Origin of the sequence: Methylocystis sp. JR02 (assembly GCF_030063565.1) — a bacterium.
Lineage (GTDB): Bacteria > Pseudomonadota > Alphaproteobacteria > Rhizobiales > Beijerinckiaceae > Methylocystis > Methylocystis iwaonis.
Genome location: NZ_JASIRC010000001.1, coordinates 1 through 113,841, shown reverse-complemented (window position 1 = coordinate 113,841; position 113,841 = coordinate 1). Strand labels below are relative to the sequence as shown.

At 63.3% G+C, this 113,841-nt stretch carries 98 protein-coding genes, 3 tRNA genes and 4 pseudogenes; 44 read left to right on the top strand and 61 right to left on the bottom strand.

The annotated features are described in order from the left end of the window. Positions 1 to 753 precede the first annotated feature (753 nt). Positions 754 to 1,374, top strand: coding sequence for a hypothetical protein (locus tag QNA11_RS00520; protein ID WP_283481529.1), 621 nt, complete (start codon positions 754 to 756; stop codon positions 1,372 to 1,374). A gap of 423 nt (positions 1,375 to 1,797) precedes the next feature. On the opposite strand, the pseudogene QNA11_RS20675 reads toward QNA11_RS00520, so the two are convergent. Continuing rightward, a pseudogene (locus QNA11_RS20675) lies at positions 1,798 to 2,067 on the bottom strand (glycosyltransferase); the annotation flags it as partial. Between QNA11_RS20675 and QNA11_RS00510 the strand changes: the two are divergent. Further along, positions 1,981 to 2,349 carry a hypothetical protein gene (locus tag QNA11_RS00510; RefSeq protein ID WP_283481527.1) on the top strand — a complete coding sequence of 123 codons (369 nt, stop codon included), beginning with the start codon at positions 1,981 to 1,983 and terminating at the stop codon, positions 2,347 to 2,349. The pseudogene QNA11_RS20675 and the gene QNA11_RS00510 overlap by 87 nt on opposite strands. Before the next feature lie 958 nt (positions 2,350 to 3,307). On the opposite strand, the gene QNA11_RS00505 is transcribed toward QNA11_RS00510, so the two are convergent. Further along, positions 3,308 to 4,288, bottom strand: a complete 981-nt coding sequence (locus tag QNA11_RS00505; protein ID WP_283484134.1) for a GDP-mannose 4,6-dehydratase — start codon at positions 4,286 to 4,288, stop codon at positions 3,308 to 3,310. A 606-nt stretch (positions 4,289 to 4,894) separates the two neighbouring features. Between QNA11_RS00505 and QNA11_RS00500 the strand changes: the two genes are divergently transcribed. Further along, positions 4,895 to 5,092: a hypothetical protein gene (locus tag QNA11_RS00500; protein WP_283481526.1), complete on the top strand. Its 198-nt coding sequence runs from the start codon at positions 4,895 to 4,897 to the stop codon at positions 5,090 to 5,092. On the opposite strand, the gene QNA11_RS00495 is transcribed toward QNA11_RS00500, so the two are convergent. The 12 genes and pseudogenes from QNA11_RS00495 to QNA11_RS00440 all read right to left on the bottom strand — a co-directional run bounded on the left by QNA11_RS00495 (position 5,089) and on the right by QNA11_RS00440 (position 21,430). Next, positions 5,089 to 5,352 carry a GDP-mannose 4,6-dehydratase gene (locus QNA11_RS00495; protein ID WP_283481525.1) on the bottom strand — a complete coding sequence of 88 codons (264 nt, stop codon included), beginning with the start codon at positions 5,350 to 5,352 and terminating at the stop codon, positions 5,089 to 5,091. The two genes, QNA11_RS00500 and QNA11_RS00495, sit on opposite strands and share 4 nt — an antisense overlap. Next, positions 5,276 to 5,545: pseudogene (locus tag QNA11_RS00490) on the bottom strand (GDP-mannose 4,6-dehydratase); the annotation flags it as partial. The pseudogene QNA11_RS00490 and the gene QNA11_RS00495, both read right to left, overlap by 77 nt. Positions 5,546 to 5,711: 166 nt before the next feature. Continuing rightward, positions 5,712 to 5,867 (bottom strand): annotated as a pseudogene (locus QNA11_RS00485) (GDP-mannose 4,6-dehydratase); the annotation flags it as partial. After that, positions 5,855 to 6,091 (bottom strand): hypothetical protein, encoded by a 237-nt coding sequence (locus QNA11_RS00480; RefSeq protein ID WP_502867547.1) that lies wholly within the window; start codon positions 6,089 to 6,091, stop codon positions 5,855 to 5,857. The pseudogene QNA11_RS00485 and the gene QNA11_RS00480, both read right to left, overlap by 13 nt. A gap of 34 nt (positions 6,092 to 6,125) precedes the next feature. Next, on the bottom strand, positions 6,126 to 6,251 hold the full coding sequence (locus QNA11_RS00475; RefSeq protein WP_283481523.1) for a hypothetical protein: 126 nt from the start codon (positions 6,249 to 6,251) through the stop codon (positions 6,126 to 6,128). A gap of 282 nt (positions 6,252 to 6,533) precedes the next feature. Beyond that, complete coding sequence (locus tag QNA11_RS00470; protein ID WP_283481522.1) at positions 6,534 to 7,412, bottom strand: hypothetical protein; 879 nt, start codon at positions 7,410 to 7,412, stop codon at positions 6,534 to 6,536. 161 nt (positions 7,413 to 7,573) lie between these two features. Then, positions 7,574 to 8,803: a class I SAM-dependent methyltransferase gene (locus QNA11_RS00465; RefSeq protein ID WP_283481521.1), complete on the bottom strand. Its 1,230-nt coding sequence runs from the start codon at positions 8,801 to 8,803 to the stop codon at positions 7,574 to 7,576. A gap of 363 nt (positions 8,804 to 9,166) precedes the next feature. After that, positions 9,167 to 16,180 carry a DUF4214 domain-containing protein gene (locus QNA11_RS00460; RefSeq protein WP_283481520.1) on the bottom strand — a complete coding sequence of 2,338 codons (7,014 nt, stop codon included), beginning with the start codon at positions 16,178 to 16,180 and terminating at the stop codon, positions 9,167 to 9,169. Positions 16,181 to 16,316: 136 nt separating this feature from the next. Then, positions 16,317 to 16,712 carry a DUF6165 family protein gene (locus tag QNA11_RS00455; protein WP_283481519.1) on the bottom strand — a complete coding sequence of 132 codons (396 nt, stop codon included), beginning with the start codon at positions 16,710 to 16,712 and terminating at the stop codon, positions 16,317 to 16,319. Between the two features lie 13 nt (positions 16,713 to 16,725). Beyond that, positions 16,726 to 20,304 carry an FkbM family methyltransferase gene (locus QNA11_RS00450; RefSeq protein ID WP_283484133.1) on the bottom strand — a complete coding sequence of 1,193 codons (3,579 nt, stop codon included), beginning with the start codon at positions 20,302 to 20,304 and terminating at the stop codon, positions 16,726 to 16,728. 583 nt (positions 20,305 to 20,887) lie between these two features. Next, the gene (locus tag QNA11_RS00445; protein WP_283481518.1) at positions 20,888 to 21,118 is read right to left on the bottom strand and encodes a hypothetical protein; all 231 of its coding nucleotides are present in this window, start codon (positions 21,116 to 21,118) and stop codon (positions 20,888 to 20,890) included. A gap of 27 nt (positions 21,119 to 21,145) precedes the next feature. Next, positions 21,146 to 21,430, bottom strand: coding sequence for a hypothetical protein (locus tag QNA11_RS00440; protein WP_283481517.1), 285 nt, complete (start codon positions 21,428 to 21,430; stop codon positions 21,146 to 21,148). A 312-nt stretch (positions 21,431 to 21,742) separates the two neighbouring features. Here QNA11_RS00440 and QNA11_RS00435 point away from each other — a divergent pair, with 312 nt between their 5' ends. Next, the gene (locus QNA11_RS00435; protein ID WP_283484132.1) at positions 21,743 to 23,284 is read left to right on the top strand and encodes a recombinase family protein; all 1,542 of its coding nucleotides are present in this window, start codon (positions 21,743 to 21,745) and stop codon (positions 23,282 to 23,284) included. Here QNA11_RS00435 and QNA11_RS00430 read toward each other — a convergent pair. Continuing rightward, positions 23,241 to 23,317: transfer RNA gene (locus QNA11_RS00430), tRNA-Met, on the bottom strand. The two genes, QNA11_RS00435 and QNA11_RS00430, sit on opposite strands and share 44 nt — an antisense overlap. Before the next feature lie 1,158 nt (positions 23,318 to 24,475). On the opposite strand from QNA11_RS00430, the gene QNA11_RS00425 reads away from it, so the two are divergent. Beyond that, entirely contained in the window at positions 24,476 to 25,309 is an 834-nt protein-coding gene (locus tag QNA11_RS00425) for a class I SAM-dependent methyltransferase (protein WP_349362216.1), read from the top strand. Between the two features lie 125 nt (positions 25,310 to 25,434). On the opposite strand, the gene QNA11_RS00420 is transcribed toward QNA11_RS00425, so the two are convergent. From QNA11_RS00420 to QNA11_RS00390, 7 genes are all read right to left on the bottom strand, one after another. Next, entirely contained in the window at positions 25,435 to 26,226 is a 792-nt protein-coding gene (locus QNA11_RS00420; RefSeq protein ID WP_202073818.1) for an NAD kinase, read from the bottom strand. A gap of 116 nt (positions 26,227 to 26,342) precedes the next feature. Then, a complete protein-coding gene (locus tag QNA11_RS00415; RefSeq protein WP_283481515.1) occupies positions 26,343 to 27,257 on the bottom strand; it encodes an ROK family protein in 915 nt (304 codons plus the stop codon). After that, on the bottom strand, positions 27,254 to 28,027 hold the full coding sequence (locus QNA11_RS00410) for a pentapeptide repeat-containing protein (RefSeq protein ID WP_283481514.1): 774 nt from the start codon (positions 28,025 to 28,027) through the stop codon (positions 27,254 to 27,256). The genes QNA11_RS00415 and QNA11_RS00410 overlap by 4 nt, the downstream gene beginning before the upstream one ends. A gap of 410 nt (positions 28,028 to 28,437) precedes the next feature. Beyond that, the gene (rnhA, locus tag QNA11_RS00405) at positions 28,438 to 28,896 is read right to left on the bottom strand and encodes a ribonuclease HI (protein WP_202073821.1); all 459 of its coding nucleotides are present in this window, start codon (positions 28,894 to 28,896) and stop codon (positions 28,438 to 28,440) included. Next, positions 28,893 to 29,840, bottom strand: a complete 948-nt coding sequence (gene thrB, locus QNA11_RS00400; RefSeq protein ID WP_283481513.1) for a homoserine kinase — start codon at positions 29,838 to 29,840, stop codon at positions 28,893 to 28,895. Before thrB ends, rnhA begins: the two co-directional genes overlap by 4 nt. Before the next feature lie 25 nt (positions 29,841 to 29,865). Then, positions 29,866 to 30,834 (bottom strand): 4-hydroxy-3-methylbut-2-enyl diphosphate reductase, encoded by a 969-nt coding sequence (gene ispH, locus QNA11_RS00395; protein WP_202073823.1) that lies wholly within the window; start codon positions 30,832 to 30,834, stop codon positions 29,866 to 29,868. 367 nt (positions 30,835 to 31,201) lie between these two features. Further along, complete coding sequence (locus QNA11_RS00390; protein WP_202073824.1) at positions 31,202 to 31,369, bottom strand: Flp family type IVb pilin; 168 nt, start codon at positions 31,367 to 31,369, stop codon at positions 31,202 to 31,204. A gap of 287 nt (positions 31,370 to 31,656) precedes the next feature. Here QNA11_RS00390 and QNA11_RS00385 point away from each other — a divergent pair, with 287 nt between their 5' ends. Then, entirely contained in the window at positions 31,657 to 33,045 is a 1,389-nt protein-coding gene (locus QNA11_RS00385; protein ID WP_283481512.1) for a glutamate--cysteine ligase, read from the top strand. 43 nt (positions 33,046 to 33,088) lie between these two features. Here the strand turns inward: QNA11_RS00385 and QNA11_RS00380 are convergent, their stop codons facing one another. Together QNA11_RS00380 and QNA11_RS00375 are read right to left on the bottom strand one after the other, a co-directional pair. Further along, on the bottom strand, positions 33,089 to 33,403 hold the full coding sequence (locus QNA11_RS00380; RefSeq protein ID WP_281931184.1) for a hypothetical protein: 315 nt from the start codon (positions 33,401 to 33,403) through the stop codon (positions 33,089 to 33,091). 240 nt (positions 33,404 to 33,643) lie between these two features. Next, positions 33,644 to 34,396: a 16S rRNA (uracil(1498)-N(3))-methyltransferase gene (locus QNA11_RS00375; protein WP_283481511.1), complete on the bottom strand. Its 753-nt coding sequence runs from the start codon at positions 34,394 to 34,396 to the stop codon at positions 33,644 to 33,646. Positions 34,397 to 34,543: 147 nt separating this feature from the next. Here QNA11_RS00375 and QNA11_RS00370 point away from each other — a divergent pair, with 147 nt between their 5' ends. Both QNA11_RS00370 and ubiA read left to right on the top strand, forming a co-directional pair. Further along, positions 34,544 to 34,993, top strand: coding sequence for a hypothetical protein (locus QNA11_RS00370; RefSeq protein ID WP_202073828.1), 450 nt, complete (start codon positions 34,544 to 34,546; stop codon positions 34,991 to 34,993). Beyond that, positions 34,990 to 35,943, top strand: a complete 954-nt coding sequence (gene ubiA, locus QNA11_RS00365) for a 4-hydroxybenzoate octaprenyltransferase (protein ID WP_283481510.1) — start codon at positions 34,990 to 34,992, stop codon at positions 35,941 to 35,943. The genes QNA11_RS00370 and ubiA overlap by 4 nt, the downstream gene beginning before the upstream one ends. A gap of 76 nt (positions 35,944 to 36,019) precedes the next feature. Here ubiA and QNA11_RS00360 read toward each other — a convergent pair whose 3' ends face one another. Beyond that, positions 36,020 to 36,316: a hypothetical protein gene (locus QNA11_RS00360; protein ID WP_202073830.1), complete on the bottom strand. Its 297-nt coding sequence runs from the start codon at positions 36,314 to 36,316 to the stop codon at positions 36,020 to 36,022. A gap of 312 nt (positions 36,317 to 36,628) precedes the next feature. Between QNA11_RS00360 and QNA11_RS00355 the strand changes: the two genes are divergently transcribed. After that, a complete protein-coding gene (locus QNA11_RS00355; protein ID WP_283481509.1) occupies positions 36,629 to 37,456 on the top strand; it encodes a L,D-transpeptidase in 828 nt (275 codons plus the stop codon). Positions 37,457 to 37,464: 8 nt separating this feature from the next. On the opposite strand, the gene QNA11_RS00350 is transcribed toward QNA11_RS00355, so the two are convergent. After that, a complete protein-coding gene (locus QNA11_RS00350; RefSeq protein WP_283481508.1) occupies positions 37,465 to 37,767 on the bottom strand; it encodes a NepR family anti-sigma factor in 303 nt (100 codons plus the stop codon). 195 nt (positions 37,768 to 37,962) lie between these two features. Here QNA11_RS00350 and QNA11_RS00345 point away from each other — a divergent pair, with 195 nt between their 5' ends. Further along, entirely contained in the window at positions 37,963 to 38,736 is a 774-nt protein-coding gene (locus QNA11_RS00345; protein WP_283481507.1) for a bestrophin-like domain, read from the top strand. A gap of 179 nt (positions 38,737 to 38,915) precedes the next feature. Here the strand turns inward: QNA11_RS00345 and QNA11_RS00340 are convergent, their stop codons facing one another. The 4 genes from QNA11_RS00340 to QNA11_RS00325 form a co-directional block, all read right to left on the bottom strand. Next, positions 38,916 to 39,719 carry a cyclase family protein gene (locus QNA11_RS00340; protein WP_283481506.1) on the bottom strand — a complete coding sequence of 268 codons (804 nt, stop codon included), beginning with the start codon at positions 39,717 to 39,719 and terminating at the stop codon, positions 38,916 to 38,918. A 122-nt stretch (positions 39,720 to 39,841) separates the two neighbouring features. Then, the gene (locus QNA11_RS00335; protein ID WP_283481505.1) at positions 39,842 to 41,197 is read right to left on the bottom strand and encodes a transposase; all 1,356 of its coding nucleotides are present in this window, start codon (positions 41,195 to 41,197) and stop codon (positions 39,842 to 39,844) included. Between the two features lie 150 nt (positions 41,198 to 41,347). Continuing rightward, positions 41,348 to 41,644: a hypothetical protein gene (locus QNA11_RS00330; RefSeq protein WP_283481504.1), complete on the bottom strand. Its 297-nt coding sequence runs from the start codon at positions 41,642 to 41,644 to the stop codon at positions 41,348 to 41,350. A gap of 81 nt (positions 41,645 to 41,725) precedes the next feature. Beyond that, positions 41,726 to 42,004 carry a hypothetical protein gene (locus QNA11_RS00325; protein WP_283481503.1) on the bottom strand — a complete coding sequence of 93 codons (279 nt, stop codon included), beginning with the start codon at positions 42,002 to 42,004 and terminating at the stop codon, positions 41,726 to 41,728. A gap of 479 nt (positions 42,005 to 42,483) precedes the next feature. Here QNA11_RS00325 and QNA11_RS00320 point away from each other — a divergent pair, with 479 nt between their 5' ends. Next, entirely contained in the window at positions 42,484 to 45,915 is a 3,432-nt protein-coding gene (locus tag QNA11_RS00320) for an outer membrane beta-barrel protein (protein WP_283481502.1), read from the top strand. Between the two features lie 68 nt (positions 45,916 to 45,983). Here QNA11_RS00320 and QNA11_RS00315 read toward each other — a convergent pair whose 3' ends face one another. Continuing rightward, the gene (locus tag QNA11_RS00315) at positions 45,984 to 46,736 is read right to left on the bottom strand and encodes a response regulator transcription factor (protein WP_281931171.1); all 753 of its coding nucleotides are present in this window, start codon (positions 46,734 to 46,736) and stop codon (positions 45,984 to 45,986) included. A 539-nt stretch (positions 46,737 to 47,275) separates the two neighbouring features. On the opposite strand from QNA11_RS00315, the gene QNA11_RS00310 reads away from it, so the two are divergent. Further along, a complete protein-coding gene (locus QNA11_RS00310; protein WP_283481501.1) occupies positions 47,276 to 48,559 on the top strand; it encodes a DUF763 domain-containing protein in 1,284 nt (427 codons plus the stop codon). Positions 48,560 to 48,638: 79 nt separating this feature from the next. After that, positions 48,639 to 49,535: a radical SAM protein gene (locus QNA11_RS00305; RefSeq protein ID WP_283481500.1), complete on the top strand. Its 897-nt coding sequence runs from the start codon at positions 48,639 to 48,641 to the stop codon at positions 49,533 to 49,535. A gap of 12 nt (positions 49,536 to 49,547) precedes the next feature. On the opposite strand, the gene glf is transcribed toward QNA11_RS00305, so the two are convergent. Continuing rightward, positions 49,548 to 50,690 carry a UDP-galactopyranose mutase gene (gene glf, locus QNA11_RS00300; protein WP_283481499.1) on the bottom strand — a complete coding sequence of 381 codons (1,143 nt, stop codon included), beginning with the start codon at positions 50,688 to 50,690 and terminating at the stop codon, positions 49,548 to 49,550. A gap of 419 nt (positions 50,691 to 51,109) precedes the next feature. Here glf and QNA11_RS00295 point away from each other — a divergent pair, with 419 nt between their 5' ends. From QNA11_RS00295 to QNA11_RS00280, 5 genes are all read left to right on the top strand, one after another. Further along, positions 51,110 to 56,878, top strand: coding sequence for a beta strand repeat-containing protein (locus QNA11_RS00295; RefSeq protein WP_283481498.1), 5,769 nt, complete (start codon positions 51,110 to 51,112; stop codon positions 56,876 to 56,878). A 186-nt stretch (positions 56,879 to 57,064) separates the two neighbouring features. Then, positions 57,065 to 59,101 carry an O-linked N-acetylglucosamine transferase, SPINDLY family protein gene (locus QNA11_RS00290; protein ID WP_283481497.1) on the top strand — a complete coding sequence of 679 codons (2,037 nt, stop codon included), beginning with the start codon at positions 57,065 to 57,067 and terminating at the stop codon, positions 59,099 to 59,101. A 25-nt stretch (positions 59,102 to 59,126) separates the two neighbouring features. Continuing rightward, on the top strand, positions 59,127 to 60,473 hold the full coding sequence (locus tag QNA11_RS00285; RefSeq protein WP_283481496.1) for a DUF6250 domain-containing protein: 1,347 nt from the start codon (positions 59,127 to 59,129) through the stop codon (positions 60,471 to 60,473). A 165-nt stretch (positions 60,474 to 60,638) separates the two neighbouring features. Then, positions 60,639 to 60,995 carry a DUF2946 family protein gene (locus tag QNA11_RS20670; RefSeq protein WP_502867501.1) on the top strand — a complete coding sequence of 119 codons (357 nt, stop codon included), beginning with the start codon at positions 60,639 to 60,641 and terminating at the stop codon, positions 60,993 to 60,995. A gap of 203 nt (positions 60,996 to 61,198) precedes the next feature. Continuing rightward, positions 61,199 to 61,972: a methane monooxygenase/ammonia monooxygenase subunit C gene (locus QNA11_RS00280; protein WP_283481495.1), complete on the top strand. Its 774-nt coding sequence runs from the start codon at positions 61,199 to 61,201 to the stop codon at positions 61,970 to 61,972. A gap of 124 nt (positions 61,973 to 62,096) precedes the next feature. On the opposite strand, the gene QNA11_RS00275 is transcribed toward QNA11_RS00280, so the two are convergent. Together QNA11_RS00275 and QNA11_RS00270 are read right to left on the bottom strand one after the other, a co-directional pair. Continuing rightward, positions 62,097 to 62,435 (bottom strand): Rieske (2Fe-2S) protein, encoded by a 339-nt coding sequence (locus QNA11_RS00275; protein ID WP_283481494.1) that lies wholly within the window; start codon positions 62,433 to 62,435, stop codon positions 62,097 to 62,099. A 115-nt stretch (positions 62,436 to 62,550) separates the two neighbouring features. Next, the gene (locus QNA11_RS00270; protein ID WP_283481493.1) at positions 62,551 to 63,960 is read right to left on the bottom strand and encodes an MFS transporter; all 1,410 of its coding nucleotides are present in this window, start codon (positions 63,958 to 63,960) and stop codon (positions 62,551 to 62,553) included. A gap of 1,259 nt (positions 63,961 to 65,219) precedes the next feature. On the opposite strand from QNA11_RS00270, the gene QNA11_RS00265 reads away from it, so the two are divergent. After that, positions 65,220 to 65,450 carry a hypothetical protein gene (locus tag QNA11_RS00265; RefSeq protein WP_283481492.1) on the top strand — a complete coding sequence of 77 codons (231 nt, stop codon included), beginning with the start codon at positions 65,220 to 65,222 and terminating at the stop codon, positions 65,448 to 65,450. A gap of 49 nt (positions 65,451 to 65,499) precedes the next feature. Here QNA11_RS00265 and QNA11_RS00260 read toward each other — a convergent pair whose 3' ends face one another. From QNA11_RS00260 to QNA11_RS00250, 3 genes are all read right to left on the bottom strand, one after another. Then, complete coding sequence (locus QNA11_RS00260) at positions 65,500 to 66,657, bottom strand: glutathionylspermidine synthase family protein (RefSeq protein WP_283481491.1); 1,158 nt, start codon at positions 66,655 to 66,657, stop codon at positions 65,500 to 65,502. Further along, positions 66,657 to 67,028, bottom strand: coding sequence for a hypothetical protein (locus QNA11_RS00255; RefSeq protein ID WP_283481490.1), 372 nt, complete (start codon positions 67,026 to 67,028; stop codon positions 66,657 to 66,659). Before QNA11_RS00255 ends, QNA11_RS00260 begins: the two co-directional genes overlap by 1 nt. A 378-nt stretch (positions 67,029 to 67,406) precedes the next feature. Continuing rightward, positions 67,407 to 67,483 (bottom strand) — tRNA-Arg (locus tag QNA11_RS00250). Positions 67,484 to 67,602: 119 nt separating this feature from the next. Between QNA11_RS00250 and QNA11_RS00245 the strand changes: the two genes are divergently transcribed. Then, positions 67,603 to 68,724, top strand: coding sequence for a methyltransferase (locus QNA11_RS00245; RefSeq protein WP_283481489.1), 1,122 nt, complete (start codon positions 67,603 to 67,605; stop codon positions 68,722 to 68,724). Between the two features lie 90 nt (positions 68,725 to 68,814). Here QNA11_RS00245 and pgi read toward each other — a convergent pair whose 3' ends face one another. After that, entirely contained in the window at positions 68,815 to 70,455 is a 1,641-nt protein-coding gene (gene pgi / locus QNA11_RS00240; RefSeq protein WP_283481488.1) for a glucose-6-phosphate isomerase, read from the bottom strand. Between the two features lie 174 nt (positions 70,456 to 70,629). On the opposite strand from pgi, the gene QNA11_RS00235 reads away from it, so the two are divergent. Then, entirely contained in the window at positions 70,630 to 71,673 is a 1,044-nt protein-coding gene (locus tag QNA11_RS00235) for a hypothetical protein (protein ID WP_283481487.1), read from the top strand. A gap of 56 nt (positions 71,674 to 71,729) precedes the next feature. Here the strand turns inward: QNA11_RS00235 and QNA11_RS00230 are convergent, their stop codons facing one another. Beyond that, positions 71,730 to 72,692, bottom strand: coding sequence for an L-threonylcarbamoyladenylate synthase (locus QNA11_RS00230; RefSeq protein ID WP_283481486.1), 963 nt, complete (start codon positions 72,690 to 72,692; stop codon positions 71,730 to 71,732). Continuing rightward, a complete protein-coding gene (locus QNA11_RS00225) occupies positions 72,689 to 73,441 on the bottom strand; it encodes a proteasome-type protease (RefSeq protein ID WP_281931149.1) in 753 nt (250 codons plus the stop codon). Before QNA11_RS00225 ends, QNA11_RS00230 begins: the two co-directional genes overlap by 4 nt. 108 nt (positions 73,442 to 73,549) lie before the next feature. Here QNA11_RS00225 and mtnA point away from each other — a divergent pair, with 108 nt between their 5' ends. Then, the gene (gene mtnA / locus QNA11_RS00220; RefSeq protein WP_283481485.1) at positions 73,550 to 74,644 is read left to right on the top strand and encodes an S-methyl-5-thioribose-1-phosphate isomerase; all 1,095 of its coding nucleotides are present in this window, start codon (positions 73,550 to 73,552) and stop codon (positions 74,642 to 74,644) included. A gap of 27 nt (positions 74,645 to 74,671) precedes the next feature. Here the strand turns inward: mtnA and QNA11_RS00215 are convergent, their stop codons facing one another. Next, entirely contained in the window at positions 74,672 to 75,319 is a 648-nt protein-coding gene (locus QNA11_RS00215) for a class II aldolase/adducin family protein (RefSeq protein WP_283481484.1), read from the bottom strand. A 76-nt stretch (positions 75,320 to 75,395) separates the two neighbouring features. Here QNA11_RS00215 and QNA11_RS00210 point away from each other — a divergent pair. Then, positions 75,396 to 75,471, top strand: a tRNA-Ile gene (locus tag QNA11_RS00210). Positions 75,472 to 75,621: 150 nt separating this feature from the next. Here QNA11_RS00210 and QNA11_RS00205 read toward each other — a convergent pair. Next, positions 75,622 to 76,017 carry a hypothetical protein gene (locus QNA11_RS00205; protein ID WP_283481483.1) on the bottom strand — a complete coding sequence of 132 codons (396 nt, stop codon included), beginning with the start codon at positions 76,015 to 76,017 and terminating at the stop codon, positions 75,622 to 75,624. Positions 76,018 to 76,302: 285 nt separating this feature from the next. On the opposite strand from QNA11_RS00205, the gene QNA11_RS00200 reads away from it, so the two are divergent. Further along, positions 76,303 to 77,133, top strand: coding sequence for a sugar phosphate nucleotidyltransferase (locus QNA11_RS00200; RefSeq protein ID WP_283481482.1), 831 nt, complete (start codon positions 76,303 to 76,305; stop codon positions 77,131 to 77,133). A 474-nt stretch (positions 77,134 to 77,607) separates the two neighbouring features. Here QNA11_RS00200 and QNA11_RS00195 read toward each other — a convergent pair whose 3' ends face one another. From QNA11_RS00195 to QNA11_RS00155, 9 genes are all read right to left on the bottom strand, one after another. Next, positions 77,608 to 80,097 (bottom strand): alginate export family protein, encoded by a 2,490-nt coding sequence (locus QNA11_RS00195; protein WP_283481481.1) that lies wholly within the window; start codon positions 80,095 to 80,097, stop codon positions 77,608 to 77,610. 340 nt (positions 80,098 to 80,437) lie between these two features. Further along, positions 80,438 to 81,223 (bottom strand): trans-aconitate 2-methyltransferase, encoded by a 786-nt coding sequence (gene tam / locus QNA11_RS00190; RefSeq protein ID WP_283484131.1) that lies wholly within the window; start codon positions 81,221 to 81,223, stop codon positions 80,438 to 80,440. A 26-nt stretch (positions 81,224 to 81,249) separates the two neighbouring features. Next, positions 81,250 to 82,344 (bottom strand): sulfate/molybdate ABC transporter ATP-binding protein, encoded by a 1,095-nt coding sequence (locus tag QNA11_RS00185; RefSeq protein WP_281931139.1) that lies wholly within the window; start codon positions 82,342 to 82,344, stop codon positions 81,250 to 81,252. Between the two features lies 1 nt (position 82,345). Then, positions 82,346 to 83,239 (bottom strand): sulfate ABC transporter permease subunit CysW, encoded by an 894-nt coding sequence (gene cysW, locus QNA11_RS00180; protein ID WP_281931137.1) that lies wholly within the window; start codon positions 83,237 to 83,239, stop codon positions 82,346 to 82,348. After that, entirely contained in the window at positions 83,232 to 84,095 is an 864-nt protein-coding gene (gene cysT / locus QNA11_RS00175) for a sulfate ABC transporter permease subunit CysT (protein WP_202073864.1), read from the bottom strand. Before cysT ends, cysW begins: the two co-directional genes overlap by 8 nt. Then, positions 84,092 to 85,054, bottom strand: coding sequence for a sulfate ABC transporter substrate-binding protein (locus tag QNA11_RS00170; protein WP_283484130.1), 963 nt, complete (start codon positions 85,052 to 85,054; stop codon positions 84,092 to 84,094). The genes cysT and QNA11_RS00170 overlap by 4 nt, the downstream gene beginning before the upstream one ends. Positions 85,055 to 85,234: 180 nt before the next feature. Continuing rightward, positions 85,235 to 85,516, bottom strand: a complete 282-nt coding sequence (locus QNA11_RS00165; RefSeq protein ID WP_202073865.1) for a hypothetical protein — start codon at positions 85,514 to 85,516, stop codon at positions 85,235 to 85,237. 63 nt (positions 85,517 to 85,579) lie between these two features. Next, positions 85,580 to 85,975: an ArsC/Spx/MgsR family protein gene (locus tag QNA11_RS00160; protein ID WP_202073866.1), complete on the bottom strand. Its 396-nt coding sequence runs from the start codon at positions 85,973 to 85,975 to the stop codon at positions 85,580 to 85,582. A 148-nt stretch (positions 85,976 to 86,123) separates the two neighbouring features. Further along, on the bottom strand, positions 86,124 to 86,828 hold the full coding sequence (locus QNA11_RS00155; protein ID WP_283481480.1) for an SIMPL domain-containing protein: 705 nt from the start codon (positions 86,826 to 86,828) through the stop codon (positions 86,124 to 86,126). A gap of 111 nt (positions 86,829 to 86,939) precedes the next feature. Here QNA11_RS00155 and QNA11_RS00150 point away from each other — a divergent pair, with 111 nt between their 5' ends. The 4 genes from QNA11_RS00150 (at position 86,940) to QNA11_RS00135 (ending at position 91,185) form a co-directional block, all read left to right on the top strand. After that, positions 86,940 to 87,620: a glutathione S-transferase family protein gene (locus tag QNA11_RS00150; protein ID WP_283481479.1), complete on the top strand. Its 681-nt coding sequence runs from the start codon at positions 86,940 to 86,942 to the stop codon at positions 87,618 to 87,620. 85 nt (positions 87,621 to 87,705) lie between these two features. After that, a complete protein-coding gene (gene queG / locus QNA11_RS00145) occupies positions 87,706 to 88,830 on the top strand; it encodes a tRNA epoxyqueuosine(34) reductase QueG (RefSeq protein WP_283481478.1) in 1,125 nt (374 codons plus the stop codon). A 99-nt stretch (positions 88,831 to 88,929) separates the two neighbouring features. Next, a complete protein-coding gene (locus QNA11_RS00140) occupies positions 88,930 to 90,162 on the top strand; it encodes a hypothetical protein (RefSeq protein WP_283481477.1) in 1,233 nt (410 codons plus the stop codon). 15 nt (positions 90,163 to 90,177) lie between these two features. Beyond that, complete coding sequence (locus tag QNA11_RS00135; RefSeq protein WP_283481476.1) at positions 90,178 to 91,185, top strand: WD40 repeat domain-containing protein; 1,008 nt, start codon at positions 90,178 to 90,180, stop codon at positions 91,183 to 91,185. Between the two features lie 14 nt (positions 91,186 to 91,199). Here the strand turns inward: QNA11_RS00135 and QNA11_RS00130 are convergent, their stop codons facing one another. Then, positions 91,200 to 91,721, bottom strand: a complete 522-nt coding sequence (locus tag QNA11_RS00130; protein WP_283481475.1) for a hypothetical protein — start codon at positions 91,719 to 91,721, stop codon at positions 91,200 to 91,202. 113 nt (positions 91,722 to 91,834) lie between these two features. On the opposite strand from QNA11_RS00130, the gene QNA11_RS00125 reads away from it, so the two are divergent. Together QNA11_RS00125 and thiD are read left to right on the top strand one after the other, a co-directional pair. Next, a complete protein-coding gene (locus QNA11_RS00125; RefSeq protein WP_165054647.1) occupies positions 91,835 to 92,065 on the top strand; it encodes a hypothetical protein in 231 nt (76 codons plus the stop codon). A 23-nt stretch (positions 92,066 to 92,088) separates the two neighbouring features. Then, positions 92,089 to 92,889, top strand: a complete 801-nt coding sequence (gene thiD / locus QNA11_RS00120; RefSeq protein ID WP_283481474.1) for a bifunctional hydroxymethylpyrimidine kinase/phosphomethylpyrimidine kinase — start codon at positions 92,089 to 92,091, stop codon at positions 92,887 to 92,889. 124 nt (positions 92,890 to 93,013) lie between these two features. Here thiD and QNA11_RS00115 read toward each other — a convergent pair whose 3' ends face one another. After that, on the bottom strand, positions 93,014 to 93,463 hold the full coding sequence (locus QNA11_RS00115; protein WP_283481473.1) for a GatB/YqeY domain-containing protein: 450 nt from the start codon (positions 93,461 to 93,463) through the stop codon (positions 93,014 to 93,016). Between the two features lie 239 nt (positions 93,464 to 93,702). Between QNA11_RS00115 and carA the strand changes: the two genes are divergently transcribed. Next, positions 93,703 to 94,893: a glutamine-hydrolyzing carbamoyl-phosphate synthase small subunit gene (carA, locus tag QNA11_RS00110; protein ID WP_281931109.1), complete on the top strand. Its 1,191-nt coding sequence runs from the start codon at positions 93,703 to 93,705 to the stop codon at positions 94,891 to 94,893. Between the two features lie 243 nt (positions 94,894 to 95,136). Here the strand turns inward: carA and QNA11_RS00105 are convergent, their stop codons facing one another. Both QNA11_RS00105 and QNA11_RS00100 read right to left on the bottom strand, forming a co-directional pair. After that, on the bottom strand, positions 95,137 to 95,853 hold the full coding sequence (locus tag QNA11_RS00105; RefSeq protein ID WP_283481472.1) for an outer membrane protein: 717 nt from the start codon (positions 95,851 to 95,853) through the stop codon (positions 95,137 to 95,139). 135 nt (positions 95,854 to 95,988) lie between these two features. Next, on the bottom strand, positions 95,989 to 96,618 hold the full coding sequence (locus tag QNA11_RS00100) for a hypothetical protein (RefSeq protein WP_283481471.1): 630 nt from the start codon (positions 96,616 to 96,618) through the stop codon (positions 95,989 to 95,991). A gap of 314 nt (positions 96,619 to 96,932) precedes the next feature. On the opposite strand from QNA11_RS00100, the gene QNA11_RS00095 reads away from it, so the two are divergent. Continuing rightward, the gene (locus tag QNA11_RS00095; RefSeq protein ID WP_202073880.1) at positions 96,933 to 97,508 is read left to right on the top strand and encodes a DUF2975 domain-containing protein; all 576 of its coding nucleotides are present in this window, start codon (positions 96,933 to 96,935) and stop codon (positions 97,506 to 97,508) included. Next, on the top strand, positions 97,508 to 97,729 hold the full coding sequence (locus tag QNA11_RS00090; protein ID WP_202073881.1) for a helix-turn-helix domain-containing protein: 222 nt from the start codon (positions 97,508 to 97,510) through the stop codon (positions 97,727 to 97,729). Before QNA11_RS00095 ends, QNA11_RS00090 begins: the two co-directional genes overlap by 1 nt. Before the next feature lie 281 nt (positions 97,730 to 98,010). On the opposite strand, the gene QNA11_RS00085 is transcribed toward QNA11_RS00090, so the two are convergent. The 3 genes from QNA11_RS00085 to QNA11_RS00075 form a co-directional block, all read right to left on the bottom strand. Further along, a complete protein-coding gene (locus QNA11_RS00085) occupies positions 98,011 to 99,633 on the bottom strand; it encodes a CopD family protein (protein WP_283481470.1) in 1,623 nt (540 codons plus the stop codon). 1 nt (position 99,634) lies between these two features. Further along, positions 99,635 to 99,955 (bottom strand): copper resistance CopC family protein, encoded by a 321-nt coding sequence (locus QNA11_RS00080; RefSeq protein WP_283481469.1) that lies wholly within the window; start codon positions 99,953 to 99,955, stop codon positions 99,635 to 99,637. A 372-nt stretch (positions 99,956 to 100,327) separates the two neighbouring features. Continuing rightward, positions 100,328 to 101,029 (bottom strand): GyrI-like domain-containing protein, encoded by a 702-nt coding sequence (locus QNA11_RS00075; RefSeq protein WP_283481468.1) that lies wholly within the window; start codon positions 101,027 to 101,029, stop codon positions 100,328 to 100,330. A 137-nt stretch (positions 101,030 to 101,166) separates the two neighbouring features. On the opposite strand from QNA11_RS00075, the gene dapF reads away from it, so the two are divergent. Genes dapF through QNA11_RS00060 form a run of 3 tightly spaced genes read left to right on the top strand, consistent with a single transcriptional unit; the run spans position 101,167 to position 104,979 of the window. Then, complete coding sequence (gene dapF / locus QNA11_RS00070) at positions 101,167 to 102,024, top strand: diaminopimelate epimerase (RefSeq protein ID WP_283481467.1); 858 nt, start codon at positions 101,167 to 101,169, stop codon at positions 102,022 to 102,024. Further along, positions 102,021 to 103,253: a MiaB/RimO family radical SAM methylthiotransferase gene (locus QNA11_RS00065; RefSeq protein WP_283481466.1), complete on the top strand. Its 1,233-nt coding sequence runs from the start codon at positions 102,021 to 102,023 to the stop codon at positions 103,251 to 103,253. The genes dapF and QNA11_RS00065 overlap by 4 nt, the downstream gene beginning before the upstream one ends. Continuing rightward, on the top strand, positions 103,198 to 104,979 hold the full coding sequence (locus tag QNA11_RS00060) for a CocE/NonD family hydrolase (protein ID WP_283481465.1): 1,782 nt from the start codon (positions 103,198 to 103,200) through the stop codon (positions 104,977 to 104,979). Before QNA11_RS00065 ends, QNA11_RS00060 begins: the two co-directional genes overlap by 56 nt. Positions 104,980 to 105,053: 74 nt before the next feature. Here the strand turns inward: QNA11_RS00060 and QNA11_RS00055 are convergent, their stop codons facing one another. Beyond that, entirely contained in the window at positions 105,054 to 105,473 is a 420-nt protein-coding gene (locus tag QNA11_RS00055; RefSeq protein WP_370568574.1) for a PRC-barrel domain-containing protein, read from the bottom strand. 194 nt (positions 105,474 to 105,667) lie between these two features. Here QNA11_RS00055 and QNA11_RS00050 point away from each other — a divergent pair, with 194 nt between their 5' ends. Next, positions 105,668 to 106,375 carry a TerC family protein gene (locus QNA11_RS00050; protein WP_283481464.1) on the top strand — a complete coding sequence of 236 codons (708 nt, stop codon included), beginning with the start codon at positions 105,668 to 105,670 and terminating at the stop codon, positions 106,373 to 106,375. A gap of 267 nt (positions 106,376 to 106,642) precedes the next feature. On the opposite strand, the gene QNA11_RS00045 is transcribed toward QNA11_RS00050, so the two are convergent. Both QNA11_RS00045 and rpsU read right to left on the bottom strand, forming a co-directional pair. Further along, entirely contained in the window at positions 106,643 to 107,509 is an 867-nt protein-coding gene (locus QNA11_RS00045) for a tetratricopeptide repeat protein (protein ID WP_281931123.1), read from the bottom strand. A 113-nt stretch (positions 107,510 to 107,622) separates the two neighbouring features. After that, positions 107,623 to 107,841: pseudogene (gene rpsU / locus QNA11_RS00040) on the bottom strand (30S ribosomal protein S21); the annotation flags it as partial. A gap of 381 nt (positions 107,842 to 108,222) precedes the next feature. Between rpsU and QNA11_RS00035 the strand changes: the two are divergent. The 7 genes from QNA11_RS00035 to QNA11_RS00005 form a co-directional block, all read left to right on the top strand. Continuing rightward, positions 108,223 to 108,417, top strand: a complete 195-nt coding sequence (locus QNA11_RS00035; RefSeq protein ID WP_202073940.1) for a hypothetical protein — start codon at positions 108,223 to 108,225, stop codon at positions 108,415 to 108,417. A gap of 5 nt (positions 108,418 to 108,422) precedes the next feature. Continuing rightward, positions 108,423 to 109,187 (top strand): metal ABC transporter ATP-binding protein, encoded by a 765-nt coding sequence (locus QNA11_RS00030; protein WP_283481463.1) that lies wholly within the window; start codon positions 108,423 to 108,425, stop codon positions 109,185 to 109,187. Then, positions 109,177 to 110,046, top strand: coding sequence for a metal ABC transporter permease (locus QNA11_RS00025; protein WP_283481462.1), 870 nt, complete (start codon positions 109,177 to 109,179; stop codon positions 110,044 to 110,046). The genes QNA11_RS00030 and QNA11_RS00025 overlap by 11 nt, the downstream gene beginning before the upstream one ends. 5 nt (positions 110,047 to 110,051) lie before the next feature. Further along, a complete protein-coding gene (locus QNA11_RS00020; protein ID WP_283481461.1) occupies positions 110,052 to 110,927 on the top strand; it encodes a metal ABC transporter substrate-binding protein in 876 nt (291 codons plus the stop codon). A 151-nt stretch (positions 110,928 to 111,078) separates the two neighbouring features. Beyond that, positions 111,079 to 112,215 (top strand): CobW family GTP-binding protein, encoded by a 1,137-nt coding sequence (locus QNA11_RS00015; protein ID WP_283481460.1) that lies wholly within the window; start codon positions 111,079 to 111,081, stop codon positions 112,213 to 112,215. Between the two features lie 297 nt (positions 112,216 to 112,512). Beyond that, entirely contained in the window at positions 112,513 to 113,055 is a 543-nt protein-coding gene (locus tag QNA11_RS00010; protein WP_202073893.1) for a YqhA family protein, read from the top strand. 133 nt (positions 113,056 to 113,188) lie between these two features. After that, the coding region (locus QNA11_RS00005; protein WP_502867500.1) for a YgiQ N-terminal domain-containing protein at positions 113,189 to 113,841 on the top strand (653 nt) is incomplete at its 3' end.

Here is a 113,841-nt window from a genome sequence, read left to right as displayed (position 1 = left end):
CAAATGCAGCGGCGTCGATACGCCAATTTCGTTCGGTGCCTCCAGCCAGAGGCGATCGGCGTTCCAGCGGACAAATACCGTCGGCTTCGCTTCATCGAGTTCGTCGCGAAGAATGGTTGAATCCGCGTCGAGCGCGATCAACTTCTCGCGCCATCCGAACATTGCGCCTTGCTCTGGATAGCGAATTCCCGGCGGACACAAAGGCGCGACGATATCTATGGAACTTCGCGTCAAAGCGATTCCGCGAGCGACATCGACGCTCCGCGGACGAAAATCTGCGATCGAACCTTTGAGAATGTTCGACAAGCGCGTGGTCAAGCGCGAATAGGAATACAAGCGAATCCATGTCCGCTGTGCGTCTTCGGTCGAACCGAGTGCGACCCGATCTCGCGCCAAGGCGATGATCGCTGTGGCGATCGCCTCCACGCTCCATCCCGCCGACCGATGAACGGTCGGTCCGAGGCTCTCGAAAATAGGCTCGGGAGTGGTCAGCACCGGCCGGCCTGTAGACAAGGCGACCCGCGCGGCGCCGCTCGCCGACTCCGTCGTTCCCTGGTAAGCGAAGGCGAGGAGATCGGCGGCGCTCAGCAATCTCATTGATTGCTCGATCGGCAAGAAGTCCGTGACAATGGCGACGTCATTTGCGAGCCCCGACGCCTCAGCGGCAGCGATCAGCGCATTGGCCTCCTCTATGCTTCTCTGATCGAGCGCCGCGCACAGGAAGAGAAGCTTTACGCCCGTGAGACCGCTGTCGTGAACGAGACGAAGCGCCGCCAACAGCTCCTTGTTGCGCTTATGCGGCAAGAGAAAACCGAAAGTCCCGATCCAGAAATCCGCTTTGCGCAGGGACTGGGCCAAGAATTTGGCGGCGCTCGCCGACCCCTTTCGCGCGTCGAGGCGCGCGAACTCGTCGGCTATGCTGTTTCGATCCGCTCCATTCGACATCAGCTCGTCGAGGTCATCCGGTGCCTCAATGCCATGCGGAAAGAGACAGACATTCTGGATCAATCCCACCGCCTTGAGCAGATTGACGTCTTCCAGCGTATGGACGAAGAGGCCTTCCAACTCCGCGAGCATGCGAGCTATGCGATGAGTATCCTCATCGGGGAGCGATCGAAGAAATCTGGTCGAATGGAAAAACAGGAAGACGGGACAAAATGTTTGAATGTCAGCGAGCCGGGCCGCCGCGTCTCCGGAAATGTCGAAAAAGGTCGGATGATGCTGGATGACGACGGCGTCGAAGCTCTGTGCCAGCAGAAACTCGTGCACGTCGAGAAAGGAATCGCTCGAATCCTGATCGTAGAGCGGATAGATATTCTCGGCCGGCGGCGTCCGCCGGTCGCAAATATGCACGATTTCGAACTGGGCGTTTAAGCGATCGACGAGGTGCCTCGAATATTCCGCTATGCCGCAGCGCACGTTCCAGCTCGAGACCCAGGCGATTCTTGGACGCCGTTCGGAGCGTTCCCGACGTTCGAGCAGATTGCGCGCGAAGACGTCGATCGTGGCGGCCGCGCGATTCCATCGGTAGCTCTTCCTGATCTGCAGGAGCCCTTTGTTGATCGTCTGCTGAAATCGCCTCGCGTCGAGCTTCATCCGTGCGTCGACGAAAGAGCCACGTCCCTCGTCGAACGCAAAGAATCCTCTCAGTAACCGCCGCAAATGGGCGACGTTCGGCTCCGCCCAGAACGAATCCGGTGCAGACAGATGCCCGGCGGCCGACGAGAGGGCATAATCGATGGTCCAACCCGTGTCCTCATTGAGGAAATCGATTTGAGCGCTATAGCCTGTGGCGATCACGGGTCGCCCGAGGGCCATCGCCTCGGCGGCCGGCAGATTGAAGCCTTCGCCGCGCGTCGGCAGAACCACGGCCCCGCAGGATCGATAGAGGGCGACCAACTGCGCCTCGTTCATGAACTCTTCATCGACGATGACCTGCGGCGGATTCGCGTGTGACGCCCGCAATCGATCGATTCTGCCATGAATGTCGTTGTGAGGATTGCGAAAAGTCTTGATATAGAGTTCGACGCTATCATTGCCCGAAAATTCTTCGAAATAGGCCTGCAAGAGCGCGTCGATTCCCTTTCTCGCAAAGCAGGAGGAAACATGCAGGAATCGATAAGGGACGTCGTCTCTTTGTCCGTCGGCGACGGACGAGCCGCCTTCTGCGCCGATGATATGATCAACGCCCAGCGGCGTGATTTCGATCGGCAAGGCGCATCCAGAATCGCGCAAGACCTTTTTCACGAAGCGACTCGCGACGAGCAGTCCGTCGAATTTCGAATTGAAATGTTCGATGAGCTCGGTCGGAACGACGCTCTCCTCCCAGAAGAACATCGCAAGCCGTAAATGAGCGGGATGTGGATCCTCAATGGGAGGGTAGTGATGGCAGATCGAAATGCGCTTGTTGGCGTCTTCGTCCTCGCAGTCCCATCGGGTCAGCATCGCTTCGAGTCGGGCGAATTCATTGGTAGGCACGGCGTTGAGCGGACCGTCGATCGGGGACCCGTGCACATGGTAGATCGAGCAATCGGCGACATCACGGAGGGAGAGCGCGATCCCACGGTTGACGACCGATAGAGAATAGTGGTCGTCGAAATGACCGACGACACGATATCGCAGATCGCTTTGGCGACCGCCGCGGGTGGCCTGTAATCGCTCTTCCAGAGATCGCACGACCCTCTGGTTCAAGGCGGAGGATTCTGTAGCGATAGGAATGGCCGGGCGGGACCCCAGAGAGCGGCCCTTCCGCTTCAAGTTTTCGAAAGTCGATATCAGCTTGTCCGATACGAGCGTGTGAAGCGGCTTGTGCGATACGTTGAAGGTCTCATGCGCTCCGCCTGGAAACTGTTGACGTCCGAGCAGTAGATTCTCACCATCCGTAATGACGATCTCGACGGTGAGAGCGTCGACTCGCTCGTCAGCCATCACCGCGAATGGATCGAATGGAATCTCGAAAGCGCAGCAGCCATTCTTGCCCTTGCCGGCGCGCAACAGATCATCGCGAAACAAGTCGCTGCGGCATTCGCTATAGAGCCTGCCGTTCACAAAAGCCGCCACGGTGACCTGCGAATTGATATTTTCGATGTCGAACGCCCATCCGCGCAACAGATTGTTCAAATAGCCGTCGAAACACCCCTCGAATCGTTTCACGCGAGCTTTGGCAGGCTTCATGAGCTGAACTCACCTTTTCAGATCCACTTCGCGGATAGCGTCTGGCGACAATCTTCCGCGTCCGATACGATTGCCTGTGAAAGACCCGCCCGCTGGTCGCTGTGCGGCCTATTTCACGTCCCGCTGGAGCGGGCTAGTCGGCGGTCGTCCTGCGTTCGCTCCTGGAGCGCGCCGTTTCGAGTCGCCAGTGCTCCAGCAAGGACAGAGTGACATCGGCCATGGAGTAACGCGGGGACCATCCTGTCGCTTCACGCAGGCGGGTCGATCGGCACGCCGTGACCGGCACATCGGTAACTGACGGACGGATGAGGCTCGGATCCACGACGACGTCGAAGGGGGTCGTCGCCTGGGCGCGCATCAAATCGAGAAAAGACTGCATCGTGTGAGGCTCGCCGGAAGAGACATTGAAGCAAGCGATTTGCTCAAGCGGCGGAGAGCCCGTCTCGATCAGCTGCATGTAGGCACGGACCACGTCCCGCACATCGAGAAAATCGCGCGCCTTGGAGAGATCGCCGACCTTGATGCGCGGTTCGGCTAATCCCTGTTCGATCCGCGCGATCTGCGCGGCGAAAGAAGGCAGCGCGAAATAGCGGCAGTCTTGCCCCGGCCCCGAATGATTGACAGGACGGGCGATGACGAGGCGCGCCGTGTCTGGAAGGATATCAGCCAGCGCTCGCTCGGCGGCGAGCTTAGCGTTGCTGTAGGCGTCGATCGGCAGCAAGGGCGTCTCTTCGTCGACGACGCCGTTTCGATAGCTCGCCCCATAGACCGTCGCGCTCGAGGTGAAGAAAAACAACGCATGGGGCGCATGTTCGATCAACGTGTAGCCCAGATTGAGGGTTCCGATGAAATTGGCTCGCCAGGTTTGTTCGGCACCCTGGATCGAGCGCATCATCGAGGCCTGCGCGGCGAGATGCACGACGAGGTCGGGTCGCGCATATCTGACCGCCTCGCGCACTCCGGCGAGATCGGTCAAATCGCAGCTGATTGACGTCCATCCGGCGATTTCGTGCCTCGAACCCGGTCGCCTCAGCGCTATACGTTCCGCATCGGGATAGGCGGCGGCCAGCGCGGGAGCCAGATGCGAACCGACAAACCCTCCGGCTCCTGTCATCAGAAGGCGTTTGAACGTCTCCATCCGCTTCCCCGTTTGCATAGATCGTCGCTGACGCTCTCCCGCCTGGCTCTGCATGGCTCATCAGCGCGAATGCGTGATTTCAGTGAACTCGGTGCTCGGCTCGTCGTACCGACTTCGCCCCTGATACCACCCGACTATTGGCGCGTCCACCGTGTCCGGACGATCGCACCTGAAGCCGGATTCGACGATGTCCCGACCAGGGTTGCGCCGCAAATTTTGAGGATGGCCGTGCGATGGGTTCGGATTTCATGAGGACCAGGCAACCATCACGGAGCTCCAGATTTCGGGCGCAGTTCCGCCAACGGCTCTATACTTGCTCGGTGCGAACTGATCCTCTCCGAGGCATTGCGTCGGTTCGACGCCCGCGACAACCTGCGGCAAGGACTTCAATGTCCAGAATTGGGAAATCCAGTCCAGCGCTTCCGCATCTCGCTATGACCGGCATGATCGAGACCCGCGTCGAGCGCAACGGCTCCCCGGCGACGGAGCGGCATTACTATCTCTCCTCGACGCCGCTCGACGCCAAGGCCTTCGCCGCCGTGGCGCGAGTCCATTGGGGCGTCGAGAACCGGCATCCACTGGATGCTCGATGTCGTTTTCCACGACGACCTCGTCCGCCTGCGAAGCGGACACAGCCCGCAGAACATGGCGGTCGACAAACACATGGCCATGAACATCGTCCGCAACCCAAAAGATCGGCACAGCCTCAAGGCCCGGCGAAAGCTCGCAAATCTCAACCAGGACTATCTCCAAGCCCTCATCCGACACGCCTCTCGTTAACCTGCAGCGATTCCCCTGCCTTGCTTTAACCGTTCGACATCGTTGTCGACCATTTCGCGAATGAGCTGGTCGAGCGAGATCTGCGGAGCCCAGCCCAGCGCTTTGTGCACCTTGGAGCTGTCGCCGAGCAGAATATTGACCTTCCCTGGCGGTAGAAATTCGGATCGTTCACCACATGCGCCTCTATGTCGAGGCCGGCATGGGCGAAAGCGATGCGGCACATGTAGCGCACTGTCGTGGTGACGCCGGTCGCACCACATAATCGTCCGGCGCTTCCTGCTGCAGCATCAGCCACATGGCCCGCACATAGTCGCGCGCATGGCCCCAGTCGCGCTTGGCGTCTATGTTGCCGAGGGGCAGCTCTTTCGCGAGGTCGAGCTTGATGCGCGCGACGCCGTCGGTCACCTTGCGGGTGACGAATTCGGTGCCCGCAGCGGGCTCTCGTGATTGAAGAGAATGCCCGAGGAGGCGTGCAGGCCGAAGCTCTCGCGATAATTTTACCGTGACCCAATGTCCCTAGAGCTTTGTGACGGCGTAAGGCGAACGCGGATAGAAGGGCGTCGTCTCGCTCTATCGGCTCCTGGATGAGGCCGTACATTTCGGAGAAGGGGGCCTGATAGAAGCGCGCGCCGGGCGCTCCGAGCCGCATCGCCTCAAGCATATTGGCGACGGCGACGGCGGTGATGTTGGCGGTGAGAATGGGCTGCCGCCAGGAGGAGGCGACTAAGGACTGCGCCGCGAGATTGTAGACCTCGTCGGGCTTCACCTCCTGCACGATGCGCAACAGGCTCGAGAGATAGCCGAGATCGCCGTCGAGCAGATGCACATCGCCGGCGACGCCGAGCCAGCGCAGCCGATGGTCCTCGCCGCCCCATGCGAGGACGACGCTGCCTTCTTGCAGAGCTCGACCAAGCCTTGCCGGTCGCGCACGACATGGTCGGCGGCGAGCACGACGACAATCGTCTGCGGCGAGCGGCGGGCGGCGACGGCGGCGGCCACGGCGACAGCGGCGGCTGAATCACGTCGCGTCGGCTCAAGCACGATGTTGGCCGAGGCGCCGATCGTTCTCAGTCTGATCGGTGACGAGTAAGCGATGGTCGGCGTTGGAGATGACGACGGGCGTGTCGAAAGCTTCGTCCAACAGCGTCTCTATGGTCATCTGGAAGGTCGACTTCTCGCCGATGAGAGGAATGAATTGCTTCGGGAGTGTCTCCCGCGATTCGCAGCCATACGCGCGTGCCCTCGCCGCCGCACATGATGACCGGAAGAATTTTCGTCATGTATCGCCTTTCGGTCGAGGAGCTTAAAGGCCGCGTCACCGAAAGGTGCTGGATGATCATCCTACACCTAGGCCTCCAACAGCAGGATGCGGATAGAAATGGTCGGTGCTGAATGTCGATGGAACTATGTACTCTGGCACATCGACACCCAACACGACCGATTACGTTTCGAGAAGCCCAGCGATCGCAGCATATCGTTGGCAAAAATTTGATCCGGCGCGTCGATCTAACTCGTCGAGCGCTCTACAGGCCAGTGCCCTAGCGCTTACGATGTAATGGCAGAGCGCGAGCTTCGCGAGACTGAATTGAACGAAATTCTCGTCCAATATTGGAGGGAAAGAAGCTACCTTCTTCCTTTCGAAAAGAAGCACGGGGTGGCGGCTGCTACCGTTCGCTACCGACATTCCCGAGATTTCCGGCCATCTCACAAAAGACCCCTCAAGCAATTGCTCCAATTGTCGCGTTAACTGTTGGAGTTGCTCGTCTCTGCACACGCGAAAAGCGAAACTCAGTGAACTGTGCTCGTAGGAGAAGCCGTTCAACGCAAACAAAAGCAGCTTGGCGCGCAGAGCACGGCTATTCTCGGAACGAGATATAGCGGAAATTTCCGTAGGGCCACAAACGGCGACATCCACGATTTTATCGTCATCGACGTCATTATGTGTCCCGAGCGATATCCATCGTGAGCTGCCGAGTCGACGATGAATAGCCGCGGGGAAAGCGGCGCTGTCAAAACCAAAGAAGGCGAAATTGACAGGTCGCGACACGACTTCGGCAATTAGATCGTCCAGATGGCGATCCGCGAGCAGAGTGTTCTGTCGTGATTGGGCAAAGTGATTTAGGCGCCGCTTCTCGAATTTCTTCTCGGCCTCGCGCCGAATGGAATTGGCTTCCATGGACTCGCTTATCAACTCGAAAACGATTTGAGCGCCCTGGGTCTCGACGATCGATGCCCAATACCCGAGCTCCGTTCCGCTTGGAGGGCGATTCAAGACGTGACCATAGATACATCGCACAAGTCCTTCGGTCGCGACGCTCATCTCATCATCCCTCGACGTCCTCTCGAAGACAGATGATAGAAGCCCTGAAAGCCGCTACATGAGGCTGCGAGACCACCTCGGAGGCTATCGCCATTGTCGCTACGTCTAAAGTGACGACGCGTGTTCATCGCGACACCTTCCAGATTTTGCCTCTCCAACCATCACACGATCTCGATTTCCGGGAAGGGAAAAATTAGCTTGCCGCCGCGAGCGATGAACTCTTGTTCTCGTTGCAAAATGCCTTCCTTGAAATGCCAGGGCAACACGAGAAAATAGTCCGGGTTCATGGCTCGCGCCTCGGCTTCTGAAATAATCGGAATATGCGTTCCGGGGGTGACACAACCAAATTTGTCGGGGTTGACCTCTGCGACAGCCTCGACGAGGTCTGGCCCGATGTTACAAAACTGCAGCACGACGTTCCCTTTGGTCGACGCGCCATAGCCGAGGATGCGTTTGTTGTCGGCTCGCAACGCGAGCAGGAGCCTGCGCAGATCTTCGCGATGCCTAAACACCCGCTCCTCGAACTCGCGATACGGTCGAGGCGTCCTGAGCCCCATTCGCTCCTCTTGATCCAAGAGCCAATCGACGACAGCCGCATTGACTTGACGCACAGAGCTTTTGTGGGCCGCCGTGACCGCGAAACTTCCGCCATTCACCGCGTTCATCTGAACGTCGAGAATTTTCAAGTTCGCCGCGTCTAGTATGTTAAGAACCGCCGCCAACGAATAATATTCGATATGTTCATGACAGATCGTGTCATAGGAGGTCATCCGCAGCATCGAAGGCATATAGCTCTGCTCGAAATGCCAAACGCCGTCGGGGGCAAGCACATCGGCGACCTGTCGGGCGAACGCCACCGGCTGCTCCAGGTCGTAGAACATCGCGATCGACGTGACGATCTTCGCCTTGTTCCTCGATGCCTTATTGAAAACTTCTGCGGAAAAGAAATCCGGCACTAGCGTGACGTCGTCCGGATAGTACTTTTGGAATTTCTTCCCAGTCGGATCTATGCCGATCCGCCGCAGGCCCGGCGTCGAGTACGCCCGCAGCGAGGTCGAATCGTTCGAGCCGATGTCGAGGACGGTGTCTCCGGACTCCAGCCCTACGACCTTCTCCATCTTCCCGATTTTCCGCGTCAGGTGATGAACCATCGACTGGTTGAGGCCGGAGCGATAACCGTAGTTCTCGCCGTACATCTCATCCGCGTCGTAGCTGTGCGCGAGCTGCAGCAGCCCCGAATCCGGGCACCATACCAGTTCGAGCGGGCCGACTGTCACAGGGGTAGAGTTACTCGCAGGAAACACGCCGGTGAGCGCCTGATCGCCCAGGGACAACACGGAAATCAGATTTGTCGAACCGCTCACTCTGCATTTTTCAATACGTTTTGCCATATTTCAGATCCTCGACCTTCTGACCTTGATCTTTTGCTATGCCTAGTCCTGTATTTGAGCCATTGTCAAGCAAACCGACGGCCGGGCAGGGGAATCGCTTGAGGCTCATCTCCATGGCTGGGTGAGGGTGAAAATCTGTTCGATGTCTTCTTCTTCGTATCCATGGCCACACCCTCTCAGGTTGGAGCCTCCGGCAATCCAGGCGCGGTTCATCCTCCGTGCGCGCGTAATTCCTGTGTAGCGGCCACCGCAACAGAAAGTGAGGAAGACGCAGTTTCGTGGCTTTTTCGATTCCGATCGGATATTCTCAGGCCAAGATCGCTCCTGACACTGCGACATGGTTTCTCTTAATATCGCGACCATTCATCTGCCTTCGAACGCGGCGAACAATTCTTCTGGCTTCCATAAGGCGCCGAATTGACCCGCTGCGTAGGCTCCCTCGTAGATTTTCCGCATCTCGGGAATACGCTCGGACAGCGCCTTCAGATGTTTGAGCCGCATGAGGATGCGCGGAGCCGAACAATACGCGCTATTGCCGACGGTGTCGTTTTCGAAGATGTCCCTCCACATCATTTCGACCAGCCAGAGCCGGTTCGCTCGACGTCTATCGACGTCCGCGGGATCGCATCCGACTCTTTCCGCGAGGTCCCATGAACGGGGCAGATGTTCGAGGTCGAGCATAGGTCCATAGGCAGCCCAGGAAACATTCGAATTGACGACGAGTGAGGGCGTTCCGATCCAATAGGCTGGTTCATCCGCCATATAATTTAGGACATAATAGGCTGTCGGAACACAGGCCCGCATCGTCGCGAAAATTCTGCCACTCGTATCCTGGCAGTACGACCTGATCCCATGATCGCGACGATAGACATGGGAATAGATTGCCGTAAAAAAATTCTCGCATTTCGCAGCCAAGCGCTTGACCGGAGCGGCTTCGTCTGGGCCTGCCGGCTCCAGCACATTATAGCCGTCAAGATATGCTTGCAGATCGGCAATGGAGCCCGGATCCTGCTCCGAGCTATATCCATAATTCATGTAAATGAGGCTGATATCCGGGCACTCGTTTAGAATTCCCATAACACGGTCGATCACGCCGTCTCGCGTGAGATCGTCGTCGCCGAGAATCCAGAAATATTCGCCTCTTGCTCTTTGAGCCGTAACGGCGAGATTGCCGAGCATGCCCACGTTTTTCGGATTGCGGAAATATCGAAAATCGGATCGGCCAAGATAAGGGCGAACCGCTTCGGGAGTGTCGTCGGGCGACGCGTTGTCGACCACGACGACCTCGAGGTCCGGTCGCGGGGCTCCGATCTGAGTGAAGAGATTTCTCAGATTGAGGGCAATCCATCCCGCGCGTTTGTAGGTGCTGATGCAAATTGACAGTTTCGGCCGGCGTCGCAGATTGGCGAGTGTAGCGTAGATATCGCGGGTCGGCCGTTTGTCGAGCTTGCGCAACGAGTCAATGGCGCGATCAGCCGCGAGTTCCGTCAGAATGTCTCGCGCGTAAGTCGCCCACGACCGCACAGGTTGTCCCAGCGCCTCCCTAGCCAAACAGTTTCGCCACTGTTCGTCGGTCAACCTCTCAATCGCGTTGGAGAGAGCCGTAGGGTCGTCCGAGGCTACAAAAATGAGGCCGCGTGCAGACCGCTCGCGCGGATCTCGCGTGACGACGATGCACGGAACCCCACTCCAGAGACTCCTTACGACCACGGGCGAGAGAACGCCTTTCGGATCGGGACACACGACGATGTCAGCGTCGTCAATCAGACGATCCAGCTTGCTCTCATCGATATTGGTCTCGAGGCGGAATTCGACACCGGCGGCTCCCCGAGGCGCCGAAGACGCTCCGGATTGCGACATGCTCGCGACCGTCAACGTCAATGGCGCAGAAGATCGCTCGGCCGCTTTGGCGGCCGCCTCGGCCAATATTTCGACCCCGATTTGCCGATCGGCAGACTCCACGGCCAGAACACGGAAACGCGGTTGCATCGCCTTCTTGGGCGCTCCGCGTCGCGGCAACCCGAGAATTTCGTTGGGCGAAGGGAGCGCCTTGAAACGATCTTCCGCGCAGACGAGCTTGTTGGGCCATGAGAGGAGGAAGCGGTAGAATTGATCTAAACTCCTCTCAGACATGGCAAGGACCTTGTCGAATTCGACAAGGGTCTCGAAATGGCCCTTCGCCTCCGCCTCTTCCTCGGCCTCGGGCAACAGCGCCACCAAGCGCAGTCCGATGCCACGGCAATAGGCGGCCATCTCGCGCGCAGGTTCGTCTCCGAGGTCGAGAAGGCTCAATACCCAGCATGGCGCGTCCGCGCTTTTCGGCTCGATCCACGTCGTCCGATCATCCGGCTGGGCCCCGCGATCCCAGCGAGCGAGTGCTTGCGTCTCCGGCTCGACCAGCCGCTTGCCCGCAGCGTCCCACACAGCGGGGATCAGATCGATCCCGCGATCCCTGAGCGCGCGCGCCAAGCTCCTCGCGAAGCCGGAAAGCGTCTCCTCTCGAAGGATCGCAGAGCCGAGGCAGAGATAGAGCGATGCGACCGGAAAGTGGCTGTCTGTCACTTCGCTCAGCAAGCCGAGGAAGCGGCGCGCATAGTCCTGCTGACCCTTCTCGTCGGTGAATAAATCGTCGTCCTTCACGAGAAGAGGAATTTTCCGGATCAGTGGAGCGAACGCAGCCCTTTGGTGCTGGACGAAAAAGCTGATCAGGTCGTTCTCGGCGAGGGTCGAGACAGGAACGACGAGGTCGGCAAGCAACAGCGCCTGCATATAGAGCTCGTGCGCCTCGGCCTCGTCGCCGGCGCAAGATCCGCGGCGCAGCGGTTCGGCACCATGGAAAACGAACCCCGTGCGAAGCCCGAGCCGGCGCGCTTCGATAATGATGTTCATTTCGTAGAGATGGGCGATGTCGGGCTTGACGCGCACGGCGTGGGGAACGAGCAGCCAGTCCCCGTCGCTCGACGATGTCTCGTCCAGAACGATATGACGTTCGCCTCGGCTGGGATGAACCGAAAGACGACGCGCCGAGCTCTCCGTCCATTCGAGACCGTTCAACTCGTCGCGAAAGAGCAGTCGAAACTTCCTGGCCTCGGGGCTCCATATGACAAAGCGAACCGACTCATGCAATGCGAGCAACTGCCGCCCGAGGCCGAGAGCGAGACGTTGAGGCGTCGCCGTCTCGCCGCTACTCACGCCGACGAGCACGAAGAGTCTCCGCTCTTTCTGCGTCTCCCGCAAAATTATCGGCTCCGGCGCCGCCGGTTTCTTCGACGACTCGTCGGTTGCCGTCTCCAACAAAGACGGCTTGGAGAGGAACGCGATCCCTTCTCTGGACATGAGCACTTCGCCGACAATTTCGTTCCGGCTCAATCCGAGGCCCAGACGATCGCAATTATGGGTCAGCGCCTGCTGCTCCGGGGCGCGTCCGAGAAGGCTTCGGTAGACGACCTCGATAAAGCGAGCGTTGTCCGGTTCGGACAATTCGCGCAATCTGGCGGCGACGTCCGGCCGGATCTGTTCCGTTTGGGCCAAGCCTTGCGGAGACAGCAGCAATCGCCCGGCAAGTGCGGCTTTCGATTCGCCTTGCCTCAGACGGCCGAGATAATCATCGAACTCCTCGCGAGCGGGACCTCGTCCCAAAATCCGTCGATACAAGTGGCGGATGAAGTCTGCGCCCTCTTTAGTCGGAAGGTCGCCCCACTCGACGGGATCCGTCGGCGATTCCTCCAAGAATTCGGCAGAGGGAAGGGACATCTCGACGCGGCCCCTCGTCGCCGTCTTCGCTTTTTTCTGAGGTCTCCATTTGCGCGGAAACCGCGACACGAAGACGAGGCTCTCCGCCGACAAGAGCAACTCGCCGACAAGTCCTGTCCTGCTCAGGCCGCGGTTCAGACGACTGCAATTATCAGTCAGAGCTCCCGGTTCGGGGGCTCGTCCGAGGACATTGTGATACGCGCCGTCTATGAATCGATCATCGTCCGAAGCCGTCAGCAGCCGCAGTCTCGTGGTCAAATCGGGCTCCCGCTCGATGCGAGACAGACATTCTTCCGAAAGCAGCAACTCGCCGACGAGAGCGGCTTTCGTCTCCCCTTGATGCAGGCGGCCGATGAAACGGTGGAGCTCTTCCGGAGTGGGGCTCCGACCCAAAATCCTCCAATACGCGCTATGGCCGAGATTCTCGCCTTCGCTTCCTGGCAGCGCGCCCCATTCGACGCCTCCGGGCGCCGCCTCGCTTCTCGGAAGCCGCGACACGAAGGCCGAGCCCTCTAACGAAAGGAGCAATTCGCCGACGAACTCCGTCTGTCGCAGGCCGTTTTCCAGACGGGCGCTATTGTGGAGTTGAGCGTCGCGCTCGGCTGCGCGTCCGAGTAGGTTGCGATAGGCGGAGCAAACAAAACGAACGCTCTCCGATGCCAGCTCGTTCAAGCCCAGGGCGAACTCCGGCCGCTCCTCCTCCATGCGGGCGAAGCCTTCCTGCGACAGCATCAGCTCGCCGACGAGGGCCGTTTTTGCCTCCCCCCGGTTCAACCGGTCGGAGAATCGGAGGAACTCCTCCACGGTCGGGCTGCGTCCCAGGATCGTCCAATGCGCCCTGTGCACAAAATCTTCGCCTTCGCTCGTTTGAAGCTGCCCCCATTCTACGCCCATCGCCGGGTCGACATCCAAACTCGCTTCGGCCAGATCGGATATATCGTCCACGAGCGGACGGGATCTATATGCGAGGCTTTCCGGCGACAGCAGCAGCTCTGCGGCCACCTCGACTTTCGATACGCCGTCCTCGAGGCGCTTCAGAAAATGGGTGCGGCCGCCCTCGTCGGGTTCTCGTCCGAAGAAGCTGCGATAGGCGGCGCTGATGAACTCTTCTCCTTCGCCGCCCGACAGCCGTTCGACTTCCGCCGGCGCTTCTGTCCATTCCGACATGCGCGCGAGACCTTCGTCGGACAGCAACAGGGAGCCGATCACTACCGTCTTGGACAAACCGGAATTCAGATATCCGCTGAAATAAGCGAGTCCCTCCGGATCGGCTGCGCGCTCCACGATGGACCGATATGCGGCGGCGACGAAATCGGCTCCTTCGAGCGTCGCCAGCCGGTCGAGATCGATCGTGTGGGCGGTGCGTCTTTCGAGGCGAGCGCGCCCTTCGACCGACAGCAGCATTTCGCCGGCGAGCGCCAATTTCGACGTCCCCTCGCCGAGACGCCCCGTCATATAGGCGAAGCCGCCGTCATCGGGCTCTCGACCAAGGAAAAATCGATATGCGCCCCGGACGAAGGCCTCGCCTTCGAGACTCAAGACGCTATCGAGAGGCGTGACCGGTCCGATGCGCTCGGCCAGATGCACGAGACCTTCGGCCGAGAAAAAGATCTCTCCCAGCAGCCCGGGTCTCGAGACGTTCGCGGCCAACCGCCCCAATTGAAATGTCGTCCCTTCCGGATCGGCCTCTCGCCCGAGAAGCGCGCGATAGGCGGCGGCGATGAACGAAGCGTCATCGAGCGCGAGCAGTTCATCCCATGAGATTTCTTGCGACGCCGACTCGAATCGATCTTCGAAAAACAGCCGCTCGATATTCGCGAATGTCCGCCATTCTCCGAAATCCGAGAGGAGATTGATATTCGCCTGAACCCCTTTGTCGATGAGGTCTGGAAACGAAAAATCCTCTATATGGCTCCCACCGCCGAGAAAGCGCGGGAATGGCGCCGCGCGGGTGAAGACGACGGCGCGCTCGGTGGCCATCGCGAGGCAGCTCACGCTCTCGAGCTCGTCGGAGCGCGCCGGATCGTTGAAGACGACGATCAGCGAATCTCCCGCGAGCAGCTCGACGACGTCGCTTCCACGTCGGGGGAGAGCGGCGATCGTGAACCATAATTCGCTCTCGTCGTCGATTTCCGACAGCGATGCGATGCGCGCTTCGAGCGCGGCCCTTTCCGCGGGCGGCGCCTCGAGCAGTATCTCCGCCTGCCCCAATTCTCGCCCGAGCTTGGCGACAACCTCTTCCAGATTGGAGCTCGCAGCGGCGAAGCCGATCAGCCAGACCCTCCTGCCGTGACGCAGTCCGACGAAGGTCGTATAATAAGGAACGATCGGGCGACGCGGCGCGATGGTCAGCCCGTCGACGTGACGGATTTCGCCGCCGCAATCGTCTCTCAGGAGAATCTTGGGCCCGGCGACAGTCGCCACGGCGCGCGCGAGACCGACCGCATCGTAGGGGAAGTCCACGAGGATCACGGCCCACGGCTTTTGCGAAAGAACGCTGCGCCGCAGGTCCCGAATGTCGCGACAATGGGCGCGGGAGATTTCATATGAACCCGACCTGTCGAGACTATCGGCGAGCCTCGTTTCGAAGGCGCGGAGGTCACCGCGGTTCACATTGCGGATCGACGCGACCAGGACTTTCGTCGGGTGATTGTTCCACAGGGCCGGCGCGGTTTTCTCCGCCTCGCCCAGCGTTATCGATCCGAAAGTCATCAGCATTCGCTCGAACGTCCTCCTGAAGGACTCCCGCGACCAATCGTCCTGGATGCGACGGACGAGCGGCGCGCTGGTCTCCATGGCTTGGCGCAGGCTCATGACCGGATATGGGGGAATATAGTGGTGAATATGCCGGAAAGTGTCGTTTGTGCCCGTCAGTAGCGGCCGCCCGGACATGATCGCCTGATCGGTGGTCGCCGATAGGCCGGACTGACGGCGCGTATACAGAAAGCAATTGAGATCGCTCTCGCTGCACCAGTCCAGCAAATTCTCGGGCGTCATGAAATCGAAGGTGAAGCGGACCTCGATCCCCGGCTTGGCGATCCGTTCGCATACCGACGCGAGACTTCTCGGATAATCCTTACCGTGTATGTCGTCGGACGAAGAGGTGTACGCCCCTTGCGGGACATTCACGCGGACGATGGCCCGCTCGAATTCTCGGTTGACGGCATCGACCACCAGTTCGAACCCCTTGCCGGGCGTGCCGAAGCCGAAAGAGCTGATGATGGGAACATCGCGCGGCACGTGGGGGAATCGACGTGGCTCGCCCTCCAGCGGTCTTGGAAACGGAAAAATCTTCCCGGTCGCCAGCGTCGTCGGATCGAGCGCGATATAGCCGTCGAAAACGTCGAGCGCGACGTGACGCAGTGGGTTTCCAGGCTCTAATTCGAGCAAAATGCAGAATTTGAGCCCGGGCAGCCTGCCGATGCTCGCCAAATCCAGATGCGGCGCCATTGTTATGAAGTGCCAGTTGAACACCCAGAAGTCATACGGGTCCGCCGCCGCCGTTCCGGCGGCCCCGAAAGGATCGAGACGCCCTTCAAGAGCGAGCTTGGCGCAATCAAACATATCGAGCGAAAAATAATCCAAATTATAATAAGCAGAATTATTAATACAGTTATAGACCATTCGGCCACTCTCGAAGATGCTACAGTTCGCAGGAGCGGTATTTATAAATACGCCCCGCGAGCATCTCGATGAGATTTGAAAATTTTGGTCCAGCTTTCTCATCTCTTACTCTCGATGTTTGTGCTCGCAGGGCTCTTCAGTAGTCCGAATAGCTCTTTTCTTCGACGACTGATGACGAAGTCAGCAGGTTCAATTCACGTTTCGCCGCAGCACGCGCATCGTTGAGGCGATAGATCGACCGAGCCGTCGCCAAAAAGGCCTCATCGAACACGCCCCGACGCTCGAAATCACGAATTCTGTCCTCGGCCTCCCATATCTGCGAGTTGACGTCCTTCAGCTTGCCGAACAAAACGCCTATAGCCTGCCGATTGTCGATTTCGAGCTTTTCGGCAATGTGCCGGAGGAGGCGCATCTCGTGATTCACGTTCACGAGCTTGTCGGGGTCGGCGATTCGTTCGGATTTGATCTCGAGGATGGTGATCTTGTCGAACAGTTCCCCAACCGAGATCGGCGCGAGAATATCATTGCTCATAGCACGGCTCGCATTATTGTGCCTTGACCAGCGCATGCGCCAATCGCGCGAGGCGCGCGCCCTGGCGTGCATAGTCATGCGCTTCGACCCAGAGCTGCGACGCCTCTCGAATGCGTCTCGCGGTCTCCGTATCGCCCCCTATTTGCTGCAGAGCGTCGCCGATTCCCTCCGCCAGCGCCTCCGGGGTCACTCCAGGCAGGCGAAACACGGCTTCTCCCAGGTCATCGAAAATCGAGATGGGCGTGACGGCGACGGGTCGACCGGCGGCCAGTCCGTAGCGGACCGAACCGCTCGCCGACTCGTTCGTCCGCTGATAGGGATTGACAATGAGGTCGGCTTCGCTGAGGAGCGCGAGACACATGTCGTCGTCGAGGAATTCCGAGTGAAGCTCGATATCGCTTTCCAGGCCGAGCCGCTCGATCGCCTCCCTGAGCTTACCCAATTCCAACGCCGACAATTCAGATTGATGTTCCGCGTTGAGCATTCGCAGCTTCACGCCGAGGCCTCTCCGCTTCAATAGGGCCACCGCCTCCACGAGCTCCACCAATCCCTTGCCCGGAAGACAGAAGCCGAAGGACGCGATGAGCGGACAGGCGCTTCGCATGCGCCGGGGTACGGATCTGCTCCCTGGGCTCAAGACCCCGTGGGGGAAGAGCATCACATTGTCGACGAGACCGATCGCCTTGAGACGCTCCATGTCGCCGAGACTATGCGCGAGGATACGATGGCACTTCCGCAGAGCCTGTCGGAAGTCTATGAGACGAAAGTTTTCGATGCCGCCATACGGATCGACCGTCGAGTGCAGATCGACGAAGACCACGATGCCTCTCGCCAGGCACTGCTCGATGAAATCTTGCAGTTCGGCATGGTTGAAGAAGCCGTAATTGAACTGGATGACGAGCGAATCCACCGACCAAGCCGCCATTTCGTCCAATATCTCGGGGAAGCCGTTGGCTTCCTTGCCCATGTTCCAGCTTCGGACGCAATTGCCGGGATCCGGACCGAGCGGCTCCTCTCGTGGCGCGAACACGACGAATTCATTCGGCGAGAGAGACGCCGACAAATGAGCAGCGTACGTCGCAATGCCGCATTTGACGTTCCATGTGGTGATCCAGCCCAAACGCGAACCGGTCCTCGATCGTCCGGGCGCTTCCTTGCATCGCTCACCGAGAGCAGCGAGGCGCTGAGCCGACGCCTTCCAAGTGAAATCTCGAAGCAATCGGGTGCGGCCAGCGAGAGCCTTGGAGCGCCGCTCTGACGGCGCAGCTCGATAGGCGGACCATAGCGCGTCGTCGAGCGAGTTCGCCGTCGGCCTCGCCCAGACGATGTCGTCGAGATTTCCGGATGCTTGCGCCCGCTCGTAACGATACTCGACCAACCAAGCGTTCGACTCATCGCAATAATCGCGATGCCCTCCCCAGGCGGTGGCGATCACCGGAAGACCCCACACCAAGGCCTGGGCGACGTTCAGACCGAAGCCGCCATTGCGCGTCGGCGCGACAAAGGCGTCGCACTGCTGGTAGAGCGCCCTCAACTCCGGCTCCATCAGCTCCTTTTCGATCAGCACGACGTCGGGAAAACCGACATGCTCCTTCCGAAGCTTGTGGAGGAGGGCGAATATCTCCTCGGGCAATGCGCTCTTCGCGACGACGATCAACGACACATCGTCGTCGGCGCTGAAGACGTAACCAAAGGACTCGAGCAGCAAATCGAGGCCGCTGGCGATGTCGCCGAGCGAGACGTGCAAGAAGCGGAAGCTCCGCCCCGGCGCGGCGAAACCGGCCGCCGGGCTTATTCGCTCCCAATGATCGACGCCCATGCCGACGACCGAGGCGGGGACGGTCAATCCTCTGTCGATCAGAGTCTTGAGCCCGAGGCTGGACGTGCAGCCGACGCCCGCCAGCTCCGAGTTGAATCGATCGACCAAATCGTCGGAGTGACCAAGCTCCACGTCCTGCCCCGTCAGGACGACGTCCTCGTCTCCGATCTCCGCCGAGGCGTCGAAGGAGAAGATCGTCGCGACGTCCGCCTCCATTCTGGTGGCTTCGCCGACGATGTCGTAGCCTAGCTCGGCCATCGCGTGCGACACTTCGACGCGGGCGAGACGGATTTCTTCCTTCGCGTCGCCGGCTTCCGTCATTCGCCATGTCAAAGCGGAAGACCAGGCGTTCGCGCGCGGGAGATCGATGGGCTTCTCCTTCGTGGGAGGAGGAGCTTCATCGCGTTTGCGGGCTTCGTCGGACGGTCTCACACCGTCCTTCACGCGAGCCATTTCCGCTCGGGCCGCGCTCAGCAGCGCCCGCACCCTCGCGAGCTTGAATCGTGTTTCATCGAGTTCGCCGAACGCGGCGTCGCGTTTCCTGCACGCATCGAGAAAGTCATCGCGAGAAATCTGCAGTTCCCTCTGAACGCTCGCTAACTGCTCGCCCAATCTGTCCAATGCAATTCGTTGCTGCGTGAGTTCGCCAAAAAAACGATCGCGCTCGCTGCGCGTCGCGTCGAGTTCGTCTCGAAGCAGCGACCGTTCGCCTCGGCCCTCTTCGATCGCACCCCGCGCTTGCTCCAGCGTGGCTTGCGCCTGGCCAAGCGCGCCGGCCGCGAAGTCGCGCTCCTTGCGCGTCTCGACAAGTTCGTCGCGCGCGCTTCTCAGTTCATTCTGAGCACCTGCCAATTGATCGCGGGTCAGCTCCAGCGCGGTCTGCTTCGCGATCACTTCGCCGACGACCCTGTCGCGCTCGCCACGTGTTTCGTCTAGCTCGACGCGAGCCTGCGCCAGTTCCGCCTGTCTCTGCGTCGCTTCGGCGACGAGCCGGTCCCTGAGCTCACGGATCTCTGCGTTCGCTCGCGCCTCGGCATCACCTCCCAGCGCGAGCTTCTCTTCCGCGTCACCGCGGACCGTCGCGAGTTCGCTCTGGTATCGAGCCGTCAAAGCAGCTACCTGTCGGCTTTCTTCTGTCACCTGGAAGTCGTCCCAGATACATGGGCCGTATTGGAAGTGGATAAGAAGGTCCTGATGGGCAGCCGATATGTAGTACCGGTTAATTCCGTCGAAATAAGCGAACGAATAGCCTTTGTTGAGGAGCAGATGCTCCCATTTGTCGAAGTTCTCTGCCCGCGTCACTGGATCAATGGCTTCAACGAGCACAATCCAAGGGCGGAACTTCGATTTTCGCCATCCCTTCAAGACTGCTTGCTCAAGCCCTTCGACGTCGATTTTCAACCAGTGAATGTCTTCACGACCGACATCCTTGAACAGCTTGTCGAGAGTGATCGTCGGGCGTCGCTTCTCGACGATCCTCCAACCATTGGCACGATGGCCATCGGCGATGTCTCGCATCGCTGTGGACATTCCCGTTTCGGCGATTTCATAGAACGGTGCCGTGCCGGCTCGATTCGAGATAATGGCTTGCACGACAGATTCGTCGGGACGAGCGCGCCGTAATTTTTCGGCGTATTCGTCGTTAGGCTCTACATGGACTCCCCGCCATCCCATTTCGTAAAAGGCACGGCTGACAGAATCGAAGGAAGGATCAAAAGCGCCGATATCGATATAGAAACCTAGGCCGACGTGTTTCAAAGCGCGCCACAACATGACGTCTTCGAAATTCTGAGCGTAAGAAAAAAAGGTCATACGAGGCCTTTCATGCACGCATCACCTTGATAATTCGACTGCGCTCCCCTCCCATCGCCGTGAAGGACCCTACGCCTCACACCGCGCCTGGAGGCGGCGACTCCATCGTATGATTCGAACTTCTGGAGAGTGACAGGTCATTGACGATAAGACCTCAATCCTCGGGACGAAAAACATTGTTAGATTTCCATGCGCCGGCGAGTCCGCGCACACGATAGGAAAACCCTGCTCTACGCCTATCGGCGTTGCGACCGGCCCCGATCGGCGCGCGTCCATCTGACTACGCTTTCATCAATACTTTTCGACCACTTGGGTTTCGCTTACGGCACCCGGAAACAGGCGTCAACCTCAAATATGCAACACCCACGGCAATCGCTCGAACGTGCGGGGAGTTTAGGCGCGGGAATTGCCATGATTCATAGAGGGCTTCGAATCACCGAGGCCCTCGATGTCCAAGACCGGCCATCTTTCCGCTCTCGAGGACCGCGTCAAGCCTGGAAGTCATCTATCTAGGATAGATGACAGGGGAATCGGGCGAAGGATTTCAGGCAGCGACGAGGGTTGCGAGAAATTCGTCGTCCCAGGCGGCGGTCATTCGCTTGAGGCGCTGGGAGTCTTTGCGCGGGGCCTTGCGGATCAGATTATTGGCCATGTGCTTGAGCGTGGTAAAATTTGCCGGGGCGTTTTCGGTTCGTACCCGGCATTCGGCGTCGCGGAAGACCATATCCATGACCCAGTGCAGGCTGTTCTCGATCGCCCAGTCATCGCGGATCATGGGGCCGACCAGAGCCGGCGGCAAGCCTCAACGAGGTAATGTAGAACCTCGTTCCTGCGTGCTCTCGCCGTCGATCTCACGCCTGCTCTCGACCATGACCACGCCTTCGAGCCCCGGCCAATCGCGCCTCTCTTTCAGCCAACCGATGTCGTGGAACGCCGTATAGCGACGCATCTCGATACGGCCGTGCTCGCCGTCGAGCGTCTCGTGGCGGCTGACCGTGGCCTCCTCGAATCCATTGGCTTTCTGTTCGTCGGCGAACGACGCAAAAGGTCGAGCTTCTTCTCGCCGAACCGCGCGATGTAGCCGCACAATCCGACCCGCTCTCGCCCATCGACTCATCCTTCGCCCGGCTCAGAGGATGTCGACTGATTCAGCACTAAAGCGATCTGTCACCTACTTCTTCACCCGATCGCCCTGCCCTGCGCTTGTCGCGCTGGTCCGCGCGCTTGCGATCGAGGCGGCCCGGGCTGATTATGAGGGGTCCCACGATAGACCGGGACGTCTCGAAGAGCGTTTTAATGACCAGAAAATCAAGAAGCGCCTGAACTAGCCGCGCCGCGATCTACGCACGTTTTCGACCGAGCTACAGAACGAACGATCGAATGAAGATCAAATCGCCCTGTGCCGCGCGACCGCGCATCGGGAAGGGCGGCAGTCGTCGCGGAATACGAGGACCGAGCCCGCTCCGGGCCCTCCATCATCGGCCGCGACGGGCTCGCGGCGCTGTTGCGCGACGCCGAGGCGCGCGCCTTCGACGTCGTGATCGTCGAGGCGCTCGACCGCCTCTCGCGCGACATGGCGGACCTCGCCGGCATCCACCGGCGTCTGAGCTTTCTGGGGATCGAGATTCAGGCTGCGCATGAGGGCGTGGCCGATACGGCGATGATCGGCCTGCGCGGGCTGGTCGGGCAGCTTTTCCGCGAGGACGGGGCAAAGAAGGTTCGACGGGGAATGGCGGGGGTCGTGCGCGAGGGCCGCTACGCCGGGGGCCGCGCCTATGGCTACCGACCGACGCCAGGCGAGCCGGGGCGGCTCCGGATCGACCCACAAGAGGCGGCCGTAGTGCGCCGTATCTTCGAGGAATATGCGGCCGGCCGGACGCCGCGGGACATCGCGCATGACCTTAATCGCGATGGCGTTCCGGCGCCGAGGGGCGCGGTCTGGAACGCCTCGACGATCAACGGGAACCGGGAACGGACGAACGGAATAATCCAAAACCCGATCTATGGCGGCGAGATCGTCTGGAACCGGATCAAAATGGTGAAAGACCCGGCGACCGGCCGGCGCGTCGCGCGGCCGAATCCGGAAAGTGAGTGGCAGCGCCGGGAGGCGCCAGAGTTGCGCCTCGTGTCAGAAGAGACGCTTGCGACGGCGCTGGCGCGAAAAACGCAGCGCGCCGTGAGAAAAGAACCGCCCGGCCCCAGGCGCTATGCGCGCTCGGTCCTGTCGGGCCTGCTCAAATGCGCGGCCTGCGGATCCGGCATGTCCAAGCACGACAACAGCGGCGGCCGCCCACGGATCAGATGCAGCCGGGCGACGGAACCGGGGAGCTGCGCGAACCGCCGAAGCTATTACCTTGACCGGATCGAGGCGGGCGTGATCGAGGCGCTGCGGGAGGAGCTCGACCAGCCGGAGCTGCTTGCCGAGTTCGTGCGCGCCTATCACGAGGAACAGCAGCGCCTGTCCGGCCAGCAGGCGCATGGGCGCGCAAAGGCGGAAACGCGGCTCGTGGAGGTTCGGCGGCAGCTCGAGCGCCTGGTCGACGCGATCGCGGCCGGCGGCGCGGCGTTCGAAGCCGTGAGGGGAAAGATGGAGGCGCTCGAGCAGGAACGCCGAGCGCTCGAGGCGCGCCTGACGGAAGCGCCCGAAGCATCGGCGCCGATTATGCTCCATCCACAAGCGGTGACGCGGTTTCGCCAAGCGCTCGCCGATCTCGCCGGCGCAGTGCAATCCGATCGGCCGCTCGCCCACGAAGCCTTCCGTGAGCTCGTGGATCAAGTCATCGTTCATCCCGCGCCGAAGGGCGAAGAACCAAAGATTAAGATCGTGGGGAAGCTGGCGGCGCTTCTAGATCTGCGCGGGCTTGGCTCGCCCGTTAAAAACGCCGTTGGGGGATTGTTGGTAGCGGAGGAGGGATTCGAACCCCCGACACAGGGATTATGATTCCCCTGCTCTGGCCAACTGAGCTACTCCGCCCCAGACTGTTTCGGAGCAGTCTTGAGATGCCAGCGATATAGGTCGCGCCAGCAGTGCAAGTCAAGGTCTATCAGCCTGTGACGCGACAGATCGCATGGCCGATGGGCGAGGGTGACGGGGATCACCCGCGATCGGCTGGGAAAATCCAAGATAATCCTGGTGGCCCGAGGCACTGTGCGGTTTGGCGAGCGGGGACACGCTGTTTTTATCAGCGGATTATAACAGATTTAATGAACGCTAAAAAGACAACTGACTCATAACTGCAACTTATCCAAGAATAGAAAATGCTTCTATCAGACTGAGTGGCGCGTTTGCATTTACACTAAAAAATTGAAAATAGTGGTGTTCTGCACTCTGGGCAAAAGCATATCGTAAATGTCCCGGTCGTGTGGACGAATAGGAAGCGGTCAAATGTTTCGCGATTCCCGGCCTGAATCTGGTGTGATTCACAGGCCTCCGACCGATATCGGACTGAATATAAAGCCTTGCACTGTCGTGTACGACAAAGGCTATGCCAGTAGGGCGAATCGTAAGGCGGCGAGGAAGCGCGGTATTGCTACCGTGATCCCGCCCACAAGGCCAATGAAAAAGAAAGGCCCGCCTTCTTCGCCAAGACGCTCGACAAAGCGCGCGCCCGCATCGAACAAGGTTTAGGCCGCCTCAAGCGTTTCAAGAGAGTCGCCCTTCGACGCGAAAAGGACCGAGCGCACTTCAGATCAATCGCCAGTTTCGGCTCCAATTCGGTTACACGTCCTCAATAAGGCGGCAACATTATCCGCTCGCAGAAAACGACACGTCATATAAGGATAGAGAAGCTGCCCAATTTAGTTACTCGATCACCTGGACGCTTTGGTTTATTTTCCCGGATATGAAAGATGGCGAACTTGTCCGTGACGATGGGGCAAAGGCCAGATGGGCTTCGCCTCAAAGCGAGATGCCGCCGAAATCATCGCAATCGCAATGGCTCCGCTGACGATGAGCAGCAGGACCTCCGGCAGCGGATGTGCGCGCCCCACCAAGGCCTGCTTGAGAGGTGGGCCGCTATTGACAATCGAGGCGCGAAAGCTTAGCTCTGGATAATGTTTAAGAGATACCCGCTAGATTAACTGTAGATATCGCCTAAGATCTGGATATCTTTTGGAAACTTAGGATAAAGTCATAACATCGAGCGCGCAATTTCGTGCCTTTTCGCCTGCTGTTCCGCTCGCTCTTCCTAATAGAGGGGAGTGCTTATTCTATCATAGCATCGATTTTCCGGACGAGCCGCCTGCGATAGGAGCGTGGGACATCAGGGGAGAATTCGAGCAGTATATCGGCTGCTATCCGATCGTCGGAAAAACGGTTTTGGATGTCGGAACGGCCTCAGGCTTCCTCGCCTTCAGTGCGGAGAAGGCGGGGGCGGCTCATGTGACAGCCGTAGATGTTTTCGACAGTTTGGAGATACGACATCTCCAATTCGCCGGCCATCCCTTCCATTCGTCTAGGAATGAGTGGCTTCACGACAACGATGCGTTCGTCGCGTCGCTCAAGAGGTCTTTCTGGTATAGCTGGCACCGTCTCAATAGTGGGGTAGAAGTATTCTACGTACCGATCGATACGTTTCCGTTTTGGGACCGTCAATTCGATGTAGTCTTTGCGGGTGCCCTGGTCGAACATCTCTCTGACCCGATTAGCGCAATCGGTCATATCGCAAGATTGGCGAAAGAGGCAGTGATTATTGCATTTACGCCAGTCATAGAGGCTGACGATCAGATCATGAAGACGGCCAACGATTGGTCTGACCCTGTTCACTGCTTCACTTGGTGGACGTTGTCGAGAGGGTTATACAACAGAATATTTGAAAACCTTGGGTTTACGGTCGAGTACAAAGCGTCTAGAGCAATTTATTCCCCATCAAGTGGTGTTTTTTTGGGAGCCGAACGACCGACTATTATCGCCAGGCGCATAAAACCCGCTAACACCGAAAATGTGACAGCGGGTATTTTCCCCTAAGTGAATGCTTTCTCAAATAATCCGATACACCCTAACACGCGACGTATTAGGCTTACCTTTGTGACTGTTCTCTGACCCCCGCCAGACCCGGGAAACGCTGGGCCGACCGCATTTCGCCGGCCACCCTAATAGCCGAACTGCTCCCGCAAAATGCGCTCTTCGAGGGAATGGCCCGGGTCGTGGAGCAGCACGAGATCGGCGTCGTGATCCATCTCTATGGTCACGAACGCCAGGTCGCGGAACTCGTCGTGATCTGCGACCACGGAAACGGGACGCTTTTCAGGCTCGAGGACTTCTATCCGGACCTTGGCCGCGTCCGGCAGCAGCGCCCCGCGCCAGCGGCGCGGACGAAAGGGGGAGATCGGGGTGAGCGCCAATAAGGGCGAGTCGAGCGGCAGGATTGGCCCGTTGGCGGAGAGATTATAGGCCGACGAGCCCGCCGGCGTCGACAGAAGCACGCCGTCGGTGATCAGCTCCGGCATACGCTCCTGGTCGTTGATGAGGATGCGCAGCTTCGCGACCTGCGACGTCTGCCTCAGCAGCGAGACTTCGTTGATCGCATGGGCGGAGAACTCGTCTCCCCGCACATTGGTGGCGTTCATCAGCAGCGGGTGGATGATCGACGCCTTGGACTCCGCGAGGCGCTTGCGCAGGTTGGTTTCGCGATATTGGTTCATGAGAAATCCGACCGAGCCGCGGTTCATGCCATAGATCGGCTTGCCGGAATCCATGTAATTATGCAGCGTTCGCAGCATCAGGCCGTCGCCGCCGAGCGCTACGATGCAATCGGCCTCCTCCGGCGGAATGTCGCCATATTTCTCGACGAGCCGCACGCGCGCCTCCTCGGCCTGAGGCGTGCCGGACGAGAGAAAAGCCAGTTTCTTGAAAGGGTTGGGGGTATCGCCGCCGGCGCCCATGTCTGCTGACTTTCCTGATGCTCGAAAGCGTGACGACTGCGCCTATCCGCGCCCAGCGGCGCGACGCCCGAGGCAATAGGTTTTTTGTCGCTCACTGGCAATGCCCCGGCGTCTCCTCACGCGTCCCGCCATAACCAAGCCGCGCCGCGCACGCCGCCGGAGTCGCCGTGCGCATTGCGCAGAATCTTCGTATCCAGCGCGTCGGTGAAGGCATGGCCCGCCACACGCGCAGTGAGCCCGTCATAGAGGCGCGCAATATTCGAAACGCCGCCGCCGAGCGCGATCACGTCCGGGTCCAGAATATCGATCACCATGGCGAGGGCGCGGGCAAGACGATCTTGATAGGCGTCGAGCGCGGCAAGGGCCGCCGCCTCCCCGCGCTCGGCGCGCGCGACGATCTCCTGGCCTGTCGCCGAGGCGCCGGCGCGCCGCTCATAGTCGCGCGCGAGGCCCGGCCCGGAAAGAAAAGTCTCGATGCAGCCGTCATGTCCGCAGAAACAATGGGCGCCGGGATATTCGCCGGGCTGCATCCAGGGGAGCGGCGTATGGCCCCATTCTCCGCCGATGTGATTACGGCCAGCGATGATCTTGCCGTCCACGACGACGCCGCCGCCAACGCCTGTGCCGATGATGACGCCGAAGACCACGCGCGCGCCCTGCCCCGCGCCGTCGATCGCCTCCGAAAGCGCGAAGCAATTGGCGTCATTCTCGACGCGCACAGGCCGATCGAGCGCCCGCGACAGATCGACGTCGAGCGGCTTGCCGTTGACGCATTGCGTGTTGGAGCCTTTCGCGAGCCCCGTATGCGTCGAGATCGAACCGGGCGCGCCGACCCCCACCAGGCCGCGCCGGCCGGTCTCAGTTTCGACGTCGCGGACGAGCGTCGCGACGGCGCGGATGATCGCGTTATAATCATGCGCCGGCGTCGCCACCCGGCGGCGGGCGAGAATTGCGCCGGCGCGATCGAGCGCGATCGCCTCGATCTTGGTTCCGCCAAGATCGACGCCGATGCGGATGGGTCCATCGTTCATTGGCGGCGCGCGCGGTCGAGATGCTGGGCCTTTTGAAGCGGGCCTTCCATCGCCGCGTCGATTTGCGCGGAGTCGAGATCGAGGTCCTTGGTGTTGGCGCCGGCGAAAATCGCCCCGGTGAAATCGGCCCCCGAGGCGTCGGCGTTCGCGAGGTTTGCGTCGCTGAAATCGGCGCCGGCGGCATGGGCGAAACGCAAATCCGCGCTCATCAGATTGGCTTTCCGCAGCAGCGCGTTTTCGAGATGCGCCGAACGCAAGACGGCGCGCATCAGCCCCATGGACTGGTTCTTCATATCCGCTGAGAGATCCGCGTGATCGAATCTGGCGCCGCGTAGCGAGGCGCCCGTCAGATCGCCAGCGAGGCGCGCGCCGGAGAAATCGGCGCCATCGGCGTTCATCCGCTGCATCTGCGCTGCGAATGCCTGCGCGCCTTTCAGCGAAGCGCCGGTAAGATCGGCCTCGATCAGCCAGGCCTGGTCGAGAACGGCGCCATCGAGCTTCGCGCCAGAAAGCCGAACCTTGTTGAGGCGCGCCGCGCGGAAATTGGCGCCCGAAAGATCGAGACGGGAAAGGTCGAGGCCGTTGAGGCTCTTTCCCGAGAAATCCATGTTCCGAGCGTCGAGCGCCGCTTCGACCTCGGCGCGCGTCATCTCGGATTGCGAATAGGCCGGCTGCGAAAGATCGACGCCTCGAAGCATATCCTGCGCATGAAGCGGCGTTGCGATAAGGAGCGCCGCAAGGGCGGCGCGCGCGAGAAAATGCCTGTTCATCTTCGCTCCCCGGCGCAGCGACGCGCCTCCGGCGATAAAGTTACAGCAGGATGACCCGCAGCGAAATCTGGCGGCGCGGACCGCGAGCCTTCAGGCTCGCTCAGACTGCCGCCAAAGTAGCGATGACGCCCCTCGTGCTTCGAGACGCCTGCCGCGTAGGCCCCTCAGCATGAGGGGCTTCTGCATCTACGCCAAACACTTAGGCATCATCCTGAGGAGCGAGCGCAGCTCGTGTCTCGAAGGACGAGGCCGCCTCGGAAGCTCGCTATTCTCAAAGCGAGCCTGAAGGCTCGCGGTCCGAAGGCCCGAAAAAAAGGGGCGCGGCCACGGCCATGCCCCTAGGGTCCGGAGAAGAGAAAACCCGGTATTAATCAAGAGATAGGCTTGCGCGGGCGCCGTGCAAGCCCGGCTCACCCGGGCGCGCGCCTCTGGCGCAGGAAAGGCGCCATGCCGGCGCGCGCCAGGGCGTCGGCGCGCTCGTTCATCTCGTCCCCCGCATGGCCGCGCACCCAATGCCAGGCGACGTCGTGACGCTCCTCGGCGGCCTCGAGCCGCTGCCAGAGCTCGACATTCTTCACCGGCTTACGGTCCGCGGTCTTCCAGCCGCGCGTTTTCCAGTTCTTGATCCAGGAGGTGACGCCGCCACGCACATATTGAGAATCTGTGTAGAGGTCGATCGCGCAGGGTCGCGTCAGCGCCTCCAGCGCCATGATCGCGGCCATCAGCTCCATGCGGTTGTTCGTCGTTTGCGGCTCGCCGCCACAGATTTCCTTTTCGACCTCGCCAAAGCGCAAAATGGCTCCCCAGCCGCCGGGGCCGGGATTGCCGGAGCAAGCCCCGTCCGTCCAGATCGCCACGCGGCGCGTCATAGAAAGGCGCCGGCCGTCTGATGGAAACGAAGCTTGGCCAGATACTCGCGCGGGTCCTTGGGCCGCACGAGCGCGCCCTTCGGCACGTCCAGCCAATCAACATAGCGCGTGAGAAGGAAACGCATCGCCGCCCCGCGCGCGAGAGTGGGAAAAGCGTCGAGCTCCGCGCCATCCAGGGGCCGAACGCGGCGGTAGGCAGAGAGAAGCGCGGCGCCCTTCTCGATGTCGAAGCGATGCGCCTCGTCGAAGCACCAGGCGTTCAGGCAGATCGCAAGATCATAGGCGTAGGCGTCGTTGCAGGCGAAATAGAAGTCGATCACGCCCGAGATCTTGTCGCCCAGAAAAAACGCATTGTCCGGGAAAAGATCGGCGTGGATCACGCCGCTCGGCAGATCGCGCGGCCAGTTCTGCTCCAGATAATCGAGCTCGGCTTCGACCGTCTCCCGCAGCCCCGGCTCAACTTCATCGGCGCGCGCGGCGGCGGGCGCGAAAAGCGGGCGCCAGGCCTCGACCGAGAGCGCATTCGGGCGGCGCAGCGGAAAATCCGCGCTGGCGAGATGCAATTGCGCCAGCGCCGCGCCCAGCGCCGCGCAATGCGCGACCTCGGGGTGATGCACCGAATAGCCGTCCAGGAAAGTGACGATGACCGCCGGCCGCCCCGCGAGGCGCCCGAGCGGCTCGCCGGCCCGGTTGGGCACTGGCAGCGGGCAGGTGACGCCGCGCCGCGCGAGATGCTCCATCAGCCCGAGAAAAAACGGCAGGTCCGCCTCCGCCACGCGCCTCTCATAGAGGGTGAGGATGAAGCTTCCGGCGCTGGTGTGCAGATAATAGTTGGAGTTCTCGACCCCCTCGGCGATGCCCTTGCAGGAGAGGAGGTCGCCGATGTCATAGGTCGCGAGGAAAGCGAGCAGCTCCGCGTCGTCGACCTGCGTGTAAACGGCCATAGGGTTCTTTCCGGAGCGACGCCTGTCAGGCGAGCGCCCGCAGCTCCTTCGGCAATGGGAAGGAGACGCTCTCATCGGCCGTCGAGACGGTTTCCACGGTGATGTCATAGCGCTCGGCGAAAGCGTCCATGATTTCCTCGACGAGAACTTCCGGCGCAGAGGCGCCGGCGGTGATGCCCAGTGAGGCGATATTGCTGAAGATCGACCAGTCGATCTCGCGCCTGCCCTGCACGAGCTGCGCGGGGGCGCCGGCCCGCTCCGCCACTTCGCGCAGGCGCTGCGAATTCGAGGAATTCGGCGAGCCGACGACGATCACCGCATCGACAGTGGGCGCGACCTGCTTGACCGCCGCCTGACGGTTGGTCGTCGCGTAGCAGATGTCTTCCTTGTGCGGACCGACGATCTTGGGAAAGCGCTTCGTCAGCGCATTGACGATTTCCTGAGAGTCGTCGAGCGACAGGGTGGTCTGGGTGACATAGGCCAGATTATTCTCGTCCGGAAGGCTCAAAGCGTCGATATCCTCGACGGATTCCACGAGCACCACCGCGCCCTCGGGGAGCTGCCCCATCGTGCCGACCACCTCCGGATGGCCCGAGTGGCCGACGAGCAGCACGCGCCGCCCGCGCTTCCAGTGGATTTCCGCCTCGCGATGCACCTTGGTGACGAGCGGACAGGTGGCGTCGATCGCCAAAAACTTGCGCTCCTGCGCTTCGGCGGAGACGGATTTGGCCACGCCATGGGCGGAGAAAATCACCGGCGCGTCGGTCTGCGGGATTTCATCGAGCTCCTCGACGAACACCGCGCCCTTGGATTTCAGCGACTCCACCACGTAACGATTATGTACGATCTCGTGACGCACATAGACCGGCGGTCCATATTTGGCGAGGGCGCGCTCGACGGCGTCGATGGCGCGCACGACGCCCGCGCAGAAGCCGCGGGGCGAGCACAGGAAAATCTTGAGCGGCGGTTTCATTCCGCGTGGCTGAGCATTCATTTGGGCGCCTTCGGCAATGGGCGCCGCGCGGCTGCGCCGGCGGCTCGAGTGGCGTCTCGCCCGTCTGGACGTCCGCCCATATTTGGCGTCGATTGGGGCGAAGCAATGTGGCGCCGGTCCGAGTCTGTCAAGCCGGCCGCCAAGGCGCTGGGCGGGAGGCTGCTCGCGCGCTTTCCGCGCGCATGGAGTCGTGCGAGCGATCAGAAAGCGCGCAGAGTCAAAAAGCTGCGGCCGGGACGCGAGCGCCCGCCGGGCCGGCGAATCCCCCGTTTGGGAAGTCCGCCTGCAGGATTTTGGGAAACGGCGACGCCGACAATAGGCGCCCGCTGCGTTTTGTCCCGGCGCGGCGCGCCAGGCGTCATCCGAGCTATTTGAGTCCGGCGGCGGCCTTGTCGTAGTACAAGGTCGACATTTTCGTGCCGATGGCCGTCGCCCCGCCGATAATGATGATGGAAACAAGAGAAGCAATCACCGCATATTCAATAGCGGTGGCCCCGCCCTCGCCTGCAATAAATCGATGAAACAAGCTGCGCATCGAGCCTCCTTTGGCAAAAGATTAAGCAGGAAAACTCTCCAAACGCTTAATTGCGATGCTCCCAATCTAGGAGCCCCGCCGCCGCCCGGCCCGATCAGCAACCCTGGCGCCAGCGGCGCCGCGGCCCGCTCTTGCATCCAATCGGCTTTTACGGCATCCATCTGCGCCGACCGCTTGGCGCCACGCCAGCCTCTCGCGTATCCTGAAACTTGGCGCGGCCCTGCCTTCCTTCACCGCGCGCTCTTTTGGTCGCCACGACCTCTATCAGACGGAAAATTAAGTCAAAAATGGCTCGCGACGTAACTGACTCGACGCCGATTGCGTCCCGGGACGCGCTCGTTGAATGGCTCGCGGCCGGTTGCAAAAGCGCCGGCGCGCCGCTGCTCGTCGGCACGGAACACGAAAAAATCGCCTTCTACTCCGATCTGCTTGCGCCGGTTCCCTATGGCTGTGACGGCGGACGCTGCGGCGTCGGCCGCCTGCTCGAAGGCGTCCAGGAAGTGACCGGCTGGGAGCCGATCATGGATCGCGACGCCCTCATCGGGCTCGCCCAGACGGACGGCGGCGGCGCGATCTCGATCGAACCAGGCGGGCAATTCGAGCTTTCGGGCGCTCCCCTGCTCGACATCCACGCGACGGACGCCGAGCTCGGCGCGCATCTTTCGGCGCTGGCCGGCGTCGCGCATTCCTTGGGCGTCCAATTTCTCGATCTCGGCGCCAGCCCGAAATGGTCGCGCGCCGAGACGCCGGTCATGCCCAAGCAGCGTTACAAGATCATGGCCGCCTATATGCCGAAGGTCGGCGCGCGCGGCCTCGACATGATGTTTCGCACCGCGACGATCCAGGCCAATCTCGACTTCGTCAGCGAAATGGACATGGTCGAGAAAGTGAGGGTGGGGCTCGCGCTGCAGCCGCTCGTCACCGCGCTTTTCGCCAATTCGCCGTTCCTGGACGGCAAGCCCACCGGGCGGCTATCCGAACGCTCCAATATCTGGCTCGACACCGACGCCGATCGAACCGGCATGCTGCCTTTCGCCTTCGAGGAGGGGTTCGGCTTCGAACGCTACGTCGATTACGCGCTGGACGTGCCGATGTATTTCGTCAAGCGGGGCGACGTCTATCACGATGTTGCGGGCGCGAGCTTCCGCGACCTGCTCGACGGCCGTCTGCCGCAACTGCCCGGCGAGCGCGCCGTCATGTCCGATTGGGCGAATCATCTTTCGACGATCTTCCCTGAGGTCCGGATCAAGACCTATCTCGAGATGCGTGGCGCCGACGGTGGCCCGCGCGCCCATATGACCGCTTTGCCCGCGCTCTTCGCCGGACTTTTCTACGACAGCGTCGCGCTCGACCAGGCGCGCCAGCTCACCAAGGGATGGAGCGTCGCGGCCCGGCAGCAACTACGCGAGGATGTTCCCCATCTCGCGCTCGACGCGACGATCGACGGCCGCAGCTTGCGGGAGATCGGACGCGACGTGCTCGCCCTAGCGGAGGCGGGCCTCAAGCGACGCGCGCGCGTGAATGCGGAAGGCGCAGACGAAACGATCTATCTCGCGCCGCTTCAGAAAATCGTTTCGGAAGGGCGCACCTTGGCGCAACTGCGGCTCGAGGCCTTTCACGGCGCTTGGGGCGGCTCCGTCGACGGCGCCTTCAGGGACTGCGTTATCCCACTGTGAAAAAAAATCCCGCGGCCGAGCGCGGGATGATCTTCTTCGCTTCTCAGCGCGGGAAGAGGTCGTTGAGACCGAACGGCGCCATTGGCTGCAGATGAGACGCGCGCTGCACGCCGTCGCCCAAAGCCGCATAACCCATCGGGGCGGCTGCGGCGGCGGGGGCGCGTGGAATATCGACGCGCACATGCCCGCCGATCTTCACGCACCCGCTCGAACCCGAGACCGCGACATAGTTCGCGCCATAACGCGCACAATTATTCGACGACTCGGCATTGGCCGGAGCCGCGTCGAGCGACGCGCCAATTGCGAGACCCACGATAAGGCCGAGCGGCGCAAGGGGGCGGACATTGGCGAACATCATCAGGCGATCAGCCTCTCTTCAGATTGGACGACAAAACGTCGTCTCAATCGCGAGCCCAGAAATCTCGAGCAGAAAGGAATCTACGCGCAGTTGCGCGCGGCTCGTTTCCGCGATTCCGGCACTAGACCCAAACATCGTGGCGGGATCGTGTCCCGGCCTTCTGCGTGCTTTCACTGTTGTGGAAAAACAACACGACGAAATTTATTTTTCGTATACGGCGCGCGATCGATTAATGATTCGTTACAGAGCTTTACCATCCCAATCGCCGATTGCGGCCTGAACGATCGCCAGCGCCGCAACCGCCGCCGTGTCGGCGCGCAGCACCCTCGGCCCAAGAGAGAGTCGCGCGACATTCGAGAGGCGCGCGATGGCGGCGCGCTCCTGTTCGTCGAACCCGCCTTCAGGACCGATGAGGACGCTGACGCCCTCGCCCGAGCGCCCCGAAAGCGCTGTGACGGGATTGGCGATCGGCGCGTCCTCGTCACAGAACACGAGCAGTCTTTTCTCCGGAAAGCTGACCAAAAAATCAGCGAGATCGACGGCCTCCGAAGCTTCCGGGACGGCAAGCACGCCGCATTGCTCCGCGGCCTCTACCGCATTCGCCCGCAGCCGCGCCGAATTGACGCGGCGAACCTGCGTGCGATTGGTGATGACGGGAACAAGACGCCCCGCGCCCATTTCCGTGGCCTTCTGCGCCATATAATCGAGGCGCGCCTGCTTCAGGGGCGCGAAGCAATAGTCGAGATCGGCGAGCGGCGTCTGCGGCCGTAAAAGCTTCTCCACCCGCAATATCGCAGCGCGCCGCGTCACCGCCGTAAGATGCGCGAGGAACTCGCCGTCCCGCCCGTTGAACAGAAGAATGGCGTCGCCCTCGCGAAGCCGCAGCACGTTCAAGAGGTAATTGAGCGCGTCGGGCGGCGGGGCGACGTCCGCGCCCGGCGCCATATCCGCCTCCACGAAGAGCCGTTGCGCTGAAAAATCGTAATGTGACAAGATGGTGTCCCGACCAAGCGCGCGGTGTCCGCCGCAATGCCGCCGCCATGAAGGCGCCGCTTTGTTCGCGGACAGGTTGACCAAAACTTGCGCGAACGGCAAGCCTGCTGTTAACAGAATGAAGCTATTGAAAGCGGATCCAAACAAATGAAGATCAGCGCCTCCTCTTTCTTGCGCTCGGTCGCGAGCCTATCCGTCCTGGCGCTGCTCGCCAGCGCGGGCGCCGCCGATGCGCAATCCTGCCAGGAGGATTTCCAGAAGCTGACGGAGCGCCGCATGGCGCAAATCCAGGTGCTCAACAATCTCGGCAAGGCGGGCAAGGGCAAAATGGACCCGAACGCCGCCTGCCCGGCCGCCAAAAAGCTCGCCGCCGTCGAGAGCGAGATGCTCGGCTACATGACCAAGAACAAGGAATGGTGCAACATTCCGGATAACGTCGTCGAGGGATTCAAGCAGGCCGGCGCGAAAACGAAGAATTTCGCCTCCCAGGCCTGCTCCGCAGCCGCGAAAATGAAGCAGATGATGCAACAGCAGCGCGAGCAAGCGGCTAACGGCGGCATGGGCGCGCCGCCCAAGCTGCCTTCCGGTCCACTGTGAGCCTCGCGCAGCAAGGCAGCGGCGCGGGAGCCGCCCTCCCCGACGCACAGACCAACCATCCGCTCTGGCGCTACGCGCCGGAATGGATGCGGCCCTTTGTCCAGCTCGCGCGGCTCGACCGGCCCATCGGCTGGTGGCTGCTGCTGCTGCCCTGTTGGGAAGGCAGCGCGCTCGCCTCGGCGACGCTGCATCGCGCGCCCAATCTCTGGCATCTGACGCTGTTCTTTATCGGCGCCGTGGTCATGCGCGGCGCCGGCTCGACCTATAACGACTATGTCGACCGCAAGATCGACGCCCAGGTCGAGCGCACGCGCAATCGCCCCCTCGCCAGCGGGCGCGTCTCGCCGCGCGCGGCGCTGTGGTTCATCGTCGCGCAATGTCTCATCGGCCTTGCCGTACTGCTCTCCTTCAACGGCTACACCATCGCGCTCGGGTTTCTGTCGGTGCTGATCGTGGCGGTCTATCCCTTCGCCAAGCGCTTCACCTCCTGGCCGCAGGCGATCCTCGGCTTCGCCTTCGCCTATGGAGCCATGCTCGGCTGGACGGCGCAGACGGCCGCTATCGGCCTGCCGGCGCTATTCCTTTACGCGAGCTGCATTCTCTGGACGATCGGCTTCGACACGATCTACGCGCTGCAGGACGTGCGCGACGACGCCATCGCCGGCATCCGCTCGACGGCGCGGCTTTTCGGCGCGCAGGTTAAGCTGGCGGTCGGGGGGCTCTATGCCGGCTCCGCGCTTTGCGCGGCGCTCGCGGCCTATGGCGGCGGCGGCGGGATTTTCTCTTATCTGGGCGTCGCCGCCTATATCGCGCATCTTGCGTGGCAGACGTCGCTCACGCGCGAGGACGCGCCGCCGGGGCTCGCGCTGAAGCTCTTCCGCTCGAACCGCGACGCCGGCCTTCTGCTATTCGGCGGCTTTCTGCTGCAGAGCCTCTCGAGCATTGGCTGAGGCCCAAACATCGGGAGAGCCGAGGCGCAGGGCGCCTCGCGCTCCAGACGTGAAACGATTGGTTGCCTGACGCCTCTTATCTCCCCGGCCGCATAAACGCCCCCACCGCAATTCCGGCGATCGCGGCAATCAGCAGGGCCGTTATCGGCTGGGCGCGGACCGAGGTTTCCACCGTCGAGCGCAGATCCGAGAAGGCTTCGCTCGCGTCTTCCACCGCTTGCTGGCTCTGATCGCGGACATTGGCGAGGGCGGCCGAGGCCTGTTCGACTCCTTCCTCCGCCATACGTCCCAACTGATCGGAAGCGGAGATCGCCTGTCGGGCAGCGGAGTTGAGGCTGCTCGCGTAGTCCTTGTTTCGTCTAAAGAGCGGCATCTATCGACCCTCGCTTGGAGCCCCTCCAATTCCCACGGATCAACCGGAGGCCTCCAACGGTTGTTCCGCATCTGCTGACAAAAAGGGGCCGGCGGCGCGAGGTGAGCGCCGTGCAGGCGCTTGGCGCCGGAGCGCCGCAAATTCCCGGAATTGGCCCGCGCGCGGGCTGCCGGCCCCTGCGGCCCGGCGGCGTCTGCGCCAAACGGCAAGCGCCCCCGGTTCGTCCCCTTTTCGCCGCGATTTCAGAGATAAATGCAGTCTGCCTCGCGCTTCCGCGCGTCGCTGCTTGCTCCCAAAAGACGGATAAGGACGTTGAGACGCCGCAACTCCCTCATGCTGGTTCTCGCCGGTTTTTCGCTCTACCTCGGCCAGACGCCCGAGGCGCTGGCGCAATATTACACGCGCGAGCCGAGCGATCCCTATCTTTATGACCGCGGCCGCCAGGGCGACTATTACGCCGAGCCCGACCTTTACAGCGGCGAATTCGACCGCCCGACGCGCGCGCTCCCGAGGCGCGGCCTGGCGCCGGAGGAGCGCGATTACGGGGCTTACGGGCCCGAAAGGGACTTAGAGCCGCCGCCGCCCTCGCGCGCCCAACGACGCCCCGGGGCGCGCATGGCCGCATTGCCGCCGGACGCCGACCCGGCCTATTCGACGCCGCTCGATTTCGACGCACAGGTCGACCCCGGCGTCTCGACGAAAAACCTTGTCGACGACCCAACAGGCCAGACGCCCAATACGATCACGATCGATACGAAGGCGCGCAAGCTCTATCTGTCGGTGGGTCGAGGCCAGGCCATCGAATATGGCGTCGGCGTCGGACGTGAAGGATTCGCCTGGAAAGGCGCCGCGCAAATCGGCCGTAAGGCCTATTGGCCGGGATGGACGCCGCCGAAGGAAATGCTGCTGCGCCGGCCTGATCTTCCAGATCACATGGAAGGCGGCATGGACAATCCGCTCGGCGCGCGTGCGCTGTATCTCTTCAAGGGAGCCAAAGACACGCTTTTCCGAATCCACGGCACCAATGAGCCGGACACGATCGGCAAAGCTGTGTCTTCTGGCTGCATCCGCATGCTGAACGCGGATGTGATCGACCTTTACGGCCGTGTGTCCAAGGGAACCCGCGTCGTCGTCTTATAGGCGCGCGCTCAACGGCCCTTCGACTCGAGGCCCTCGACAAGGGTAATGAGTCTTTCGGGAACCGGTTCGCGCAAAAGCGTCTGGTAGAAATTGCGCAATTGCGCGCCGACGCGATCCTCGGGCTCGCTCTTGCGACGGGACGCGAGAAGCGTCGTACCCTGATCGCCCAGACGCGCAGGCGCAATGCTCGCCTTTCCGGCGCGGCGCAACAAGGCGGAGCCTGCGAGATCGTCGTAGACTTTTCGGGCCCCGCCCCTTTTGGCGTTGGGGGCCGCAGGGCCAGCCGCGGTTCTGAGCTCCAAGCGATTCATGGGCGCCTCAAATCGTCTGCGCGGGCCTTCTCCGATGAAGCCGAATCGAACGCTCCCGCGCATTCGAGCAAAATTGAAAAGAATTAATTAACCGTAAACGTTCCGATCGCCCGGGATTTTTGCGATTTGACAAGCTGTGGCGCTTCAGCCTGAATCGCGCCAGGCGCCAACGTCAGATTTTTGCGGAGTGAGAACTTGCTGCTTTTCCTTTGCTCGCTTCCCGTGTGGCTCGGGGCGTTTTTTATTGTGTTGTTGCCGACGGCGCTCGCCATGGTCGGCCCGATCGTCGTGCGCAAGCGCTATCCGCTTTCGCTGCTCGTCAAAAATAATGAAATCGCCGGCTTCAACTTCGCGACCGTCGGTGTGATCTACGCCGTGATTCTTGCCTTCGCGATTATCTCCGTCTGGGAGAAATTCAGCGAAACGGAGCTTCTCGTGCTGCAAGAGGCCGGAGCCTCGGCGACGCTGTACCGCCTCTCGAAGGGTCCGGACGCCGACGCCGCTGCGACCCGCGCGGCAGTGGACGCCTATTTGAGGGTCGTCGTCGAAGACGAATGGCCGCGCATGGCCCAAGGCGCGGAAAGCCGCGAAGCGGCCAAGGCGCTCGATGAGGTTTACGCCGCCGCCACGCGGCTGGGCGAAAACAAGCCCATTGCAGTCGGCGCCGAGATCATGAGAGAGCTGGGCAATATCACCCAGGCGCGGCGGGGGCGGCTGCACCTTGCAATGGGCGTCGTTTCGCCGGCGCTGTGGACGATGCTGATTTTCGGCGCGCTGCTCACAGTCGGCTTCACCTATTTCTTCGGACTCGAAAATTTTCGCGCGCAAGTGACAATGACGGGAGGTCTCGCCGCCATCGTCTTTCTGGGCCTTTTTGTCATTGTCTCCTACGATCACCCTTTCACGGGCGAGGTTTCCATCGAAACTCATCCGCTGGTTTCGGTCTTCGAAAACTTCCATCGCGAGTGATACGATTTCGTTTGAACAACGCGCATCGGGCGCTCGTCATTCCCGGCGGGATGAAAGCCCGGTCGGGAATCCAGAGCCACACGATAAGCCGCCTTTGCTCTGGATTCCCGATCACTCGCTGCGCGAGCGTCGGGAATGACGCCGAACCAAATCAGCCGGATCTCTTACAAGTCGTGCTCTCAGCGCGGCGCGAAAGCGATGACCCGCGCCGGAGCGCCCGACCCCTTTGCGATCTTCATCGGCATCGCCATAATAATCGCGCCCGTCGCCGGTAGCTGATCGAGATTGGCCAAGTTTTCGAGGCCGGGAACATTCGCTGCGCCGATGGCGCGATGCACGAGGAAGTCCTTGGACGCGCCGACGTCGACGCTCGCCGTATCGACGCCTATGAGCGACACATGCCGCTCAGCGACCAGCATGGCGGCGGCCTCGACGCCGAAAGACGGGAAATGGAGATGATCGACAGCGCCCGGCGTATCGTCGCCGAGATAGGCCTTGCGATCCGGCCAGCGCGCGCTCCATCCCGTGCGCAAGAGCACGATGGCGCCGTCGGGAATGCGGCCGTTCGCCTGCTCCCACGCTGAGACGTCTGCGGGCGTGAGCGCGTAATCCGCGTTTTTCGCCGCGCTCTCGGAAATATCGATGACCACCGCCGGGCGAATTAAGCGATCGAGCGGGATGTCCGAATTGGTCCAGCGGCTCTCTGCGAAATGCATCGGCGCGTCGATATGGGTGCCGCCATGTTCGGGAGAGCAGAAGGCGTTCGAATAATAAAAGAAACCGCCCTTGGTTAAGCCCTTGTGCTCTTGCTTGAGCTGGAAGCCTGTCGGCTCGGTCGGCCAGTAGATCGTGTCGGCGTCGAAAGGGTGGCTCAAATCCACCACCTTGGACGCCGAGAGGTCGATCGTCTGAGCGCGTGCGGCGCTGAGCGCCGCCACGCAAAGCGCCAGCCCGTACATCATTCCCCGAAGAAACTCCGGCATCGCGTTTCTCCATCACCCGCGTACTGCGAGAAGCGATGAGATTGCCTGCTCGAAACGCATTTGCCAATGCGGTTGCGGGGCGAACAACCGCTTAACAGCGCGGTGACGAAGTCGCAGCTTGATTAATCGGGTTCCGGAGCGGCGATGACGGCGAGCAAGGCCGGCGCGCCGCCGATGTCGGCGATGATGACGATGCCCGTGGCGCTATCTGTCCGAATAACGAACAAAAAGGCGTTTCTGGCCGCCTCGGCGCGTTCTCTTGGCGTCCCGCAGCCGACGAGGGCGCGCATCAGGACGCCAAGATTGAAGCCTGCGACGTGGATCAGATAGCGCTTGGCGATGTTCTCGCGACCGCGAAGCCAAGCCCGGCGCATGCCGCCGCCATCCAGCACATGGGCGAAGCTGCGTTCGACCAGCTCACCGCGCTTGCGCATGGCGGCGCGTCCAACGCCCGATTTCAGCCGTGCGCGGTTGGCGTAAACGGCGTCGCGCGCTTCTTCGTCTCCATGCCAGCGCAAATAGCCCTTCGCCGGCAAAGGCTCGCTGATCCGGCTCTTCCACTCGCCGTCGTCAAGGCCTTTCAAAACCTCGCGCGAATGATAGCCTTTGTCCGCGATGATTTCGCAAGGATCGTCCGGCGTCGGCGCGAGGCCGACAGCCGAGAGATTGGCCTTCGCCGTCTCCAGCGTGTCGCCAAGCGTCGTCGTATCGCCCTTGTCCGCCTCGTGGATCGGCGCGGCGACGATCACGCCTGTGTCGAGGTCGACCGCATGTTCCGGCTTGTAGGCGAGATGCGTCGTTCCGTCCTTCATCCGCGCGATCTTCGCCTCGGCGTCCGTGGCGCTCGTCCAATCGTCGTTCGAGAGCTTCTTGCCTTTGCGCTTACGGTCGAAACGCGCCAAATCCTCGGCGTTCGGCGTCGCGATCCCGCTTTCCTTCGCCATGCCCTCGAGCATTGCGCGATAGGTCTCGCCATTGTCGCGCCGCACGATGCTGCGCAGCGCCGCGTTCGCCTCCATGGTCGAGCCGTCGACGCCGATGCGCTCGCCCTTCACGAGGCCGCGCTCGGCGACGAGCTTCAAGATGAAACCGAATACCTTCTCGTGAACCTCATGCGGCAGACGCGAGCGCGTCTTCGACAGCCATGAATGATCCGGGACTTTCTCGCGCGTCGATAGCCGCAAGAAATCCCGCAACGAAAAGGAATCCGCGCAGCGCCATACGATGCCGCGTTCGCTGTCGAGCCCTTCGAAGTAGCCCACCATGTGCATGCGGAAATAGCGCCCTGGTGGCAACGAGGGCGCGCCCATCTTCGCCGCGTAGTAGGGCTTGCAGGCGTTCTCGACGAAAACGTCGAAGCCCGCGTCCAGTAGAACCTTCTGAAGCTCGTCGTAAAATGCGTGCCCCGGAGAGCGCGGCAGATCCGCCCAGCCGACAACCAGATCTTCCTGCGTCCCCGTCTCACGCCGCATCGCCATCGAACCAACCTCGGCCGAATCTCACTTGGAAACGGAATCAGTCAGACGCGACTTCGTCAACGGGCTGTTAAAGGTTGCGCCCCGCGCTCCAAACAGAGCTTCGCCGCGTTTCATTGTTTTTCTGGCGCGCCGACGCCCTGGATGAAACCGCTACTGTAGGGCACCGACGAAAGGCTGGCCCGGTGCGATCTGCATGACCGTCGCGCGGTTTACATAGCCCATCTGGGTTACGTCGGCATAGGAGACGGGAGCGATCTGATTGGCTCGGAAAATATTGACGGCGCTCCCTTGGCGAGCGGCGACGCCCACGCCCGGCCCGATCTGGACGGCGGCAATGACGCTGATCTGCGGGGAGTCGAACCAGTAAATTTCATTGAACTGGAGAGGCTCGGCGTTGGCTGCGAGCGTTCCGCCGCAAAGAACGGCGGCAATGGCGATAGAGCGCATGCTTTGCTCCAGCTTGGACGGCCGGTTGGCCGCGGCTGATGAAACGGCCGCGACCTGGTTCGCGTCGGAAGCCCTAATTCCTCAGAAGCCGTTCGAGAATGGAGACAGGGGGGCGACCGTGATCTGATTGATGGTCGCGTTTTGGATGACGACAGAGCCTGCCGACGCGCCGAAAATATATTGGCCGATGTGCGCCAAGTTATCGGTGCCCTTCACTGTGTTTTGCCCGATTTGAGCTTGCTGGAGCGCAAGGGCACCGTCGACGCCCCCGACGAACTGTGTGATCGAGCCGTATGAGCTTGCCAGGGCGGCGCCGGAGAAAAAGCAAAAAGCCACGGATAACGCCAGCAGTTTTCTCATGAGTAGCTCCCTTGTTTACTCGATGTTTTTTAGATTTTACTTCGTCAATGCAAAAACGAGCCTATTCCCGGAAGCGCCAACCTCATAGGCGCCCTTTTGGATTGGATGAAACTTAGTAATTTCCAGACTTCTCGACCCGAGCGCCTGCTTCCGACCCATAAAGGCGCGGCCATTGGGTCAACGCCGCGGCTCGGCTCTTCTAAGTATAAATACATAGAAATACGTATAACTACGTATTTTCCTGTTGCAAAAACAGCGCAGCGCACGAAAACGACCATCATTATCCATTCTAATACTGGCGCGATCGTCATGACGGCGCTTAGAGTTACGCGATGGTCTCCCCCGCCCCAGGCAATCCTTCCCGAAAACAGGCAAAGAAACCTTTGGCTAAGAACCAGAAGTGCTCGAAGCGTCGCCGCCTCGGTCCTGGCGCTTATTGTCTGGCCGCCTGCGCCGCAGGCGTCGCATGGCCGGCGTCCATGGCTCGCGCGCAAGTATTGAACCCGACGGTTCTCGCGCCTGCGGCAAAGCTGCCGCAGGAGCGCGAGCTGCAAACGGTGGCCTCGCATGGGCGCGCCGGCCTCCAAATGCCCAAGGCGGCGGACAAGAAATTCGTCACCGTGCGCGTCGTGACGATTGCAGGCGCGTTCCCCGAGCTTGCCGAGCAGAACGCCGCGCTCGTCCAGAAGCTCCAGGGCAGACGGCTGAGCCTCGCCGAAATTTATCTGGCGGCCGCCGAACTTCAGGCCGCCTATTCGAAGTCCTTTCCGCTTGCGACGCTTTCGGCTCCGCGCCCCGACTTCGCCGATGGCGTGGTAAAGCTCGACATCACCGACGGCGTCATCGAGAAGCTCGAACTCTCCGCCGTTCCCGAACGCGCGCGCGAGCTTGTGCGCGCCCGGCTGCAGCCGCTCGTCGGCCAGCGCCATCTGGCCGCCGCCGAGTATCAGCGACGCACCCTGCTCGTCGGCGCCATCGCCGGCGTCAGCGGCCAAGCCTCGACGACGCCGCTCGATTCCCCTGACGGCTATTCTCTAAATGTCGCGGTGGTGGAAAGCCGCGTCGCGGGCGCGAGCGCGATTACCAATCGGCTGCCGAAGGAATATGGGACGTGGGAGTTTGCGCAGACCTTCGCGCTGAACAACGCCCTGGGTTTGGGCGAACAAATCGCAGGCGCGGTTTCGTCGACGCCGGATTTCGAGCGCTATTTCAGCGGAACCTCGAAAAGCGAAGCTTATAGCACCGATGTTTTTGTGCCCATCGGGGCCGACGGCCTGGTTTTCGGCGCCGGCTATCTCATGGCGCGATCCCGCCCGTCTCCCTATTTCTCCACGCTTCCAGACGAGCTTCTCTTTGCGGGGGAGCGCGTCACGGGAAGATTCGACCGCGTCTATGCCCGCGTCGCCTATCCGCTTTTCCTCACAACCGACCTCACCCTGCGCATTCAGGCGGACGCCGAGCACATCAACAACCGCTACCGTTACCGCCCCCTGCCGCTCGGCTTCATTCAACCGGCCTGGGCGCCTTTCCCGTCTCCGATCCAGGATGTTTTCCGAGACCGCTACAATGTCCTGAGGCTGTCCGCGGACGTCAAATACCGCATCCCCTGGCTGGAGAACGCGACCTTTGCGGGTCTTATCGCTTATGGGCGGGGCCTTGGCGGCCGTTTGGACAGCACGGACTTCGCCTTTGGCCCGCCGCTGTCGCGCCTTGGCGCGAGCCCCAGTTTCGACCGGCTCAATCTGAAAGGCCGCCTCGACGTCGGACTGCCGGAAAACTTCATCTTCTCCGCGATCGGCCGCCTGCAAACGAGCTTCGGCAAGCCGCTCATGATCCCGGAAAACTTTTTGCTCGACGGCCCGGAAGCTGTGTCGGGCTATGCGTCCGGCACGCTCAACGTCGACCGCGGCGTCACAGCCCGCGCCGAGCTGTCACGGCCGGTCAATCTCGCGCTGCTCGGCTATAATCATTTGGTGTCCCCTTACGTGTTCGGCGCCTGGGGCAGCGGCGTGCGCGAAGAGCGCTCGCCAGGATTTTTCCGGCATATATGGGCCGAGACCTTCGGCGGCGGCGTGCGGACCGATACGAATTTCACGGGCACGCCCTTCGGCGAGTCGCTCTCGATCGAGGTCGGTCGCGACTTGTCGAACATTCCGTTTCGCAACAGCGGCTATCGCACCAATGTGACTTACAATATGCGCTTCGCGGGCGACCCGTTCGCGCCCGAGGCGACGCCGGCCGCGCCAAGCGGCATTTTCAAAAAGGGCCCGCCGGATGAAAAGCCCGCCTCCCCTTTATGGGAGGGCTTCTACGCAGGTTTGAACGCCGGCTACACTTGGGATCCGAGGCCCGAGATCGCGACGGCCGGCGTGCCGCTCTGGACGGGCATCGACACGTTTTTTACGGGGCTCGTTCCCCATTGGCTCGCGTCGGCGAATGGTCTGAGAGGCCGAGCGATCGAAGCCGGCGGCGGTTTCGCCGGCGGCGCCCAGACCGGCTACAATTTGCAGTTCGGCAAAGTCGTCGCCGGCCTGGAGACCGACATTCAGGGGTCAAACGCGCGAACCCGGCATGCGCTCACAAATGGCGGGGCTTCGTTTTTCGAGGTCGACGTCCAAAACCGGCTGTTCGCGGTCGAGCCTTTAGCGACAAGCATCGACCACACGAAGAACGTCGACTGGCTCGGAACGACGCGCGCGCGGCTCGGCTATCTCGTTACGCCGAGGTTCCTGGCCTATGCAACGGGCGGCGTGGCTTACGGCGAGGCGCGCGCGAGCACCTTCGTTCGTCAGAACTGGGCGCCCTTCGCGCCGCTCGGCCCGTTTTTGCAATCATCTGGCGCGACCGGCGGCTACTCCGGCTTTAGAGTCGGATGGACGATCGGCGCCGGTCTCGAATGGATGTTCGCGCCCAATCTCAGCGTGAAGGCCGAGTACCTTCATTATGATCTCGGGAGCGTCAACTACGCGCTCTCTCCTCTCGTCACCACCCTTACCCTGACCGGCGACACAAACGTCATCCTGCCCGGCGCGCACACGCAATTCCGTGGCGACGTCGTGCGCGTGGGTCTCAATTATTTCTTCGGACGGCCGGCAGGCGAATCTCCGGCGCAGGCGCCGGCGGCCTTCGCGCAAGGCTTCTATGCCGGCCTCAACGCCGGTTACGCTTGGGACGCGTCCCCTTCCGTCGCGCTGGCCGCGGGACCGATCCAGGCCGACATCGACCGAGCCGTTTCCGGCACTCTCGCGGGCGCGATGGCCGCAAGCGCGACAGGCGTCTCGAGCGCTTCCGCCAATGGCGCGCTGGGCGGCGGCCAAGCTGGCTATAACTGGTTGATCGGCAATTATGTCCTCGGCGTCGAAGCGGATTTGCAGGGGGCGAGCCAAAAAGGCCGCGGCGGCTTCATTGGTTTCGCGCCAAACTCTGTCGCCGGCGTCCCCTCCGGGGCCTCCAGCACAGCGGTTCACAGTGAGAAAACGCTCGACTGGTTCGGCACGCTACGGATGCGCGGCGGTTTCCTGGTCACGCCGTCCCTGCTCGCCTATGGAACCGGCGGCTTCGCCTATGGCGGCGCCACGGTTCAGAACCTGACGGCGCATCAAACCGACTCCGCGCTTCTTTTCCTTCAGTCGACGGGTTCCGTCGGCAGTTATTCGGCGGGCCGGATTGGATGGACTCTCGGCGGCGGCATCGAATGGAAATTCGCGCCGGACCTGAGCCTGAAGGCGGAGTATCTGCACTATGATCTTGGCCGCGCGCAATATGGCGCCGGCGTGATCGCGACCGAGTTTCTCGGCCGCGCCAATAAAGCCGCCCTTACAGCCAGCACGCGGTTCAGCGGAGACATTGCGCGCCTGGGACTGAATTACCACTTCGATCCCATTGCGGTCCTACCGGCCCTCACCCGGTAGCGCCGCGACCACGCACGAAAAAGCCGCGCGCTTTTCGCGTCGCGGCCTTTGTTTTACGTGGACGAGTGTTACGCGCAGTAGGACGTCGGCGTTTCTTCCTGCTGCCCCGGCTGGCCGCGGACGATCTCCGCGATCCGGATCACCGCCTCGGTGCGGTTGCGCACTTGCAGCTTGCGCATGACGTTGCGGATGTGAACCTTCACGCTGCTCTCGCTCATGCTCAGCTCATAGGCGATGACCTTGTTGGATTTGCCTTTGAGCAAGGCTTTGACCACATCGTTTTCGCGGACCGTAAAATCAAACTTTGCATCACAGCGAATGCTCTCGTTCGACTCCTCCGGCCGCGTTTCCATCACCGCATTCGCCGGGACGAACACGCCTCCCACGAGAACGAGCTTGATCGCCCTGGCGACGACTTCGAGCGGCGTGTCGCTCGGAATATAGCCCTTCGCGCCGCTCCGGAGGCTATTGGCGATGTGGCTGCGGCTTTCATTGTCCGAGAAGAGAACGAGGGGGACTTCTTTCTCCCACTGCGACAATTCCCGGATCAACTCGGACTGCTCGGCCTCGATCTGCTTGTCGACGCCGCTGAGGATAATCACGCAGGCGGAGGCGCCGGTCGGGTCCTGGCTCCAGGACGCCACGTCCGGATAGGTCAGGATTGGCAATCCGAGCTTTTTTTGCAGGCACATGGCCAAGCATTCTCGGATAAGCGCTCTCGTTTCGATGATGATGACGGACGGCGAGAAGGCGTCGGATAAGTTCTGGCTCGCGAAAATCTCCTCGCGCGAAAAGATCTCGTCTTGAGCTTCTCCAATCATGGCAACCCCCTACGCAAACCACAACACAACGTGGAATTAAACTTTAGCCGGATTAGTTTTCGTTGCAAGATAAATTTAATCACCTCCGTCAAGACTGAGAAACCGCGATTAACAGCAAAATTATAAGGCCAAGCTGCTTGCAGCATATACAGTATTATACGTATGTAAAACTACTTACCCAGGAAGGAGTGCGGGAAAACCACAAGACATTACACAACCCCGGTATGTCGCCCGTTACAACTCGCGCATCTTCGACAACAGTGAACAAGTCCGCCGCATACCGATCGTCCAGGACTGTCCCTGCTCTTGCGCAGTCTGTCACATCGAAATCCATCCCTCGCCAATTCACGCGGGTTCCGCAAAAGCTCAGGAAGAAACGAGGAAAGAAAGAAGCTCTCGGGAAAGGCGAAAGAATATAGGTTCCGAATGTCTGCACCGCTCGAAAGGCTGAGGCCGGATGCGCCGGGAGATAACGGCCTTGCATGTCGCGCCCGAGCGGATACATCCTGCCCGACACGCTCGCTTTCGGGATTCCAAACGTGACACGTCGTTCAGGCAGCGCCGATCTGCCGCTTCATTACGGCCGCGTTCCGGCGTGGCTCAGCCAGCGCATGGCGAGCCTCGGCGCGGTGATCGCCGAAGCCATCGTGCATCATTACGGCCGCGACGAGTTCCTGCGCCGTCTCGCCCATCCGTTCTGGTTCCAATCCTTCGGCGCGGTCATGGGCATGGATTGGCACTCCTCCGGCGTCACAACGAGCGTGATCGGCGCGCTTCGACGCGGCCTGACGCCGCTCGCGGGAGAGCTTGGCCTACATGTCTGCGGCGGACGCGGCGCGCGCTCTCGCCAAACCCCGCTCGAGCTGACGACCATCGGCGCGCGCGTGGGCTTCGACGGAGCGGCGCTCGCGCGGGCGAGCCGGCTGGTCGCCAAGGTGGACAGCGCCGCCGTGCAGGACGGGCTCGACATCTATCTGCATGGCTTCATCGTAGCCGACGACGGCAAGTGGGTGGTCGTTCAGCAGGGAATGAACGGCGAGACGCGCTATGCCCGCCGCTATCACTGGCTCTCGGAAGGGCTCAAAGATTTCGTCGAGGCGCCTCACGCAGCCATCGACGGCGAGAACCAGGGCGAAATCGTCAATCTCACCGACTACAGGGCCAGCGCCTCGCGCGCGCGCCAGCTCGATCTTCTGCGCGACCTCGGGCCGGACGGCCTGCTGCGCGAGGTCGCCGCCGCCGAAGGCAAATCCGAGCCGGCGCCTGCACAAGCCACGCTCCCGCACCTCTTCATGCCGGCCCATCACGACGTCCGCCCCAAGGATGTGATGCTTCGCAGGCTGCACGGGGCCCTCGCCGCCGCCGCGGATCAGGGCCCACAAGACTTCGCCGATCTGCTGCTCGTGCCAGGCGTTGGCGCCCGCACGGTTCGCTCGCTCGCGATGGTGGCGGAAGTTGTCCACGGCGCCCCTTGCCGCTTCGCGGACCCGGCGCGCTTCTCGCTCGCTCATGGCGGCAAGGACCGCCATCCCTATCCGGTCCCCATCGACGTGTACGACAAGACCATCGATGTGTTGAGAAGCGCGGTCAGCAAGGCCAAGCTCGGAAACGCCGACAGGCTCGACGCCCTTCGCCGGCTCGACGAGCGCGCGCGGCGTCTGGAACGCAGCGCTACGGGCCCGTCTCTGCCGCAATTCGTTGAAGAGGAGCGGCAGCGCTCGCATGAATATGGCGGGCGAAGCGTCTTCGGCTGGGAGCCCGCTCCCCAGGGCGCCACGGAACCGCCCGCGGAAAGCCGGCGTAACAAAGCGACGCGCGCCTGAGGGGAAGAAAAACGGCGTTTCGGCTGGCGCCGCAGTTGCGTTAAACTCCTGCCGCCTCTCCTATCCCAGCCGCTTGCACATGACGACTTTCCCTATTCGCTACGTCGAACCTGTCTACCGCCCGCCGAGCGAAGCTGACTCGCTTATCCTGCCCGTGACCAATGGCTGCTCGTGGAACCGCTGCACATTCTGCGAAATGTATAGCGCGCCACAAAAGCGCTTCCGCCCCAGAGACGCGCAGGAAGTGCTCGAAAGCATAAAGCGCTGCGGGGAACAATTCGGACCAGACCTCAAACGCGTTTTCCTCGCGGATGGGGACGCGATGACGCTCTCGACCCGCCGGCTCGTCGCCGTGCTCGAGGCGATCCGACGCGATTTGCCGGGCGTGCGCCGGGTATCGAGCTATTGCCTGCCGCGTAATGTCCGCAAGAAGTCGACCGCGGAGCTTCGCGAGCTCAAGGAGCTCGGGCTCTCGCTCGTCTATGTCGGAGCGGAGTCCGGCGACGACGAGGTGCTGGCGCGGGTCGACAAGGGCGAGACTTTCGCGACCACGCGCGAGGCGCTGGAAAAATTGCAGGAGGCGGGCGTCAAACGCTCCGTCATGATCCTCAACGGCCTCGGCGGAACGGCGCTGTCGCGCCAACATGCGCTGAATTCAGCGGCGCTGATGAATGCGGCGCAACCGGAGTTCCTCGCGACGCTGGTGGTGAGCTTTCCCTACGGCGACGCGCGGCTGCGCGGAAATTTCCCGGACTGGGAGCCGCTCGACATCCTGGGCCTCATGCGGGAGATGGAGCTGTTCATTTCCGCCCTGGAGCTGAACAGAACGGTCTTTCGCAGCGACCACGCCTCGAATTGGCTCGTCCTCAAAGGAACGCTCGGCGCCGACAAGACGCGGCTGCTTCAAGACCTGCGCGGGGCGATCGCCGAGCCGGAGGCCGCGCCGCTGCGGCCCGCCTGGGCGCGCGGGCTGTAGCGCCGCCGCCCCTCACGGCTCGACAAAGAACGACGGCGGCGCCTCCCCGCGCGCGATCAGCTCCAACAGCCTGTCGCTGGCGGCCAGGGCCTCCTCGATCGTCACATCCATATCCAAATATCGATAGGTTCCGAGCCGCCCGACGAAACTCACCTTTTCGCTGGCGCGCGCGAGCTCGATGTAGCTGCGCAGCAGTTTCTGCTCATTCGCGAGCCGGATCGGATAATAAGGAATGTCTTGGGCGCCGGCGGCGCGGCTGTATTCCCTGTAGCAAAGCGTCAAATCGAATGTGTCTTTTTCCCAGGGCGCAAAATATTTATGTTCGGTTATTCGCGTGAAGGGCACGTCGGCGTCGCAGTAGTTAATGACCGCCGCGCCCTGGAAATCACCCTTGTCGATCATTCGTTCGAAGTCGAGCGTGCGGTAGCCGAGCCGGCCAAGCCGGAAACCGAAAAAGCGGTCGAGCGGCCCGCTATAGAAGACATGGGCGAAATTCTCGCTCAGCTCCTCGAAGCGGCAGTTCAACCGGACCTCGACATTCGGCGCGCGGAGAATGTTCTCGGCCATCGCCGTGTAGCCGTTGCTGGGAATGGCCTGATAATGATGCGCAAAGTAACTGTCGTTGTAATCGAATCTGGCGGGCAGGCGCTTGAGGACGGACGCCGGAAGGTCCGTCGGGCTCATGCCCCATTGTTTCGACGTGTATCCTTTGAAGAAGGCCTCGTAGAGCTCCTCGCCCATCAAGGCAAGCGCCTGCTCCTCGAAATTTCGCGGCTCTTCGATTTTACGCGCTTTCGAGGCGATGAAGGCGCGCGCCTCCGCCGGCCCCATGCATCGTTTGAAGAACTGATTGATCGTCATCAGGTTCAAAGGCAGCGAATAGACGCCCGACTTGGCGACGGCGACGACGCGATGGTTATAGGGCCGCATCTCCGCGAAGCGCGTGACGTAAGACCAGACCCGTTCGTTCGAGGTGTGAAAGATGTGAGGGCCATAAATATGAGTCATCACGCCCGTCTCAGGGTCACGGGCGCTGTGACAGTTGCCGCCAAGATGCGATCGCTCGTCGACGACCAGAACCTTGTGCCCCGCCTCGCCCAGGCTCCTGGCGATCACGGCGCCGCTCAAGCCCGCGCCAACCACGCAATATCTCATCTGGCCCCTCGCAAGTTCATCGAGGGAAACTACTGGGTCAGGCTGGCGCGACGCTGCCGGGCCCCGGCCAGAAAATCGACCTATGACGCGCCTTTAAGCGTCGCTGGAAACTTCTTGTTAGAAAGATGCCGTTACTGTGGTCAAGCCGGCCGTTCGCCCGGCTAGTTCGCGCGTAGGACAGATGATCTGTCCACCATTGTCCGAAGACTCCTTGGCGACGTTTTCCTGATCCGCCGATCTCGAGCCTCGGTCCACGCGACGTGTCCTGCCCCTTTTCGTAGCTTTTGTGCCCCGGCCGCATTTGCGCGCGGGGATCGCCGCCACTCGCGCGGCGGCGATGGCGCGCGCAGCAGCGTCTGCGGAGAGGGCTTTCAAAGTGAACTCTTTGGGACGCACACCAACAGCTCAAGGGCCGGCATATGACCTCCATCATTTCTTCGCTCACCCCCAGCCAAGTCGCCTCGCTCTCGACGAGCACGATCTCAAAGCTCACGACCGACGATATAGCGGCTATGACGACCGCTCAGGCGGCGGCGCTGACGTCGACTCAGGTCCGCGCCCTGAATACGGATGACGTCGCGGCGTTTTCCGCGACGCAGATGAGCGCCCTGAGCTGGAGCGCCATCCTCGGCTTCACGAGCACCCAGATCACCGCGATTACCAGCAGCGACCTCACGTCGCTGTCCACCGGTCAGGTCGCCGCTTTCACCACGAGCCAGCTACACGCGCTCTCAACCGACCAGATCGCGTCTCTCTCAACGGCTCAAATCGCGGTTTTCGTTTCCGCCCAGGCCAATGCGCTGACCACTGACAGCATCGCCGCGCTCTCCATCGGTCAGATCGAGGCGATGAAGACCAATGCGATCGCAGGATTGAGCTCCGCACAGATACAGGCGCTCTCCTCGGTGCAGATCGGCGCTCTCACAACCGCCCAGATCTCGGCGATGACCTCCTCCCAGGCGGCCGCCTTGTCGTCGGATGACGTCGCCGCTCTTTCCGCAAGCCAATTCAGCGCCTTCGGCGCCCGCGACCTCGCCGCGCTGACCACCAGCGCCCTCGCCGGTGTCTCGACCTTGGACATCGCCGCGCTGAACACGTCGCAGGCGGCTGCGCTCACGAGCGCGCAGATGCACGCGCTTTCAACGGATCAGGCCGCCGCCCTGACCACGGCGCAAATCGCCGTCCTCGGCTCCAGCCAGATTGCGGCGCTGACCACCGACGCCGTCGCCGCTCTGTCCACGGACCAGATCGCGGCGTTGAAAACGAGTTCTTTTGCAGCGCTGGGTTCCGCGCAAATTCAGGCCCTCTCGACCAACCAGGCCGCCGCGCTGACCACGGCGCAGGTCGCGGCGCTGACGACCGCCCAAACGGCCGCGCTCACCTCCGACGACGTCGCGGCCTTCTCCACCGCGCAGTTCGGCGCCCTCTCGGCCCGCGACATCGCCGCTTTGTCCACGAGCGCCCTCGCCGCGGCCTCCACTGCCGATATTGCGGCGCTGAGCACCGCTCAGGCAGCCGCCCTGACCACGGCTGAAATCGGCGCCCTCTCCACCGATCAGGCGGCCGCTCTCACCACCGCCGCCGTCGCCGCGCTAGGCTCCGGCCAAGCCGCCGCGCTGACGACGGACGCGGTCGCCGCGCTCTCCACCGATCAGGTTGCGGCGCTCAAGACCCTCGCCGTCGCGGCGCTGACCACCGCGCAGATCGGCGTCCTCTCGGCCGGTCAGACAATCTCGCTGACCACCGCGCAGGTTGCCGCGCTGAAGACCACGCAGATCCAAGCGCTTTCGGCGATCCGGGTCGCCACCCTGACCACCGAGCAGGTGGCCGCGCTCGGCTCCACCCAGGCCGCCGCGCTAACCACCGACGAAATTGCCGCGCTCTCGACAGACCAGGTTGCGGCGCTCAAGACCAGCGCCATCGCCGCGCTGAGCACGGCGCAAATCGACACATTGTCGACCAGCCAGGCCGCCGCCCTCGGCACTGCCCAGATTGTCGCGCTCACCACCGCTCAGGCGGCGCGCCTGAGTTCGGACGACATCGCGGCGCTCTCGACGGCGCAGCTTGCGGCTTTCGAAACGCGCGACCTCGCGGCTTTGTCCTCGAGCGCCTTCGCCGGCGTCTCGACGGCGGACATCGCCGCTCTCAGCACGGCGCAGGTCGCCGCTTTGACGACCGCCGAGATGCGCGCGCTGTCGACCGATCAGGCCGCGGCGCTCACCACGGCGCAAGTGGCGGTCCTCGGCTCCCGTCAGGCGGCCGCGCTCACCACGGATAGCGTCGCAGCGCTCTCCACGGATCAGGTCGCGGCGTTGAAATCCAGCTCTGTCGCCGCCCTGACCACGGCGCAAATCGTTACGCTGACGACCGCTCAGGCGGCGGCGCTGACCACCGCTCAAGTGGCGTCGCTGACCACCGTGCAAGCGGCGGCCCTTTCCTCCGACGATCTGGCCGCCTTCTCGACCGACCAATTCGCGGCGCTGAGCTCTCGCGATCTGGCGGCGCTCACCTCCACCGCCCTTACCGGCGTGTCGACGGCTGAGATCGCCGCGCTGAGCACCGGGCAGATCGCGGCGTTCACGGCCGTGCAGATGCGCAGCTTGTCGACCGATCAGGCGGCCGCTCTGACGACCGCCCAAGTGGCCGTCCTCAGCTCCGGCCAGGCCGCCGCCTTGACGACCGATAGCATCGCAGCCCTCACCACCGACCAGATCGCCAGCCTGAGGACGTCCACTGTCGCGGCGCTCGGCAGCGCGCAGGTCCACGTCCTGACGACGGCTCAGGCGAGCGCGCTGACCACCGCCCAGATTGGCGCCCTGACAACGGCGCAGACGGCCGCGCTGACGACCGACGACATCGCCGCCTTCACCTCGACGCAGTTCGACGCCCTCAGCTCCCGCGACCTCGCGGCGCTGCAAACGAGCCAGTTGGCGGCGGTCGCGACCGAGGATCTCGCGGGGCTGTCCACCTCGCAGGTCGCCGCGCTGACGACCAGGCAGCTCCATGCGCTCTCGTCCGAGCAGTCCTCCGCGCTTACGACCGCTCAGATCGCCACGCTGTCGTCCGGGCAGGTGGCCGCGCTCACGACCGACAGCCTCGCCGCTCTCTCCACGGATCAGATCGCGGCGCTCCGGTCGGCCGCCATCGCGGCGCTGAGCACGGCGCAGATCGACGTGCTCTCGACCGCCCAGGTTGGCGCGCTGACGACCAGCCAGATCGCCGCCCTGACGACGACGCAAAGCGCGACGCTCTCCTCGGACGACGTGGCCGCCTTCACCACGGCGCAGTTTGGCGCGCTCGAGGCGCGTGATCTTGCCGCGATGTCGACGAGCGCGCTCGCCGGCGTGTCGACGGACGACGTCGCCATCCTGAGCGCCGCGCAGGCCGGCGCGCTGACGAGCGCGCAAGTTCGCGCGCTGTCGACGGACCAGGCGGCCGCGTTGACGACCGGTTCGGTCGCGGTCCTGGGCTCGGCTCAAGCCGCCGCGCTCACCACCGACAGCGTCGCGGCGCTGTCGACGAATCAGCTCTCCGCCTTCAAGACGAGCGCGGTCGCCGCTTTGACCACCGCGCAGGTCCAGTCCTTGTCGACGGCTCAGGCCGCGGCGCTGACCACGGCCCAGGTCGTCGCCCTGACCACCACGCAGACGCGCGCTCTGTCGACGGATCAGGCGGCGGCGCTGACAACCGATCAGGTGGCCGCTTTGAGCTCCCGGCAGTCGGCCGCTCTCACGACGGACAGCGTTGCGGCGCTTTCCACCGATCAGGTTGCGGCGCTCAAGACAAGCGCGGTCGCCGCGCTGAGCACGGCGCAAATCCACGCGCTCTCCACGGCGCAGATCGCGGCGCTCACGACCGCGCAGATCGGCGCCCTGACGACGTCCGGGGCCTCGGCGCTGTCGTCCGACGACATCGCCGCCCTCTCGACGGCGCAGTTCGCGACGCTGAGCACCCGCGACATCGCCGCCTTGACGACCGCCGCTCTCCTCGGCGCCTCGACGGACGACCTCGCCGCGCTCAGCACGGGCCAGTCCTCGGCCCTGACGTCGAACCAGGTGCACGCGCTGTCGACCGACCAGGCCGCGGCGCTGACGACGGCGCAGGTCGCCGTCCTCAGCTCGGGCCAGGCGGCCGCGCTCACCACGGACAGCGTCGCGGCGCTCTCCACGGATCAGATCGCTGCGCTTTCGACCAGGGCTGTCGCGGCCCTCGGCACAGCGCAGATCAGCGCTCTGTCGACGGCTCAGGTGGCGGCCTTCGCCACCGCCCAGATCGCCGCTTTGACCTCGGCGCAGGCCGGCGCTCTCTCCTCCGATGATGTGGCGGCCTTCTCGACCGCCCAATTCGCGGCCTTGAGCACGCGCGATATCGCAGCCCTGTCGACGAGCGCCATCGCCGGCGCCTCGACGGACGACATCGCAGCTCTGAGCACGGCCCAGGCGGCCGCGCTCACCACCGGCCAGGCGCATGCTTTGTCCAGCGCTCAGACAGCCGCGCTGACGACGGCGCAGGCCGCCGTTCTCAGCTCGGCCCAGGCGGCGGCGCTGACGACCGATAGCGTCGCGGCTCTGACGACGGACCAGGTGGCGGCTTTGAGATCGGCCGCCATCGCAGCCCTGAGCGCCGCTCAAATCGGCATCCTGTCGACCGATCAGACGGCCGCTCTCACCACGGCGCAGATCGTGGCGCTGACCAGCTCGCAGACGCATGCGCTCTCGACCGACCAGGCCAAGGCGCTGACGACGGAGCAAGTCGGCGCGCTTTCCTCGCGCCAGGCGGCGGCGCTGACCACCGACAGCGTGGCCGCGCTTTCCACCAGTCAGGTTGCAGCGCTCAAGACAGGGTCGCTCGCGACCCTGAGCGCGGCGCAGATACGCGCCCTGTCGACCGATCAGGCGGCGGCGCTGACCACGGACCAGATTGTCGCTTTGACCACGGCGCAGACCGCCGCGCTCTCCTCGGACGACGTGGCCGCGCTCTCCACCGCGCAGTTCGGCGCGCTGGAAACCCGGGATATCGCCGCCCTGTCGACGGCGGCGATCGCCGGCGCCTCGACGGCCGATATTGCGGCCTTGAGCACCGCCCAGGCGGCGGCGCTGACGGCGGCTCAGGTCCATGTCTTGTCGACCGATCAGGCGGCCGCCTTGACGACGGCGCAGGTCGCGACGCTCGGCTCGGCTCAGGCGCACGGGCTGACGACGGACAATGTGGCGGCGCTCTCCACGGATCAGATCGCTGCGCTCTCGACCGGCGCCTTGGCCGCGTTGAGCAGCGCCCAGATCGCCGCCCTCTCCTCCGCTCAGGCCGGGGCGCTGACCACGGCGCAGATCGCGGTTCTGTCCACTACGCAGGCGGCGGCTCTGTCGTCCGACGACGTGGCGGCCTTCACCACTGATCAGTTCGCGGCGCTCAGCCCCCGCGACATCGCCGCGCTGTCCACCGCCGCCATCGCGGCCGCTTCGACCGCCGATATCGTGGCGCTCAGCACGGCTCAGGTCGCGGCTCTGACAGCGAACCAGCTCCCAGCGTTGTCGACCGATCAGGTGGCGGCGATGACCACGGCGCAGGCCGCGGTGCTCCAGGCGTCGGCCTTGACCACCGCCGGCGTGGCGGCCATGTCGACCGACCAGGTGGCGGCGCTCAGGACCAACGTGGTCGCCGCCTTCAGCACCGCGCAGATCAGCGTCCTGACCACGGCCCAGGCCGCCGCGCTCACCACCGCGCAGGTGACGGCCCTGACGTCGAGCCAGGTCGCCGCTCTCACGACGGACGATATCGCAGCTTTCAGCGCCACGCAGTTCGACGCGTTGGACGCCCGCGACATCGCCTCGCTGCTCACGACCCAGATTGCCGTCGTCTCGACTGCAGACATTGCGGGCCTGTCGACGGCGCAGCTCTCGGCAATGACCACCGCGCAGTTGCAGGCGTTGTCGACGGATCAGACTGTGTCGATCACCACCGCCCAGATCGGCGCGCTCAGTTCCACGCAGATCGGGGCGCTCGAGAGCGCGGACTTCACGGCCTTCTCGACCGATCAACTGGTCGCGATCTCCACGCAGTCCATCGCCGGCTTGTCGACCGACGACATCGGGGCCCTGAGCACCACGCAAGCCAGCGCGCTGACCACCACGCAGATCAATGCGATGTCGTCTGCGCAGGTCAACCGGCTGATGCAACTGTTCCAGTAAGCGCGACACACTGGAACAGCCACAATTGCCGCCGAGGGTGCGTAAGCCTCCTCGGCGGCTGCTTTTGAAGCTCAAGCAAATTCGGCCGCAATCGCCCTCCCGAGCGGCTGCACATGCCTGGCGCAAGCTCTCTTTGCCAAGGTCCGTTGGGATTGCCCTCAATGTTCCCAACTGGACTGCCAACGCATGCTGACGCCGGCCTCCCCCTTGGCGAGCGGGATCGAAATTTTCAACCTCGCCGTTCATCGCGCCAAGCGCCGAAACCTGCCGCTCGTCGAACTTTTCGACAGCGCCGATAAATTGCGACGCGCGGGCCAGCCGGCGTTGGCCAGCGAGCTTTACAAGACATGGATCGCCTTCAACGGCGAACATGAGCTGCTCCACATGGCCTATTTCAACTATGCGGTCGGCCTGCGGGAACAGGGCGACATTTCCGGCGCCGCCATCGCTTTGCGGGAGTGCCTTCGGGTCAAGCCGGATTTCGCCCAGGCGCATATCAATCTCGGCCGCGCATTCGAAGATGCGGGAGACATCGGCGCGGCGGTTCAGCAATGGCGCGCCCTGAGCGAAAAGCTCGCCGAGGTGAACGGCGAGACGATGGCGCATAAAGTTCTCGCCTTGCACCAAATCGGCCGCGTCCTCGAAGGCGTCGAGGATTTACAGGGCGCCGAGGAGGCCCTGAAGCAGGCGCTCGAACTGCGGCCGGACAAGACAGAAGCCGCGCAACATTGGATTTCGTTGCGGCAGCGCCAGTGCAAATGGCCGGCCGTCGCCGCCGCCGAACGCATGCCGCGTCGCAACCTCATCGACGGCATGTCGTCGATGTCGCTCGCCGCCTATGCCGACGATCCCATGTTCCAGCTCGCCAAGGCGTATCGCTACAATAAATCCGTCGTCGGTCGTCCGGCGGGCGCGCCGCTCGCGCCGCGCGAGAGAAAGCCACGCGCGCCGAACGCGCGCCTGCGGATCGGCTATGTCTCCTCCGATCTGCGCGAACATGCGGTGGGCTTCGCGCTCGTCGAAGTCCTGGAAGGGCACGATAAAGCCCGTTTCGAGATCTTTGCTTATTACTGCGGCGAGGATCGCCCCGCGGACGAAACGCAATCGCGCATAAAGGCCGCCGTCGATCACTGGATCGACATCAAACCGATGGACGACGCCCAGGCGGCGATGCGGATCGCCGATGACGAGATCGATATTCTCGTCGATCTCAACGGCTACACCAAACATGCGCGCACGCGGATTTTCGCCTATCGCCCCGCGCCTGTCATCGTGAACTGGTGCGGCTACCCCGGAACGATGGGCAGCCCCTATCATCATTACATGATCGCCGATCCGGTGATCGTGCCGGAAGAGAACAAGATCTTCTACTCCGAGAAGGTCCTGTGGATCGGCTGCAATCAGCCGCTCGACCGCAAGCGCCACATCGCCGAGCGCCGTCCGACGCGGGAAGAGGCCGGGCTCCCCAATGACGCCTTTGTCTTCGCCTGCCTCAACGGCATGCAGAAGATCACCGCGAATACCTTCGCCTTGTGGATGTCGATCCTGAAGGCGACGCCCAACAGCGTCCTGTGGCTCTTGACCGGCGGCGCCGACGTCAACGAGCGTTTACGCAAAGCCGCGGCGGATCATGGCGTGGCGCCGGAACGCATTCTCTTTGCCGAGAAAGCGCCCAACCCGCTTCATCTGACGCGTATCCCGCTCGCAGATCTTTTCCTCGATACTCTGCCTTACGGCGCCCATTCGACCGCCGCCGACGCGCTCACCATGGGCCTGCCGGTCCTGACGTTGCGCGGCCGCAGCTTCGCGGCCCGCTTCTGCGCAAGCGTTGTCACGGCCGCAGGGCTTGACGATTTCATCTGCGCCACGCCGGAGGAATTTTTTGCGCACGCGACGGAGTTCGCGCGCAACCCCGCCAGGCTGGCCGCGCGTCGCCAGGCGCTTGTCGAAAACCGGGATCGTAGCGCCTTGCGGGACATCGAAGGAACCGTGCGACGGCTCGAATCGGTCTTCGACGAAATGCACGAGGATTTTGTCGAGGGACGCACGCCGACACCCGATTTGACCAATCTCGATGTCTATTACGAGATCGGCTGCGAGCTCGATCTCGAATCCCTCGAAACGCTGGGCGAAGACGCCTATCGCACGCTGTATCGAGATAAGCTGAAGGAATGGAGCGAACATATGCCCATTCCGCAAGACCGCCGGCTGGCGGATTTTTAAGAGCGCGTTTCAGGAGAAACCCGACATGGAAAAGCAGAAGACGATTCTGGTCACTTTCGCGGGAAGAAAGGATCGGATGAGCCTGCTGACGCGTTACGTCGACGCCGCGATCGAGCGCGGGCTGATCGACGAGTGGCATGTCTGGGACTTCACCCGCAACGCCGCCGACGCGCGCTGGCTCCGCGAGCGCTTCCCCATCGCGCAAGTCACGCCGAGCCATACGGACGAATATTTCCTTCTGCCCGGAACGCTCTCGGTGCGGGGAAACAATCGCAGCGTCAAATTCAGCGTTCGCGCCACAAATGACGTGCATATCGGATTGCGGCGTCGCGGCGCGTCGGGAACGAGCTACGAAGTCGTCATCGGCGGTTGGAACAATCGCGCAAGCGCCATTCGGCGCTTTGCGAATCCACTCGCGCTGACCGCCACACAACTGAGAAATCACGAGGAGCCGCCCGCCGTTTACGCCTCCACGCCCCAGATTCTCCCCGAGTTCGATTTTGTCGATGTCGAAATCCGTTTCGGCGCCGATGGCCTGAGAATATCCGTCGCCGGCGACGACATCCTCCGTGACGACCTGCCTGTCGCCGACGGCGAGTTCGAAGCCCTGTACCGAACCGGATTTGGCGCCAATGGCGACTGGCGTTTCGAGTGTTTCAATTCGCACGCGGCGCGTCTGTTCGTCGGCGGCAGGGCGCCTTTTTATTCGAAGGACGTCATGTTCTACACGACGGCCTATCAATATTACGCCGCCAACCGCGACGCGCATGCGCGAGACGTCTTTCTCAAATGCGACGACGACATCGTCTATGTCGATCTCGACCGGCTCGGCGATTTCATCGATTTCCGCCGCGCCAACGACGATTATTTCCTGATCAGCGCAAATGTCGTGAACAATGGCGTCTGCGCCCATTTCCAGCAGCAATTCGGCGCGATCCCGCACAATGAGATGGCGCTAGAGCTGCCGCCGGGGGGGATGTGCGGATCGCTCTGGAGCAGCGGCGCCAAAGCGGAAGCGCTTCACCGGCTCTTTCTGGGCGCGCCGTCGCGCTTCACGCTCGAAGAGCCGACCGCTCTTGCGTGGAACGAAAGGGTCAGCATCAATTTCGTCGCTTTCCTCGGCCGCGATCTCGTGCATATCCCGGACATCATGTCGGATGACGAGCACGACCTCTGCTATGGCGTGCGCAAGCGCGCCCGCAAGGAGAACAGCGTCTATTTCCCCTTCGTCGTGTCTCACTTGTCGTTCTGGCGGCAGGACGCGGAAATGAATGTCGCCGGCCTGGTGTCGGCTTACGAAAGACTGGCCGATCAAAGCCTGCGGCGCACGATCGCGGCGCCACGTTCTCAGGCGGCGAAGAGCGCGGCGTAACAACCCTCGGGAGCGCTGGCGCGTCTCACAGACGCGCGGCGTTTCGCCGCACATCGGCGCCATTTGCACTTGCTTGACCGCCTTCCTGTCCGTCTCTAGCCTCCTGTCCTGGAACCAAAGGCGGCGGCGGTGGATCCTCTGAGGCGACAGAGCGGCTTTGCGCGCATGTTGGCGACTCTTGTCGCCGGCCTGCTGCTCTTGCAGCTTGCTTTCGCGGGCGCGCCTGCGTTCGCGGCCGCAGGAACCGGCGTTATCTGCTCGACGCAAGACGCCCCAAGCGGGAACGAACGGCCAGCCGTTCCTCATGGCGGTCATCATCACGGCCTGTGCTGCATCCTACACTGCGGGTCGTTGGACGCGCCGCCGCCCAAGCCTTACGCTTCGATCAGGGTTCCAATTTCTCCCGCGACGTCAGTTGACTCTCCGCCAACGAGATCAGCGCCGGAGCGTCGCCTGGAGCCAAAGAGAGCGCCGCAGTCTCCGCGTGCGCCGCCGGCCCAAGCGCATGCGGTTTCCGCCTGAGATCGTCTCGTAGCGGCTTCTCCCGGCCGCTTGGGAGAGATGATCCGGATCGGCGAGAACAACCGCGCCGCGCCACGCCAATTAACGCTCCTCCTCTTTTTCAGAACGCTCAGCGAAGCGGCTTTTTCCCGGGCCGCTTCGCCCCGATAGCACGCGCGCGGAGACCCCCTTCGCGCGCCCCATAGACATTTTCGGAGACAACGATGAGCACCATCAACACGCACGCCGCAGGCGCCGCAGAGCGCGCCGAGCGGATCGTCGACACGAAGCCGCTTCTTTTCGGCGTTCTGGCTCTGACCCTTTTCGTCGCCGCGCTGCGCCTCTTCGAACAGGCTTTCGGCTGGACCGTCGGACTGGATTCATTCGCTCCAGAATTCGAGCTTTACTGGATCAATCTCCTCAAGGCCGCCGTCGTCCTCTCTATCGCCAGCGTCGCGCTCCTCGCGGGCTTGCTGTGGCGCACGCGCGATCGCGAGCTCGAGAAGCTCTCGCCCGCGCGCGAAACGCGGCGGCTTCTTTATCTCGTGCAATGGCTGGTCGTCTTTGCGCTGGCTCTGTTTTGGGGCCTGAGCTTCTTCTCCGAGCAGACCGCCGTCTGGCACATGACCGCGGTGCGCGACACGGATTTCACCCCGAGCAATATCATCACCTTTTATATTTCATATCCGCTGTTCTCGATCATCGGGGTAGGCGCATTCTTCTACGCGAAGACGCGCCTGCCCTTTTTTGCCCAGGGCTACTCGCTCGCCTTCCTCGTGCTGGTTGGCGGGGTCTTCATGACGATCCCGAACGTCGGGTTTAATGAATGGGGCCACACCTCCTGGGCGATGGACGAGGGATTCGCGGGCCCGCTGCATTGGGGCTTCGTCTTTTTCGGGTGGATGTCGCTCGCCGTCTTCGGCGTGACGCTGCAAATCCTCGGACGGCTGCGTCAGCTCCTCGGAAAAGAGGGCGCCGACGCGCTGCTTCGACGCTGATTGACAATGCGCGCGTGAACCCTGCGCGCATTGTCCGGGCCGGCGCCCCGTCCCCTCCCTCGACGGGCGCCGGCCGCCAAAGCGCGCTCAGCTTCGGCGACAATCCTTCCCCGGCGGATGACGATCACGCCGGCGTACGCGCCGCCTTGACCGGGCCGACGTCGACCTGAATCTCGTCGCCTTCCACGCGCAGCTCGTAGGGATGCAGCGTGTTGCGCACAAGATGCGTCACGCATTTGCCGCTCGCGCCGTCGAACCCCCACTGGTGGTGCGGACAGGACACCGTCTGCCCGTTGAAGGTCGCCTCGCTCAGCGGCATGTCTGCGTGCGGGCAGCGCCCGCGATACGCCTTGAGCTCGCCGCCCATCGGCCAGACCAGGAGCACGCTTTTGCGACCGGCCTGGAAGAGGCCCATGCCCCCCTCGCTTACGGCGCTTGTCTGACAGATGAAGGTGAAGGCCATCGGGGTCGCCTCCCAAAAAAGGAACGTCTGGCCGCCGACTCGCAAGTTGCGGACCAGCAAGCGCTGGCGTAGGCTCCTCAAAAGACTGGGCGCGTGGAACCGCGCCAACCCGGCCTCAAGCCAGTTCCGTCTGCGCACGGCTGACGCTTGCGCCATCGGACTTGCGCAATCGCCAGAATGAGAGAGACGAGAGGACGGTGAGCGCGCCGAGAGACAGATAGGCGCCGTGGAGGGCGGCAATGACGGCGTGAGGATTTGACTGTGGCGCCGCGCCCAGAAATGCGGCCGCCACCAGAGACCCGATCGCAAGACCGAAGCTCATCGATATTTGCTGGAAAGAGCTCGCAATGGTGGCGGCCATGCTCGACTCCGCCGGCTCGACATCCGCATAGGCGAGGCTGTTCATGCTCGTGAACTGAAGCGAGTTGAAGAAGCCGAGAAGGAAACCGATGGCGACGACGGCCGCGATCGGCGTGCGTTCGGTCACCAGGGAATAGAGGCAGATCGCGACGCCGATCATCACAGTGTTGCTGACGAGGACAGTGCGGTAGCCAAAACGCGCGAGTATGGGCGCGGAGATGAATTTCATGCCCATGGCGGCCGCCGCCGTCGGCATCATCAGCATGCCCGACTCCCACGCCGGAAGCCCAAGGCCCACCTGAAACAGCAAGGGAGTCAAAAAGGGCAAGCCGCCCACGCCGAGCCTTGTGAGGAAGCCGCCGCCGACCGAAACCCGGAAGGTCCGCTTTTTGAACAAGGCAAGATCGAGCAGCGGAAAAGCAGCTCGGCGCGCATGCGCCCAATAGGCGAGAAGCAGCGCCATCGCCACGGCGAAAAGCGCGACGCCCAGCTCGGGGCGGATTTGATGTTCTCCGAATATTTCGAGAAGCCAGGACAGAAGCGCCATGCCTGATCCAAAGAGGACAAGGCCCAGCCAGTCGAAAGGACGCTCACTCTCTCCCCGATAATCGGGCATGTAGCGATGGACCAACCACTGCGCGACGATGCCAATCGGGACATTCACGAAGAAGATCTCGCGCCAGGAAAGCCAATGCACGATGAGGCCGCCGACCGTCGGGCCGAGAAGCGGCCCGATAAGCGCCGGTATGATGACGAAGTTCATCGCCGTCAGCAGCTCGGCCTTTCCGAAGGTCCTGACGACGGCCAATCTTCCGACCGGCGTCATCAAAGCCGCGCCGGCGCCCTGGAGTATTCGGGCGACAACCATTTGCCCTGCGTTTTGGGATAATCCGCACAGGATCGACGAGAGCGTGAAAACGGCGATCGCGGCGGCGAAGACCTTTCTCGTTCCATAGCGGTCGGCGACCCATCCGCTTACGGGGATGCCCACGGCCAGGCTCAAAACATAGCTCGCCGCGACCGCTTTCAAGCTCAGCGGCGTGACCTGTAAGCTTTCGGCCATCGCCGGGACGGCTGTATTGACGATCGTCGCGTCGAGCTGCTCCATAAAAAGGGCGGTCGCCACCACCCAGGGCAGGAAGCGCTTGATTGTAAGCTCGTCCATCAAGCCTCCCGATCGCAAATCACGCAGAACTTCGCCTTCGCCGCTTCTAGACGGGCGCCCTGCGCCAACGCAACGCGGGTCCGCTCAGCGCGCCCTCGCAAATTTTTTGTCGTCTCAGGCGAACTTCTCAGCGTTCAAAAGATTGATTCCATGCAACGCCTTCGGGGGTTGCGATCGAGCGCACGGAAAGCTCCGAGGCCTCCCTCGAGGGGGAGACCCAACGACGACCAGCTCGACCTGGCGGCTGACTTGTGAGCTTCAGGCAGCCGCCACATTCTTGTCTGCTAGCAGTTGCTGCGGCTCGGCGAAGAATAATCGCCGGGCCGTCGCCGTTTTCGTCCTCTCTCGCCTCCCACTCCAGCGCCAGATACAGCAGCACGGCCGCCGTGTGCGTGCGAGAACATTCCCTCAGCCGCGGCAATCTCTCGGCCGATAATACGAAATCCGCTTGATTGGTTCGGTGTATTCTCGACGCTCGCGCAGCGAGTGATCGGGAATCCAGAGCAAAACCTGCGCTTTTGTGGCTGCGGATTCCAGATGGCCTTCGGTCCGTCTGGAATGACAAGCGCCAATGCGAGCTATTCAAACGGAAACGGTATAAGAATGCGCTCCTGCTTTTTGACTCTGCGCGCTTTCTCATCGCTCGCGCGATTCCATCCGGGCGGAAAGCGCGCTAGGGAACAATCAAAAAGCCGGCAGGTTGATGAGGTCTCATTTACTCCCTCCCAACTCGAGCGCCTGGCCTAAAACCGGGCGCTTCTTTGTGCCTGTCAAAAAGGAGCGCGCCTCGTTGATAAGGAGCGCGATAGACATGCCTTTTACCCCGTTCGGTTTCATGACGAAGCGGCTCGATGACCGCCCTTCATGCCTTCTTGGGCGCCTCGCTGTCGCTGCGACTCTGCTCGTGGCGCCGCCGTCGACGGCAGCCTCACAAAAGCGCAGTCGCGGCGCCGGCGATCACGTGACGATGTGCGCCTATGAGGCGCAAAAATCGGTGGCTCGACGGCACGGTCTTTCGGGCCAACGCAGCGATTCTTTGGCGCTGCGGATTTATGCGAATCCGGAGATGGCCCGGGAAGCAGATAACGCCTTCGACGCCTGCGTGAGACATCAGAGCCGATAGGCTCGAGGCGCCATTTTGCAGGCTGTAGACCGCCGCCGTCGGGCGACCCGCCTCGACCGGCGCCTCGATCCTTGCCTTATTTTTGCTTCAGCCGATTGGTTGAATTTAATACATTCGTTTGAAATGGACGTTCGCCATGTCTGAAAGCCTTGTCCGTAAAATGGCCGCCCTGTTCCGCGCCGCTTTTGCCAATGCTGCTCCCGGCCTGATTGCAGCGCTTCTGTTTTACTGGACGCCAAGCGTGCAAACGCCCGACGCCCGGCAGGCGGCCCGAACCGAAAGAAGCGAGGCGATCAGCGTCGGCGGCGCCTCCAAGGTCGGCCCGGTCGGCCACGCGGGAGTCGCCTCGGAGGTCCCGCCTCGTTGAGTTACCTGGTCAAACATTTGATTTTGGCGGGCCACTCGACGCACCGATTTCACCCGATGATCGCGTGTGGCGTAAAGCGCGCGCGATTGGAGGTGATGAGCGCCTTATCCTCGCGGATGCCAAGGCCCGCCGGCGCATCGCCGACGAGCCAGCAGCCAAGGACGGGACGCCGGCCGTCGAATACCGGCAGGGGACAAAACGCCTGGCGGACATATCCTTCCCGGCCATAACCCTCCGTCTCGCCCCGGGCGATGCAGACGCCGTCTACGAGTTCGATGTCGGCGCCCTCGCGCGAATAGATCGGCTTGCGCGCATATTTCGCGCCGAGCCTTTCCACTTGCGGGTCGTCCTCGAAATAACAGGGCAAGAGATTCTTATGTCCCGGCGCCATATCCCAGAGCAGCGCCAGCGCGCCCTTGTTCGATAGGATCATCCTCCAGGGCGGCTCGACGAGGCGCGTCCGCCCGACGGCTGAGGATTTGCCAAAAGAGTCGGCAAACATCCATTCCCAGGGATAGAGCTTGAAGAGGAACTCGATCTTGCGCCAGTCTGGATCGATGAACTCATTGTGTTTCAACCCTATTCCACTCATGTCGAGAAGCTTCGTCACGAGCCCCGCCTCGCGCGCGCATTCGGCGAGATAGGCTGTCGTTCCTGCGTCTTCCGCGTTTTTCGACATACAGCAGAGATGCAGCAAGCGGCTCGGCGCGATCTCTCCGATACGCGCGACGAGCTTCTCGTGCAGCGAGTTGAACTGGTCGGCGTCTTGCGGCAGCTCGCCCCGCGCGATTTGGGATTGAAGCCAAAGCCATTGCACGACCGAGGATTCATAAAGGTTCGTCGGGGTGTCGGCGTTGAATTCGAGGAGCTTGGGTTCGCTTTTGCCATCGTAGACGAAATCGAAGCGGCCGTAGAGCGAGGGGTCCCGCCGCCTCCAGCTTGCGCGTATTACGTCGAACGCGCATTCTGGAATCCTCAATCGTCGCATCAGATGGTCGTGTTCGACGACGTTTTCGACGAGCGAAAGGCAAAGCGCATTCAGCTCGGCCGTCGCCGCCTCGAGCCTGTCCTCTATCTCCGCCAGTGAGAAGACGTAGCGCGCGCTTTCCTCCCAATAGGGCTCGCCATCCGCATAGGCGTAGTCGAAGCCTATCTTTTTTGCCTCGGCCTCGAAGTTTGGACGCGGCGAAGAAGCCTCGCGCTTCATTAACCGCCTCCGCCGCCATGGCCGGCGCCCATCGCCCCGAAGCCGCCGAATCTCGCAGCGCCGCCGCCGCCGCCGCCACCACTACCACCGCCACCTCCGGAACCCGATGAGTCGGAGGAGCAGGCGGTCTCCGTGGCTGAGTCCGTTGCGTTCCCCGGAGAGCATCTGGCTTGTTCGATCCACTGAACGAAAAGAAGCACGGCGAATCCCACCGCGAGAGGCACATAGATGGCGAGGTTGGCGAGGAAGAGCGCGCGCCGCTGCTCTTCCTCGGTCGGTACCGGCGCTCCGGCAAAGCCTTCTCGCGCGTGGAAGATGATGGGCGGCGGATTGTGGCCGCGCTTGCCGGGGGGTTCGCCCGCATTGGTCATCTTATACGAGATCCGCTCGATTGGTTCGGCGCCATGCCCGCCGCTCGCGCCGTTTGGACACGGGAGTTACCGCCGTCATTGCGAGGAGGCGGAGCCGACGAAGCAATCCAGGGCCGCATCGCTGCCCTAGATTGCTTCGCTTCGCTCGCAATGACGGGCTCTGTGCAAAACCGCGCTCTTGTGGCTCTGGATTCCCTGCCGGGCTTTCAGCGCGCCGGGAATGCACTCGGACGCTTACAGCGACGAAGCCCCAGGCCACGAATTCGATGACGCAAAAGACCGCGCAAAAGGCGACGGCGGCGGCAAAGTGGGCTGCAAAACCAAGTAGTCCTGAAAAAATGTCATTCAGAGCGTCGTCCGTGAAAATCTCCGTCGACCTGGCGCGCCCGAGAGGATTCGAACCTCTGACCTCTGCCTTCGGAGGGCAGCGCTCTATCCAGCTGAGCTACGGGCGCCTGTCGCGAGTCGACGCGCCTCCCTTCTACATTAAGGCGGGCGCGCCCGCAACGGCGGCGCCTCTTCGCGCGCCTCGGGGCTCATGCTATCGGGGCGCGGTCAAAAGCGGGGGCGGGATATGGCGGGTCTTTTCGAGCGCTGGCTGGATGATCTGCGGGCCCGTCGCGACAGGCTGATTTCTGATCCCAAATTCCAGCGCTGGTCGCTCGCCAACCCTTTCACCCGGCCGATCGCCCGGCGGCGCGCGCGGGCGGCGCTCGATCTCACGGCCGGCTTCGTCTATTCGCAAGTGCTGTTCGCTTGCGCCCGGCTGAAGCTTTTCGAGGCGCTCGCTGGCGGGCCGCTGACTGTTCCCAATCTCGCCGCGCGCCTCGCGCTCTCAGAAGCGGCGACGCGGCGGCTGCTCGACGCCGCCACCTCGCTCGACCTCACCGAGCGACGCGCGGGCGGGCGCTATGGTTTGGGCCAGCTCGGCGCGGCTTTTCTCGGCAATCCCGCGGCGCGCGCGCTGGTCGAGCACCAGCCCCTGCTTTACGCAGACATCGCCGACCCGGTGGCGTTGCTGCGCGGCGAGAAGCGCGCGGCGCTCGCGGATTACTGGCCCTATTCCGACCTCGAACAGCCCAAAGCGCTGGGGCCCGGAGAGGTCGCGCCCTATAGCGCGCTGATGGCCGCCTCGCAGCCCATGGTCGCCGAGCAGGCGCTCGACGCCTATGACATCAGGCAGCACAAGCGTCTCATGGACGTCGGCGGCGGCGAGGGCGTTTTCCTTTGCGCCGCCGCCGCGCGCGCCCCAGATCTGCAGCTCGCGCTCGTCGATCTCCCTGCCGTTGCCGACCGCGCGCGCACACGGTTGGAGGCTGCGGGCCTCATGACGCGCGCGCAAGTCCATGGCGGTGATTTCTTGCGGGACGACTTGCCGAAAGGCGCCGACGCGGTCACGCTGATCCGCATCGTGCACGATCAGGATGACGAACGAGCGCTGATGCTCCTGCGCAACATCCGCCGCGCGATGGAGCCGGGCGCGACGCTGCTGATTATCGAGGCGATGTCCGGCGTGAAGGGCGCCGAGCCGCTCGACGCCTATTATGGCTTCTATACGCTGGCCATGGGCCGCGGCGAGCCGCGCCGGGTTGAAGAGATCGAAGCGCTGCTGCGCCAGGCGGGATTCGGCGGGTTCAGACTGCTCGACAACGCCTTGCCGACGCTGACGAGCATTCTTGTGGCGAAGGCCATTTAGCGTTCCCGTCATTGCGAGCGAAGCGAAGCAATCCAGGGCAGCCGTCGCGAGTCTGGGTTTGCTTCGTCGCTGCGCTCCTCGCAATGACGACTATTGCTTCGATCGCCGCCAGGCGATCAATCCCGCCGTCGAGCCATCCAGCCCCACGGTCGACGCGCTGGCGTTCTCCACGATCGGCCCCAGCTTGTTCGCGAGTTCCTTGCCGAGCTCGACGCCCCATTGGTCGAAGGGATTGATGTCCCAGATCACTGACTGCACGAAGACCTTGTGCTCATAGAGCGCGACGAGGCGCCCCAGAGTGCGCGGATCGAGCCGTCGATAGAGCAGCACGCTCGTCGGACGATCGCCGGAGAAGACCTTATGCGGCGCAAGCCTTTCGACCTCGTCTGCGCCAAGCCCCTGCCCACGCAATTGCGCCTTTGCCTCTTCCAACGTGCGACCGCGCATAAAGGCTTCTGCCTGCGCGAGGCAGTTCGAGAACAGAAGCGCGTGATGATGCGCGGCGGCGGCAGTAGGCTCGGCGGCGACGAGGAAGTCGATCGGCGTGACGTCCGTGCCCTGATGCAGCAACTGAAAGAAAGCGTGCTGCCCATTGGTGCCCGGCTCGCCGAAAACGATCGGCCCGGTGCGATGCGTATCGAAACGGCCGTCGCGCGTCACCGACTTGCCATTCGACTCCATATCAAGCTGCTGCAGATAAGCGGGAAAACGCGCGAGGCGCTGATCATAGGGAATCACCGCATGGGCGCGGCGATCGAGCGTGTTGCGATGCCAGACGCCGAGCAGGCCCATGAGCACGGGGATATTCTCGTCGAGCGGCGCCGAGCGGAAATGCTCGTCGATATCGAAGCCGCCTTGCAGAAACTGCGTGAAATTCTCCGGCCCAATGGCGATCACCAGCGCAAGGCCGATGGACGACCAGATCGAATAACGCCCGCCCACCCAGTCCCAGAAGCCGAAGACGCGCGAGGCGTCGATGCCAAAGGCCGCCACCTTGTCGAGCTTGGTGGAGACAGCGGCGAAATGCTTGTTCACCGCCGCCTCGCCGAGCGCCGCGACGACGCGCGCGCGGGCGCTCGCGGCGTTGGCCATCGTCTCTTGCGTGGTGAAGGTCTTCGACGACACGATGAAGAGCGTGCGCGCCAGATCGAGCCCAGCGAGCGTATCGGCGAGATCGGCGCCGTCGACATTGGAGACGAAATGCGCGCGCGGGCCATTTTCCCCATAGGGGGAAAGCGCGCGCGCCGCCATGACCGGCCCGAGATCCGAGCCGCCGATGCCGATGTTCACGATGTCGGTGAAAGGAAGCCCCGTCGCCCCTTTGGCCTCGCCGCTGCGAATGGCGCGCGCGAAGGCGAAGACCTTCTCACGCTCGGCTTCGATTGCCGGGCGCATATCGGCGCCGCCGATGACCAGCGCTCGCGACGAGAGATCGCGCAGCGCCATATGCATGGCCGGGCGCTTCTCGGTGTTGTTGACGGGCTCGCCGGCGAAGAGCGCGTCGCGCCGGCCTTCGAGCTGGCGCGCCTTGGCGAGCGCCACGAGCAGATCGATCGTTTCGCGCGTCACCTTGTGCTTCGAGAAATCGAAGAGAAAATCATCGTCGAGCGAGACGCTGAAATTGTCGAAACGCGCGCCATCCTTTTCGAACAAGTCGAGCGTGCGGACGTCGTCGAGCGAGGGCGCGTGGGTCTCCAGGGCGAGGAAAGCAGCGGCGACAGCGTGAGTCATTTTCGTCTCGGTGCGTTGCGCGGGCCGAATCGGCGGCCCTCAGGCGGAGGAAACTTACCTGAACGCCGGGCCGATTGCAGCGCGGCGCAGCTCAAGGGATTTTTCGCTGTATTATGACATCCAGATGTGGGAACGATCTCCGTTCAGTGAATGTTTTTTGACAAAAGGACGACGATGAACCCGATTCCGCTCCTCGACGTGCGCGACGGCGGTCCCGTGGCCCATGCCCAGGCGCGGATCGACGCCGCTGCGGCCCTGCGCGACGCCTGCCTTGGCGCGGTCGCGCCGCTGGCGCGCTATTGTCTGTCGCCGATCGACCAATTGGCGACGAACTGGCTGCGCAAATCGGCGTCCGCCTATCGCGCCGAGCTCGAGCACGTCGCCGCGATTCTTGGTTTCCCGGGCGCGATGACGCTCAACATGTCCTATCTCTTCGCCTGCACGACCCAGGCCTATGAGGGGCCGGACGGCCTGCCGCGCATCCGCCGCACGCTCGACTGGCCGTTTCGCGGCTTGGGCGAGGCGGTGGAAATGGCGTGGCAGTCGGGACCGGCCGGCGATTTCTACAACGCCACCTGGCCGGGCGCCGTCGGCGTGCTCAGCGCCATGGCGCCGGGCCGTTTCTGCGCGGTCATCAATCAGGCGCCCATGCTGCGGCGAACGACTGGGAGCCTGGGCTTCGCCCTGGACGCAGCGCTCAATCTTCGCAACGCCCTGGCGAGCGAAGGCGGCTGGCCGCCCGACCATTTGCTGCGCTACGCTTTCGAGACCTGCGAGACTTTCGAGGACGCCGTCCAGCTCATCGCCCGCGAGCCGCTGGCGCGGCCGACGCTCTTCACGCTGGCCGGCGTCAAGCCGGGCGAAATGGCGCTGATCGAGCGCACGGAGCGCGAGGCGCGCATTTATCGTGGGCCCGTGATCGTCGCCAACAACTGGCAGGAGCCGCAGCCAGGTTGGCAGGCGCGCATGAGCCAAGCGAACAACGACGCCCGCGTATCACTGATGCAGAGTATCGCGCCCGACGCGCCGCGCTTCTCCTGGGTGGTGGAGCCGGTGCTGAACCGACTCACGCGGCTGGCGGTGGAAATGTGCTCCGCCGGTGCGGGCGATCTGGTCGCGCGCGGCTATGAAAGCCCATCACTGCTGAAAGGTTCGCCGCATCCGGTGACACAAGATTTCCACTTGCGCGCCGCGAGCCCGGTGGCGCTGGCGGCGTAACTGGACCGCGCGCCTTCAGGCGCGCATCCTTTGCGAGCCTGAAGGCTCGCGGTCCATTAAACCCGCGGCGCAGCCGCCCGTCTCAACCGGTCATTGATCGCCTCGCCCAGCCCCCGTTCGGGAATATGCGCGACGGCGACCTTCTCGACGCCGCGCGCGTCGAGCTCCCGCAGATAGGCGAAGAGATTGGCCGCCGCTTCGACGAGATCGCCCTGCGGCGAGAGATCGAGAACTAATGCGCCCGGCGCCGCAAGCGCGGTCAGCCGGGCGCCGAAATCGAGCGCGCCCTCTCCCGCCTTCACTTCATGCGCCTCCAGCCGCAGCCGCGCATTCGGCGCATAGTGGGAGGCCGTCATGCCCGGCGCCATCACTTCGGCGCGGGTGGGCGCGCAGAGCTTGGCGCCCAGAACCTTCTCGATCTTCTCACGCGCAATGGCGCCCGGCCGCAGCAGGACCGGCGATGCGTCGCAGAAAGACACGATTGTCGATTCGAGCCCGGCCGTCGCGCGCCCGCCGTCGAGGATCATGCCCACCCTCCCGGACAAATCCTCCGCCACATGCGCGGCGGTCACCGGGCTCACATGGCCCGAGCGGTTTGCCGAGGGCGCGGCGACGGGCTTGCCCAGCGCCGAGATCAGCTCCCGCGCCACGGGATGGTCGGGAATGCGCAAAGCGACGCTCGGCAGGCCGGCGCGGGCCAGCTCGCAGACGGAGCCGCCGGGCGCGACCGGCGCCACGATCGTCAGCGGTCCCGGCCAAAAGGCTTCCGCCAGCCGGATCGCCGCCTCCGGCAGCACCGCCTCGCGCCGCGCCGCCTCCAAATCGGCGACATGAGCGATCAGCGGATTGAAGGAGGGCCGCCCCTTGGCGTCATAGATGCGCGCCACGGCCCAGGCGCTGGTGGCGTCGGCGCCGAGCCCATAGACCGTCTCGGTTGGGAAGGCGACGAGCCCGCCGGCGCCCAAAATCTCCGCGGCGCGCGCAATCTGAGCAGCGTCGGCGGGCGCGAGAATGGTCACGGCTCGCGGCCGCGATAGGGCGGCGCGGGAATGGCCATATGCGCCGCGCGCAACGCCTTCGACCAGCTTTCGCGAAGATCGCGGAAATATTCGTCATTCGCGTCGATGCGCGTCGAGACTTCGAGCTTCATATCGCCCCTGCGGAGAAGCGCGATGTCGATCGGCAGGCCAACGGAAAGATTGGAGCGGATGGTCGAATCCATCGAGATCAGTCCGATCTTGAGCGCGTCATAGAGGTCGCTCTCATAGTTCACGGCGCGGTCGAGAATGGGCTTGCCGTATTTGTGCTCGCCGATCTGCAGATAATTGGTGTCCGGCGTGCATTCGATGGCGTTGCCAGCCGTATAGATCATGAAGAGGCGCGGCGCGCCGCCGCCGATCTGCCCGCCGAGCAGCAGCGAAACATCGAAGCTGACGCCGCTCGCTTGCTCGCCCGACGGCGACGCCTCCTGCAAGGAACGGCGCACGGCGCGGCCGACGAGATGCGCCGCCTGCAGCATGGTTTGGGCGGTCATGGCGCTTTCGATCTCGCCCGTCTCCGGATTCTCGAACCCCTCGTTGAGAAAGTTCACCACGCCCTGCGTCACGGAAAGATTGCCCGCCGTGGCGAGCATCAGCACGCGCTCGCCGGGCTTCTCGAAGACATGGAGCTTGCGGAAGGTCGCGATATTGTCCAGGCCGGCGTTGGTGCGCGTATCCGCGATGAGCACCAGCCCGTCGCGCACCAGAATGCCGCAGCAATAGGTCATGGAAGCTCTCCAGCGACGCCGCGACGCTCGCGGTCGCCCCGGTTTACAAGTTCCTCACCTGAAGGCACAAGGGCCGAAAGCAAGAGGCATCGTGTGCGGGGGCGGAGGATGCGGATCGACGGCCGCGACTATCGGACGATATGGCTCGACGCAGATGGGCGGCGAGTCCATGTGATCGACCAGACCCGCCTGCCCCACCGCTTCGAGACGCTGGCGCTCGACAGTCTCGACGACGCCGCGCGCGCCATCCGCGACATGGTCGTGCGCGGCGCCCCGTTGATTGGCGTGACCGGCGCCTATGGCCTCGCGCTCGCCGCAGCGAGAGACGCGAGCGACGCCGCCATCGAGGCCGCCTACGCCCAATTGCTCGCTACGCGCCCCACCGCGGTGAATCTGCGCTGGGCGCTGGACCGCGTGAAAGCTCTGTTGCTTGCGGCGCCCGCCGAGACGCGCGCGGCGCGCGCCTATGCCGAGGCCGGGCGCATCGCCGAGGAGGACGTCGCCTGCTGCGAGTCGATCAGCGATCATGGCGCGGCGCTCATCCGCGCTGTGGCGGAACAGAACCCCGGCCGCCCGGTGAATATTCTCACCCATTGCAACGCCGGCTGGCTCGCGACCGTCGATTGGGGCACGGCGCTGGCGCCCATCTACAAGGCGGCGCGGGCGGGCGTTCCGCTTCATGTCTGGGTCGACGAGACGCGCCCGCGCAATCAGGGCGCGAGCCTCACCGCCTTCGAGCTTTTGAGCGAAGGCGTTCCCCATACGGTCATCGCCGATAACGCGGGCGGCCATCTGATGCAGCATGGGCGCGTCGATCTCGTCATCGTCGGCACGGACCGCACCACCCGCGCCGGCGACGTCTGCAACAAGATCGGCACCTATCTCAAGGCGCTCGCGGCGCATGACAATGGCGTGCCCTTCTATGTCGCTTTGCCCAGCTCGACGATCGACTGGCGCATCGCCGACGGCGTCGCCGACATTCCGATCGAGGAACGCGACGCGCGCGAGGTGACGCATATCGCTGGCCTGGGCTCCGACGGCGCTGTCTCGGAGGTTCGGCTGACGCCGGCGGGCTCCCCCGCGCGCAACTGGGCCTTCGACGTGACGCCCGCGCGCTATGTCACCGGGCTCATCACAGAGCGCGGCGTCTGCGCGGCGTCTAAGGAAGGGCTAGCGGGGTTGTTCCCGGAGCTTGCGGCCTAAGCTCTGGGTCTTGCGACGACGGCTCGCCTACTGGCGCGGCCCGTAAGTCTTGAACCGCTCCACCGTCCGCATAATCTCGTCATCCGGCAATATGACCGGCGCGCCCGCCAGCGCGCCGAGATAATAGACCCGGGCCAGCGCCTCCAGCTCCACCGCCCGCCACAGCGCCTTGCGCATGTCGGGCCCCGTGACGATCGCGCCGTGGTTCGCGAGCAGCACGCCGTCGCGGTTCCTCAGCCCCTCGACGACCAGCCCGGAAAGCTCCGCCGTCCCGTAGGCGGCGTAGTCGACGCAGGGCACGGTCGGCCCGCCGAAGGCCGCGATCATGTAATGAACGGCGGGAATCTCGCGCCGCAGCGTCGCGAGCGTCGTCGCGTAGGTGGAATGCATATGGACGACGGCGCCGACGTCCGGCCGGGCGCGATAAATATCGAGATGGAAACGCCACTCGCTCGACGGCGGCAGCGGCCCCTCATAGGCGCCGCTGTCGTCGGCGAGCGTCATGCGCGCGATCGCCTCGGGCGCAAGCTCCCGCGCCGGCACGCCGCTCGGCGTCACGAACGCCATTGCGCCGTCGCGCAGCGACAGATTGCCGGCGGAGCCATGATTGAGCCCGAGACGCTCCAGCTCGAGCGCCCCATCCACGATGGCCCTTCGTTTCTCGGCTTCCGTCATCCCCGCCCCATTTCGCGCGACGATATTGCCCGCTCGGCAGATTGCTGTATAGGACGTAACGTCCCCGGGACGACAGGGGCCGGTAGCTCAATGGTTAGAGCCGACCGCTCATAACGGTCTGGTTGGGGGTTCGAGTCCCTCCCGGCCTACCAATGTTTTCAATGTTTAAAAATTTTCGCTCGCACGAACATGCGCGCCCGTCCATGGCGGCTCCCGCCATGGACGACTCATTCTCAGCCCCTCAGGAGGGGCGGCGTATCTTTTCCGGAGATTTTCCCTTCAGCGTTAGACGAGGCGCCGGCTCACTTGCGCGGGGTCTCGCGCTCGTTGCGGCTCTTGCTCGAAATTTCCTCCGGCGGCTGCCACACGATATTCGCATTGGACGCCGTCGCCGCGCCCTGCCCGTTTCTGGCCGAGCGCAGCTTCTCGACGGCGCTGGCGGCGATTCGCCACTCGTCCGCGCTCCAATAGGTCGAGTCTGGCTTCACAGATGACGCAGGCTGCGTGGGCGCGGCGTAATTGTAGAGCTCGCGTGGCGCGTTTTGAACCGCGGAAAGCAAGCTCGACGCCTCGATCGTATCATTCAGGCTTTCTGTCATACGGTTAGACCTTGTACCGCCAACAAGGCCGAGTCCGACGATCAGCGCGAGCAGCGCCGCAGGGCCGGCCACGTGTCGATTGAGTCTTGGCATGGTCATGACCACGGTCTCCTGTTTGGAAGATAGGTCATAACGCTCCGATCCAGCGTGTGTTTCAGTGATTTTTGATCTTACGCGACTCTCTTGGCCGAGCCGACGCCCGCCGCCAAGACGCGGCGCGCTTCATCCGAATCGCCAAATTGCGGTCCTTGCCTGCGCCGCATTACAAACAATCCCCCGCGCCCCCGACGAACAGACGGGAGCGCAACGCCTGGCAGGGACAAAAAGCGGCGTTCTGAGGGAGAAAGGTAACGCCTGCGTTGGCGCGCTATGCAGGAGGTCGCAGTGCATCGTCACGCTGATTCCGGCGTCATTGGATATGCGCCTCCCATGCCGGAGGCGCGCGAGCAGGCGCTTCCGCCGCCATCCGACGCAAAGGCCGGCGCCGCGAGACCCATCCTCCGCGCGGTCGTGATGGCGGGAGGGAAGGGAACGCGCCTGTATCCTTATTCGGCGCATTTTCCCAAACCACTCATCCCTTTGGATGATATGCCGATCCTCGAGCTGCTGCTGAGGCGGCTGAAGATGGCCGGCGTCACCGAGGTGATCTTGGCCGTCGGTCATCTGCGCCATCTGATCGAAGCCTATTTCGGGGACGGCGCGTCTCTCGGCCTCGATATTCGCTACAAAGGCGAAGACCGTCCGCTCGGCACGGCTGGCGGGCTCGGCGCTATAGTGGGCGACCTCGACGGCGATTTCTTCGTGACGAACGGCGATCTCCTCACGACGCTCGACCTAGACGGCATGCTGCGCCAGCATCGGGAGACTGGCGCGCATGCTTCCGTCGGCGTCTTCCAACGCAATGTGAAGCTCGAATTCGGCCTGGTGGAGATCGACTCCGAGCGCCGATTGACCGCCTATTACGAGAAGCCGCAGAACAGCTATCTCGTCAGCATGGGAATCTACATTCTGAACGCGGACGCTGTCCGGCCGCATATCGAAACGAATACGTATCTCGATATGCCTGAGCTTCTTTTGCGGATGAAAATGGCGGGAAAAGACATTCGCTGCTTCCAGGACGATTGCGTCTGGCTCGACATCGGCCGGCCGGACGATTTCGCGCTGGCTCAGAAAATGTTCGCCGAGGATCGGCAGCTCTTCCTGGGGTCGGAATGACTGGTTCTTGCCGGCAGCGGCGGCGACGTCGCCAAACAGGCCGGCGAGAACTCCCGCGGGCCTCGGTTCGTTGAGGAACCTCCGAGGCGGCCTCTTCCTTCGAGACGCGAGCTTCGCTCGCTCCTCAGGATGAGGCCTAAGTGTTTTGTGTAGATGCAGAAGCCCCTCATGCTGAGGGGCCTGCGCAGCGGCGTCTCGAAGCGCGAGGGGCGTCAACGCCACTTTGTCGGCAGCCGGCGCCATTCCCGACGCTTGCGCCGTTTGGACACCCAGGAAATCACCGCCGTCATTGCGAGGAGGCGGAGCCGACGAAGCAATCCAGGGCGGCATCGCTGTCCTGGATTTGCTTCGCTTCGCTCGCAATGACGGGCGCTGAATAAAACTAGCGCTTTTGTGGCTCTTCATTCCCGGTCGGGCTTTCAGCCCGCCGGGAATGACACGCGCTTGATGCGAGCTGTTCAAACGGAAATGGCGTCAGTCCTTGCTCAGCATATCGAAATGCCGGCTGATCCCAGCCTGGATGAGATTCCCGTCGAATGTCGTGCGCGTATTCGTTGCGACGGCATAGAAGCCGTTAGGCTGAACGGCGACGCCGCGGGCGTAGACTGATCCGAGGTCGTAACGAAGATACTCTGCCTTCGCCGACCAATTCGGCATGAACATCCATTCGACGCCCCCGCCCGCCGTCCAGCCGATGCGCGAGTCGTCGAACGTCGCCGTGGCGTTGGTGATATTCGCGCCCGCCGCGCGCCGCGTGAACAGCGCCGTATTCGAGGTCACGCCGCCATAGGCCATGCCGCCCGTGCCGTAGAGCTGAACGGTGGGAGTCACCAGATAGCCGAGCCGGCCGCGGATCGTGCCGAGATAATTGAGCGTCGCGGTACGTTGGTCGTAATTGATGAAGGCGTTCGCCCCGACGGGAACCAGGTTCGCCTGCCACTTCGTCGCCGTATTGCCGGAGACACCGTGAAGATCGGCCTCCAGGCCCGCCACGACATTATTGTCGAATCTCCAGTTCGTGCCGAGATGGAGGCCGCCGATGAAACCGGCAAGATTGCTGGAGCCGGCGGGCATCGTCGACGCAAGCGCCACGGGCGTGCTCGCGGCCGCATTGCTGATGGGATAGACGGCGCCGTTCCAGAACGGGCTCGACCAAGCCCCGCCCCCGTTCAGACCGACATAGACGTCGCGCCAGCTCGGCGCTTTCGCTTCCGTAGCATTCAGCTTGACGCCGTCCCAGAACTGCGACACCGGATCCTTCGTAATCGGCTGGCCGTCGCCAAAGGCGTTCACGCTCGCTTCGAGATAGAAGAAGTCGGTCGGCTTGGCCGTCAGCCCGTTCGTCGTTCCCGTCTGACCGGGGAAGGACTGCGGAAAATAGGGCTGCAGCGCCACCGCCTGCGCGAAGCTCGACGTAAAGGAGCCCGGCCAGAATCGGGCGTAGCTCGCCGTCAGATTGATAAATTGGGAAAGCTTGTAGCGGGCGCGGATGTCGAACTCCGTGCCGACGAAAGTCCCTCTATTGCCAAGCGGGGCAGAGAGATTGGCGCGGTCCCACGCCCCGGCGGCGCTTGCCAGCCAATAGGCGCTGAAGGCCGTGTCGATCTGCAGGTTTTTCGCTGGCGTGAACTCGAGGCGCGCCTTCGGCGCCTTCATATTGTTCCACGCCATATAGTCGTTTCGAGAGAAGGGCTGGTTGAAGCCGTAGAAGATGTCGAAGTTTTGGCTGGCGCTGTCGTAAGGGCTCTTGTCGCCGGAGCCATATGTGTAAACCAGGCTGACGCGCGGCTTCCAGGGGTGATCGGCGAAAGTATAGCCCGCCTCGATGCCATAAGCGATGGAGTCGAGCTGCACGGTCCTTTGCACGGCAGTCGTATTCGCGCCGATCGCCGCGAACTCGCCGGTGTAGCCGAGCTGCTTGTTGATGTCGAAGTCATAGTCGAAATTGCCGAGCACGCCATAAATGCGCACGCCCGGCGCATAGGTCTCGCGCGCGACCTTGAGCGAATTCGATGTGTTGAAAGGGTCGGCGAATTGCTTTCGGCCAATGAAGTAAGGCTGCACCGTCGCATATTCGGACCAACGGCGGATGCTGAGCACGCTACCGTAAATCCAGTTCTGCCAGTCGGGCCGGTCGAACTGATAGGGGTAACGCACCACCGGCCGCATCAGGAAGCTGTCGAGATCCCAGTCGTTGTCCTTCTTGCCAATCTTGACGCGAAACCCTTCAAAATTATTCGTCGTGTTACGGAATTCATTTTCCGCGATCAGACGACGGTCGAGCAGCTCGAAATGGAAGCGGCCGGCGCGCGCCATCAAGGGACGATCGTTGCCGCGATCGTCCTTGCCAAAGGCGTCTTTGAAGTAGAGTTCGCCATAGGCGGAGATCAGATCGGTCTCGTTTATCTCCTGGCCCTGGTACTGATAGATACTGTTGAATGCGCGCGAATCCTGGAACTCGACCACAGCGCGGAACGGGTCGAGAATGTTCTGGATGCCGAGATAGACGCGCGTGCGCGACAGCCAGAGCGAATTCGGGAACATTTTGCGCTGCGACGACGGCGGGTTCTGCGACGTGTTGGTCCACGGCCGGTAGTCGTTCTGGCGATATTCGAATCGCGCGCGTGAATCGAGGCCGACGTTCAGCCAGTCGATTCCCTCGAACTCCTTATAGGTCTTGCCGAGGTTGCGCACATAGGGCGGGATGTCCGGCTGCGGCTCCAGACGATAGGCGCGCGTGGGCACATAATAGCTTTTCGGTCCTTGGGGCTTGGCTTCGGCCGGCTGACCAGCAACGGGCTTCAACGGCTTGTTCGACCCGGAACCCTTCTTTTTTGTCTCTTGCGCTTTCGTCTCGACCGCATTGGCGGCGGCCTTTTCTTCGGCAAGAGCCCAAGCGGGCGCGATCGCCACAAGCGCCGCGACCGCGACTCCGAGCTTCAACTGCCGCTGCAAATTTAGCATCCCCACCCCTCGTCCTTTAATTGTCCCCTGCCCGCGCCGCATCGTCGCTAGCATTTCCGATTCCAATTCAAACCCAGTCATCCCTACCTGTCTATGGAATTAATAGACTATATAATCTTTCACGCTAAACCGTTGCCGTAATGCCACACTGTGCCCGCGCCCGTGGCGATCAAATGCTCGCATGAAAGCGCGCCAGCTTTCTGAATCTGCGCGCTTTCTCACGCTCGCATGATTCCATGCGAGCGGAAAGCGCGCTAGGCTAGCGGTGTTCCGCCACAAGGCAAAATACGGGGAGATTGGGCTTTTGGCTCGCGCTCGCCCGGCGAGAGCGCCGCTATTGCTATTTCTGCAACACAAAGAAGAGTCGCGGGTAACGCAGAAGCACTTTGCCGTTGGGTTGCCTCGGATAGGCTTGCGCGAGACGATCGCGATAGCGCGAGAGAAAGTCCGCGCACTCTTCCGCATTCAATAAATCGAGGAACGGACGCAACCCGGAGCCTTCGAACCAATCGACGACGCCCTGGTGACCATCGAGCGGATGGATATAGACCGTTTGCCAAATGTCGATATGCTGGCAAAAAGGCGCGAAAAGATCGTAATATTCGTCGGCTTGTCCGATGACCGTGAATGATTTCGCGACAGGCACCAGCCGATCGGCCCAAGGACCATCCGCCGCCACCATGCGCATGGCGGCGTGAGAGAACTCATGGGTGTTGTCTGGCATTTGCACCGCGAGGCGCCCACCCGGCCGCAGCGAATCGAGCAACGCCTGCATCAGTTTTCGATGATCGGGAAGGAAGTGCAGCGCGGCGTTTGCGAATATGACGTCGGCATGTTCGGGCGGCGCCCAATCGGCAATATCTTCCTTGATAAAGCGCGCACTTGGCACGCGCTCGCGGGCGACAGCGAGCATATTGTCGGACTTGTCGACGCCCACGACCTCGGCGCCCATAAAGCTGCGCGTCAGCAATTCCGTGCTATTGCCCGGGCCGCAGCCGAGATCATAAACGAGCCGCGTTTCGCAAAATGGGATGCGCGCCAGCAAATCGCGCGCGGCGCGCGTGCGCTCTTGCTCGAACTTCAGATAGAGATCCGAGTTCCAGTCGCCCGTCGCGGCGCGCGTCAAAGGGGAATCGTCGACCGAGACGGCGGTCAAATGCCCTCCCCCGCTTGGACGTAATCGACTTCTTTCTGGCTCGCTGGAAAAATCCGGGCTTTGGCGAGAGACAGCGGCACACGATCGCCGAGCGCCGCCGCCCGATCGAGCGGCGAGTCGATTTCGAGCGTCTGGTCATAGCCGTCGATCGCAATGGTCGCGCGCACGCCGGCCGGCGTGCGGCGCAGGCTTTCCACGCGCCCTTCCAGCTCGCCTGCGCCGTCGGCCGCGACGGCAATATCCGCCGGGCGGAAGAACACGCGCGCGGGGCCGCTGCGCAGGCCATGGGTGTCGATATGAAGCTTGCGATCGCCGAAGACCACATGGCCGGCGTCGACGTTGACAGGAAGCGCCACCGCCTCGCCGACGAAGGAGATCACGAAAGGCGACGCCGGTTGGTCGTAAAGCTCCGCAGGCGTGCCGATCTGTTCGATGCGCCCTTCGTTCAGCACGACGACGCGATCGGCAAGCTCCATGGCTTCATCCTGATCGTGCGTGACGAAAACAGTGGTGAGGCCCGTCTCCTTGTGCACCTCGCGCAGCCAGCGACGCAAATCCTTGCGCACGCGCGCGTCGAGCGCGCCGAAGGGTTCGTCGAGCAGCAGCACGCGCGGCTCGATGGCCAAGGCGCGGGCGAGCGCGACGCGCTGGCGCTGGCCGCCCGAAAGCTGCGCCGGATAACGGTCGCCGAGCCCCTCGAGCTGCACGAATTTCAAAAGTTCCGCGGCGCGCGCCGCAATATCCCCGCGCGACGGCCGCGAACGTCGCGGACGCACCTTGAGGCCGTAGGCGATGTTGTCGGCCACCGTCATGTGCTTGAAGAGCGCGTAATTCTGAAACACGAAGCCGACGCGCCGATCCTGCACGGGAAGATTGGTGGCGTCCTCGCCGTCGAAATAGACATGACCGCGATCGGGCGCGTTCAGCCCCGCGATCACGCGAAGAAGCGTCGTCTTGCCCGAACCCGAGGGACCAAGCAGCGCGACGAGCTCTCCCGGCTGAATGTCGAGGCTCACGTCGCGCAGCGCGGCGAAAGCGCCGAAGTCCTGCGCGACATTTTCGACGCGGATCGAAAAACCCTGCTTCCTCATGTCAGTGCCGCCTTCCGCGCGCTGCGAGAGCGTCGGCGTGCCGCCATTCGAGGAAGGTTTTGATGCCGAGCGTGACGAGCGCCAGGCCTGCAAGGAGAACCGCGAGCGCGAAAGCGGCGACGTTGTTGTACTCATTGTAAAGAATCTCCACCTGAAGCGGAATTGTGTTGGTCGAGCCGCGAATATGGCCCGAGACGACGGAGACGGCGCCGAATTCGCCCATTGCGCGGGCGTTGCACAGAAGCACGCCGTAGAGCAGGCCCCATTTGATATTGGGCAGCGTCACGGTGAGGAAGGTGGTGAAGCCCGAAGCGCCGAGCGTGAGCGCCGCCTCCTCTTCCACAGTCCCCTGCTCCTGCATCAGCGGAATGAGCTCGCGCGCGACGAATGGAAAGGTGACGAAAATCGTCGCCAGCACAATGCCCGGCACGGCAAAGACCACTTGCCACCCATGCGCCGAAAGCCAATGGCCGAAGAGACCCTGCGCGCCGAACACCAGCACATAGACGAGACCTGAAACGACCGGCGACACGGAGAAGGGCAAATCGATCAGCGTGACCAAAAGGCTCTTTCCAGGGAAAGAGAATTTCGCGATCGACCAGGCGGCCGCAAGGCCGAAGACGAGATTGGCGGGCACGGCGATGGCCGCGACGATCAAAGTGAGCTTCACCGCCGCGATGGCGTCCGGCTCGCTGAACGTCTCCAGAAACGTCGGCAAACCTTTCGCCATGGCCTCGGAAAAAACCACGGCCAGCGGCGCGAAGAGAAAGATCAACAGAAAGAGGAAAGTCGTCGCAATCAGCAGATGGCGCGTGGCGGGCGCATCCTGCGTGACGGGACGCACTTTCACGCCCGCATGGGCGCGTGGGAGAGATGCGACGGCGGTCTCAGACATGACCGAACCTCTTGCGGCTCCAGGCCTGGATCAGATTGATGACGAGCAGCGCGATGAAGGAAATGGCGAGCATGATGGTCGCGATGCCCGTGGCGCCGGCATAGTCATATTGCTCCAGCTTCACGACGATCAGCAGCGGCGCAATCTCCGAAACATAGGCGATATTGCCGGAAATGAAGATCACCGAGCCATATTCGCCGACGCCGCGCGCGAAGGCGAGCGCGAAACCGGTCAGCAGCGCCGGCACGAGCGGCGGCAAAAGCACGCGCACCACCGTTTGCAGGCGCGAGGCGCCAAGCGTGCCGGAAGCTTCTTCGAGCTCGACTTCGAGCTCGGAAATAATCGGCTGCACGGTGCGCACGACAAAGGGCAGGCCGATGAAGACGAGCGCGACGAGAATGCCCCAGCGCGTGAAGGCGATCTTCACGTCAATATCCGCGAGCGGCGCGCCGAACCAGCCATTGGGCGCATAAAGCGCGGCGAGCGAAATGCCCGCGACGGCCGTGGGCAAAGCGAAAGGCAGGTCGACGAAGGCGTCGAGCAGGCGCCGGCCGGGGAAATCGTAGCGCGTCAGCGTCCAGGCGACGATCAGGCCGAAGATGAGATCGATGATCGCCGCCAAAAAGGCGATCGAGAAGGTTGTCTGCAGAGACGCCGCCACGCGCGGCTCGATGGCAATATGATAAAGGCCGGAAAATCCGAGCCCCGACGAACGCCACACCAGCGTCGCCAGGGGAAACAGCACGACGAGCCCCAGATAGAGCAGCGTATAGCCGAAGGTGAGGCCGAAGCCGGGGATGACGCTCGGCGCTTTGAAGCGCCGAGCGTTGCGTCCTGCGAAAGTCGGGGAGGTCACTTCGCAGGCTCTTGTTTCTGGATGTCGTCGAACACGCCGCCGTCGGCGAAGAACTTCTTCTGCGCGGACGCCCAGCCGCCGAAGGTCTTATCGACCGTGAAGAATTCGATCTTCGGCAGTCTTTTCAGATCTTCCTTCGCCGCGGCTTCCGGATGCGCCGGGCGATAGAAATTCTTCGCGATGATCGCCTGCGCCTGCGGCGTGTAGAGGAAATTGACATAGGCCTCGGCGACTTTCTTGTTGCCCTTGGCCTCTGCATTGCCGTCGACCACCGAGACGGGCGGCTCCGCCAGCACGGAGAGCTTCGGCGCAATAATCTCGAATTTATCGGCGCCGAATTCCTGCAGCGCCAGGAAAGCCTCGTTCTCCCAGGCGATCAGCACATCGCCCAATCCGCGCTGGGCAAAGGTGATGGTGGAGCCGCGCGCGCCCGTGTCGAGCACAGGGGCGTTCTTGTAGATGGCCTTGACCAAGTCCTTGGTCTTGGCCTCGTCGCCCTTGAATTTATCCAATCCATAGCCCCAGGCGCCGAGGAAGTTCCAGCGCGCCCCGCCGGAGGTCTTGGGATTGGGCGTGATGACCGCGACGCCCGGCTTGGCGAGATCGCTCCAATCCTTGATCCCCTTCGGATTGCCCTTGCGGACCAGGAAAACGATCGTCGAGGTGTAGGGCGAGGCGTTGTTCGGAAGGCGCTTTTGCCAATCGGCGGGAATCTTCCCCGTCTTCGTCGCAATGGCGTCGATGTCGGCGGCGAGCGCCAATGTCACGACGTCGGCGTTGAGGCCGTCGATCACCGCACGGGCCTGCGCGCCGGAGCCGGCATGTGAGGCCTGCAGCTCGATCGTCTCGCCGGTCTTGGCCTTCCAATCCGCGGCGAAGGCCGGATTGATCTGCTTATAGAGCTCGCGCGTCGGATCGTAGGAGACGTTCAGCAGCGCCTGACCCGCCTGGGCGGACATGCCGCCGAATACGCCAAAAGCCCCAGCCAACGCCAACATGCGAAGAAGCGCGTCGACCTTCCCCCACCCCTTATGCATTTTTTCTACTCCATCTATTAGACCTAGAAAGTCTATAGTCGGAATAGACTATTTGGCAAGCGGCTTTTTCGGCCCGGTGAGGGTTTCAGAATTATCCACAGTCTAATCGATGAATTTCACCACATCCGAAAGGGTGATCGCGACGACGCCGTCGGCGGCCACCTGCCCTCGGGCGTATTTCTCGCTGGCGACGGCCTCCAGCGCCGCACGGTCGGCGTCGAGCTGGCCTCTCAACTCGTCGTCGTCGGGGAGCGCGGAATCGCCCTCCAGGGCATCGTCCGAAATGAACACCCGCACGGTCTGCTGGGCGCCCCGAATGCGCATCGAAAAGGAGAAGCCATTGTCCTCCCGCACGATTTCTGAATCGATATGCTCAAGCGGCATCAGCCCGCGCCCTCTCGCTCCGTTTCGAAAGAAATGCGCAAGACGCCGTTCGGTTCCCGTTTATCAGGCGTCCATCGCGCAGCGATCCGAGACGCCCTCGGCATCGGGCTTGAGTCCGATCCAACGGTTCACCGCAGCGGGATCGAAGCCCGACTCGCAGTGGTCGCCGACCCGCATGAGCGGCCGGCGGATGAGCCCGGGATCGAGGATCAACATCACCAGCGCCTCCTGCGGATTCACGGCGTCGGGGTTCACCTCTCCCGATTTCACGCGCGGGGAAGCGGCGTTGAACCATTCGCGCACAGGCTTGGCCCCGAAATAGGGACGCAGGCTCGACGCGCTCCAGGGCTCGTGGAGAAGGTCGCGGACGTCCACCTGATGGCCCGAGGCGAGCAGCAGCGCTTTTTGTTTCGCATTGCTGGCGCAGCCGGGCTTTTCATAGAAAATGACATTCGCCATGGGCAGCCTCTCTACGAGACGGCGATATACATTTTGCCTATCGCACCACATATTATAGCGCGTAATGCCGCGATGCGGCGCCCGAATGACATGCAAGCGCCTAGGCGCCACGCTCTAATTTCGCGCAGTCTGCCTAACTCGTGAGAAATCAACGCGCGAGCGCCCAGGTGACGGAGACGCGCTCGGTGACGCGCTGCAAACCCGGCCGCAGGGGCGCCGAAAAGGCGTCGCGCGCCATCGCGACGCGGGCCTCCGACATCGGCCTCGGCGCGGCTTCGTCGAACGGGCGAATCTCCACGACGCGCCCGAGCCGCAGGCCCGCGGCTTCGGCGTAGACCCGCGCGCGCCGCTCGGCGTCCTTCACCGCCGCGGCGCGCAAAGCGTCGCGCTTCGCGGTGAGATCCGAATTGTCGTAATCGACGCCGTCGACGCTGTTGGCGCCCTTGTCGATCACCGCGCCGATGACGTCTCCGGCTTTCTCGGCGGGCTTCACGAAGACCGCCAGACTATTGCTCGCCCGATAGGCTTGAACGGTTTTCGCCTTGCCCTTGGCGTCCCGATCCTCGGTGGATATTGGGGACAGAAAGACGCCTTGCGTCTGCACGTCGGCCTTGGCGACGCCCATCGTCTCGAGCTGCGAGAGGATGGCCTCGATCGCTTTGGCGTTGTCGGAAGACGCCGCCGCCGCTGTCGGACGCTCGGTTATGACCCCGAAATGCAAGACGGCCCGGTCTGGGGCCACCTCCTCCGACGCCTCGCCGATGACAGAGACGTTCGGCGTCGTGTCCTTGAGGGATTCTGCCCGGGCGAAGCCGCAAAAGATCATAGTCGCTGCGAGGATGAAACGAATCATGGCATATCCCTGCGCCAAAGTGCAGCCGCAAAAGCGCCCGCTTGCGGCTTTAGCCGAGTTCAACCATACAGGAACCGAGCGTGGTCGTCCCGCGCGCCGCGAACAGGCCTCATGCCCCTTCTTTACCATTACCCGCTTTGCCCGCATTCACGCTTCGTCCGGCTCATCCTCGCGGAATATGGCGTCGCCGTTGAGTTGATCGAGGAACGCGCCACAGACCGCCGACCGGAATTCCTCTCGCTCGATCCCGCCGGTCGGACGCCCGTCTTCATCGACGACGACGGGACCATCGTTCCAAGCGCCGTGATCGCCGAATATCTGGACGAGGCCTACGGCGCCCAGCAGGGTCCGCAACGCCTTCTGCCGCCGGAAAAGCTCGCGCGGATCGAGACGCGCCGGCTGGTCGACTGGTTCAATGTGAAGTTCTTCGAGGAAGTCACGAGCTGGCTGGTCACTGAGAAGGTCTACAAGCGCTTTTCGCCGCAGGGCGGCGCGCCGGACATGGACCTCGTGCGCATCGCGCGCGCCAATGTCCGCCATCATATGCGTTATATCGGCTATCTGACCGGCGCGCGGAACTGGATTGCGGGCGATCGCCTCACTTATGCGGATTTCGCCGCCGCCGCGCATCTCTCCTGCGTCGACTATCTCGGCGATGCCCCATGGGAGGAGGACGAGGCCGCGAAGCACTGGTATCAGCGCATCAAGTCGCGGCCGGCCTTCCGCCCGCTGCTTGCCGATCGCGCGCCGGGCATGACGCCGGGCCCCTATTACGCCGAGCTGGATTTTTAAGCCTGCCCGGACCGCGCGCCTTCCGGCGCGCATTTTTCGAAAGCGAGCCTGAAGGCTCGCGGTCCGATGCTATATGTGCAGCCGTATGACCATCGGGAGCGCGATCCGCGCCCACGCCCTCAGCCTCGGATTCGACGCCTGCCGTTTCACCACTGCAGAGACTGATCCCCGATTGGCTGAACGCCTGCGCGCATGGATCGAATCCGGCGCGCATGGCGACATGGGTTGGATGGCGGAGACCGCCGACCGCCGCGCCTCCCCGAAGGCATTGTGGCCCGGGGCGAAGAGCGTCGTGATGCTCGGCCTCAATTACGGGCCGTCGTCCGATCCCCTTGCCGCGCTCGCCAACAGCGAGGCCGGCGCGATCTCCGTCTATGCGCGCCATCGCGACTATCACGACATCGTCAAAGGGCGTCTGAAACAGCTCGCCGCCTTCATGCTCAAGCGCGCCGGCGGCGGCGATGTGAAGGTTTTCGTCGACACCGCCCCGGTCATGGAGAAGCCGCTCGCGCAACAGGCGGGGCTCGGCTGGCAGGGCAAGCACACCAACCTCGTCTCCCGCGAGTTCGGCTCCTGGCTCTTTCTCGGCGCCATCTTCACCGACCTCGCGCTTACGCCCGACCCGCCGGAGCGCGACCATTGCGGCTCCTGCCGCAACTGCCTTACCGCCTGCCCGACGGGGGCCTTCACCGGGCCCTATCAGCTCGACGCGCGCCGCTGCGTCTCCTACCTCACGATCGAACATAAGGGTCCGATCCCGCACGCGCTCCGGGACGCCATCGGCAATCGGATTTATGGCTGCGACGATTGCCTCGCCGTCTGCCCCTGGAACAAATTCGCCCGGGACGCACGCGAGGCGAAGCTCGCCGCCCGGCCGGAGTTGGAAAGCCCCGCCCTCGCCGAGCTGGCGCAGCTCGACGACGCCGGTTTTCGCGCCCTCTTTTCCGGCTCGCCGATCAAGCGGATCGGCCGGGCGCGCTTCATCCGCAATGTTCTTATCGCCATCGGCAACAGCGGCGCGGCCTCGCTCGCGAATCAAGCCGAGCGGCTCCTCTCGGACCCCGATTCGCTCGTGCGCGGCGCCGCCGTCTGGGCTCTCGCCAAGCTCGCGCCACAACGTCTCGTTGCATTGCGGCAGCTTTACGCCTCCGAGCGCGATGAGAGCGTTCGCAACGAATGGGCAAAAGTGACACACTTTAGAAAAAAATAGTCTCAAGGATCAATTTCGTGCGCTGCAGCACACTTGCCGATCAGCATTTCGATCTAATCTGAAGAAGATAAAGACCCGATCGAGCCAGCCGGCGCGCCAATGACCAGTTTCTCACGCGGACCTGCAGACGACCCATCCGAGGAGGCCGCGCGCCTTCTGCTCAGGATCGGCGTGTTCATGCTCTTCGTGATCTCGCTGCTCGCGCCGATCCTCGCGCGGCAGACGGTCTATATCCTGCTGCCGGTCGGCGCGGCGCTGCTCCTCGCCTCGGCCCTGCTTTCCAGCAACAATTATTCTGGAAGCTCGCTGAAGGCGCTATTGGCCTCGCCGCCGGTCTGGGCGGCGCTGCTTCTCGCATTTTGGGCGGGCGTGTCGCTTGTCTGGACGCCTTTCGAGGGGCCGGCCGAACGCTTCGGCAAGGCGGCGGCGACCATGGCGCTCGTCGCGGCCGCGGCGAGCTTCATGCCGCTGCGCACCAAGACCTCCAATCTCAATCTGTTGCCGATCGGCGTCGCCGCCTCCGCGGTCGCGCTCGTCGCCATCACTTTGCTGACCGCGCCGAAATATTCGGTCGAGGATATTCTGGACGTGAGCCCGCTCGGGCGCGCCGGTCTCGGCCTTGCGCTGCTTGTCTGGCCGGCGATGGGCGCCCTCGCCGTGCGTGGCCGCTGGGTCATGGCCGGCGGTTTGGGGCTCGCCACCTTCCTCGCCTGCTTCCTCGCGGGCGCGCCGAACGCGCTGCCGGCCCTCATCGGCGGCGGGATCGTTTTCGGCTTCGCCTACGGCCGGGCGCGGGCCGCATCGCTCGCGCTCGCTGGCTTGATGGCGGCGGTTGTGCTGGTCGCGCCTTTGGCGGCGCTCGCGACGCAGGTCGTTTGGCCGGAACATTCGCCCGAATTTTTCAAGCACCTCGCCTTCTGGGGCCGGATGATCGCCAGCGACGGGCTGCGCACGCTCCTTGGCCACGGCTTCGGCGCGGCGACCTGGGGCGTGCTTGGCGGCTATCTGCCGCCGACGACCCCGCGCAGCCTGATCTTCCAGATTTGGTTCGACCTCGGCGCGCTGGGCGCGGCGGCCCTCGCCCTTGCCCTTGCCCGCGCGAGCCTCGCCGTCGGCCGGGCGCGCGCGGCGCTTGCGCCTTTCCTACTCGGGGGTTTGACCGCAAGCTTCGTCATCTGCCTGCTGGGGCCGGCCGCCGAGCAGCTCTGGTGGCTGACGCTCGCGGGGCTCGACGCCATCGCCTTCGCTCTGGTAATGCGCGGTCAATTCCGCAAGCGCCGCCCGGTCCTGCCGATCGGCCTTGGCGCGCGCCCGGCTGACGACGCCGTCTGACGAGAGAGTTTTTCCTTGGCTGAATATCCGTCGCTGACCTCCGCGGTCGAGCCGCTCGCGCTCGGCGAATCCGTCGTCGCAGGGGCCTGGCTCGGCGATACGCCCGCCTTCGCGCTGGCAGACGGAAACGTTTTTCTGGGCGACACAGAGGACAGCCGCCGCGCGCTCGCGCATCCGGACGCCGCCATACTCGTCGCGTCGAGCGACGGCCGGCGCCTCGTCACCGGCGGCGACGACGGCCGCGTGGTGGCGGTCGACGCCACTGGCGCGCTCGAGACCGTCGCCGACGAGAACGGCAAATGGATCGACGCGCTCGCCCTGCACGAAGGCGCGATCGCATGGTCGGCCGGCCGTAACGCCCGCGCGCGCTCGGCCAAGGGAGAGGTCAAGTCGATCGATTTGCCCTCGACCTGCCGGGGCCTCGCTTTCTTCCCCAAGGGCTACCGCCTCGCCGCCGCCCATTACAACGGCGCGACGCTGTGGTTCCCCAATGCCGGCAAGCCCGAGGTCCTCTCCTGGAGCGGCTCGCATCTCGACGCGACGATCTCGCCCGATGGGCGCTTCCTCGTCACCTCCATGCAGGAGAACACGCTGCACGGCTGGCGCATCGCCGACGCCAAACATATGCGCATGGCGGGCTATCCCGGCAAAACCCGCAGCTTCTCCTGGTCCTTCGACGGAAAATGGCTCGCGACCTCGGGCGCCGACGCCTGCATCCTTTGGCCCTTCTCGGGCAAGGACGGACCGATGGGCCAAAGCCCGCGCGAATGCGGCGTGCGCACGAATGTGCCGGTGACCCGCGTCGCCTTCCACCCAGGCGCGCTGGTCGTCGCGATCGGCTACGAGGACGGGATGGCGCTGCTGGCGCGCGTGACCGACGGCTCGGAAATCCTCGTGCGGCGGCCGGCGGAAGAGGCCAAAAACGCCCGCATCAGCACGCTGGCCTGGGACGCCAAAGGCGCGCGCCTGCTGTTCGGGGCGGAAAACGGCGACGCAGGCCTGCTGACGCTGCCGAAGCAGTAACGACGCCGCTTCCTTTATCGGGTAGCAGGCCGCCAGATCACCGAACCCGCCGTTTCCGAAGGCCAGGCCACAACCGCCGCCTTCTTGCGCAAGGCGCGCGCGCTTTCGGTTTGCGGGTCGTCGAAATAGGCCGTGACCGCTTCCATGGCGCCCGCCTCGCAGGGGATGCAGCGCCAGAGCACATCCACGCGCCGACCTATATATTTGGCTGGATCAAGCGGGCTGCGCCCGAATCTCGACGGTCCGAAATCCGCCGTGAAGGGCTTGCGGTTCCACAGCCGCGCGCCGGGGCGCCGGCGGAAGAAAGCCCACATGTCGAAATCTTGCACCCCGTCGCTCGCCGCGGGGTCGATGAAATGATCGGCGGCGCCCTGGCAGAGGCAAATTGCGAGAAGATGGCCGTCGTAGAGCGCGCGTTTGGTCGGATGCGCGACAAACGCCCTTTCGATCCGCGCGCGCGCAATATCGGCCAGCCGGCGCAGGTCCGCGATGTCGATCGTCTCGAAGGAGCGGGCGTTGCGCGGCGCCTTGCTCATACGGTTTGCCCTCTCCCCGCCCCTGCATCACGGAACGCCCCCGCTCCCTTCGAGTTTAAGTGCTATCCCGATGAACCGGCGCCAAAGAACCACCCTGCCAAAGAGTCACCTCCATGACCAACAAAGCCGAAAGCGATCCTCATCAGCATATCCGCCAGATGGCCGCCTATCTCCAGGAGACGATCAACCGCCTGCACGAGGACATCGAGAAGGTCGACGAGCCGCAGCTCAAGGCCATGTTCGAAACCTCCGCCGAAGTGTTGAGCGGCCTCAAAAAGGCCTATAGCGACTACGACGAGAAGAAGGAGCCCGCCTGGCCCGGCGGGCGCGAATTGCATAGCTGAATCGCGAGAGGAGCAAGCGGGATTTGAACAAAACGCGCAAGCTCCTCTCGATCGCCGGCTCGGACCCCTCGGGCGGCGCCGGCATACAGGCGGATTTGAAAAGCTTTTCCGCCTTCGGCTGTTACGGCATGGCGGCGATCACTGCGCTCACCGCGCAAAATACGCGGGGCGTGGTCGCCGCCTTTCCGGTCGCGCCCGACATCGTCGCAGCGCAGATCGCCGCCGTGATGGCCGATATCCCGCCCGACGCCATCAAGATCGGCATGGTCGCGACGCCCGAGATCGCCGCGGCGATCGCCGGGGCGCTGAGCGCCGCGCCGCGCAATGTCGTGCTCGACCCCGTGCTGATCCCAACGCAAGGCGCGAGCCTCGCCGCCGCGGGGCTGGAGCGCGCGCTGATAACGACGCTGCTGCCGCTTGCCCGCCTCGTGACGCCCAATATCTTCGAGGCCTCGGCTCTTTCCGAGACGCCGCTTGCCCGCACGACCGACCAAATGGTCGCGCAAGGCCGCATGCTGGTCGAAGCCGGCGCCAAGGCCGTGCTGGTGAAAGGCGGCGATCTCTCGGGCGAGCCGGTCGATGTGCTGGTCGCGGATGGGGAGACCCGGCTCTTCCATGGACGCCGCATCGCGACGCGGCACACCCATGGCACCGGCTGCGCGCTGTCCTCCGCCATCGCCGCCGGCCTCGCCAAGGGCGAACCGCTCATCGACGCCATCGCGGCGGCGAAGGTATGGCTCGAGGGGGCGCTGGAAGCGGCGGACGGGCTGGAGCTGGGTGAGGGGCGCGGGCCGCCGAACCATTTCTATGGGATGTGGCGCTGATACGCCCCCTCCCTGTCCCTCTCCCGCTGGCGCGGGAGAGGGGACGCTCACGAGCAGCATTCTCGATGAAAGCCACGATGTGCTCCCTCTCCCGCGCGAGCGGGGGAGGGTTGGGGAGGGGGTCTCAGCCCCCCAGCGCCGCCTTCACCGCAGCGCTCGCCTTCGCGAAATCCATACGGCCGGTGTATTTCGCCTTTAGCGCAGCGACAACCTTGCCCATATCCTTGATAGACGTCGCCCCAGCCTCGGCGATCGCCGCCTTCACCGCCTCGGCGACTTCCTCTGGAGAAAGCTGCTGCGGCAGATAGCTCGAGATCACCGCGATCTCGCTTTTCTCCTTGTCGGCGAGATCGGCGCGGCCGGCCTTCTCGTAGATGTCGAGCGATTCCTGCCGGCTCTTGATCATCTTCTGCAGGAGCGCCAGCACGTCGTCCTCGGTCAGGGTCTTGCCCGCGCCGCGCGCCTCGATGTCCTTGTCCTTCAGCGCCGCATTGATGAGCCGCAGCGCGTCGACCTTGGCGCTGTCGCGGGCCTTCATGGCGTCCTTGAGGTCCTGGTTGATCTTCTCGCGCATGGGGGACTTTCTTGGGGGTTTCCATTTCGGGGGCGGATGGATTACATCCACCTCAAGTGAATTTCTCGCGTCATGGCCGGGCTCGTCCCGGCCATCCACGCCCCGGGCTGCAAAGCCCGCGGGGCAAAGCGATGCACCTGAGCAAGCATCCAGACGGATGCCCGCGTCAAGCGCGGGCATGACGCGCGGTGAAGCGGCTGTCATAACGGCTCGCCCCACCCGAGCGCAACGGACGGAAGATGACCCTCGATCAAGACAATGGCTGGACGAAGCCGGTGCATACCGGCGTGCTGGTGCTCGCGAGCGGCGAAGTGATCGAGGGCTATGGCCTCGGCGCCGTCGGCGAGGCTGTGGGCGAAGTCTGCTTCAACACCGCGATGACCGGCTATGAGGAAATCCTCACCGACCCCTCCTACGCCGCGCAGATCGTCACCTTCACCTTCCCGCATATCGGCAATGTCGGCGCCAATGACGAGGACATAGAGACGGTCGACCTCGCCCGCAGCGCCGGCGCCGTCGGCGCGATCTTCGGCCAGCCGGTGACCGACCCTTCCAATTTCCGCTCCGAGACGCCGCTGACCGACTGGCTGGCGACGCGCGGCATTGTGGCGCTCTACGGGATCGACACGCGCGCGCTCACGGCGCTCATTCGCGAGCGCGGCATGCCCAACGCCGTCATCGCTTATGCGCCGGACGGCAAGTTCGACATTGAAGCGCTCAAGGCCAAGGCCGCCGCCTGGCCGGGCATCGACGGGATGGACCTTGTGCCCAGCGTTGGCGCCAAGGAGCGCTACGACTGGAAGGAAACCCCCTGGCGCCTCGGCGCGGGCTATGGCGCGCGCGACGGCGCGGCGAAGTTTCGCGTCGTCGCCATCGACTATGGCGTGAAGCGCAACATCCTGCGCCTGCTGGCCGAGGAAGGCTGCGAGGTGATCGTCGCGCCGGCGACGGCGACGAGCGCTGAAATCCTGGCGCTGAAGCCCGATGGCGTCTTCCTGTCCAACGGCCCGGGCGACCCGGCCGAGACGGGCAAATACGCGACGCCCGTGATCCGCGATCTGCTCGCCAAGAAAGTGCCGGTCTTCGGCATTTGCCTGGGCCATCAGATGATGGCGCTGGCCGTCGGCGCGAAAACGCAAAAGATGCCGCAGGGCCATCATGGGGCGAACCATCCGGTGAAGGACTTCACCACCGGGAAGGTCGAGATCGTCTCGATGAACCACGGCTTCGCCGTCGACCGCGACAGCCTGCCGGCAAACGCCGTCGAGACGCACCGCTCGCTGTTCGACGGCTCCAATTGCGGCATCGCCCTCACCGACCGCCCGGCGTTTTCGGTGCAGCATCACCCCGAGGCCTCGCCCGGCCCGCAGGACAGCCATTATCTCTTCAAGCGCTTCGTCGAGATGATGGAAAAGGCGAAGGCGGCCTAAGGCCGCCTTAGTTCATTGACGAACCTCCGAGGCGGCCTCGTCCTTCGAGACGCGAGCTTCGCTCGCTCCTCAGGATGAGGCCTAAGTGTTTGATGCGGAAGCCCCTCATGCTGAGGAGCCTGCGCAGCAGGCGTCTCGACGCACGAGGGGCGTCGCCGCCACTTTTCAGGCGCCTTTCTGGACCGCGAGCCTTCAGGCTCGCTAAATAGACAGCGCGCCCGAAGGCGCGCGGTCCGGCTTGCGTCAGTTGCCGAAGCGATAGCTGACGCCCGCGGTGATGGCGCCCGAGCCGGCCTGATGCGCCGTCTTCAACCCCCAAGCGACAGGCGTCGTCTCGCGCGGCGTTCCGAGGCCGGTGACGCGATATTCGATCCGCCCGCTCCAGCGGTCGGAAATCGCATATTCCGCGCCGACTCCGACCGTGGGCGACCCCAGCAGAGAATTCTTATTTGCCCTCAGGCCGAAAACCGATCTGTACTCGTGGCGCACGTCGGCGACATTGAGACCGCCTGTCGCATAGACCAGCAGCCGATCGAAGGCGACGACGCCGACGCGCCCGCGGAGCGAGCCGGAAACGCCGAGCACATTTCGCACCGAGTATTGCCCGAGCGGATCGTAGACATCATTGACCGCCCGCGCGCCGGTCACATCGGCGACGAGACCGCCGACAAAGGAGCCGAAGCGCCAATCGTAACCGACATGCGCGCCGCCCTGGAAGCTCCCGCCATGCCCGGTCTTGCTCGTGAACAGCAAAGCGTTGTTCACGGAGAGATAATCGCGCGAGCGATCGACAAAGCCGAGGAAGCCCCCCTGCACGCCGGCGTAAAGCCCCTGGAACAAGAGCGTCGGGGGCGGCGGAGGCGGAACGAAGGGCGGGGCCGCTTTGCGGTAGGGCAGATCGGCGGCGGCCGCCGCGCTGGCGGCGCCGAGCGCCAGAATAGCGGGAACCAAGCGTTTCATTGATAGATCTCCAGTTCGAAGACAAAGAGGCTGTGTCCGCCGGAGCGGGGGCTCCGGCGTTGGGGAAGGCGATTGTCCTTTCGGTTGGCTCAGCGCGTCGTCATCGCGGGGGCGCGCGGATTGGCTTTCGCGTCGTCATCGGGAAGCGCGTTGGGCGTGCTTGTCGCAGAGCGGCGCGCCTTCTTCGAATTTGCGCAGATCCTCGGGCGTCTTGAGCAGAGCGCGCACATCGTAATTTTCGAGAAGCGGCAGCCAGCCGATCTCGTCGTCGGGGTGAATAAAGACGTCGATGGGAATGGCGCCGTCGGGCACATTCGCCTTGCGGCAGGCGAGCCCGCGGTCGACTTTGACGCCGTTATGACCGTGGCGCCCCTCGGCCTTCAACTTGCGCGCTTCCGCCTGCAACGCCTGCGCCGTTGGGAGATCGCGCGGCGCGATCTCATAGACGTCGAGCGGGCCGGTCTTCTGCGAGAGATTGGCGATGTCCTCCGCGTCTTTGGCATAGGCGGCGCGATGCAGGTGAATCTCGACGTTGCGCTCGCCGTCCTTTTCGCCCTCGGACGCGAGCGTCGTCACCAGAACCGTCTTGTCCGGCGTCGGAGCCGCCCATTCCGGCGTTCGTAAAGCGAAGCGCAACTTCGTCAGATCGGCCGTCCCCATATCGAAGGCGCGGAGCTTCCATTGGGTGGCGATGGGGACGTCCCAGCTACACCCCGAGAGCAAAGCGGCGGAAAAGGCGATGAAAATCAAACCTGTGATGCGCATGATAACAATCATCCTCCACGATCATTTTTTAATGTATTGCATTAAATTTTTTATGCGTCAATATTGGCGCGCAGAGAAAGCTTGCTCGCGTGGCGGCGGGCATGCTCTTTCGCCGCGTCGCGAGTTTTCGGCGCGTCACTTTTCGGAGACCGAAATGATTGAACGGGACTCGGACATCGATCCTCGCGCCGCCGCGCCGACGAATACGCCCGGATCGTCCGATGCGAGATCCGCTTTATCGGCTCGGCGTCATCCGCCACGCGTCATGAATTTCAAAAATCGGCCCGCCGCGCCGCGGCCATGGAGAAAAAACAATGACCGATACGATCGCCCTTATTTCGCCGGCCAATCCGCGGCTCTCGACCTTGCGCGCCAAGATCGGCTGGCTTTGCCAGACCATCCGGCTGCTCGCCATGAGCTACGCGCTGCTCCTGCTATGGGTTTTTTGCGACGCATGGGCGACGCGCGCGCCCTATGAAACAAGAGCGATGGAGCTCTTCAAACTCGACGTTTCCGCTGCGTCTGCAACGCAATGGAACGCCGTGTTGGCGATGAGCCTTGCATTGTGGCTATGCGTCGCCGCCCTCACCTTCTCCATCTGGCGGCTTTTTTCGATCTATCTTGCGGGCGAAGTGTTTTCTCTTGAAGCCGCCGTTTGGCTGCGACGGATCGGGATTGCGGGACTGGTGGCGATCGTCGCCGATTTCGTCGAGCGCTCGGCCGTCATCTATACGCTGGCGATGCATCTGCCGGCGTCGGCGAAGACCAAACATATCTTCATTGGATCGGAAGACATCGTCCACATCATCCTGGTCCTGATGCTTCTCGCCCTCGCCCATATCCAGAAAACCGCGGCCGACATCGCCGACGAAAACGCGCAGATCGTCTGATGGCCATCATCGTCAATCTCGACGTCATGCTCGCCAAGCGTAAGATGCGCTCGCGCGATCTCGCGCAGTTGATCGGCATCGCCGAGCAGAATGTGAGCCTGCTGAAATCGGGCAAGGTGAAGGGCGTGCGTTTCGATACGCTAGAGAAAATCTGCGAGGCGCTCGCGTGCCAACCGGGAGACATACTCGAATATCGCCCGGACGAGCCTCCGAAGGATTGACGCCGCCTCCGTCATTGCGAGGAGCGCAGCGACGAAGCAATCCAGAGCCACATCACGGCCCTGGATTGCTTCGCTGCGCTCGCAATGACGGCGAGGCTGGCACTGGGTTTTTCTCGTCAGCTTTCTCGAAGAGACCGCGGACTACCCGCCCGGACGAAGCCCCAAAAGGATTGATGCCGCTTTCCGCTCCCGCCGTCATTGCGAGGAGCAAAGCGACGAAGCAATCCAGAGCCACATCACGGCCCTGGATTGCTTCGCTTCGCTCGCAATGACGCCGCCGCTCAGGCCTCCCGGTAAAACACCAGCATCAACCCGGCGAGAATAAAGCCGATCGGCCACACAAAGCCCGCCATCCGCTTCGCTCCGCCGTCGAGCCGTAACTCCAGCCAGCGCGACCATCCGGCCGCGACGCCGACGAGCGCCAGCGGCGTATGGGTAATCTCGATCAGCGTCTCTTCCTTGAGATTGGCGAGCGCGTGGGAATGGGTGAGCAGAAAAGCCGCCGCCGTCGCCGTGCTGACCGGGAAGACATAAGGAGCCCACCAGGCCTTGATGCGGCCCTGCCGCACCTGCCATTCGAACAGGCCGAAGATCACAATCAGCAGCGTCAGCAGGCGGTGCTGGGCGATTTCGGGATCGCGCAGGCTCTCGATGAGCCCCAGCCGCCCGAGCGGCCAGACCATCTCGTCCGCGCGCAGGAACAAAAAGCAAGCGAGGCCCAGGAAAACGAGCGGCCAATGCCGCATGACCGGCGCGAGACGGCGGCTCGCGCGCTCCAGAAGCGCCATCACGCCCATGGCGATAACGAAAAGCCCCGCCCAATGGTGATTATATTCCGACCAGGCGATATCGGCCGGCGAGCGCGGCGGCTGGGCGCCGGGCGGCAGATTCTTCAAGGCTTCGGGCGGCAGAGCGGCGGAAAGCGTCTCGAAATCGGGACTGTCCAGCCGCACCGGCAGGCGCGGCTCGAGGCGGTCGACGACTTCGGCGAAACTCGCCCGATCGTTGGGAAGGTCGCGCGCCGGCGGCAGCGAGGCGAGCGAAGCGGCGCAGAACAGCACGGTGAGCCCGACGCCGATCTCCGTCTCGGCGAATCGCCGGGTGCGCAGCAGCGGCCCGGCCGGCTCCTGTCTCAGCTTGCGCACGGCCAGGAAGTTCAATCCGCCGAGGAGGAGCAGGCCCAAAAGCAGCACGATCTTGGCGCTGAGCATGACCCCATAGGAGGTGCCATACATGGCGGGCGCCGCGCCCACATAAAACGCCGCCATCAGCGCGCCGCCTGCGAGCAGCGCCGCCACCGCGCCCACGGACATGGCCGAAAAGCGGGCCGCGACGCGCGCGCGGGCCGTCGGGTCGGCGACATCGGTCAGCGCCATCAGAAAATAGGGAATGCCGCCGATCCAGACCGCCGCGCCGGCCATGTGCAGGAATTCGGCGCAAGCGAGGACCGCGGCCCCCTCGAACTGGCTTGCGGCGTGTGTCGATCCTGCCTGCACGCCGATGAGCAGCGCCGCGAGCACGGGCGCCGACTGACGAAGCGCGACGCCGCCGCGCTGCGCGCGCCGGGCGGAGACGGCGACGACAGCGGCGATGACGCCCGCAACGAGATCGACAGCGACGGCGCGCGCGCCGGCGGCCTCTTGCGCGGGAATCTCGAGCGTGCCGACCAACATGACAGTGAGCGAGGCGGCGGCGAGCCATTCGGCGGCGAGCAGCCCGCTGGCTGAGACGAAGATCAGCCGCAACGCCCGCCGCTCCAGCGCCGCGCCCGCGAGCCTCGGGGCCAGCGGCCAGACGAGTAGCATCAGAAAGGCAAGACCGCCGACCGCGACCGACTGCGCAGCCAGGATGACGCCGCGCAGCACGACGCTCAGGAAGCCATAGATCTCGATGAAGAGCTGCATGTCAGCGGCTCACGGCGAAGGGAATGTCGCCTTGCGTGATGTGCCCGTCGAGGCTCAACGCCTGCCAATGCAGGCGATAGGCGCCCGGCTCGAGTCCCGTCGCCTTGGCGTTCAGCGTGTCGGCGGACGTCGCATCGAGAATGGGGAGCGCGACAGCCTCCCCGCCGATCTTGAAAAGCTTCATATGCGAGCGCGCTGCGTCGATCCGGCTATTGAAGCGGATCTCGATCGCGAGCTCCTCGCTTCGGACCGTCTGGTCGGCGCGCGGCGTCGAGGAGAGCACGATGGCGTGGGCCAGGGCCGTCTCGCTCGCGCCGAGCATGAAAGCCAGGGCGCATATTAATCCAAGACATCTCATGAGAATCGACCCGTGCGAAACCGCGCCCGGATGGGCTCAAGCCTTGCCGATTATCCTATTCCGCGAGACCTTAGCAATGGCTGATGGATGGGGTCAGGGCTCCGAATTCGGGTTAACGCGCAGACGTGTTCCAGCGTCATGGCCGGCGCTTGTCGCGGCCATCCACGCCGCGCCGACGCGGAAAGCTGAGAATATGAGCGGAATCGACTCCGCTTCTTCTCCCAGCGTGTCGTCATGTCCCGGCGTGGATGCCCGCGACAAGCGCGGGCATGACGCGCTGCATAGGGTTTTTAACCGGGATTCCGTGCCCTGTGGATGGGGTTCTCCTGCCGCGCCTCATTTGAGAAAGACGTAAATGTCGACGTCGACGCTGGCGTCGTCGCTTTTGAAATCGGTCAGATATTCCTCGATGATGAGGTCTTTGGTGTCGAGGCCCTTCTCGTCGAGATAGGCGGCGATCGCCTCATAAGTGGCGTCGATTTCATCATAGGCGCCGCGATGCTGGAATTTGAGCGCTTTGCCGGCGGGAGACGCGCCGATCTCCACGCCCTCGGGGAGCTTCGCCTTGCCTTCCGGCGCGGCGGCGAGCGGCGCCATGGCCTCGAAGGAAAACCCCGCATCGTCGGTCTTGGTGAAAACGGCGATCGGCCGGCCGTTGGCCGTCAGCCCCGCCTTGGCGACGGCGCCGCTGAGCTTTTTCAGCGCCTCGGAGAGCGTCTTGGCGGCGTCCTCCCACTTGCCCTGCCCTTTCATCACGACCGACGGACGCGCATCCACGTCGATGGTCTCGCTGATGACGGCGGGCGCGAGGTCTGGGGTCGCGGGCTTGGCCGCTTCGGCCTTGTCGTCGGGCTTCGTGGCCCCGGGGCTAGCCGGCGCCGTCGCGGCGCGCGAGGCGGGCGCCTCATCTTCCTCGGAGCCCGCCGGCAAGAAGCGCCTTTCGGCGAGAATGGCGGCGGACACGACGAGCAGCGTGAAAATCGCCAGCGCCCGCCAATGGGTGCGCAGGCTGTCGATCAGACCGGGTTCCTCGTCCATCCTCGAAGCGTCCTTTTGGAGATGCGGTCTCTCATGACCGCTTCTTGCGCGAAATTACGACGGGCGTCGGGCGGCGCAACTGTGGCGCTAGAGCGGCGCAGTCTCTATATACCGGGCGCGTCCCGATGGAAAAACCAATGCGCCATCCGCTCGAAAATCTTCCGATCCTGCGCATGAACGGCGCCGGCAATGAAATCCTCGTGCTCGACCTGCGCGGGCGCGCGCATGTGCTGGCGCCGCGGGAAGCCCGCGCCATCGCCGCCGCGCCCGGCTTGCGCTTCGACCAGCTCATGGCGCTGCACGACCCGCTCGAGCCAGGCGACGACGCCTATATGCGCATCTACAATATCGACGGCTCGCTATCGGGGGCCTGCGGCAATGGCACGCGCTGCGTCGCCTATGCGCTGGCGCGCGAGGGCAAGGAGCGGCTCTCGCTCGCAACCCAGGCCGGCCGCTTAGAGACGCGGCGCGAGGCCGAGACCGTCTTCACCGTCGACATGGGGCGCCCGCGGCTCGACTGGCGTGAGATTCCACTCGCGCGCGCGGCCGACACAAGCGCTGTTGCGCTCGATCCGCCCGTCGCGGGCGCGCCGGCGCAATTTTCGGCCGTCAGCATGGGCAATCCCCATGCGATTTTTTTCGTCCAGGACGCCGCGGCGATTGCGCTCGAAGACCTCGGCGCGCGGCTCGAACATCACCCGCTTTTTCCCGAGCGCGCCAACATCTCCTTTGCGCAGATCGTCGCGCGCGATGATATTCTCCTGCGCGTCTGGGAGCGCGGCACGGGCGCGACCAAGGCCTGCGGCTCGGCCGCTTGCGCGACTCTGGTCGCGGCGGCGCGCGCCGGTCTCACGGATAGACGCGCGCGCCTGCGGCTGCCCGGCGGCGACCTCCATATCGAATGGCGCGCCGACGATCATGTCATGATGACGGGGCCGGTCGAATTCGAATTCGAGACGCGCCTGACGTCGGCGCTGTTCGAAGGCGCGGCGTGAGCGCGCGGGCGCCGAATGTCGAGGTTCTTACCTTCGGTTGTCGGCTGAACATGGTCGACTCCGAAGAGCTTGCGCGCCAGAGCGCGAGCGATACGGTGATCGTCAATACCTGCGCGGTCACCAATGAAGCCACGCGCCAGGCGCGGCAGGCGATCCGCCGGCTGCATCGCGAGCGCCCGGAGGCGCGCATCGTCGTCGCGGGCTGCGCGGCGCGCATCGATCCGCAAAGCTTCGAGACGATGGAAGGCGTTTCGCGGGTCATCGCCGAACAGCCGGAAAATCGCGCGCGCGCCGCGGAAGAAGGCACGCGCGGCTTTCTCGCCGTGCAGAACGGCTGCGATCACAGTTGCACTTTCTGCATCATCCCGCTCGGGCGCGGCGCCGCGCGCTCGGCGCCGCCGGAAGAAATCGTCGCGCAAGCGCGCGCGCTCGTGCACAGCGGCAAGCAGGAAATCGTGCTCACCGGCGTCGATCTCACGAGCTATGACGCAGATGGGTTGAAGCTCGGTTCGCTCGTGCGAAGGCTGCTGCGCGAGCTGCCAGAGCTTGCGCGTCTACGCCTCTCGTCGATCGACTGCATTGAAGCGGACGACGATCTTGTTGTCGCGATGGGCGAGGAAGAGCGCCTGTGTCCGCATCTGCATCTTTCCTTGCAGGCGGGCGATGACCTGATCCTCAAACGCATGAAACGCCGCCACTCGCGCGAGGACGCGATCCATTTCTGCGCTGCGCTGCATAAGGCCCGCCCAGACATCGTCTTCGGCGCGGATTTCATCGCGGGCTTTCCAACGGAAAGCGAAGAGATGTTCGCGCAGACGCTCGCGCTCGTCGAGGAATGCAGATTGACGCATCTGCACGTCTTTCCCTTCTCGCCGCGCCCCGGCACGCCGGCGGCGCGCATGCCGCAGGTGGCGCGCGAGATCGCAAAGGAGCGCGCGGCGCGCTTGCGCGACGTCGGTGACCGCGCGCTCGCGCGTCATCTCGATGCACAAAGGGGAAAGACGCTGCGGTTCTTGACTGAGCGCGGCGGCGTGGCGCGGGCGGCGGATTTCACGCTGGCGCGCACGCCCGGCATAGAAGCGGGCCGAATGATCGATGCGCGCGTTACCGGGCACGATGGGAAAGCGCTGAGCGCAATAACCAATTTTTCAGCAGCGAATTTGGAGCACAACCATGAGCGAGTGGCTGGACAATCTCATCCCGTTGAAGGTCCCGCCCCTCGAGCATGAGCAACTCGCGGGCTGGCGCCCAACGCGAAAGGCGGCCGAGGGCCTCGGGTGCCGCCTGCTCGCCGACCAGCGCATCGAGGTGGAGCCGGGCGTCTCTCTCTCGGCGGACGTCTATATCCCGCGCGCGCCCGGCCGCTATCCGGCCATTGTCCAATGCGCCGCCTATACGCGCGAGCTGCACACGGCTGGCGTTCCCACCGGCAGCAATGAGATCGGCTGCCCGCCCGTCTTCACCGATCGCGGCTATGCGCAAGTGGTCGCGATGCGCCGAGGCATGGGACGCTCCGATGGCGAGGCGGGCGTCTTCCTCAATTCGCAAGACGTGGACGATCTCGAACGCTGCATCGCCTGGGCCGCTGCGCAGCCCTGGTGCGACGGGCGCGTCGTCATGTTCGGCACGTCCTATTACGGCATGACTCAGCCGCTCGTCGCAGTGCGCCGGCCGGAAGCGCTGAAGGCCTTCTTCTGCAATGAAATCTGCACGGACTATTTCCGACACCTCCTCAACTTCGGCGGCGTGTTCAATCTGTTTTTCTGCAATCTCTGGATGGGCGCTAATTTCACGCCGGCCCTATTTTCCCTGCGCGTTCCGCCGGTCGTTCGCGCGCTTTTGAGCCATGTCACGAACTCGCCCTTGAAGCGGTTCTGGCAACCGTTCCTGATGAGACGCGCAGACGCCCTTTTTCGCAGCTTCATGGCGAAGACGCCCGCGAAACCCGTGCGCGAATGGTACGCCAATTGGATGCTTGACGCGAAGTCGCGTGAGACGAGCACGCTTGCGCCCGGCCCCTCGAAGGACTTGGGCCAAATCGACATTCCTTTCGTCGTGGTTCAGAATCTCGGCTACTTTAATTTGCACCAGTTCGGCGCCTACGACCTCTTCCAGAACGCCGCGACGCCCTCCGACCGCAAATGGATGATCCTTGCGCCGCCGCGCTACGAGTTGCCGGTCTACGCCTGGCAATATGAAGCGCTCGCCTTCTTCGACCATGTGCTCCATGACGCCGACAACGGCTACGCCAGCCAACCCCCGGTGCGCTACTGGCTGGAAGGGGCGGAGCGTTTCGAGGGCGCTGCGAATTTCCCCGTGCCAGGCGCAGTGGCGCGGCGCTTTTTTCTCGCCCCCAATGGGCCCGATACAGCCACCCATCTGCTGACGGAAACCGCGCCGGAAAACGGCGGTGAAAGCCGTTGGGCCGCCGTGCCCCTGGGCCTACCGTTGCTCGGCGGCTTCGACGAGGTCGCGAACCAGATCCTCACCTTCGAATTGCCGATCGAGCGCGCGACGCGGCTTGCTGGCCCCGTGTCTCTGCATCTCTCCTTCAGCTCGAATGAAATCGATTCTTACGTCGTCGCCCGAGTGGGGCGCGTCGCGGCGGACGGCGGCTATCACTTGCTTTCGCTGGGCGCCATGAGCCCCGCGCGGCGCCTGCGGGATTCCGCGCGCGACACTGCCTGCGAGATCGTGCACGACACTTCGGCGCCCATGCCTCTCGAGCCGGGCGTCCCCGTCGACCTCGCCTTCAGCCTCACCCCCGGACCTACCGAGCTTCGACCGGGCGATCGGCTGCGGCTGGATCTCGCGAGCCGGCTGGACCTGCTGCGCAGCAATGTCAGTAACGGCTATGTGCATTTCGACTTGCCGGGGCCGCCCTATCTGGCGCGCAATACCTTGCACTATGGCGCGGGCAGCTACCTCACCTTGCAAGAAACCCCGGCGATCTAGGGAAGGACCCCCAAAAACGAAAAAACGGGGCCGCGATTGCGGCCCCGCTTCGAGCTTGTGTTTGGGGTTATTTCTTAGAAGCCGGCCGTCTGGTCCGTCCCGCGCGTCGTCGAGCCGACGCTCGAGCCCGCGCCCGCCTCTTCCCAATAGGGTTTCGAGCCGAAATGCTGATGCAGGCGCGACTCCCAGTCGCGATCCTTCCAGCTTTCCTCGGTGTATTCGGGCGCGCTCTGCAACTGGTCGGCCGTGACGTTGGTCACATAGCCGCCGAGATTGGTGTCGTATTTGAACGCCTTCCACGGCAAAGGATGCTCGCCTTCGCCAATTCCGAGAAACCCGCCAAAGGTCATGATCGCGTAGCGGATCACGCCGGAAACCTTGTCGATCATCAGGTGGTCGATCTGGCCAATCTTGTTGCCGGAGGGATCATAGACGGCCGTGCCTTCGACATTTTCGCTCGAAATGAGATTATTGCCCTGTGTCGCCATTCCCATCGTCGCCTCCTGGAAGCCGTCGAACCCTTTGGTTCGTTGAGCCTTGAGAACAAATTGACGGCGCCAATGTTCCGCTCGTTGTTCAAGAATGCGTCGTCGCGCGCGGGCTCATCGCGAGCGCCGCGCTATCGCGGGACACCAAAACGGTTTAAAGCAACCCCAGCCTGTAACGCGGCGTTAATCAGGAAAAGGAAATGAATTCGGAAATCACCGTCGGCTGGGAAGTCCTGGAGATCATCTGGATCAACATCCTGCTCTCCGGCGACAATGCGATCCTCATCGCCCTCGCCTGCCGGCAATTGCCGGTGACGCAAAGGCGCTGGGGCGTGTTTCTTGGCGCGCTCGGCGGCGTTCTCCTCCGCGTGATCTTCACGCTGCTCGTCGTGCAGATCATGAGCGTTCCGTTTCTGAAAGCCTTCGGCTCGCTACTGCTGCTCTTTGTCGCCGTAAAACTACTGATCGACGAAACAGAACATAGCGACGTCAAGGCGAAGCCCAATCTCATGGGCGCGGTGACCTCCATCATCATGGCCGACGCCGTGATGTCGCTCGACAATGTGCTGGCCATCGCCGCCGCCGCGCATGGCTCGACCTATCTCGTCGTTTTCGGCCTGGCGCTTTCGGTGCCGATCGTGATGTTCGGCGCGGGCTTCTTGCTCAAGGCGCTGGAGCGCTTTCCCGTTCTTGTCTGGGCAGGCGCAGGTTTGCTCGGCTGGGTCTCCGGCGAAATGGCGGCGGCCGATACGGCCGTGATCGAGCGCCTGCACGGCGCCGACCACGCAACGATCGAACAGGCTTTGGCGATCGGCGGCGCGGCGTTCGTGCTTCTCGTCGCTTTTGCCGTGAAAGCCTATCGGCAATGGCGCGAGGACAAGCAGGACCAGGAAAAGCAAAAGGGCTGAAGCCGCTCCTCAGACTGCTGACTTAGCGGTTCGCTGTCATTCCCGACGCTCGCTTGAGCGAGCGATCGGGAATCCAGAGCAAAGGCGGCTATCGTGGCTCTGGATTCCCGATCGGGCCTTTGGCCCGTCGGGAATGACACGCCCCAACGCGAGCTGTTCAAACGGAAATGGTTTATAAGGCCTCTTCCTGAGGAGCGAGCGACGTTCGTCTCGACGGACGAGGCCGCCTCGGAAGTTTGGCGCCAAACCGAGGGGGTCGCCCTCGATTCAGCCCCTCAGGCCCTGCTTGGCGACCGGCTGCTGCGGATCGATTTGCAGGGCGCGCTGATAGGCTTCCTGCGCCTTGCCGCGATTGCCGCTCTTGTCATAGGCGACGCCGAGCCAGGCCCAGGCGAGCGCGCTCTTGTTGTCGACGTTCAGGGCGGCGTTGAAGTCCTCGATCGCCTTGTCATATTTGCCCAGCGCGACAAGGCTTTCGCCGCGCGCCTGATAGGGAGCGGCGGCGAAAGGGTCGCGGTCGATGGCGTTGTCGAAATCGGTGACGGCGCGCGCATTGTCGCCGTTCTTCTGGTGGATCAGCCCGCGCGCGTGGAAGGCCTGCGCATTCTCGGGGTTGAGGCGGATCGCCGTATCGAGATCGGACCGCGCCAGATCGAGATTGCCCTGCGCGCGCAACAGATTGGCGCGGCCGATATAGGCCGGGGCGTGATTCGGGCTGACCTGGATGGCGTGGTCGAAATCGGCGCGGGCAAGATCGCTCTGCCCCATTTGCCGGTTGGCCAAGGCGCGATTGGTGAAGGCGGCGGCGTTGTTTGGGTCGAGCTTGATCGCCTGCGAGAAATCGGCGATCGCCTCCTGAAAACGGCCGACGCGGGCATAAGCGACGCCGCGCGTATTATAGGCCTCGGCGCTCGACGGGTTGCGCCGGATGACCTCGGAAAGCGAATCGATATTCACCGAGGCGGCTTTGGGATCGGTGTCGGCGATCTCGGCGATGCCGCGCCCCGGCGGACGAATGCCCGTCGCCGTCTCGCATCCGGCGAGCGCCAGGGCGGCAAGCGCCGCGCCGCTCAAGAGCAAACTGCGGGAGAGAGGACACAAGCGAACCGACGTCGCCGTGAGGCGGAAGCTCATGCCTGAAAATCCTCTCGACCGTCTCTTATCTGGAACTTGGCCAATTCCTGCCGGACGCAGCTAAAAAAGCGTCTCGATATGGCAGGAATTCGACAGGCTCAGCGGCCGGTGGCCTTGGCCTTCACCGGCAGCAGGCCTTCGCGCTGCAGCTTCTTACGGGCGAGCTTGCGGGCGCGGCGAACGGCCTCGGCCTTCTCGCGGGCGCGCTTCTCGGAGGGCTTCTCATAGTGGCCGCGCAGCTTCATCTCGCGGAAGATGCCTTCGCGCTGCATCTTCTTCTTCAGCGCCTTCAGAGCCTGATCGACATTGTTGTCGCGAACGAGAACTTGCACGAAACCATCCTGCTGGTTGGGGCCGCCCGCGGGATTGCCGTGAGCCTGTCCGAAATGGGAATAGGTCTCCGGGCGCTGACGGAGCGCCTGACCCGTAAGCAGGGGAGATAGCAGAGTTGGCGTGCGCTGTCCATGCCCGAGAAAAGCAAAATGGCGGTTAGAGCGCCTCGGGCAGCTCGCGCCACGAACGCTGCGGAACTCCCCTCTCCCGCATGCGGGAGAGGGTGGCCCCTGCGTGAGCAGGGGTCGGGTGAGGGCCGCCCTCATCCGACCCTCGCTGACGCGAGGGCCACCTTCTCCCGTAAACGGGAGAAGGAAAGCGCATCCTCTGCTCGAAAAGCAGCCCTTGTCCTTATCGGGCGTTATATTATAACATCAAGCATGACCGACGCGACCCAAGGCCACCGCCACGCCCATGACCACGCGGTCCTGCGCGCGCAAGGGCTTGCCCAATCGGCGGACCGCGCGCCCCCCGCGCGCGCGTCGCTGCTCGAAGCTTCAGCCCTCGCGCGTCTTTCCGGCGTTTCGCTTGTCATCGCCGCCCTTTGGGCCGGCGTTTATTGGGCGCTCCATTGAGGAGCATGGCGTCGCCGGGGCCGATTCGCCTCATCAATCTCACGCTCGGCTATGACCGCCGCCCCGCCGTCCATCACCTCGAAGGCGAGATCGCGCCCGGCGCCGCGCTCGCCATCTGCGGCCCGAACGGCGCAGGCAAATCCACTTTGCTGAAAGCCCTCGCGGGACTCCTCCCGCCGCTTGGCGGGCGCATCGAGCGCGACGGCGCGACGGCGCGGGAGATCGCCTATCTCCCGCAGCTCGTCGACATCGACCGCTCCTTCCCGATCAATGTGCGCGATTTCGTCGCCATGGGCGCCATGCGCCGCGTCGGGCTGTTCGGACGCCTCGACGCCGGAGAGCGGGAGCGCGCCGCGCAGGCGATCGACCGGGTCGGCCTCGCCGGCATGGAGGATCGCCCGATCGACACGCTTTCCGGCGGCCAGATGCAGCGCGTGCTGTTCGCCCGGCTCATCGTCCAGGACCAGCGCGTGATTCTCCTAGACGAGCCCTTTGGCGCCATCGACGAAGCGACGACCGACGATCTCCTCGGCCTCATCGCGCAGTGGCGCGGCGAGGGGCGCACCATCGTCGCCGTGCTGCATGAGCTCGACCTCGCCCGCCGCGCCTTCCCTGAGACCCTGCTGCTCGCCCGCGAGCGCATCGCCTGGGGCGAAACCGGCGCGGCGCTCTGCGCCGAAAACCTCGCCCGCGCGCGGGCCATGTCGGAAGCCTATGACCGGCAGGCGCGCGAATGTCTGAGAGACGAAGAAGCGGCTCATGCTCACTGAGATTTTTGTCGCGCCCTTCCTCGACTATGAATTCATGCGCCGCGCGCTCGTGGGCTCGCTGGCGCTTGCCGTTTCAGGCGCGCCGCTCGGCGTGTTTCTCATTTTGCGCCGCATGTCGCTTGCCGGCGACGCGCTCTCGCACGCCGTGCTTCCGGGCGCGGCGGTCGGCTATCTCGTCGCGGGCCTCTCACTGCCGGCCATGACCTTCGGCGGCCTTGTCGCAGGGCTCGTCGTCGCCATCGCCACGGGCGCCGCCTCGCGATTCACCACGCTGCGGGAGGACGCGTCTCTCGCCGCCTTCTACCTCGTCTCGCTTGCGCTGGGCGTCGTCCTGGTGTCGCTGAAAGGCTCGAGCGTCGACCTGCTGCATGTGCTTTTCGGCTCGGTCTTCGGCCTCGACGATTCGGCGCTCGTCATGCTCGCCGGCGTCTCGACGCTGACGCTCGTCGCTCTCGCCGTCTTCTATCGCGCACTCGCCATGGACACGCTCGACCCGCTCTTTTTGCGGCAGACCAGCCGGCTCGGCGAATTCATCCCCTTTCTGTTCCTCGGCCTTGTGGTGCTCAATCTCGTCGCGGGCTTTCAGGCGCTCGGCACGCTGATGGCCGTCGGCCTCATCATGCTGCCCGCCGCCGCGGCGCGGCTCTGGACCCATGAGCTTGCCGTCGCTCTGCCGCTCGCCGCCGGCGTCGCGGCGGTCTGCGTCTATGCGGGCCTCGTCTTTTCCAACGAGACGGGCGCGCCCACCGGCCCGGCGATCATTCTCGCAGCCGGCCTCGTTTATTTCGCTTCGCTTATTTTTGGCTCCGCCGGCGGCGCGCTGCGGCTCAAGCGGCCGCGCCGGCATCTCGAAGGATGACATTCATGCTGACACGCCGCGCCTTTGTCGCCGCCTTCGCCGCTGCGCTCGCGATCCCGGCTTACGCGAGCCCGGAGAGCCTCCCCGTTGTCGCAAGCTTCTCGATCATCGGTGATTTCGTCCGGCAGGTCGGCGGCGATCGCATCGCGGTGACGACGCTCGTAGGTCCGGACGGCGACGCCCATGTCTATCAGCCCACGCCAGCCGACGGCCGCAAGATCGCGCAGGCCAAGCTCGTTTTCGTCAATGGCCTGGGGTTCGAAGGCTGGCTCGAACGCCTCGTCGCCGCGGCCAAGAGCAAGGGAACCATCGTCACGCTCGGCAAGGGCGTCGCCGCCCGGCCCGGCGAGGAAGGGACCGACCCGCACGCCTGGCAGGATGTCGCCAACGCCAAGGCCTATGTCGCCGAAATCCGTGACGCGCTCGCGGCCGCCGATCCGTCGGGCGCCGAGGCCTATCAGGCGAACGCCGCCGCCTATCTCGCCAGGCTCGACGCGCTCGACGCCGAGATCGTCAAGGCGCTCGACGCCATCCCCAAGGAGCGCCGCCGCGTCGTCTCAACGCATGACGCTTTCGGCTATTTCTCGGCGCGCTATGGCGTCGAATTCATCGCCCCCCAGGGCGTTTCGACCGAGGCCGAGGCCAGCGCCCGCGACATCGCCCGCATCATCGATTCCGTGAGGCAACACAAGGTCGGGGCGGTGTTTTTGGAGAATATCGCCGACCCGCGCCTCGCCAGGCGCATCTCGGCCGAGACCGGCGCGAAGATCGGCGGCACGCTGTATTCCGACGCCCTCTCCGGGCCCAAGGGGGACGGCGCGAATTATATCGACATGATGCGCCACAATGTTAGAGAATTGAGCAAAGCCCTGGCGCCGTAGGCTTCCCCCTTCCCACCCCTCCCCCACTTCGTGGGAGAGGGAGCAGACGGCGGCCTTCATGACGTTCCGCCCACCCCGATCGTGAGCGTCCCCTCTCCCGCCTAGCGGGGGAGGGACAGGGAGGGGGCGACAGCATTTGGAGCACGCGGCGTTGACCGACAAAATTCCCGTTACCGTCATCACCGGCTATCTCGGCGCCGGCAAGACGACTCTCCTCAACCGCATCCTCACCGAGCAGCACGGCCGCCGCTACGCCGTCATCGTCAATGAATTCGGCGAGATCGGCATCGACAACGACCTTATCGTCGGCGCCGACGAAGAAGTCTTCGAGATGAACAACGGCTGCATCTGCTGCACCGTGCGCGGCGATCTCATCCGCATCATCGAAGGGCTCATGCGCCGGCGCGGCAAATTCGACGCCATCATCGTCGAGACCACCGGCCTCGCCGACCCCGCGCCCGTCGCCCAGACCTTCTTCGTCGACGCCGACGTGAAGGATGCGGCGCAGCTCGACGCCGTCGTCACCGTGGCCGACGCCAAATGGCTGAGCGAGCGCCTGAAGGACGCGCCGGAAGCCAAGACGCAGATCGCCTTCGCCGACGTCGTCATCCTCAACAAGACCGATCTCGTGACGCCGGAGGAACTCGAAGAGACCGAGGCGCGCATCCGCGGCATCAATCCCTATGCGAGCCTGCATCGCGCCGTGAAGGCCAATGTGCCGCTGAACGCCGTGCTGGAGCGCAGCGCTTTCGATCTCGATCGCATCCTGCAGATCGAGCCCAATTTCCTCGTCGCCGAGGAACATGATCATGATCACGACCATCATCACCACCATGGTCACGATCACGAATGCGGTCCCGAGTGCGATCACGACCATGAGCATCATGCGCATGATCACCACGATCACGACCATGACTGCGGGCCGGAGTGCGAACACGAGCATCACCATCATGACCACGACGGCCACGGCCATCTGAAGGCGATCCACGACAGCGAGATGCAGTCGATCTCACTGCGCCATTCGGGCGAGGTCGATCCCGAGCGTTTCGTGCCCTGGCTCAACGAGCTGGTCCAGAAAGAGGGCGCGGACATCCTGCGCTGCAAGGGCATCGTGGCCTTCAAGAACGAGCCGCGCCGCTTCGTCTTCCAGGGCGTTCACATGATCCTCGACGGCGATCTCCAGCGCGAATGGAAGGACGACGAAAAGCGCGAGTCGCGCCTCGTCTTCATCGGCCGCAAGCTCAAGGAAGACGCGATCCGTAAGGGTTTCGAGGCGGCCGTCTCCTGAACCACCGGCGACTGAATCGAGAGCAAACACGACCGTCTCCGCCTTCTGATACGAGATCCGCTTGATTGGTTCGCTGTCATTCCCGACGCTCGCGAAGCGAGCGATCGGGAATCCAGAGCTAAACCAGCGCTTTTGGGGCTCTGGATTCCCGATCGGGCCTTTGGCCCGTCGGGAATGACACGTCCCCATGCGCGCTGTTCAAACTGAAATGGTATGATAGCTTGGGTGGCGTTGCCGCCTTGCCCTCGGCCCCTAAATCCATCCGGAAGCGGCGCGCCAGCCGCGCCCGGAGCCCCCATGCTGAAGCGCCTGTTGGAGCATTATCTGTTCCTATCGCGCTGGCTGCTCGCGCCCTTCTTCATCATGCTGACGCTCGGGCTCTTCGCCCTGATGGTGAACGCCGGGCGCCATCTCGTTTCGATTGTCACGTCTCTGGGCTCGACCAGCGAGGACAGGGTCATTCTCGAGCTGCTTGGCCTCATCGACCTCACGCTCACCGGCGCGCTGGTGATGATCGTGACGATCTCACTCTATGAAAATTTTGTTTCGGGCGTTCCGGCGACGTCGCGCGAAGGCTGGCCGAGCTGGATGGGCGGCATCGACTTCACGCAGTTGAAGCTGAAGCTGCTCACAACGATTGTCGCCATCTCGGCGATCAAGCTCCTCGAAGTTTTTATGGACGTGCCGAAGCTGGACGAACGCGACCTGAATTACTACATCGCCATTCACATCACCTTCGTGGTCTCGACCTTCCTCTTCGCCTTCTCCGACAGGGTGACGATCTCGGGGCAGGCGGAAAAGAAGACGTCCGACGAGACCGGGCCGAAGAACGGGGCTTGAAAGTCGTCATTGCGAGCGAAGCGAAGCAATCCAGAGCCACGCCTCGGCTCTGGATTGCGTCGTCGCTACGCTCCTCGCAATGACGACGCGCGTTCCCCGTTGACGCCCCAGGAAAAACCCGCCTAGTACCGCCATGGCATCTACGACCCCACCCCTGCAAAGCGCCAAGCCGCTTTTTTCCTACCGGAAATACTGGGCGCATCGCTTCGGCGTCGCGCCCTTCCTCCCCATGTCGCGGGCGGAGATGGAGGCGCTCGGCTGGGATTCCTGCGACATCATCCTCGTGACCGGCGACGCCTATATCGACCATCCGAGCTTCGGCATGGCGATCGTCGGGCGCCTGCTGGAGGCGCAGGGCTTTCGCGTGGGCATCATCTCGCAGCCAGACTGGCGCGACGCCTCGGACTTCAAAAAGCTCGGCAAGCCGAACCTCTTCTTCGGCGTCACCAGCGGCAATATGGATTCGATGGTCAACCGCTATACGTCGGATCGCCGCATCCGCAGGAACGACTCCTACACGGCGGGCGGCGAGGGCGGGAAACGGCCGGATCGCTCGGTTATCGTCTACGCCCAGCGCGCCCGCGAAGCCTTCCCCGAAACGCCCATTGTGCTCGGCGGCATCGAGGCCTCGCTGCGCCGCATCGCCCATTACGACTATTGGTCGGACAAGGTGCGTCGTTCCATCCTGCTCGACGCCAAGGCCGATCTGCTGCTCTACGGCAACGCCGAGCGGGCGCTGGTCGAGGTCGCGCACCGCATCGCCAAGCGCGGGCTGGCGCAGGATTT

What these genes read in the sequence shown, in the direction of transcription:
- cysW (WP_281931137.1), bottom strand. Translation starts at nt 83,239, where the DNA reads ATGTCTGAGACCGCCGTCGCATCTCTCCCACGCGCCCATGCGGGCGTG.
- QNA11_RS00360 (WP_202073830.1), bottom strand. Translation starts at nt 36,316, where the DNA reads ATGCCGCTCTTTAGACGAAACAAGGACTACGCGAGCAGCCTCAACTCC.
- QNA11_RS00235 (WP_283481487.1), top strand. Translation starts at nt 70,630, where the DNA reads ATGAACCCGATTCCGCTCCTCGACGTGCGCGACGGCGGTCCCGTGGCC.
- QNA11_RS00415 (WP_283481515.1), bottom strand. Translation starts at nt 27,257, where the DNA reads ATGAACGATGGACCCATCCGCATCGGCGTCGATCTTGGCGGAACCAAG.
- QNA11_RS00195 (WP_283481481.1), bottom strand. Translation starts at nt 80,097, where the DNA reads ATGCTAAATTTGCAGCGGCAGTTGAAGCTCGGAGTCGCGGTCGCGGCG.
- QNA11_RS00125 (WP_165054647.1), top strand. Translation starts at nt 91,835, where the DNA reads ATGACCAACAAAGCCGAAAGCGATCCTCATCAGCATATCCGCCAGATG.
- QNA11_RS00150 (WP_283481479.1), top strand. Translation starts at nt 86,940, where the DNA reads ATGCCCCTTCTTTACCATTACCCGCTTTGCCCGCATTCACGCTTCGTC.
- QNA11_RS00170 (WP_283484130.1), bottom strand. Translation starts at nt 85,054, where the DNA reads ATGTCCGCCCAGGCGGGTCAGGCGCTGCTGAACGTCTCCTACGATCCG.
- QNA11_RS00495 (WP_283481525.1), bottom strand. Translation starts at nt 5,352, where the DNA reads ATGTGGTGCGACCGGCGTCACCACGACAGTGCGCTACATGTGCCGCAT.
- QNA11_RS00295 (WP_283481498.1), top strand. Translation starts at nt 51,110, where the DNA reads ATGACCTCCATCATTTCTTCGCTCACCCCCAGCCAAGTCGCCTCGCTC.
- QNA11_RS00470 (WP_283481522.1), bottom strand. Translation starts at nt 7,412, where the DNA reads ATGAGCGTCGCGACCGAAGGACTTGTGCGATGTATCTATGGTCACGTC.
- QNA11_RS00155 (WP_283481480.1), bottom strand. Translation starts at nt 86,828, where the DNA reads ATGATTCGTTTCATCCTCGCAGCGACTATGATCTTTTGCGGCTTCGCC.
- QNA11_RS00475 (WP_283481523.1), bottom strand. Translation starts at nt 6,251, where the DNA reads ATGACCATAGAGACGCTGTTGGACGAAGCTTTCGACACGCCCGTCGTC.
- QNA11_RS00255 (WP_283481490.1), bottom strand. Translation starts at nt 67,028, where the DNA reads ATGACCAATGCGGGCGAACCCCCCGGCAAGCGCGGCCACAATCCGCCG.
- QNA11_RS00245 (WP_283481489.1), top strand. Translation starts at nt 67,603, where the DNA reads ATGGCGGGTCTTTTCGAGCGCTGGCTGGATGATCTGCGGGCCCGTCGC.
- QNA11_RS20670 (WP_502867501.1), top strand. Translation starts at nt 60,639, where the DNA reads ATGTTGGCGACTCTTGTCGCCGGCCTGCTGCTCTTGCAGCTTGCTTTC.
- QNA11_RS00320 (WP_283481502.1), top strand. Translation starts at nt 42,484, where the DNA reads ATGGCTCGCGCGCAAGTATTGAACCCGACGGTTCTCGCGCCTGCGGCA.
- QNA11_RS00140 (WP_283481477.1), top strand. Translation starts at nt 88,930, where the DNA reads ATGACCAGTTTCTCACGCGGACCTGCAGACGACCCATCCGAGGAGGCC.
- rnhA (WP_202073821.1), bottom strand. Translation starts at nt 28,896, where the DNA reads ATGACGCGCCGCGTGGCGATCTGGACGGACGGGGCTTGCTCCGGCAAT.
- QNA11_RS00510 (WP_283481527.1), top strand. Translation starts at nt 1,981, where the DNA reads ATGAATGTCGTTGTGAGGATTGCGAAAAGTCTTGATATAGAGTTCGAC.
- QNA11_RS00095 (WP_202073880.1), top strand. Translation starts at nt 96,933, where the DNA reads ATGACCGATACGATCGCCCTTATTTCGCCGGCCAATCCGCGGCTCTCG.
- pgi (WP_283481488.1), bottom strand. Translation starts at nt 70,455, where the DNA reads ATGACTCACGCTGTCGCCGCTGCTTTCCTCGCCCTGGAGACCCACGCG.
- QNA11_RS00500 (WP_283481526.1), top strand. Translation starts at nt 4,895, where the DNA reads ATGCTCGATGTCGTTTTCCACGACGACCTCGTCCGCCTGCGAAGCGGA.
- QNA11_RS00390 (WP_202073824.1), bottom strand. Translation starts at nt 31,369, where the DNA reads ATGCGCAGCTTGTTTCATCGATTTATTGCAGGCGAGGGCGGGGCCACC.
- QNA11_RS00380 (WP_281931184.1), bottom strand. Translation starts at nt 33,403, where the DNA reads ATGATGTTCGCCAATGTCCGCCCCCTTGCGCCGCTCGGCCTTATCGTG.
- QNA11_RS00205 (WP_283481483.1), bottom strand. Translation starts at nt 76,017, where the DNA reads ATGACCATGCCAAGACTCAATCGACACGTGGCCGGCCCTGCGGCGCTG.
- QNA11_RS00215 (WP_283481484.1), bottom strand. Translation starts at nt 75,319, where the DNA reads ATGACGGAAGCCGAGAAACGAAGGGCCATCGTGGATGGGGCGCTCGAG.
- QNA11_RS00130 (WP_283481475.1), bottom strand. Translation starts at nt 91,721, where the DNA reads ATGAGCAAGGCGCCGCGCAACGCCCGCTCCTTCGAGACGATCGACATC.
- QNA11_RS00030 (WP_283481463.1), top strand. Translation starts at nt 108,423, where the DNA reads ATGGCGTCGCCGGGGCCGATTCGCCTCATCAATCTCACGCTCGGCTAT.
- QNA11_RS00270 (WP_283481493.1), bottom strand. Translation starts at nt 63,960, where the DNA reads ATGGACGAGCTTACAATCAAGCGCTTCCTGCCCTGGGTGGTGGCGACC.
- QNA11_RS00325 (WP_283481503.1), bottom strand. Translation starts at nt 42,004, where the DNA reads ATGAGAAAACTGCTGGCGTTATCCGTGGCTTTTTGCTTTTTCTCCGGC.
- QNA11_RS00290 (WP_283481497.1), top strand. Translation starts at nt 57,065, where the DNA reads ATGCTGACGCCGGCCTCCCCCTTGGCGAGCGGGATCGAAATTTTCAAC.
- carA (WP_281931109.1), top strand. Translation starts at nt 93,703, where the DNA reads ATGACCCTCGATCAAGACAATGGCTGGACGAAGCCGGTGCATACCGGC.
- QNA11_RS00055 (WP_370568574.1), bottom strand. Translation starts at nt 105,473, where the DNA reads ATGGGAATGGCGACACAGGGCAATAATCTCATTTCGAGCGAAAATGTC.
- dapF (WP_283481467.1), top strand. Translation starts at nt 101,167, where the DNA reads ATGCGCCATCCGCTCGAAAATCTTCCGATCCTGCGCATGAACGGCGCC.
- QNA11_RS00260 (WP_283481491.1), bottom strand. Translation starts at nt 66,657, where the DNA reads ATGAAGCGCGAGGCTTCTTCGCCGCGTCCAAACTTCGAGGCCGAGGCA.
- QNA11_RS00275 (WP_283481494.1), bottom strand. Translation starts at nt 62,435, where the DNA reads ATGGCCTTCACCTTCATCTGTCAGACAAGCGCCGTAAGCGAGGGGGGC.
- QNA11_RS00305 (WP_283481500.1), top strand. Translation starts at nt 48,639, where the DNA reads ATGACGACTTTCCCTATTCGCTACGTCGAACCTGTCTACCGCCCGCCG.
- QNA11_RS00085 (WP_283481470.1), bottom strand. Translation starts at nt 99,633, where the DNA reads ATGCAGCTCTTCATCGAGATCTATGGCTTCCTGAGCGTCGTGCTGCGC.
- QNA11_RS00265 (WP_283481492.1), top strand. Translation starts at nt 65,220, where the DNA reads ATGTCTGAAAGCCTTGTCCGTAAAATGGCCGCCCTGTTCCGCGCCGCT.
- QNA11_RS00185 (WP_281931139.1), bottom strand. Translation starts at nt 82,344, where the DNA reads ATGAGGAAGCAGGGTTTTTCGATCCGCGTCGAAAATGTCGCGCAGGAC.
- QNA11_RS00445 (WP_283481518.1), bottom strand. Translation starts at nt 21,118, where the DNA reads ATGATCCGCGATGACTGGGCGATCGAGAACAGCCTGCACTGGGTCATG.
- mtnA (WP_283481485.1), top strand. Translation starts at nt 73,550, where the DNA reads ATGCGGATCGACGGCCGCGACTATCGGACGATATGGCTCGACGCAGAT.
- QNA11_RS00080 (WP_283481469.1), bottom strand. Translation starts at nt 99,955, where the DNA reads ATGCTCGGCGCGAGCGAGACGGCCCTGGCCCACGCCATCGTGCTCTCC.
- QNA11_RS00105 (WP_283481472.1), bottom strand. Translation starts at nt 95,853, where the DNA reads ATGAAACGCTTGGTTCCCGCTATTCTGGCGCTCGGCGCCGCCAGCGCG.
- QNA11_RS00060 (WP_283481465.1), top strand. Translation starts at nt 103,198, where the DNA reads ATGAGCGAGTGGCTGGACAATCTCATCCCGTTGAAGGTCCCGCCCCTC.
- QNA11_RS00020 (WP_283481461.1), top strand. Translation starts at nt 110,052, where the DNA reads ATGCTGACACGCCGCGCCTTTGTCGCCGCCTTCGCCGCTGCGCTCGCG.
- queG (WP_283481478.1), top strand. Translation starts at nt 87,706, where the DNA reads ATGACCATCGGGAGCGCGATCCGCGCCCACGCCCTCAGCCTCGGATTC.
- QNA11_RS00340 (WP_283481506.1), bottom strand. Translation starts at nt 39,719, where the DNA reads ATGCCGGAGTTTCTTCGGGGAATGATGTACGGGCTGGCGCTTTGCGTG.
- QNA11_RS00045 (WP_281931123.1), bottom strand. Translation starts at nt 107,509, where the DNA reads ATGAGCTTCCGCCTCACGGCGACGTCGGTTCGCTTGTGTCCTCTCTCC.
- QNA11_RS00090 (WP_202073881.1), top strand. Translation starts at nt 97,508, where the DNA reads ATGGCCATCATCGTCAATCTCGACGTCATGCTCGCCAAGCGTAAGATG.
- QNA11_RS00025 (WP_283481462.1), top strand. Translation starts at nt 109,177, where the DNA reads ATGCTCACTGAGATTTTTGTCGCGCCCTTCCTCGACTATGAATTCATG.
- QNA11_RS00115 (WP_283481473.1), bottom strand. Translation starts at nt 93,463, where the DNA reads ATGCGCGAGAAGATCAACCAGGACCTCAAGGACGCCATGAAGGCCCGC.
- QNA11_RS00335 (WP_283481505.1), bottom strand. Translation starts at nt 41,197, where the DNA reads ATGGCGATGCGGCGTGAGACGGGGACGCAGGAAGATCTGGTTGTCGGC.
- QNA11_RS00455 (WP_283481519.1), bottom strand. Translation starts at nt 16,712, where the DNA reads ATGAGCAATGATATTCTCGCGCCGATCTCGGTTGGGGAACTGTTCGAC.
- QNA11_RS00420 (WP_202073818.1), bottom strand. Translation starts at nt 26,226, where the DNA reads ATGGGCGCCGGCGGCGATACCCCCAACCCTTTCAAGAAACTGGCTTTT.
- QNA11_RS00315 (WP_281931171.1), bottom strand. Translation starts at nt 46,736, where the DNA reads ATGATTGGAGAAGCTCAAGACGAGATCTTTTCGCGCGAGGAGATTTTC.
- QNA11_RS00280 (WP_283481495.1), top strand. Translation starts at nt 61,199, where the DNA reads ATGAGCACCATCAACACGCACGCCGCAGGCGCCGCAGAGCGCGCCGAG.
- QNA11_RS00100 (WP_283481471.1), bottom strand. Translation starts at nt 96,618, where the DNA reads ATGCGCATCACAGGTTTGATTTTCATCGCCTTTTCCGCCGCTTTGCTC.
- QNA11_RS00350 (WP_283481508.1), bottom strand. Translation starts at nt 37,767, where the DNA reads ATGAATCGCTTGGAGCTCAGAACCGCGGCTGGCCCTGCGGCCCCCAAC.
- QNA11_RS00165 (WP_202073865.1), bottom strand. Translation starts at nt 85,516, where the DNA reads ATGCCGCTTGAGCATATCGATTCAGAAATCGTGCGGGAGGACAATGGC.
- QNA11_RS00075 (WP_283481468.1), bottom strand. Translation starts at nt 101,029, where the DNA reads ATGGACGAGGAACCCGGTCTGATCGACAGCCTGCGCACCCATTGGCGG.
- QNA11_RS00330 (WP_283481504.1), bottom strand. Translation starts at nt 41,644, where the DNA reads ATGCGCTCTATCGCCATTGCCGCCGTTCTTTGCGGCGGAACGCTCGCA.
- QNA11_RS00035 (WP_202073940.1), top strand. Translation starts at nt 108,223, where the DNA reads ATGACCGACGCGACCCAAGGCCACCGCCACGCCCATGACCACGCGGTC.
- QNA11_RS00010 (WP_202073893.1), top strand. Translation starts at nt 112,513, where the DNA reads ATGCTGAAGCGCCTGTTGGAGCATTATCTGTTCCTATCGCGCTGGCTG.
- QNA11_RS00285 (WP_283481496.1), top strand. Translation starts at nt 59,127, where the DNA reads ATGGAAAAGCAGAAGACGATTCTGGTCACTTTCGCGGGAAGAAAGGAT.
- QNA11_RS00385 (WP_283481512.1), top strand. Translation starts at nt 31,657, where the DNA reads ATGGCTCGCGACGTAACTGACTCGACGCCGATTGCGTCCCGGGACGCG.
- QNA11_RS00505 (WP_283484134.1), bottom strand. Translation starts at nt 4,288, where the DNA reads ATGACAGGAGCCGGAGGGTTTGTCGGTTCGCATCTGGCTCCCGCGCTG.
- ispH (WP_202073823.1), bottom strand. Translation starts at nt 30,834, where the DNA reads ATGAATGCTCAGCCACGCGGAATGAAACCGCCGCTCAAGATTTTCCTG.
- QNA11_RS00450 (WP_283484133.1), bottom strand. Translation starts at nt 20,304, where the DNA reads ATGTTGTGGCGCGCTTTGAAACACGTCGGCCTAGGTTTCTATATCGAT.
- thrB (WP_283481513.1), bottom strand. Translation starts at nt 29,840, where the DNA reads ATGGCCGTTTACACGCAGGTCGACGACGCGGAGCTGCTCGCTTTCCTC.
- QNA11_RS00225 (WP_281931149.1), bottom strand. Translation starts at nt 73,441, where the DNA reads ATGACCTATTGCTGCGGCATTCTGGTGCGCGACGGGCTGGTGCTCATC.
- QNA11_RS00465 (WP_283481521.1), bottom strand. Translation starts at nt 8,803, where the DNA reads ATGGCAAAACGTATTGAAAAATGCAGAGTGAGCGGTTCGACAAATCTG.
- QNA11_RS00410 (WP_283481514.1), bottom strand. Translation starts at nt 28,027, where the DNA reads ATGAACAGGCATTTTCTCGCGCGCGCCGCCCTTGCGGCGCTCCTTATC.
- QNA11_RS00460 (WP_283481520.1), bottom strand. Translation starts at nt 16,180, where the DNA reads ATGGTCTATAACTGTATTAATAATTCTGCTTATTATAATTTGGATTAT.
- glf (WP_283481499.1), bottom strand. Translation starts at nt 50,690, where the DNA reads ATGAGATATTGCGTGGTTGGCGCGGGCTTGAGCGGCGCCGTGATCGCC.
- QNA11_RS00050 (WP_283481464.1), top strand. Translation starts at nt 105,668, where the DNA reads ATGAATTCGGAAATCACCGTCGGCTGGGAAGTCCTGGAGATCATCTGG.
- QNA11_RS00160 (WP_202073866.1), bottom strand. Translation starts at nt 85,975, where the DNA reads ATGGCGAATGTCATTTTCTATGAAAAGCCCGGCTGCGCCAGCAATGCG.
- QNA11_RS00370 (WP_202073828.1), top strand. Translation starts at nt 34,544, where the DNA reads ATGAAGATCAGCGCCTCCTCTTTCTTGCGCTCGGTCGCGAGCCTATCC.